Origin of the sequence: Dyadobacter soli (assembly GCF_900101885.1) — a bacterium.
Classification (GTDB): Bacteria; Bacteroidota; Bacteroidia; order Cytophagales; family Spirosomataceae; genus Dyadobacter; species Dyadobacter soli.
Genome location: NZ_FNAN01000021.1, coordinates 1 through 115,343, shown reverse-complemented (window position 1 = coordinate 115,343; position 115,343 = coordinate 1). Strand labels below are relative to the sequence as shown.

Here is a 115,343-nt window from a genome sequence, read left to right as displayed (position 1 = left end):
CCGACCGGATGGAAGTTTCATTGAACAAAAACTCGTACATCCGGTGGTTCTTCTCCAACTGCCGTTTACCTGCCAGCAGGCGTGTGGTATCGGCGAAGTTTTCAATATAATGGATCAAAAACTCCCTGCTGTAAGTATCGATGATCGTGAGCGTTTCCTGCTCGCTTGGGTCGGGGCCTTCGATGATTGCCAGCTTGTCTACTCGCTCCGGAAAGCGGGTTGCCATTTTCAATGCTACCAGTCCGCCGTAGCTGTAACCTGCCAGGTGCGCCTTTTCGATGCCGAGCGCGTCCATTAGTTCGCGGAGGTCGTTGGTCATCGACGTAAGGTCGTAGCCGGTTTGTACTTTTTCGCTCATGCCGTGCCCTTTCATATCGAACAGCACCACGCGGTAATGCTTCGCGAGCATGGGGGCAATGTTGAAATAGTACACGGCCAGGTTGCTGAACATCCCGTGCACCATGATGATCGTCTCTTCACCCCCGGGATTCAGTTCCTGCACGTGCAGGCGGACATTCGGTAGATCGATTACTGGCATTCCTGAATGTAATTGATGATGTTTTCGAGTTTCAGCTGGATGATTTCGTCCAGGTCCATATTCGATAGCCAGCCCGTGAAATCGATATTCGAGCCGAAATGGTTTTTGACTTTTTCCGAGAATGCGACGATCTCGATGCTGTCCATTTCCAGGTCTTTCGTAAATGAGCTGGCTGGTGTAATATCCATTTCCTCCACGAACTCTTCGCCGATCACCTCGGTGATGAATTGATGGAGTGTTTCAAAAATCTCCGCTTTGCTCAGCTTGCTTTCCTGTATCAGTTGGTCCATCCGATGATGTAATTAAAATGTTTGATAGTATTGATCCATGTATCCTGAATGCGCAATGCATCTTCCTTAATCTCGTCGATCTGATAGGCTTTCGGGTTGCCCATGAGCCCTTTTCCGAGCATTTTGCCGAATGCTTCCTTCGCTACCCAGCACCGCGTCATCCATTCGTCCTGGTCGCGGCCTGCGAGCAGGGCCAGTTCGGATGGCGTGAAAACGATCTCCGTAAAACCTGCGCTGCGGGGCTGTATTTCTTCGATATCGATCCCTACCGGACCTTTTTCGCTGGCAATCGCAACGGCTTCCAGGTTTTTATGTGCCAGCGAGATGTGGATTCCGCCGGTCATCGGGCCGTCGAGGAATGGCTTACCTACCTCATCGGAACGGATTTCGAACTCAATCGGGAAGTAAGCTTCCTTGCGATCGCGCAGCAGGAGCATACGCGTGGCGTCTTTGGCGGCTACCCGGCTGATCATCCATTCCTTCTTTTTGTTAGGCATTAACCCCCGCTGGTACCGTTTTTCAGGTTGGTTGAAATATCTTTTTAAAATAAAATCCCATGAAACAACGCGCTGATAGGCATTGCGGAAGAGGAACACCCCGGGCGCCACTTCATCCGACAGCACATTTTGCAACGGGGCCATCGACACGTTCCAGAGCTTGTTGTCGATTTCCAGACGGCGGTTTTGCCAGCCGCGGATGATGCACCACACCTTGCCGCCGCGTTTGAGGATGAAATCGGCGGTGGCGGTTTCGTCGGTGAGTTCGGTAAGGCGGCAGGTACATTCGAAAATGCCTGTTTGATCCTCCATTTCCTGATAAAACTCCACCTCGTTGATCTTCACCGGGAAAGCGATGCGGTCTTTGGTGAGCGTGAGTTGCAGCCAGAGACCAAAAAGCTGTCCCGCATTATCCAGCAGCGAACCCTTGCCCGCATCGCCGGAAATGAGACCGGTAATGCCATTTTGAGCTACGCTGATCACCTCCCGGATTCCCTGGTAAGCCGGGCCGTGGAACATATTTTCGCGGTAAATCTGCTCAGGCGTAATGCTGATGCCGAGCGATTCGCCGATGTCGTAGCCATTCGTTTCAGGAATACCGTTCGCTTCCGAAAGCAGAACTTCCGCATTGGCATATTTATCGAGATCCAGGTAAACGTGATCAGCACTTTTCCACTCGCCGGTCACGGTTTCGCGGAATGGCTCCACCACATTCATCCATTGAAAAACCTTGATAGCCATGATCTTTTGCACGCGCAGGCCGGGCGCCTGCTCGCGCGCGATGTCGCCGAAAACTTCGAAAATCATCGTCATCGGGATCACCGGGTCCATATCCTCCACACAATGCCAGTTGGGCTTTTGTTTGAGCAGCGAATGATCGATCAGCCACGGGCTGTTTTGGAGCGAAATATCGAGCTGCTTTTTGAAAGGCAACCGCGGGGTTCCAGGCCTCACCGGCTCTGGCTGATTCGCACCGGCAGGACGTGCCCCGGGCTGATGCATCCCCGGCTTATTAGCTCCTGCATAAGCGATATTCTGCGGCGGCTGGCTCGTATTTCTTACGCCAGGTGCCGCAAACGGCCGGTTTTTCACAAGCGCCGCGATTTCAGACTGTACCAGTGCGATTTCATCCAGGTTCGAGCTCAATGCGCGCATCACCGGACTCGCCACATCGTCCAGCGCCAGTTCTTTTTTGGGCTGATGGAATGTGATTTTCTTCAACGAATCGAGCTGCGTCACGAATGGGGAGCCGAGTTGGAGCTTCATCGGCTTGCGCGGAGCAGATTGCTGCGCTTCAATGCCCATGAATGCGAGGTCGATGTTTTTGCCCTCTACAAACAATGCGGCCATTACACGCTGCAATTGCTGCAAGCCACCGCGGGTCGGTACATTCGAGGCAATGGCGCTGTATGGCCGGCCTTTGAGCGTGTCATCCACAAAACCGACGAGGCCGCCCGAGCCTACCTGCACGAACATGCGCGCGCCTTGCGCGTGAAGCTTTTCAATAAGCTCGCGGAAGCGCACGGGTTTCACCAGGTGCTCCACGCTTAGCGAACGGATTTCGTCGAATGATTCTGGGTAAAGATCCAGCGTCGTGGCCGACCACAACGGAATGCCCGTTTGCTGGAATTCCATCGTTTCGAGCCCGTCCAGTATCCGGTCCAGCTTGTCCTTCACGAAGGGCGAATGGAAGCCGGACTGGAACGGGAGCTGCTGATGGAAGATCTGGTGTGTGCGTAAAATGGCCGAAAAGTCCTCGACCGCCTCGATGGTACCGCAGAGGATTACCTGCTGCGGGCAGTTGTCGATGGACAAGTAAATATCCTGCTTGCCTTCCAGCCACGGTTTCAGCTGGTCATAACCACAGCCTACGGCAAGGAATTTCGTGTTTTTTACCTCGAAAAGTTCCGGATTGAGCCGTGTGAGCAGCTGCAATACAGATGATTCCGAGGCTAATCCGGATGAGCGGCCGGCAAGCCATTCACCGAGGCTGTGGCCTGCATTCATATCGGGTTTTACACCGAGTATTTTAATGGCCGAATCCAGTATCCTGCTTTTTTCAAGCAGTCTCATCGCGGTATTGAATACCGTTTGCTCGTAGCCACTTTCCGTCGCTTCGAATCGTGGAAGTTTGAAATAATCCGCCACGGTATCGATCTCCCCGCCCGCCAGTCCGTCGAGTCCGGGGAAAAGGAATACGGTTTTGCCGCCGTTCGAGAGCAAGGGTTCATGGGTATACCAAATATCCTGCTTGTTTCGCCAGACATTGTTTTTGGTGACTATTTTAATGGCCCTGGCCATACGCTCCGGCGTAGGCTCGAAGATGGCGACGCGGTAGTTGCCGGAACCTGTTTCTTTCTCGCCGGTTTGCAATGCGGTCAGCAGCGCCTCGTGTGTGGGGCGTGCGAGCAGTAAAACTTCGTCGAGAACTGGGACATTTGAGGGGTTTTCTGCTACGCTAGCTGCATTAATCTTCGGACTTTTGTCCCAGCCTTCCAGGACAACGTGCGCATTGATACCGCCAAAGCCGAATGCATTCACACCCGCATAACGCGGTAAACCCGACTGCTGCCAGTCGGTAAGCTGTCTCACAGGCTCAAAACGCGTGTCCGCGAGCGCTTCCACCGGTTCCTCGCAATGCAGGGTAGGAGGCAGTTCGCCGTGGTACAATGCAAGCACGGTTTTAATAACTCCCGCAATACCCGCCGCCGGCATCGCATGCCCGATCATCGATTTTACTGAACCGATACCAGCTTTGGCACCCGCATTCCCGAATACCGTCGCCAGCGTTTCGAGCTCCGTTTTATCTCCCAATGGCGTGCCTGTACCGTGTGCTTCGAGGTAGCCGATCTGGTCGGTGCCGATGCCAGCCATTTCCCAGGCCTGGCGGATGGCTTTCACCTGTCCGTGCACAGTAGGGCTCATAACGCTCGCGCCCGCGCCGTCGCTCGATACGCCAACACCCTGGATTACAGCATATACGCGGTCGCCGTTGGCAATCGCGTCGGAAAGTTTTTTTAATACAATAAAACCACAGCCCTCACCGATGAGCAGGCCGTCGGCCCGCTGGTCGAACGGGCGGATCTGCTGGTTTCTCGACAATGCGCCCAACTGATGGAAAATACTCCAGAAAGGCGCATTCTGGCAGGCATGCACACCGCCGGCGATCATCATATCGGCCCGGCCGGAGTTCAATTCCTGCACGGCGTGGTCGATTGCAAGCAATGAACTTGCGCACGCGGCGTCCAGCGTGTAGGCGGTTCCGCCGAGGTCGAGGCGGTTGGCTACCAGCGAGGCCGTGAGATTGGGGATCAATCCCATGGCAGTATCGGCCGAAAAGCGGCCTTTTTGCTGCTGGAACTCGGCTTTTATTTTTTCAAGATCTTCGCTTTTGAGGTCGGGCAGAATGCTTTGCAGCACTTCTACGATCTGCTGCCCGGTACGCACGATTTCGATCGCGCGCGTCGCACCCGGACCGGTATAGTTGCCTTTGCCGATGATAATGCCTGTTTTGGCAAAATTGGCGCCATTGCTGAATGCGCGGGCGTCTACCAATGCTTTGTGGGCGAGGCTCAATGTCAGCAACTGCTCCGGCTCGGTACCTTCCACGGCCAACGGCAAAATGCCGAACTGGATCGGGTCGAACTCGGCGTAATCGTCGATAAACCCGCCGCGGCGACAGTAAAACCGGTCTACTGCGGATGAACCGGCTGCCGGTGATGCATGCCCGTTTTCTTGAAAAAACAGGCTTCCCATCCGGCTTTCCGGCACGGTTTCGATGGCGTCCACACCGTTGCGGATATTTTCCCAGAAGGCGGCCAGCTCGCCAGCCCCAGGGAAAATACCCGACATACCGATAATGGCTATATCTGCATTTCTTTTCATGATGGTCACAAGTTGTTCAATGCGTCGCGCTCCTATTCGGCCATGATCAGTACCTGGCTTTCGGTACCGTATTTCAGTTCATTGACAAATGTTTCCATCCCGTCGCCGAGCGGGATCAGCGGGATACCGCGGCGTTCGTATTCCCGTTCGAGCGAAGGCGAAACCATGCCGGTGCCCTTCCAGGGGCCCCAGTTAATGGCCGTTACCTTGCCTTTGATTTTCTTTTGAAGCTCCCAGGCATATTTGTCGAGCACGCTGTTGGCGGCTGCGTAGTCGGTTTGTCCGCGGCTGCCGTACACCGATGCCACGCTTGAAAACAGGGTTACAAACTGCACGTCGTCCCGCAAATGCTCCGCCAGCACGCGCAGCGGCGTCACTTTGGTCGACATCACCCGCTCGAACGATTCCGGTGTTTTCTGATGAAACAGCTTGTCTTCCAGCAAACCAGCGCCGTGGACGACGCCGTCGATCCTGCCATATTGGTTGTACAAACCCTCCACCATGGCGATCAACGCTTTTTCGTCGCGCAAATCCAGCGAATGGTAAGTTACCGTCGAGCCATTGGCTTCGAGTGCCGAAATGGTGCCCAGTATCTGGTTCGCTTTGTGTATTTCTTCCGTTTTCTTCTCGATCTCAGCCGGGGATTTGAACTCGCCCGATGCAATGAGGCGTTTGCGGATTTCTTCTTTGTTTTTCAACCCGGCCAGCGACTGGTCCGCCCGTGAGCGGGGATCGGCGGAGCGGCCCACGAGCACGTAGTTGCAGGGGTAATCTTTTGAAAACCGCACAATGAGCTCAGCAGTAATGCCTTGTGCGCCGCCGAGTGCGAGTATTACCGATTTTTTATCCAGATGAATGTCCGGATCGGCACCGGTTACAATTTCCGAACGGATCAGTTCCATGATCTGCCGCTTATCGCCTTCGTAAATCACCTCGCAGGGCTCATCGGTATGCAGGATTTCATTGAATGTGATCTCCGCAATTTTATCTGCCGGAAGCTGCGAGGTAAAGCTCACGAGGCGGCATTTCGTTTCGTCATATTCCTTATCAAGGCTTTTCAAAAGACCGGCATAGCCCTGGAAGTGGCGCAGCAGCTTCACATCGGTATCCTTTTCGATTGCGCTCTGCGTATCCGAGACGGTGTAAATCCATTTCACTTTGCTGAAATCCAGCTTTTTAATCAGCGAGAACGACTCGATAATGGTCGGTTTCAGGCGAGATGTGAAAATGTTGAGGATAATGAGGCCGTCGAAACCTTGCAGGGAGTCGTTAGGCGAGATAATGCTCACAATCGCGCCATTCCGCTCGAAAAGGGCTTTTACAGCGGCTGCTACTTCACCGGCATCGTCGGTCACCGCGAAGCGTTTGCCTTTCAGGACAGCCGGGTTGAGCGCCGGGATTGCCGACGGCGTCAGCTCGAAGCGGAGGCGCGATAATTTTTCGTTCAAAACAGCCTTTGTGGCAGGCGTAACATGCAGGCTTTCCGCTTTTTGAATGGAATCCTGCGCACCCGATAATGCTTCCGAAAGCCAGTCGATCAGCCCGTTCAACGTCTTGATGGACGCCAGTTTTTCAACCAGTTCTTCCCCGCGTTCCTGGTAAATCCGGATCAGTCCGTCGATGTTATTTTTGAGCTCTCCGATGATCTCCATGCGCTTGATGGAGTCGATGCTCAGGTCGGCTTCGAGGTCCATATCCATGCCGAGCATTTCCTGCGGATAGCCCGTTTTGGCACTCACAGCCTCCAAAAGCACCGATTTAATGCGGCTTTCCGACCATTCTTCGATGATACCGTCTTGCGTGACAGAGAGTTTGCTCAACGATACACCACCTGTCGGCATGGTTTCGGCCGTTGCAGGAGCAGCTTGCTGCTGATGTTCGGTAATCCAGTTGATCAGCAAATTCAATGTCTTGATTGCCGCCAGTTGCTCGATTACCGTTTCTTCGCTTTGCTGGCCGGCCTCAAAACCGCCCAGCTGCTTGCGCAACTCTCCGATGATCTCCATGCGCTTGATGGAATCGATGCTCAGGTCGGCTTCGAGGTCCATATCCATGCCGAGCATTTCCTGCGGATAGCCCGTTTTGTCGCTGATCACCTGCATCACCAACGCTTTCACATCGATCACCGGTTTCGCGGGAGCGGGTGCTGCCTGCGTGGGAGCTGTTTCGATCACGATCGGTACAGGTGACGGCGCATTGGCAGCCAATCCACCCAATGCAGGTTCATAAATTTCGATATTTCTCGACGGCGGCACCGATTGGCCGAGATAGCCCAGTACCACGTCGCGCTGTGCCTGGATGAGGTATTTTACACTATTGAGATACTCGTGAACGACCCTTTCGGCCTCCGTACCTGCTACCGGCATTCCTGCCGCGGGCTGCTGGAATGCGGCCAGTTTCAACGGCTCGGTTACCGGCAATGCGCCGTGCTCAGGCAGCTTGCCGTTCAGTGGAAGCGCCATCTGGCCGTCTACAAGCCAGGTAGTGAGGCTTTTGCGGTATTGTTCCGGCTTGTCGAGGTCGAGCAAGCGGGCGTCGCGGTCTTCGAATAGTTTGTTAAAATCGATATTTCTGCCCGTGGCTACGTAGCCGGCGAGCGTGTGCAGGAGCTGCGTAATGCCGCGCATCGCTACGCCCGTCTGGTCTTTGTCTTCGGTGTTAAGGCAAATTTCATCCTTGCCCAAAATCGATTTGGTAAGGCCTGTAAGTACTTTTCCGGGTCCTACTTCAATGAAAATCCGGGCGCCATCCTCATACATTTGAGCCACTTCTTCCGAGAAACGTACCGGTCGCACGAGGTGGTCGGCCAGGCGTTCCTTGATCGCTTCCGGCGAAGCAGGGTAGGGAGCCGCGGTGGTGTTAGACCACACGGTCAATGCAGGTTCACTAAACTGAACATCCTTTAATGCATTGGTATACAGTTCTTTCGAGCCTGCCAGCAGCGGGCTGTGGAATGCACAGGCCACTTCCAGCTGGCGGAAGGAAATTTTCAGTTCGGTCAGTTTCGTGGTCAGTTCGGCGATCGCGGGCGTCGTGCCTGCGAGCACCCACTGGCGTGGCGAGTTGTGGTTGACCGGGTAAATGTGGTTGATTTCCGAAACAATGCGTGTCAGCTCGTCTTCCGGGCAGTTGACGGCCACCATCGCGCCGTTATCGTCTTCGATGGCGTCGAGAATGGATTTGGCGCGTTTTTCACTCAGCGGCACCAACTGGCTGCCTTCAAACACACCTGCAAAACATAATGCAGGCAGTTCTCCATAGCTGTGCCCGGCAACCATATCCGGTTGTATGCCAAAATCTTTGAGCAGTTCCGCGATCGCCAGGTCGACCACGCCCAGCAGGGGTTGAGCAAGCCGGGTATCCTTGATTTTCTCCTTCTGAATGCGGGCCGATTGCTCATCGAACGCGGCATCCGGGAAGATGATCTGCTGGTATGCGGGATGTTTTTTCAGCAACTTCCGCATGGCAGGGAACGCCACGAACAGATCCCGCGCCATATCCACGCGCTGGCTGCCCTGCCCGGGGAACATGAATGCGACTTTGCCGTCGATGTTTTTTGTAAAATAAATGCCTTTCGTTTCCGAACCGGATGGCGCGAAGGTCTCCTTCGTGCCCGAATATGTAGCCAAGCTCAGCTTGGCAAGAGACAGCGCCACATTCAACTTCGCACGAGCATCCTCATGATTCTCCGCCACGATACAAACCTGCACCGCCTTTTCATTATACAAATTCAAGCTATTCGCCACATCCCGCAGCGAAACCGACTCATTTTCCAGAATATCGTGCGCAGCCTTCAAAAGCTTCTCCGTTTCCGCAAGCGTCTCCCCACGGAAAACCAGCAGCTCGGCAGGCCATGCCTTCACCGACTTCCGCGGCTTTTTCGCAGAAGCATTCTCGATCACCGCATGAAAATTAGTCCCTCCGAACCCGAATGCGCTGATACCCGCCACGCGACGATCGTCTGTCCAAAGCGCTGGTTTGGTCTGGAATGCAAACGGGCTGGTTTCAGGATTATAGTATGCGTTGGGTGTTTTGAGATTAATGGTCGGCGGTTTGATACCGTGGTACACCGCCAGCGCAGCCTTCATGAGGCCTGCGAGACCGGCGGCGCATTTGGTATGGCCGATCTGCGTTTTTACAGAGCCTAAATGCGTCTGGCTGGCCAATGCGCCTGAGGCGAGCATCATCTCGGTCAATGCGCTGAGCTCGGTTTTGTCGCCTACCACCGTTCCCGTTCCGTGCGCTTCCACGAGTCCGAGCTCGGCCGGCGAGATACCCGCCTGATCGTAAGCGCGTTCCAATGCTTTCACCTGGCCCGATTTGCGGGGCGCGGTGAGGCCCAGGCTCTTACCATCGCTCGAACCGCCTACACCTTTGATGACCGCGTAAATCGTATCGCCATCGCGCAATGCGTCCTCCTCGCGTTTCAGTACCACCATCGCGACGCCCTCGCCCAATGCGATACCATCTGCTTCGGAGTCGAACGTAGCACAGCGGCCTTTGCGTGAGAGCGCATGAGTGCTGGAAAACATCAGGTAATCGTTGATACCATTGTGCAGGTCCGCACCGCCGGCGAGGACCATTTCGGAGCGGCCCAATATCAGTTCCTGGCAGGCGAGGTCTATTGCCGCCAGCGACGAGGCGCAAGCCGCGTCGACTGTGTAATTCCGTCCGCCAAGGTTCAGGCGGTTGGTAATGCGGCCTGAGATCACGTTCGCCAGCACGCCGGGGAACGAATCTTCGGTCAGTTTAGGCAATGCGTTGTCGAGTTCCTTCGGTATTTCTCCAAAAAATTGGGTGAAAAGCGATCGGAAACCGTAGTTGTTGGCCAGATCGTTACCGCCTTCCGCACCGATGATCACCGACACGTTATCGCGGTTTGTATCTGCGCCATAACCTGCGTTTTCGAGCGCCTGCTTCGCTACGAGCAAGCTCAGCAGCTGGGTAGGGTCGATAGCCGCCAGCGATTGCGGCGGAATGCCGAACTCAACCGGGTCAAAATCTATTTTTGGGATAAAACCACCCCATTTCGAATGCGACTTGCTGCCGTCGGAAACGGTAGGATCGTAATACAATGCCTTGTTCCAGCGCGCGTCGGGTACTTCTGTCACCCAGTCCTTGCCAGCCAGGATATTGCCCCAGAACTCTTCGATATTGCGTGCGCCGGGGTAAATGCAGGCCATCCCGACGATCGCGACATTTAATGCCTTTTTCTTTCTTCTCGGCGCTTTCGGCAGTTTTGCCTGGCCGATATATGCGTAATTTCCAGTTGCGACGTCCTCGTGCAACTCGTTCATCGTCATGATCTTATCGAGCATAGAGGCTGCCTGGCCGATCATATACATGCCGCGGCTCATTTGCTCTTCTTCCCCGATTTCCACCAGGTCATCAGCCTGCCGCTCGATTCCCTTGGCGGCAATGCGCAGGCGGCCGACATTCAGTTTTTCAAGTTCTGCCCAAATCTCCTTTTTATCCAGACCAGCCTCTTCCATTCTCGCTTTCTCCGCATTGAAATCTGCCGCGAAAGGCGATTCCAGGCAGCGTGTTTCGTGGCCGGGAGCGGTTTCGAGGAGCACGGTTTCGGTATGTTCCAACGCCTGTGCCTGGAATTGCGGCAAAATGGCGCCGGTCGCAACAGCCTCCTGCGTGTACAGGTAAGCCGTACCCATCAAAACACCGACTTTCACGCCCCGGGCGGCCAATGGAGCCGTCATCACGGAGATCATCGCCGTGGAAAACGCGTCGTGGATTCCTCCCGCGAAAAACACTTCCAGTTGTTCGGTCTGTTCTTCCTGTAAAAGCCGGTTGATCTGTTTTTCCCAAAGCACAAAACTCGAAAGCGGCCCCACATGGCCACCGCATTCCCGGCCTTCGAAAATAAATCTTTTGGCCCCTTCTTTCAGGAACATATCGAGCAATGGCGCCGATGGTACGTGCAGGAATGTCTTGATACCCAGCTTTTCCAGCGGTTTGGCCTGCGACGGTCGCCCGCCTGCGATGAGTACCACGGGTGGTTTTTCCTCGGTAATGTAGCGGAGTTGTTCCTCGCGCAACTCAGCATCGGCAAAGCCGAGAATACCTACGCCCCACGGCTTGTCGCCGGCGAGCGCGCGCGTTTCGCGGATCAGGTTAAGAGCCTTTTCGCCTTTCAGGAGCGATAATGCCACAAACGGCAATGCGCCTGCATCGGCCACGGCTGCGGCAAATGCAGGCACATCGCTGACGCGCGTCATAGGACCTTGTGCAATGGGGTAGTGTGTGCCGAGCGCCTGCGCAAGCGTGTTGTGGGCAGCGAGCGGATTAAGGTTTTTGGCTTGCCGCAAATGGCCGTACATGGCCTCCTTGAAGGCGAAAACGAGCCGCGGAAGCTTCTTATATTGTTTGACAAGGTCGGTAGCGATGGCAATTTCCTGTCCCATCGGAATGTAGCCTTGGTCGAGATCGGGCGTGTGCAGGAATGCTTGCAGGTCCCCGCGTGTGGGTTGCGCAGGTAATGCGGGCGAGTTGGGCCGCACGAGCACGCGGAAGCCGTCGATGACGCGGGTTTCGTTGCCGTTCAGTTTTTCGGTAATGTTTTTGAGTGCAGCCGGTGCCGAGCATTCGGGAAATGGCAGTAACTGGCTGTCGAGTACCACGCCGCGGCCGCCCATTGCGGTCACCGCCGCTGCATTATGAACGCCGATTCCACCTTGGACCCAAACCGGAATGTCGCTAACCTCCCTCATTATACGTTGAAACAGGATGAAGGACGAATCGTTGCCTACCAGCCCGGCGCCTTCGTTGCCTTTGGCAATGAGGCCCATCGCACCGGCCGCTTTGGCCGCTGTGGCCTCGGCTACGCTGCGAACCTGGCAGATGATTTGAATGGAAGTTAACGGGTTAGGAAAAGTCAGGCCATACGGTAGGATTGCTAAGGTAACTTGTTCAGGTAAAGGGATAGTCAGCGAAGTGTTGTCGGAGTAGCATACACCAAAAGGCTTTTTACTTTTGGCAGCCATTTTCTCCAAGGCTTTCGTAGCGGTTTGTTGATCTCTTCCGAGGTGGATTACTGGGAATGCTCCGGCTTCCGATAGCGCCAATGCCAGGGTCACATCCGGCCGCTCCATCGGGCCGATGCCGATAATTTCCAGGTTTTTCATAACGTAGTTCTTTTTAGTAAGTCTCTATAAATCAGCTCAGTTTGTAGGTGTTAGCTGGCGGGGTCAGGAGAATTACGGATGGTTTCAACTGATATCGTCCGGTTCATGGCGAAATATACGTAAATTATAATACGAGAAATTACTTCTAATGTTAAATTGAAATTTTACTACAAGAAATCGTCACTGGTGTGGTATTTATTTGTGAAATAATTTCAACATTTTAACTATGCTGATAGACAGCCGGATAACTATGAAAAAAGCCGCCCCCGCTACCAAAACGGCAGCACAGACGGCTTTTTGAAAATGGACGATCGAAAATATGTCTTCTATTAGTGATTTTTGAGACCGGTCATGTAGAGGTCGTAACCTCCTTTTCCACCCGGGCGGTCGGAAGAGAAGATCATCAGCCAGTAGTTGAAATTCGACAAGCTGGGGAGAATAGGGCGGTACTCGTTATGCGGAGTGTTGATCCGAGGCCCGGCATTGATCGGCGTCGACCATTTGCCGTCGTTGTATTGGGAATAATAAATGTCCTCGCCGCCCTGCCCGCCCGGGCGATCGGATACGAAAACCATCATATCTTGCTGAATGTATGGGCATTTGTCGTTGTACGGCCCCGAAACTTCCTCGACTTTACGCAGCTCGTATCTGGGTGGTGCTACGAGACTTTCGATAGTAATGCTATCTCTCTCCTCACGCGGGATTTTTACTTCGTAAATATCAAAATTTCCGTCGCGGTCGGAGCAAAAATAGAGGCGGTCGCCAGCCCGGGAAAAGGAAGGGTAGGCATCGTTCGCAGGGGAATTAAGGTATTTAACGGGCTCGGGTGCCGAACTGCCCCGTTTAGTATATTTGATATCCATTTTCCCGGAGGAATCGTCGGCGTAGAAAAGGAACAGGTCGTCCTGGGTGCCGTAGTTCACAAAGTCGTCACGCAGCGACAGGAATTTTGGCCCATACACATTGAAATTTCCGTTGACCTTATTGATCATCGGTACGGCGTTGCTGTAAATGTCCGGATATCTAATCCCGCCCGACGGTGTTCTGCCTTTTTTCAGACGGAGACTCTTATCATAATCCATATGGACCTGCATATGCACTAGATTGAGCACATCTTTTCGCTCCCGTCTCGACGAAAACACCAATTCAATATCACCGTACCGGTTTTGAGGAAGATCGGAATTGTAGTCGTCATACTCCGAATTGATCTCTTCCAGATTCACGACATCATTCAGAAACTTCCCATCCTTCCTGTCGGGATCGAGGCCTGGTGGCCAGCAACTGAATACCAGAAACAGGACGATCACGGGCAGGAGCTTTTTCATAACACGCGTTAGTTTAGACTTTGTAAACGCTGAGACACAAAACGCATTCAAAACGTTGCGGTTGGATACTATTTCGATAAACTATCGCAATAGGAAAGCAGCCGTATCAAATCCTCTTCTTTGCCGAAATCGACGGGGTTTTCTCTCAGGTATTGATCGATCTGCTTTTTGTCAGCGGGGTAGAGCTTTTTGATGCTTCCGGCCGTGGGCATGTAAAAGCGGTTGTTCATATCGATCAGGTAATGCGCTGTGCGGTAAGTAAATACACCTTCCGCATTCACATTGAGTTTTTTGGTCGTCGCTGCCTGATCGCTCGAATAGGAACGGTAAGTTGTGACGGACGATGCCGTGTAGGAAATGCCGTAGGGCCCACCTTTTTCCGTACCGATCCTCGCCAGTACCTCGCGCCTGCCGAGAATCGCGCGGTCAAACTTGCTTATGATCTCGCAGTACCCGAGGCGTTTATCGAACCGGAAGGATTTGTCGCCGATCGAGATGTTTTTCAGGAGCGCCTGGTCGATGATTTCCAGGGTATCCAGCCTGGCATCTACGAAAAGGATATGCCCGCCTATATAGTTGTAATTGAGGCGCGCCTGGGATGTGCGGCCATCGATAAACTCCACTTTGCCCGGGGTAAACTGGGCGAACCGGTAACGATCGGCATAGGGAATGACCTTGTCGGGATATTCGCCAGCCTTTACCTTAAAGACTTTCTTTTCCTGTGAAAACGCAAAATAGGGGCACGCGGCCAGCAAAATCAGGAGGATTCGGGTTGTCATGCAGGGTTTGGTGTTTTAGGTAAAACTAATGAATGCCAGGTAGGCAATGATGATGACGGGAAAGCCGCTCACTGTAAGCGCCCAGCCCGTATGCCCCGCGCCGATCAGGAAGTAGGCGCCTGCAACGCATGCGATAAGCGCTAGTATCGGTAGAAAGACCATCCCTTTTCCAGCCGAGTCCTGCCCGCTGCTGAAAAGCGAGAAAAAGAGAAAAAGCGCCGCCGCGGCATCGATAAGCATGCATCCGTAAATGATTGTCTTCATAAGCAGATATAGTTAGTCTTTCAATTCAATCCATACGGGTGCGTGATCGCTCGTCTTCTCCCACCCGCGCACCTGCTTGTCCACACCCGCCGCTACGAGCCTGGGCGCGAGTTGCGGGCTGAGCAGGAAATGGTCGATACGGAGGCCGGCATTGCGGGCGAATGCATTGCGGAAGTAATCCCAGAAAGTGTAAATCTTCTCATCGGGATACAATGTACGCAGCGCGTCGGTCCAGCCCTGGGCGGTTAGTTTGGCAAATGCGGCCCGGGTTTCGGGGCGGAAAAGTGCGTCGTCGACCCAGCTTTCGGGTTTGTAAACGTCCATCTCAGTGGGCATTACATTGAAATCGCCGGTGAGCAGCACAGGTTTATCAGCCGCAAGGAGCCCTTCCGCGTGGGTAATGAGGCGGTCGAACCAGCGGAGTTTGTAATCGAATTTAGGCCCGGGTGCAGGATTACCGTTCGGGAGGTACAAGCCGCCGATCGTCAGCCCATTGATTTCCGCTTCGATATAGCGGCTGTGGGCGTCTTCCGGGTCGCCGGGGAGAATGCGGCGGATTTCACGGGGAAGGTCGCCGCGCGAGAGGATTGCCACGCCGTTCCAGCTTTTTTGTCCATGCCAGATGGCTTTATAACCCGCATCGAGAATGGCCTGCTCGGGAAATTTCTCCTGCGGAGCCTTCAATTCCTGCAAACAAACGATATCCGGCGCAGTTTCGCCCAGCCAGCGCAGCAGTACAGGCAGCCGGCCATTTACGCCATTGACATTATAAGTCGCTATTTTCATTTTACGAAGCAGTTTTAATAAGGTAATGGCAAGGTAATGACAAATGTCGTGCCCTTGCCGGGGTTGGCCTCGGCTTTGATGATGCCCTTATGGTTCCGCACGATTTTGCGGCAATAGGCAAGGCCTACGCCTTCGCCCTGCCGGAACGAGCCGGTAGGAAGGCGGGCGAAAATGTCGAACACTTTTTCGAGCTGCGAATCTTCTATTCCCATACCATTGTCCTCGACCCTGATCTCCGCATAAGCCATTTGAAGCGGCTCCGGCAGCAGGTCATCGATTTCGTGCAGCGCCAGCTCTCGGCTGGAAATGCGGATACGCGGCGGGTTTTCATGGCCTGCAAATTTGACCGCATTGTCGAGCAACTGGAAAAATAGCTGCTCCATCTGCTCGGGCACGGCCACGACCGTCGGCAGGCGCTCGGTTTCCACGATAATGTTCCGCCGCTCGATCTGCGACATGAGCTGTGTGGTAACGTCGGCCACTACATGGTCGAGTTGCACGGAGGCAAATGCGTTGTTGCCGTTCAATCCCGAAAAGTCGGACAAATCCTTGATCATCATCGAAAACTGCTGCGCGCTGCTGCGGATCTTCACTGCAAGTTCCCTGGCCTTTTCCGCCTCATAGCGATCGGTCGCATTCACAAGCATATCGCTGAAAACGCGGAGTTTACGGAGCGGTTCCTGCAAATTATGGCTCGAAATATGACGGTATTGCCTGTTTTCATCATCCGACACGAGCAATTGCGCGGCCAGGTCGTGCATGGCCGTGCGGGTACGTTCCATGAGCGAAAGGCTGTCGAGGTGGAAAGCCAGCAGCTCGGCGAAAAGGTGGAACATGCCGATCACGCGCGGGTTCTGCAACTGGTTGGGCCTGGGGTCGATGGCGCAGAGCGTCCCGAAAAACTCGCCGCTTTTTAATGTAATGGGCAGCGAAATGTAGCTTTTGAAACCGTACATCCTGGGCGTGGGATGCCCGCTGTAAATTTCGTTTTCATCCACATGATCGATCACCACGGCCTGGCCGCTGTCGCGGATCTCGTTGCAGATTGTAGTGCCTATTTCCAGTTCTCCACCCGGTTTGAGCCCGAACCCGATTTCGTCCTGCACGCTGCAAGCGATCCAGCGTTCTTCCGTCACCCGCGCCACGGCCGCAAAGCCCATACCCGTTGAGCGACAGATCACTTCCAGCACAGTTTTGACAATAGGTATCTGGTTTACCTTTTCAACATCGGCAAATAAAAAGTCGTCCGGTTGTACCATATTTTCAATGCAGATAGCAGGTGGATTAGTAAATTTAGGTGCCGGGTTCCGGATAACCTAAACTTGCTCCTCATGAAAGTTTTCTTTCTTTCCCTGCTTATTGCCGTCGCGGCTTATCTGATAGCGGCTGTGGGCGGTTACTATTTAATTACAAAATTATCCTCCAACTCGCACGACAAGTCGATGGAAGCCAGTATGACGGGCGCCTTTGTATTCGGCCCCATCGCGGCAATTATCGCATTTATTGTAGCGTATCTGTCGCTACGGGCACATTAAGCCGTTTGGCCAGCGCAGCCAGGTCATCGGGAAGGGGATTTTGTCGTGAAGTGTAATCCTGTACTTTATAACCTACCAGCTTCGTCACATTCCATCCGCTGGGCGTGTTAAAGCCAGTATCGGCACCGCGGTCGAGGAGCAGGTTGCATAGCGTCCAGAGCTCCCGCTGGGCTGCACTCAGCAAGATAGAGGTCGGTATCGTACGTTCGTCGAATTGTGGGACGTGGGCATTTGGATCTGCTCCATGTTCGAGGAGCATTTGTACCCGCTGCAATTCCTCCGCAGCGTCCGACTTATAGGTATAGCCGTTGGTTACCGCCATGTAAAGAACAGGCATGCCGTGATCGGCTTCCCTTGCGTTGGGATCGGCGCCATTGTCAAGGAACCATTTCAATAGTTTCGGATCAAAATTGAGTACCCGAAGGTGCGTGGGCGTGTGTGCCTTGTCGCCGTTGTCGATTTTTGCCCCGTTTTTGAGAAGGACCTCGAAACATGCTATAAGTTTCGCTGGATCGGCATCAAAGCTCTGTTTAACGGCAAAATCGAACAAGGTCAGATTTTCCCGCCCAGTATTATTGAGATCGGGTACGGGCAGTTTCATGTCTGCGTCCAGCTTCGCAATGTCGAGCGCCGCGATGTCGGCTGCCAGTCTGCGACGGGCGTCGTCTTTGAAATAGTAGGAGCCATTGGCCTCGGCAACGTTCTGGCGATCCCAGATGCCCTCCCGCACGCTTTTAACGATCGGGGACGCTATGAGCATCAGCACGCCCCCGACTACGGGGAAGACGCACACCACCAGCACCAAAATATGCGTAAACTTGAACGGTAGAAGGTTAATACCTGCCAGGATGAACAGCGGAATAAACAGCATCATCAGGTAACCGCTTGCCATGCGGTCGCTGGACGAGCCGGCACTGGCAAAGAGCATCATGACAAGAAGAATAGCAGTATAAAGGCCCAGAAGGCACCAGCTCGCGAGTATGATTGTTTTCATGCCGCGAAATTAGCGAGTCGCTGCACCACATAGTGATTTGTAAATCAGCTTCTTATTTAGTGGTACGGCGCGGCATTACTGGTGACTGGCGATGAATTCGTCGAGCAATGCCTTCACGGGATGGTAGTACACTTCGGCGCGGCGGCTCGGGCGGATGTCCCAGCCGCGGTCGTAATTGACGATGCATGCGCCGATGAAGTTGTTTGTCGCTTTCCGTATCGCCGGGTCCCAGATCGACAGTTTCGAAATGCGGCTTTTTTCCATCGCCGTTTTGGCGGGTGTTTTGAGGATCAACGCCGAAAACTCGTATTGGTTCACCGTTCCCGAAAGCCACACGGCGCCTTCGATCTGCGGATCGTTGCTTTGATCTTTTACTTTCGTACGGATCTGGGCCTGGCTTTTCACGGGCACGTCCGTCTTTTTGCTTTTCAAATAGGCGTCGATGGCGCGCATAGCATGCTCCGCCGGGTCGACCCCGTCGAACTCGCTGAGTTCGTATAGTTTTTTGATCTGAAAATCAGTAAGTTGTATGTGTTTTCGATAGACTTTTTGCTTCACCATATCCCTTCTAAGTAGCGCACATTCAAACATACACAGCTTCCGGGACGGATTCAATGGCTTGCGTGCTTTTTGTGCCCTGGGGATAGAAATTTGGATTTATACCGATTCTTGATAAGGCTTCCGCACAGCAAATACGGCTTCCGGCTCTTTTCAAACCATTGCGATTGGATAGCAATGGTTTGGCTAGTGTATTTGAATAGTGCAATATATACTTCGATTGTTTTTTAATTTTTAACCAAAAGTAAATAATCGTAAATGTGTCGATTTTACACTAACTTGCCTTTGAGTCGAAGTTCTACTACCCACTGCAAACGTTCCCGGTATCGTGTGCAGAAATAAATCTGGCAAAATGTTTGGCTGAAATACAGGGCTTAAATAGACTTGATCGTGGTTTCAATTGGACTTTATCAATGAAAACCGGCGAATGTCTTGAAATAGTTATATTCTAAATGACTCAATTACATGAGAAAACCACTTCTACTCATCTTCACACTGCTGCTGGCGGCTTTGGCTGCACAGGCGCAGAACCGCGTACTGAAAGGTGTTGTGATCGATGGCGTTTCGAAGGAACCGATGCCAGGAGTTTCGATCCTGATCTCGGGGACTAATGCGGGAACGGCTACCGATGTCGAGGGAAAATTTGCATTGAATGTGCCGGAAAGCGGCGCGAAGGTGATTATCAGCTATGTCGGGTTTGTGAAACAGGAGATCGAAGTCGCCAACCGCGGCTCGCTCACGGTGGTGCTCGAACCGGATGTGAAAGCATTGGAAGATGTGGTGGTGGTAGGTTATGGTGAGCAAAAACGCTCGCACCTCACCGGCGCCGTGGCGACGGTCAGAATGAAGGACGTGGAAGAGCTGCCTGTGGGCGATATTTCTTCCGCATTGGTCGGCAAATTGCCGGGTGTCAATGTTTCGGGCGGTACTGCACGGCCGGGTACGCCTGCGTCTATTGTGATCCGTAACCCTACGAAAGCTTCGAAAGATGGCGGCAGCAACTCGCCGCTTTACATTATCGACGACGTGATCCGCTCCGAAGCTGATTTCCAGCTGCTGGACGCTTCGGAGATCGAAAACTTGTCGGTATTGAAAGACGGCGCGGCGGCTGTGTACGGTGCCCGCGCGGCATTGGGGGTAATAGTAGTGCGTACCAAACGTGGAAAAGCAGGCAAGCCGACGGTTAGCTACACAGCCACCGCGGGTGTTTCGGATGCTGCCTATAAATCTAAAATGATGAACGGCGTGCAACTGGCGACCTATCTGAACGATTTCAACCGTAGCCGCGGCCTCGCACCGAACGATCCGGAATACTACTCGCCCGACGAGCTCGATTATTTCCGGAATAACAACTATAACTGGTTCGATATGGCCTGGAAGCCGTCGTTCAACACCCGCCACGCGGTGAATATCAGCGGCGGTACCGAACGTGCGACTTTCTTCGCGGGCGCTACCTATTTCACCCAGAATGGTAATGTGGATAATATCAGCTACAAGAAATGGAATTTCCGCGCGAGCACGGACGTGAACGTGACGAAGCACATCAAGGTAGGCCTCGGCGTAAGCGGTAACCTGTCCGATAACAAGCTGTTTTACCTCAAACAAGGCGGTGAAAACGTAGAAAAAGACGTGACCAACCTGCTCAACACGCCGCAATTCATCCCACCTTACGTGGATGGCCTGCCGGTGTTGCTTCCGGGCGGCTCGAATGCGAGCGGCTTCCACTTCTTCGAGGCACAAAAACTGAACAACTACACCCGCGCCCGCAACGTGGTGCTGAACGTGAATGCGTACCTGGAATACAATATGCCGTTTTTGCCGGGCCTGAAACTCCGTACCGTGTACAACCGGAACCTCGGCAACGACTGGGGCAAGCAGTTCGGTACGTATTATAAGACCTATGGTTTCTCGATGCTGGGCGAAAACAAGCACATTTTCGGCGGCACGCCCAATGCACCTACGCGCCTTAACAACGGCGACCGCCTGCGTTTCAACCCCGGCTACACCGACGGTTACCAGCTGAACTTCAATCTGAGCTATGCCCGCGATTTCGGGCGGCATTCAGTGAGCGCGCTGGCGCTGGTGGAGCAATCGGAGATTTATACCGAAAGCATTGCTACGATGAAGGAAGGTATTTTTGAAGGGGGTAACGATTACCTGATGTCGGCTTTCGGTGCCAAAGACATTGGTCCCAATGCGGCGAACGAGAGCGGTATCCTTTCTTACGTGGGCCGTTTAAACTACTCTTTCGCCGACCGCTACCTGTTCGAGGTTTCATTCCGACGCGATGCTTCCACGAAATTCGCGCCTGAGTACCGTTGGGGCACATTCCCACAGCTTTCGGCAGGGTGGGTGCTGTCCGAAGAGCGCCTTTTCCGTGAAAAACTATCTTTTATCAATAACCTGAAACTGCGTGCGTCGATCGGCTTCCTGGGCGGTGACCGTACCGCCGCCTGGCAATGGCTGCAACGCTACACCCCGCAGGCTTCGAACGGCGCGGTGTTCGGCGGCAACAGCGACCGCACGGTGGGTATCAAACTCGAAAAACTGCCTAACTACTACGGCCGTTGGGACGATGTGACCAAAAAGAACGTCGGTATCGACGCTTCGTTCCTGAACAACCGCCTTTCGACGACCATCGATGCGTACCACGACCATGGCTACAATCTCCTGACGACGCTCGCTTCGTCGGTTCCGCTCACGATCGGTTCGGTCATGCCGGCTGAGAACTATGAAACGGTGAACTCGTTCGGTCTTGAATTTGCGACCGGTTGGAGCGACCGCATCGGCAAGAACATCGATTACAACATCGGCGCATTCCTCGCTTGGAGCGATAACAAGAACGTTTTCGTGGACGTGGCCGCCACCAACCGCGGCAGCTGGCTCGACCCGACCGGTCGTTCGAGCGACCGCGGCTTGCAGGGCTACCGGTACCTGGGCATGTTCCGCTCGCAGGAAGAGGTGGACCGCTATCTCGAAAAGAACCCCGATTACACCATTATGGGTTACGTGCCGAAGCCGGGAATGCTTTATTACCAGGATATCCGCGGCCCGCGCCAGACCGACGGTACCTACGCCGCGCCGGATGGCAAGATCACCGAGGATGACCAGGAGTTCCTTACCAGAAAGGAGAACAATCATTACACATTCGGTCTGTCGTTTGGTTTCGGGTTCAAAGGCTTCAAGGTGGATGTCGTGACGGCCGGTTCTTTCGGCGGGCAGGGCATTGTGGATGGCGACGCGCGCAAGAAAGCGGCGAAAGACGTTTCCCGCCCCGTCTTCTGGGCCGATCATTACACACCCGAAAATTCGAATGCGAAATATCCGGACCCTTACTGGGAGGAAACCTACTCGATGGTGTCGTCATTCTGGTTCCGCAATGCATTTGCATTCAATATGCGTAGCCTCAATGTGTCGTACCAGCTGGGCCAGAATGTGGCTAAAAGGCTGGGGATCACTTCTGCCAAAATCATCGGTGTGGGGCTAAACCCGATCACTTTCTTCAATCCGTACGACTACAAGGCAGCTTCGGGCGCCTATAATGTATACCCGCAAATGCGCACGTGGTCATTGGGATTAAACCTTACACTTTAAAAATCGGTACAGCGATGAAAAAGCATTGGATTATAGCGGCACTTCTCGGCATTGCATTGACCGGCTGCGAAAATATACTCGACAAAACAGACCTTTCCGCTTTCAATGAGGAGCAGGTGTTCAACGATACGCTGCTCGCAAAGGGCTACGTGGATTATGTGTATGACCAAAACCTGCCCACCTGGCCCACCGGCGATTTCCTGAAATGCACCGACGAGATCGGCGGCGAAAGCCGGTTTTTCGAAGGTACTGTGCAGGTGAATACCGTGCAGGATTTCGGGATCGGCGTGAATGCGACGAATAATTATGGTAAAATCCGCTCGATCAACCAGTTTCTGGCCAAGCTACCGGGCGGCGGTTTGAGTGAGGATGTCAAAAACCGGCTGATGGCGCAGGTAACGTTCTTCCGCGCATTTCGCTACTGGGACCTGGTGCAGCTTTACGGCGGCGTGCCGATAGTGCTCGAACCGCTCGAAGGCGTAGGCGAGGAGGCCAAGGAGGAAGCGGCCATTCCGCGCAACAGCACTTCCGAAAGCATTGCGTTGATCGTGAAGGACCTGGATTTTAGCATTGCCAACCTGCCCGCGCGGTGGGGTAATACCAATGATTGGGGCCGCATTACGAGCGGCGCCGCGGCGGGTTTCAAAGGCCGCATTCTGCTGCATTACGCCAGTCCGCAGCATAACCCCAACGACCTTCCCGAACGCTGGCAGGCGGCTTATGATGCCAACAAAAAGGCGATTGAAGTGCTGTCGGCCAATGGTTTCCGGCTGCACAACAGTTTCAGCGATCTGTGGTTCCAGGAGGCGAATAACCCCGAGGCGGTTTGGGTAACCTGCTATAACAACAAAGTAGGTGACCAGATCAACAAGAATATGACCTGGGACAACAATACAAGGCCTTCTTACCTCGGTACCGCGGGCGGTTCCAACCAGCCTACCTGGGAGGTTGTGCAGGCATTCCCGATGAAAAGCGGCAAGAATATCGAGGAAAAAGGCTCGGGCTACGACGCGCAGCTTTTCTACAAAAACCGCGACCCGCGTTTTAATCAGACCATCGCATTCAATGGTGCTACCTGGCAGATCAACGGCAATCCGAACTACCGGTTATGGACTTATTTTGTAAACAATAAAACCGTGGAGCAGAAAGCCACTTCCACCGGATTCTACGTCCGTAAGGCCATCGACCCGAACCTCGCGCCAGGAGCCGTTGCCAATGCCGGTACCGACTGGATCGAAATGCGGTATGCCGAGGTAATGCTCAATTTTGCGGAAGCGGCCTGCGGTGTGAACAAGTTGGACGAGGCCTACACGCAGCTGACCGAGCTCCGGAAGCGCGCAGGTATCGAGTCGGGTGCGGATGGTTTTTACGGTCTGAACCCGAAAATGACCCGCGCGGAAATGTTCGAAGCCATTTTACGCGAACGACAAGTAGAGCTGGCATTCGAAGGGAAGCGTTTCTACGACCTGCGCCGCTGGAAGAAATTTGAAACCGTACTGAACGGCAAAAGCCGCAACGGGGTGACGATCAACCTGAAAGCGTCCGCTCCCGAAGACTTCGCCACGCGCCGCGACGGTATGAACCTGGATTCGGTTTACAAAAATTACATGGAAATCGTACCTAAAAAGCTCGATACCAAATACCTCGTAAACTGGTTGCCCGAATACTACTTTTTCGCGCTCCCACAACAGGCATTAACGAATAACCCACGGCTCGAACAAAACATTGGCTGGCCATCCGGCACATTCGACCCGTTGAAATGACGTAAAACACCGATCTACAAATATTGCGGTGCGCTGCACCTTCACAGGATAGGCGCAGAGCGCCGTAATATTTGTAGAACACGATAATCAAATCAAACCATGGTGCAGCGCACCACAATATTTGTAATATGATATCCATTCCTAAACATTCCATTAATTTGGCCCTGGCCGGCCTTTTATTAGGTACAACCGCATTCGCGCAATACCCGAAAATCCCGTCCGCAGCCAAAAAAACAAGCGATTCGCTCCTCGCGGAGGCCGAGCGCAAGTCGGAGATCGCGTGGCAGAAAGCATTGCCGATCATTGAAGCGGAAGCTAAAAAGGGTAAGCCCTACATTCCCTGGGCAGCGCGTCCGGTGGATCTGCCGCAGTCCGACATTCCCGCATTTCCGGGTGCCGAGGGCGGTGGCGCATTCAGTTTTGGTGGCCGCGGAGGGCAGGTTTATGTGGTGAAGAGTTTGGCGGACAGCGGTCCGGGTACTTTGCGCGATGCCTGTGAGCAGGGCGGTGCCCGCATTATCGTGTTCAATGTGGCGGGGATTATCCGGCTGAAAACGCCGCTCATTATCCGTGCGCCTTACATTACTATCGCGGGCCAGACCGCGCCGGGCGACGGTGTTTGTGTGGCGGGCGAAAGCGTGTGGATCAACACGCACGATGTCGTGATCCGGCATATGCGTTTCCGCCGGGGCGAGACTTTCGTAGGCCGTCGGGATGATTCCATCGGCGGCAACCCGATCGGCAACATTATGATCGACCACGTGTCGGCGAGCTGGGGATTGGACGAGAATATGTCGATGTACCGCCATATGTACAACGACAGCACCGGGGCGCAGGAGCAGAAACTCCCGACCGTGAACATTACCATTCAGAATTCCATTTTCTCCGAAACACTGGATACCTGGAACCACGCATTCGGCAGCACGTTGGGCGGTGAGAACTGCACGTTCATGCGTAATCTCTGGGCTAACAATGCGGGTCGTAACCCGTCTATCGGCTGGTTTGGGATATTCAATTTCGTGAACAATGTCGTGTTCAACTGGGTGCACCGCTCCATCGACGGCGGCGACTACCGGGCGATGTACAACATTATGAACAACTACTTCAAACCGGGCCCCGAAACACCGAAAGATTCGCCGATCGGCTACCGTATTTTGAAGCCGGAAGCGGGCCGCAGCAAGCTGAAATACCAGGTTTACGGCCGTGCTTACGTGAATGGCAACATCATGGAGGGCAACGACAAAGTCACTAAAAACAACTGGGCCGGTGGTGTGCAGGTGGAAGACCATGCGGATGCGGGCAAATACACCGACAATATCAGATGGCACGAGCCGCTTCCGATGCCGACGTTCCCTATCATGAGCGCGAAAGAGTCGTTCGATTACGTGATCGCGAATGCAGGTGCCACGCTCCCGCGCCGCGATCCCGTGGATGCACGCGTGACCACACAGGTACGTACAGGGAAGATCAATCCGATCGATGGCGTAAAATTGCCGGAGAAACAGTTTGAGCACCGCCGCCTGCCGATCGATTCGTACAAAAACGGCATTATCACCGACATTTCGCAGGTAGGAGGTTACCCCGAGTACAAAGGCACGCCTTACCAGGATTCCGACGACGACGGTATGCCGAACGACTGGGAAGTTAAATACGGTTTGAACCCGAAAGACGCATCGGATGCCCGCAAAGACATGAGCGGCGACGGTTATTCCAATATCGAAAAATTCATCAACGGCATCGATCCGAAGAAGAAAATGGATTGGAAAAACCCTAAAAATAACCACGATACCCTGGCTTCGCTGAAAGGCGCACCGGGTCAAAAGTAGTATTGCTTTGGACAGACTGAGATACTTGGTTAAGGTGATGAAATTCGATACGATCCTGTCGCTGGCAGGATTGTATTTTCTTTTGGTACCCCTTGCATTCGGCCAAAAGAAGCCTAAAAAACCTTCACCGGTGGCCCAGGCTGAGGACGGGCGGCTGGCTTATGCGCCCGATTCGCTCGGTAACCGCATTATCGATTTCTCGTACGCGGGCTACATGGCCGGTGCACAGGTGATCCCGGACGCGCCCATACGTGTAACCGTGCCCGTCCGCGAAGGCGACGCCACGGCGCGCATTCAGGCGGCGGTGGATTATGTGGGCTCGTTGCCGTTGGATGCCAACGGTTTGCGCGGCGCGGTGTTGCTCGGTGCCGGTACGCATAGGGTTTTGTCGGGTATTGTCATGAGGAAGTCAGGTGTTGTTTTGCGGGGTGCGGGAGTAGGAGAGGGCGGCACGGTGCTGCTCGGCGACGGGCGTACGCGGGAAACGGTGATCCGTGTTTCTGGTGAAGATAATGTGGTATTAAAACCTAAACTGCGCGTTGCGGATGCTTACGTACCGGTGAATGCAATGCGTTTTGATATTGAAAATGCGGGATCGTTGAAAGTAGGCGACCGCATTCGCATTGTACGACCTTCGACCGCCGAATGGATCAAAAGCCTGAAAATGGAAGAGTTTGGTGGGGAAACCGGCTGGCTCGGCTGGAAGCCCGGACAACGCGATGTTACCTGGGACCGGACGGTGACGGCCGTTTCGGGCAACAGCATTACCATCGATGCGCCGATCACGACCGCATTGGATGCGAAGTTCGGCGGCGGGTTGGTGATTCCTTATCAATGGAATGGAAGAATTAGTCATGTAGGTGTCGAAAACCTGCGAATCGAATCGACTTTTAATACCAAAAACCTGAAAGACGAGAACCATCGCTGGATGGGTGTTACTTTTGAAAATGCCGAAAATACCTGGGTCAGGCAGGTTATGTTCCGGCATTTGGCTGGCTCCGCGGTGGCGGTTTATGAATCGGCTTCGAAGGTTACCGTCGAAGATTGCCAATCGCTGGAACCGGTTTCGGAGCTTGCCGGGCAGCGGCGGAATACGTTTTTTATCCAGGGCGGGCAAACGCTATTTCAGCGTTGCTATGCCGAATATGGAATGCATGATTTTGCGACAGGCTACCTCGCGCCCGGCCCGATCGCATTCGTGCAATGCGAATCCCGCTTACCGAACGGTTTCAGCGGGGCCATTGATAGCTGGGCTTCGGGCGTGCTGTTCGATATCGTGAATGTGGATGGGAATGCATTGAGTTTTAAAAACAGGGGCCAGGACGGGCAGGGCGCCGGTTGGACGGCCGCTAACTCGGTATTCTGGCAATGTTCCGCCTCGCGGATCGAGAATTTCGCACCGCCGGGGACGCAAAATTTTGCATTCGGGGCGTGGGCGGCATTTGCGGGCGATGGTTTTTGGGAGAATGTCAATGAACACATCCAGCCCCGCAGCTTGTACTATGCGCAACTGGCCGAGCGCTTGGGCAAAGCGGTTCTCGCCAAATCTTTTCTGGTACCCAAAGAAACGGAAGCGTCCAGCAGTCCCAGTCTCGCGCAGGCTGCCGCATTGGTCGAAGGTTCGCATCAGCCGGCCATTCTGCTCACCGATTGGATCGACCAGGCTGCGCAGCGCAACCCGATTACAGTGGCCGTTACCGTGGAGGTCTCCCCTGCGACTACTCCGGTCAAAACGATTGACGAAATTGGTTTTACCAATACAAAAAACACTAACACATTACCTGCATTGACCATCCGCAACGGTCGGCTGGTGCGCGGCAGTGAACTGGTAACCGGTTCGCGCCATGAAGTCCCCTGGTGGCGCGGTAGCATTCGTCCGCATGACGTGAGTGCCGCCAAGCCGCACATTACCCGGTATGTGCCGGGCCGCGTGGGTAGAGGCGTGACCGATGATTTGCCGGAAATGACCGATTCGCTGCAAAAACAGCATATTACCGTCGTAGATCACAACTACGGCCTCTGGTACGACCGCCGCCGCGACGACCACGAGCGCATCCGCCGCATCGACGGCGAGAGCTGGCCGCCGTTTTACGAGCAGCCATTTGCCAGAAGCGGCCAGGATGCCGCCTGGGACGATCTCAGTAAATACGATTTGCAGCATTATAATGAATGGTACTGGAACCGCCTGCGCGAGTTTGTGGCGCTCGCCGACCAGAAAGGGCTTTTGCTCTATCATCAAAACTATTTTCAGCACAATATCCTCGAAGCAGGCGCACATTACGCCGATTTCCCGTGGCGGACGGCAAACAATGTCAATCAGGTAGGCTTCCCGGAACCGCCGCCTTACGCCGGTGACAAACGTATTTTCATTGCCGATCAGTTTTACGACATCGGTAATGCCGGACGGAGGGCCTTGCACCGGGCTTATATACGGCAATGCCTCGATAATTTCGCTGGTCAAAGCGGTGTGATTCAGTTTATTAGTGCCGAATACACCGGGCCGCTGCATTTCGTGCAGTTCTGGCTGGATGTGATCGGTGAATGGGAGCGGGAAAAAGGCAAAAATGCTTTGGTCGCATTGAGTACGACTAAGGACGTGCAGGACGCGATCCTGGCTGATGCGAAATATGCCGCATTGGTCGACATTATCGATATCCGCTACTGGCATCGCCGCGAAAATGGCACTGATTACACACCGGAAGGGGGTAAAAACCTCGCTCCACGGCAGCACGCGCGCATTCAAAAGACGGGCAAAGTGTCATTCAACTCCGTGTACAATGCCGTTTTGGAATACAAAAAGAAATACCCTGAAAAAGCGGTGCTGTACAATGCGAACGGGGCCGAGCAGAATGCCTGGGCGGTGTTGCTCGCAGGCGGCTCGGTGAGCGCGGTACCGGCGTTACCGAAAGGTTTTTTGGAAGCCGTTTCTGCGATGGAGCCGTCGGTAGTAACAGGCCAACCGCAGGATAACCGGCAATATGTTTTGGCCAAAGCAGGTGAAGGGCTGATCATTTATCAGGAGGGGCCAGGGGAGGCCGATCTGACAAAGTTCAATGGTAATTATCAAATGCAGTGCATCAATGCACGAACGGGCGTTGTTTCGGGTAAACCTGAAAAGGTAAAAGGAGGAAAAAAGGTTTCGCTGGTTTCCAATGAGGCGGGTCCGGTGATTTATTGGTTTTCGAAAAAGTAATGAGGTATTTAAAAATAGGTTTTGGCATCGTATGTATCGGCCTCGCGGGGCTGACTGGCTGCGCGCGTAAAACGGCGGGGCCGGCGGTTTTGAAAGCGGAGGACTATAAGCATCATGTGACGTATTTCAACCGGATGGAGGATGAAAACAAGGTGAATGCCATCCCGAATGCGCAGTCGTGGGAGTGGATGAAGGCCAATGTGCCGCTGTTCGACTGTCCGCAGGATAATTTCCGCGAAATATATTACTACCGCTGGTGGACTTACCGGAAGCACATTCACAACACGCCGCAGGGCTTTGTGATCACCGAGTTTCTCGTCGACAGGAATTATGCAGATAAGTACAATATGATCAGTTGCGCTCTCGGCCATCACATTTACGAAGGCCGTTGGCTGCACGATCAGCGTTATCTGAACGACAATGTGCACGTGTGGTTCCGCGGGAACGAAGGCGGGCGCATGAAGAAGCTGCTCAATTTCAGCAGCTGGACGGCCGATGCATTGTACAACCGCTACAAAGTGACGCAGGACAAGGCTTACCTGCTCGATATGCTGCCCGATCTCGATTCAGAATACAAGGCCTGGGAAAAAGACCGCCGCACCGAAAGCGGCCTTTTCTGGCAAACCGACGTGAAAGACGGCATGGAAGAATCGCTAAGCGGGGGTCGCCGGGAACAGAATGCGCGGCCGACCATTAACAGTTACATGTATGGCAATGCCAAAGCGCTTTCAGCCATCGCGGCATTGAAAGGTGACCAGGCATTGAGCAGTTTGTATCAAAGTAAGGCGGATACATTGAAGCGGCTTATAGACAATAAGTTATGGAATGCCGATAGCGCCTTTTTTGAAACAGTAAAGAAGCGAGGCAAAGGACCTTTTGCCGGTGTGCGCGAGGCAATCGGCTTCATTCCCTGGTATTTTGACCTCGCGGAGGAAAAGCATGATGGAGCCTGGAAACAAGTATCGGATCCTACCGGTTTCAATGCACCATTCGGGCTTACAACCGCCGAGCGCAGGCATCCCGAGTTCCGTACGCACGGCTGCTGCCAATGCGAATGGGACGGCGCCGTGTGGCCATTTGCCACTTCCCAAACATTGACCGGCCTCGCCAACCGTATGAATGCGCCGAAGCCGGAAGTGGTGGCGGATACGACTTATTTTGGATTGTTGGAAAAATATGTGGAATCTCAATATTACCGTGGCAAGCCGTACGTGGGTGAGTACCTGGATGAAAAGACCGGTTCCTGGCTCAAAGGCGACCAGGAGCGCAGCCGCTATTACAACCATTCGACATTCAACGACCTGATCATTACCGGCCTCGTGGGCCTGCGCCCGCGAGCGGACGAGGTGATAGAGGTTAACCCATTGCTGCCGGCAGATAAGTGGGACTGGTTTTGTCTCGACGACGTGCATTACCACGGCAAGCGCCTCACCATTCTCTGGGACCGCGACGGAAGCCATTACAAAAAAGGCAAAGGCTTGCAGGTTTTTGTGAATGGTAAAAAAGCGGGCTCTGCCGATACGATTTCCCGGATTTTAATTAACCCATAACCCTGCATTAACCTACATTCCCATGCACCAACCCATGCGAAGAACATTACTGAAATGGCTCCTATGCGGCTCAGCAGCATTTTTGACCCTGCCTGCTCATGCTCAAAACTTTAAGGACGGTATCCTCGTCGACGAATTCATTTTTGAAACGGCGCCATTTCCCGAAAGCCACGCTTCGACCATCGCCGAAACGCCTTCCGGGCTGGTAGCGGCGTGGTTTGGCGGAACGAAAGAGCGGAACCCGGACGTAGGCATCTGGGTAAGCCGTTTGGAAAACAATAAATGGACGGCGCCCGTGGAAGTGGCGAACGGCGTTGTGAACGACAAGCTGCGTTACGCCTGCTGGAACCCGGTTTTATACCAGATACCGAAGGGCGATTTGATGCTATTTTACAAAGTAGGACCGAATGTGGCCGGTTGGAAGGGTTTTCTGATCACTTCGAAAGACAATGGTAAAACCTGGTCGAAGCCGACGGAATTGCAGGAAGGGTTTTTAGGACCTGTGAAAAACAAGCCGGTTCTGTTAGCAAACGGCGAGCTTTGGTGTCCGTCGAGTACCGAAGGGGAACTTGGCTGGCGGCTGCATTTCGAGGTGACGCCGGATTTTGGTAAAACCTGGCGTAAAGTAGGACCGCTTAACGATGGAAAAGCCATTAAAGCCATTCAGCCAAGCTTGCTGACGTACGCTAACGGAGACATGCAGATACTTTGCCGCAGCCAGAGCCGCTCGATCGTCGAATCGTGGTCGAAAGATGGCGGAAAGACCTGGTCGGAAGTGGCGCCTTCGAGTTTGCCTAACAACAACTCGGGTACCGACGCCGTGACGTTGAAGGATGGCCGGCAGTTGCTGGTTTACAATCACGTGAAGCCACCGGTGGGTCAGCCAAAAGGACCGCGTACACCTTTGAATGTAGCGGTTTCGAAGGATGGTAAAAGTTGGGAGGCGGTACTGGTTCTGGAAGATTCGCCGATTAGTCAGTATTCGTATCCGTCTGTGATTCAGACGTCTGACGGTATGGTGCACATCGTGTACACCTGGCGCAGGCAGCGTATCAAGCATGTGGAAATCGATCCGTCGAAGCTGAAAGGCAAGGCGATCGTGCAAGAACAGTGGCCTATTTGATTTTGAAACAATGAAAAGAAGAAATTTTCTGAATATCTGCGCTGCCGGAATGGCGGCTGCACCGTTCGCGTCGTGGGCTGCGGAGATGGCGAGTGTATCAAAAAAGTCGCGCTACAAGATCGCTGTGATCGATCTGATGATTTTAAAAAGGCAAAAACTGAGTGCATTGCCGCTGGCTGGTGAAATCGGAGCGGATGGCCTGGAAGTGGATATGGGCGGCCTGGGCGACCGGCCAACCTTCGATAACAAGCTCGCCGACCCCGCCGTACGCCAGCAATACATCGATAAAGCCAGGGAATTGAACCTGCAAATTTGCTCGCTGGCCATGACCGGATTTTACGCGCAATCGTTCGCGAAACGCGACGGCGTGGAGAAAATGGTGGGCGATTGCATTGAAACAATGAAGCAGATGAATATCAAAACGGCTTTTTTGCCGCTGGGTATCCAGGGTGATCTGGTCAAAAATCCGGAATTGCGGCCTGCGATCGTCGAGCGACTGAAAATGGTGGGCAAAATGGCGGAGAAAGCAGGCGTAGTGATTGGTATCGAAACTGCCCTGGATGCGAAAGGGGACGTGGAATTGCTCAAAGAAATAGGGTCTAAAAGCATTCAAATTTATTTCAACTTCTCGAACCCGCTTAAAGAAGGCCGCGACCTTTGCGAGGAGCTGCGCATATTGGGTAAAAACCGCATTTGCCAGATCCACTGCACCGATGAGGACGGCGTCTGGCTGCAAAACAACACCCGGCTCGATATGAAAAAGGTGAAAACTACGCTCGACAAAATGGGCTGGAAAGGCTGGCTCGTGATCGAGCGCTCGCGTGATGCCGCCAAACCGCGTGATGTGAAAGGTAACTTCGGGGCGAACACTGCTTTTATGAAAACCGTTTTCCAGTCCTGATTTACATTTTGGTCACCCATTGTGACCTTTACATCACTGCCCATGTCTGTTCGCTTTTGCCGGTTCGTTTGCCTCTTGTTCTTGTTTGTCAGTCATTTAAGTGCGTTTTCGCAGGGTTTTTCCACAGAACAGTATAATTTAAAATGGATCAGCCAAAGCAAAAATTCCGGCGAATCGATGCCGTGCGGCGGCGGCGACATCGGGCTGAATGTGTGGGTTGAAAAGGGTGATCTGCTGTTTTACGTTTCGCGGAGCGGCGTTTTCGATGAAAATAATGTCTTCCCCAAGCTCGGGCGCGTGCGTGTGAGGCTTTCGCCGAACCCGTTCGACGCCGGTGAAAGTTTCAGGCAGGAGTTGAAGCTGAATGAAGGGTATGTAGAAGTTTCAGGTAAAAAAGGTAATCTGAATGCTACTGTAAAGGTTTGGGTGGACGTTTTCAAACCCACTGTGCACGTCGATATCGACGGCAATAAACCGATTTCCGCGCAGGCCTGGTACGAGAGCTGGCGGACCGAGCCGACCGAACTGAAAGGTAATGCCAGAAGCGCGAGTTCCTACAAATGGGCGGCCCCGACGGTCCCCGTTTTCCCGGATAGCGTCCGGTACGAGAACAATGGCGTGCTGTTTTACCACCGTAACCGCGATTCGACCATTTTTGACGTTATCGTGAGCCAGCAAAAGCTGGATGCCGTGAAACCCAAACTTTGGAATCCGCTTAAAAACCTCACCTACGGCGGATGGATGGCAGGCCGGGACATGGTAGTTGATCAGTCGGTCACAACCGGCAGGTATGCCGACGCTCCATTTAAGGGGTTTGGCTTAAAAAGTAAATCTCCTTCGCGCAGCATTCAACTGAGCATTTACCTGCATACCGACCAGCAAAGTGATATTACGGTCTGGAAAAAGGGACTTCTGGAAACTATTGCGGGGGCGAAGCAAACAGATAAGACGGCTCGTGTCAAAACGCTCGAATGGTGGAAGCAGTATTGGCAACGGAGCTATATTGCATTGAATGTGAGCAAGAAAGATAGCGCCTCGCCGGTATGGCAGGTCGGGCGAAACTACCAGCTTTTCCGCTATATGCTCGGGTGCAATGCATTCGGTACTTACCCGACGAAATTCAATGGCGGGCTGTTCACTTACGACCCGGTTTTTGTAGATACCTCCTATCATTTTTCAGCCGACCACCGCAACTGGGGCGGGGGTATTTTTACGGCGCAAAACCAACGGCTCGTATACTGGCCGATGCTCAAAAGCGGCGATTTTGATATGATGAAGCCGCAATTTGAGTTCTACCAACGGATGCTGGGCAATGCGGAAACCCGCACGCAGCATTACTGGGGCCACAAAGGCGCGTCCTTTACCGAGCAGATCGAGAACTTTGGGCTACCCAACTATGCCGAGTACAGTTCCAAACGGCCAGCCGGCTATGACCCGGGTGTGGAGTACAATAAATGGCTGGAATACCTGTGGGACACTTCGCTGGAATTCTGCCTGATGATCCTCGACCAGCAGCATTTTACCGGCGCCGATATTTCACAATATTTGCCGCTTATCGAGAGTTGCGTCGTCTTTTTCGATGAGCATTACCAGCACCTCGCGTCCCTGCGTAGCGCGGCCAAGCTGGATCAGAATGGGCATCTGGTCCTTTTCCCCGGTAGCGCGGCCGAAACTTACAAGATGGCCTACAATTCCGCGACCACTGTGGCGGGTTTGAAAACCGTGCTGGAAAGGATGCTGGCATTGCCTTCGCAGTACGGCGATGGGCCGCAGCGCAAGCATTGGAAGGAAATACTGGAACGCGTTCCGCCATTAAGTTTCCGCGAAATGCAGGGCCATCGCACGATTGCGCCCGCGAAAGTGTGGGAACGCATTCAAAACACGGAAATCCCGCAACTGTACCCCGTGTACCCGTATGGTATCTACGGCATCGGGAAGCCCGATCTCGAAACGGCCATCAACACCTGGAAGTACGATACCGAAGCCATTAAAAATCGGAACCACACCAGTTGGCACCAGGACGGCATCTTCTGCGCCCGCCTCGGCCTCACCGAAGAAGCGGCCGCATTGACCGTTAAAAAATTGCAAGACTCCGGTCGCCGCTTCCCGGCATTCTGGGGCCCCGGCCACGACTGGGTACCTGACCATAACTGGGGCGGCTCGGGGATGATTGGAGTCCAGGAGATGCTGATGCAAACACACGGCGATTCGATCTATTTGCTACCCGCCTGGCCAAGCGATTGGGACGTGCAATTCAAGCTCCACGCGCCTAAGAATACGGTCGTGGAAGGGGAGTGGAAAGGTGGTAAAATGGTGAATTTGAAAGTGACTCCGGAGAGTCGGAGGGGTGACTTAATTTGCTCTAAATGTGATATATAGCCGTTTGCAAACGACTACAAACGTTTAATATCGGATAAATCCGGTTTGTTACTTGACATCCCTTTTAAATAGTGCTAGTTTTGGTTTAAAGTAAATGATTTGTTGAACTTTAAACCACGCACTTTTATGAAAACGAATGCAGAAAAATACGAACTCGCAACTCCACTAATCTTTGGAACGGCCATAGGGGCTCTTTGTTCTCCATTTGGCCCTGTTGTTGCTATCATCGGCTTTGCAGTCGGTGCTGGCTCGGGCTTTTGGTTTGATAAAGTGGAAGACGCCAAGGCTGAATCGCATAAGAAAGCGCCAGTCGAAAGCGCTTCGAAAAAGTCCATTTGCAATTAACTACAATCATTAACGCTATTAAATGATTGTATGGAGAAGTACTACAACCAATATGCCATTTCGTTGGCTGTTAGCCTGATCGGCTGTCTATCTTATATAATTTTTGCTATCGTTAAAAAAGGAATCCAGAATTTGCAGGGACGAGAGGTAGCTGTGGTTTTCTTTGACTTTATCGCGATTTGCTCAGCACTGAAGATTGTTTACCTGGCGTTTGACGTGACAATCTGTCGTCCTGACTCAAAGCTTGATTTAGCATTTCTGGCCTTGGGTGGCCTAATGATAGCACTGATTGCAACAAAAATGTTGTAGCTAGATTTAAGCTCGTGAGTTTGTGTCAAGAGAATTGCACCCAAGGCAATAAATAACATAAATAAATCAATATTTTTTAGCTTTGTTTTCGATTGTTTTTCTTTTCTTTGTTTTAGTGAATGAGAAATGGTTTAATAAGTTCAAAACATAGCTTCCAAAATGTTGAACGGCCCGTTTGTGCTGGCGATCGATCAGGGTACGAGCAGTACTAAAACCGTCATTTTTAACGAGAAAGGGAAGGTTGTGGCGCGTGGGAGCGAACCCCTGCGTACGATGTACCTTGATGGCGGGCTGGTGGAGCAAGACCCGCAGGAAATTTACGACAATGTACTGGCGTCGGTAGCGAAATGCATTGCCGATTTCACATCCAAGAATGGACGTATAGAGGATGTCCGTTCGTGCGGAATTTCCAATCAGCGGGAAACTTTTGTGGTGTGGGATCAAGACGGAAGTCCGCTGCACAATGCGGTTGTCTGGCAATGCAAGCGGTCAACGGCGGTGTGTGAGCAATTACGCGCTGCGGGACTGGAAGAAATGATCCGACGGAAAACCGGGTTGCTGGCCGATCCCTACTTTTCCGGCTCGAAGGTCATTTGGTTAAACCTTTATAATGAGCATGTAAAGACGGCTATTGCAGAAGGTAATGCGTTTTTTGGGACGGTGGATACCTGGCTTTTATACAAGCTGACCGGCGGAGCGGCCTATCTCACAGACCATACCAATGCCTCGCGTACGCTGTTTTTTAATCTTGAAACATTGGCATGGGACGAGGATCTTATCCGTTCGTTCGGATTGGATGGCCTGCATTTGCCTGATATACAGCCGTCTTCGTCGCATTTCGGGACGACGGACTTTGGGGGCTTGTTTCCAGATGTCATACCGGTTACGGCGATGATCGGCGATTCGCATGCGGCTGCATTTGGAGAAGGCTGCTTTGGTCCCGGCATTGCAAAGGCCACATTGGGTACGGGTTCTTCGATTCTGATGAATATCGGTCCTGAACCGAAGCCTTCGCAGCAGGGAATGGTGACGACAATCGGTTGGAGCGCAGGTGATAGGGTCGAATATGCGCTGGAAGGCGTGATCGTCACCTGCGGCGCAACGATCGAGTGGCTCAAATCGCACCTCGGACTGTTCAACGACATTCGCGAAACGGAAGCGATGGCGCGGTCGGTGAAAGATAGCGGGGGCGTTTACCTCATTCCGGCATTCAGCGGATTGGGCGCACCGCATTGGGATATGAACCGCAAGGCATCCATTACCGGCCTGACATTCAATGCAAACAAAAACCATATCGTCCGCGCGGCGCTAGAATCCATTCCTTTTCAAATCAAGGATGTGATCGTTGCGATGGAATCGGATACGGGAATCGCGTTGAAAGAATTGAAAATAGACGGAGGGTTAACGTCCAATAATTTCGTCGTACAAATGTTAGCCGATCTGCTTGAAAAGCCGGTGGTTAACCTAGGCTTCCCGGAAGTTTCGGCTTTGGGGGCGGCTTATCTTTCGGGATTGTATTCGGGTGTTTATCCGGACATTGACTATTTGCAAAAATTAAGTGCGGGGCATTCGTCGGTTACGCCGAATGCAGCCAATGACGCGGCGAAGTTGGGGTACCAGGGTTGGCAAGAGGCCATTGGTGCGGCGCCGCAAATACATTTAACGCATTGATCATGAGATTTTTCTATTTAGTAGGAGCGTTTTTTCTGTACACTTTTTCGGTTGTCGGGCAGAACAATGTGGAGCGCTGGGAGCGGTTCGAAATAACACTGGCCGGGCCGCAAACCGGTAACCCGTTTGTTGACGTCGAGTTGGCTGCCGAATTTTCAAACGCTAGTGAAAAAGTTAAAGTGGCCGGTTTTTACGATGGCAATGGTCGGTACAAGGTTCGTTTCATGCCCCGGAAGACTGGCGAATGGAAGTATAAAACGATCAGCAACAATAAATCGCTGAATGGTAAAGCCGGTGTGTTCTCCTGCGTGGAGCCGGGCAAGGATAATCACGGTCCGGTGCAGGTTGCTGATACCTATCATTTTAAATATACCGATGGCAAGCGCTATTATCCTTTCGGGACTACATTGTATGCGTGGACACACCAGCCGGAAGGCCTGGAAGAAATTACCTTGAAAACGCTGGCAAATGCACCTTTCAACAAGGTCAGAATGTGTGTTTTTCCAAAATATTACTCGCATGTCGAGAATGAGCCGCCCTACTATCCATACGTGAAGAAGTCGGAAACGAAGGATGCGAAAGGTAAGCCGAAGTTCCAATGGGATTTGTCGCGGTTTGAGCCGGCGTTTTTCCAACACCTTGAAAAGCGTATCGATGACCTGAAAAAGCTGGGCATTGAAGCGGACGTGATCATTTTCCATCCCTACGATAAGGGTCACTGGGGATTTGACAGTCTTGGTAAGGAGAACGATCTGAAATATATCCGGTACCTGACGGCCCGCCTGGCATCGTTCCGGAATGTGTGGTGGTCACTGGCGAATGAGTTTGATTACGTTAAAACCAAACCACGTGCCGATTGGGATATTTATACCAAAGCCGTCGTGAATGCGGACCCGTACGGTCACCTTTGTTCGATCCATAACGGAAGTGTTTACTACGACAATTGGAAGCCGGAGTTTACGCATGTCAGCATTCAAAACGGCTCGACCGTGGAAGATTTCGGGCGCGCGACCTTGCTGAAAGATGTGTTTTTCAGGCCGATGATCTATGACGAGGTGTGCTATGAAGGCGATTTGCAGCAACGTTGGGGGCATTTGAGTGGTGAGGAAATGACGGAGGCGTTCTGGCAAGGCGTGATCGCAGGTACCTACGTGACGCACGGGGAAACATACAAGAATGCCGGTGATACGATCTTTTGGGCCAAAGGCGGTCGCCTGATCGGTAGCAGTCCGGCAAGGATTGGTTTTTTGAGAAGGATATTGGAGGAAGCGCCGGGGCCGCTGGAGTTATCGGATCCCTGGAAGGATCACCATACTTCCAGGGCCGACAGCAGTTATTACCTCATGTATTTGGGTAAAAACATGCAGCCGGAATGGGAATTCAGCCTGCCGCGAAAGGGCGGGCCAAAAGCCGGGCGGAAGTTTAAGGTAGAGGTGATCGATACCTGGAATATGACCGTCGACGAGCGGCCTGAGGTTTTCGAGATTGCAGAAACCAATGATTACCGAATTTACGATAAGAAAAGAACATCGATCCGCCTGCCGATGACGCCCTACCTGGCGCTGCGGATCAAAGAATACCGGGAATGACAACGATTTTGATTGGTTAACATAGATAGTAAAGGATTAAAAAGACCGGATACTGTCCGGTCTTTTTTTGTTTTTTGCTTTGTATAATTCCGGCGTTTGATTAAATTTCGAAACAATTAGAATATAAACGAAAGAGATATTCGTTTCGCTCCGCATAAAAGCTTCCATTTGACTTTTCCGCAAACGCATTCATGAAACCCGTGACATTAGGATTGATCCACACCTCGGCTACGCTCGTGCCGATCTTCCAGCAATTGTGCAGCGAATATCTGCCCGGCGTAAATGTGTTCAATATCGTAGACGACAGCCTGATCAAGGACGTTATCGCAAAAGGCAAACTCGCGCCTGCAACTGCGCGTCGCGTGGTCGACTATGTAGCATCCGCCGAAGCTGCTGGCGCTGACCGTATTCTGGTAACGTGCTCATCCATTGGCAGGGCCGTGGAAGCCGCGGCCGCTCTTTCATCCGTTCCCGTGCTCCGCGTCGACCAGCCAATGGCCGATCTGGCCGTTTCAAAAGGCATTAGAATTGGGGTAGTGGCGACGTTGCCGACCACGCTCGAACCGACCGCGGATCTCGTAGAACGCCGTGCACAGGTCGCAGGCAAGGAAATTCAACTCACGAGCAAGCTTTGCGAAGGCGCTTTTGAGGCATTAATGAGTGGAAATCCGGGTCTGCATGATCAGATGGTCGCGCAGGCGTTGCGTGAGTTGTCTGCGCAGGTGGATGTGATCCTGCTCGCACAGGCGTCGATGGCGCGCGTAGTGGATACGCTGTCCGAAGCGGAAAAAACAGTACCCATCATAGCCAGCCCGCCAGAGGCCGTTCGCTACCTGGCATCGGTTATCAACCCGTCGTAATGATGTTGATTTTCAGGAAAATATGTCTGGCGTTCGCTGCATTGGGCACTGCATTGCTGGTATTCGCGTGGCTAACGCAGGCGGACGGCCTGTTTAATGCAGCCGCCCTGGGTGCCGCGGTAGCCTGGGCCGTTGGAATCGGTGCCATTCCATTTTTGAAAGGTTATCAATACACCGCATGGATCGCCGCCGCAGTTGTGGCGGGTATGACCTATCCGCAATCTTTCCTGCATATCGGTGATTTTGATTTAAGGAATAAGTGGCTGATCCTCATTGTGGTACAATTTGTAATGTTCGGAATGGGTATTCAAATGAGCCTGCGGGATTTTTCGGAGCTGGCCACCTCGGGCAAAGGGGTGCTGGTAGGACTATGCAGTCATTTCACCATTATGCCGCTTACCGGATTTGCGTTGACTAAAATCTTTCATTTCGACCCCGAAATCGCGGCCGGTATCATTCTGTTGGGCTCTTGTTCGAGTGGGCTCGCTTCCAATGTAATGGTTTACATCGCCAGGGCCAACCTCATCCTTTCCGTGGCCGTAACCGCCATGACCACCCTCGCTGCACCATTTCTGACACCTTTCTTAATGAAAATCCTTGCGGGAACGCTCATTCAGATCCGTTTTCTCGACATGATGATGGAGATCATCAAAATCGTCATCGTGCCCATCGGCGCAGCATTGATCCACGACTTTCTGAAAACTGCTTCGCCACGCGGACGAAGAAACGTTTATGGTATAGCGTCAGTCTCGCTGGCGTGGCTCGGGGCATTGGTTCTGGGTTTGTGGTCATTGCTTGCTGGCGCTGTTTCCGAGACGGCCTTGCAGTCGCTGGAAGTGCTTTCTTTCTTCGCCGGCGCCCTGCTGGTAGGTTTGGCTTATCATTTGGTAACATTATCATTCAAAAACCTTGACCGGTACATGCCTTATGTCTCCATGTTCGGTATTATCTATTTCACCACCGTCACCACTGCCGCCGGCCGCGATAATCTGTTGCAAGTCGGGTTTTTGCTCTTTTTTGTCTCTGTTGTGCACAATTCGGCCGGGTATTTTTTCGGGTATTGGCTTAGCCGCCTCCTTGGCCTCGACAAAGCTTCCGCGCGGACGATGGCATTTGAAGTTGGATTACAAAATGGCGGAATGGCATCCGGCCTTGCCGGTACGATGGGGAAGCTGGGTACCGTCGGTCTTGCAGCAGCGGTATTTAGTCCGTGGATGAATATTTCAGGGTCTATTTTGGCGAATTACTGGCGGCGGCGATCTTTAGAGAATGGCGATCACGCAGTGAAAGAGGTAATTACGGAGCAAACGCCGTGAAATTAATATGTCTGTAAAAATCACTACTTTGGGCGGCTTTCAGTTCTTCTATGTCGAAAGAGCCGCTTTTGAGTTCTATTTCCAATAATGAAGTCAGGTCGTTTCTGAATGCGGGGAGGCTTTTTTTAGCGATATGAACTAGCGTGTGACATATTTCAAATCCTGGCGAGCGCGGTATAGGATGATAGGGTCGGCAAACTTTTCGGGGACAAGGTCTACTTTGATGTTGAGTAGTGATTGAAGTTTGTCTTTCAATTTTTCGCGAATTGTATAATCCAGATTCTGTTCGAGCAGGATATCGATGTCGTGATACTTTTCGCCACGCGCAAATGAGCCGAACAGGCCTAATTTGCTGATTCCGAACTCTTCGAAGATCCGCTCCTTGCGCAGTATCGATTCAAATTCCCCGACGGTCATGTTGGTGTTTTTGTTCAAAGATAGCAAATAGCGATGTCAAATGCAGCCTTTCGCAGCCACTTCAAAATACTCCTCTCCGCCAACCTGCCCGCCCTTAAAATTAACTTCCAACCCATCCGCAGGCGAATCGGGCGCGAATGCGCGGCAGAGTGGGGCGCCGGGGGATAATGGGGCAATCATCTCAACCGCTTTGATGCCGAGCGTCCTGGCGACTACGCCCGAGGTGTCGCCGCCGGCGATGACAAGGCGTTGAATGGGAACGGCAGCAATGGCCTGACGGGCAATGTTTCCGAGTGCTTCACCGTGAAGCTTGGAGGTTAGGGTTTGGATTTCAGTGGGAGATAAACCTTTGTTTTTGAATGTGTTGTTGGCTTCGATGAATCGCTCGTCTTGCGTGCTTTTGCTGGTGTGGATGATTACGCTTTTTCCTTTTTCAATAAACCGGATCGCCTTTTCAATTTCGTCGAGAAAGTGAAAGTCATGCGTTCCGGCGGCGATTGCGGGGGTGTCGAGCGCGATTTCTTCGAAACCGTGTGCCAAAGCATAATCAATTTGCCGGGCTGTGATGGGCGAGCAGCTGCCGGAAACTACGAGCAATGGCGATGCTCCGCCTGGTTCGGGCCATTGGGTGCGGTTCTGCGTGATTCCCTGTGCGTTCCAAAAGCCGGTGAGCGCCATTTCGACGCCGGAGGAGCCCACAGAAAAGTGTGGCTTGCTATGGCTCCCGTACGGGTCGATGAGTGCGCCGATGCGAGGCATCTGGTGCTCGTAGAGGCCGTCGAAAAGTACGATATCGTTCGCTCTGATCGTATTTTCGAGCAATGCGGTCGCTTCTTCCCGGGATTTTTCAATTTGTAAGATATCGATCAGGCCGGAGGATTTCTGCGTTTGTTTGCTCAAATGCAGCCGCAGGTCGCTTTCGTCGGCGGGTGTGGTGGGGTGCTTGCTCATGCTTGGGTGGCGGTCGAGGCGGTGAATGTCGCCGTTACTGCCGATGCCCATTCTGGCAAACAGGTTTCCGAATGCGCAATGGCGGCCGAGCGATGGCGCTGCAACGACCAGGGAAACAAAACGCGGGGTAAAGACCTCTGTGCCAATGTCGATCGCTTTGCCAATGCTGCCGATGGCTGGCGAAGAGTCGAACGTAGAGCATACCTTATAATGGATGTGCCTTGCGCCGGAAGTTCTAAGTGCTTCGAATGCGGGCCGAAGTGTTTGTTCCATTTGCGTCGGCGTCATCGCGCGCGTCATGCCCGCGATCCCGAATGCGCGTATGTGTGGGAAGCGTGCAAGGTCGGTTTCCGTGGGCGGCGCAATGAATAATGCGGTATGGATACCGGCCCGTTCGAGGATTTCCATGGCGTCGGTGGAGCCGGTAAAATCGTCGCCGTAGAATGCCAGCAGGAGGTTGTTTGGGATCATGCGCGGTCGAATTGCAGTTTTCCGAACTTTTCGACGGACTTTCCGAACTCGGGGTATTGCCGTGCGGCAGCTTCGAGCGTGAGGCCACCCACTGCACCCTCCCAGGCTTGCTGCAAAGCAGCTACGCCGGCCGCAGGGCCACCCGGATGCGCCATAATGCCCCCGCCTGCCATGTAAAGGAGATCGGTAGTCTGCGTGCGCCGGTAGGTTTCGAATGCCTGCCCTCCCCATTGCCCGGAAGATACGACCGGCAGAACTGGTTTATCCAGCGGTGTAGGATCGAGGCAAGAGGCGATAGAGCGCACGACGGAATCGTCCGATTCCCAGAATTTATTTTGAATGCCATTCACGTGCAGCTGATCCACGCCTGCGAGCCGCCAGAGTTTCTGGTAAGCCGGAAACTCAATGCCCAGCAACGGATGGCGGTTCAGCATACCCCAGCCATTGCGGTGGCCGTGAATGACTAATTCACCGAGGTCGCAAATGCGTTTGGCGCCCGCCAGGCCCACGCTGTTGAGACTGATCATCGCACAGGTCCCGCCGGATTTCACGATATACTCGTATTTATGGAGCATACTGTCCATTTCGTCGCTGATGTTGAATGCATACATCACTTTTTTGCCGGTGCGGTCGGCGTGGCGGTTGATGACCTGCATCACCGCATCCACACGATCCTCGAAGCGTGAATTGGCGGTGGAAGCCATGAGCTCATCGTCCTTTACGAAATCGATGCCTGCATAGGCGAGTCTATCGACGATTTCTGCGGTTTGGGCCGGTGTGAGGCCCACGCTCGGCTTAATGATCGTCCCGATGAGTGGTCGGCCAGTAGCAACGCCGGTTAGCGAACGGCACCCATCGATGCCGAACCGCGGGCCGCGGTAGTTGGTTGCATAAGCTTCCGGGAAATGAATATCCATCAGTTTGAGCCCCGTAAACTGTGTGATTTCGTAGAGATTCCCTTGCAATGTGGAGACGAGGGTAGGGAGGTTGTGACCAAAGTTCTCCTCCGACCACGACACTTCCACGAATGCGCGGCGGTATAATCCATCGGGTGAAACTGCGCCCGGGATTGCGGGTTCTGAAACGGTATCCAAATGTTCGATATGTTCAACGCGGGCCGCGAACCGGTTTTTCAGTTCTTCGGTTTCGCCCGGTATGGCCACGAATGTGCCGGATGACTGCTCTCCGGCCAGCACAGCCGCCGCTTTTTCTACCGCATAAGGGGTTTCAATGTAATACCTCGCCGTAATTCTTTCCATTGATTTCTAGAAAATATATTTTATGCTTACGAATATAGTCTTTTTTGATTCGATTTAAAGAGCGTAAGATGACTGTTTTACGCACCTCAAAGTGACAAAAACTGCTTTTTGACAATTTTTTATAAAAATAAGATAGAAAATCTTTGCAACTATTTTTTTAAACTAAAATACTTCCTACTTTTCGTAAAAATTAGAATAAAAAAGAAAGAAAAAGAAAATCACTACTTCCCTAATCGTTTGAAATGTTTATGAAACAACTCTTACGCATCATTCTGGTATGCCTGCTGGTAACCCCGGCGGTTCATGCGCAGACGCTGTCCGTCAAGGGCAGGGTAACGGGTGTAAGCGACGCCGACCCGCTCCCGGGTGTGAGTGTCGTGATCAAAGGCACGCAGCGCGGAACGACCACCAATTCGGACGGAGCGTTCCAAATCGACGTGCTAGATCAGGCTACGGTGCTGGTATTCAGCTTTGTGGGTTACAAATCTGTGGAGGAAACAGTGGGTGCGCGCACCGACATCGGGGTAAGGCTTGTGCCTGAAAACAAATCGCTGGAAGAGGTAGTAGTGGTCGGTTACGGAACGCAGAGCAAGCGGGCGGTGACCGGTGCGGTTATTTCCGTTAATTATGACAAATTCAAGGACCGTTCATTCAGCAATGTTAGCCAGTCGCTGGCCGGAACACTGCCAGGGGTAAATATTTCGCAATCACAAGGTGCGCCGGGTTCTTCTCCGGTAATCAAAATCCGCGGTATCAGTTCGATCACCGCCGGTACCAATCCGCTGATCGTAGTGGATGGCGTGCCGTTGGAAAACTTTAACCTGAACCTGATCAACCCGCAGGATATCGAGTCGATTGAAGTGCTGAAAGACGCGTCTTCGGCGGCTATTTACGGTTCTCGGGGATCGGCGGGGGTTATTATCGTGACGACCAAAACCGGCAAACCGGGTAAGGTGAATGTGAGTGCGAACGTCGAATATGGCTCGCAAAAGGTGACGCGCCGGGTGAAAATGATGGACGCGCAGCAGTATATCGAGACTTATATAGATGCCAAAAACAATGCATGGACCGCGCAAGGCGGCAATGCGAGCGATCCGAACAGCGCACGGCCTGCAACATTGCGCATTCCGGAAGATTTTACGACTAATCCGCAACAGTTCGGAAAAGGTACCGACTGGCAGGACGTGATGTTCCGTACGGCGCCGTCTTTCAACGCGCAGGTGACGGTTACCGGCGGTACGGACAAGACACAGTACATGTTTTCCGGCGCGTATCTGGATCAAACAGCTGTGCTCGATGCCAACTACTACAAACGCCTCGCATTGCGTTCGAACCTTAAAACGCAGATTTCCAAGCGGCTTAGCGCAGGTTTGAACATTGGTATAACTTCCATTTTCGACCGTACGGAAGGCACGCAGGGCAAAAGCGACGTGATCAGCCTCGGCTTGCAGAGCGACCCCATTTTCCCGGTTTACAATGAAAACGGTAACCTCGGTTTCCGAGATCCGAACTCGACCTGGTTCCGCTTCACACAATACGCGGATATGAACCTCTGGCATCCGTACTCGCTTACACGCGAGGTGGATAAGGGCCGAAAGTCGTTCAATACACTGGCTACGGGTTACCTGGAATACGAATTCATCGACGGGCTGCGGTTCAGGACGAGCCTGAGCGGCAACCTTTACAATATGCGCAGCAATTTTTATTGGAATGATAAACAAAAATACGGCTATTCGGCTGTGCTGGCCGCGCAGGGCAATGCGAGTGATGCTTATATGCTGAACTGGCTGAGTGAGAATACTTTGACTTACGACAAGAAGTTCGGAGAGCATGCATTCACCGGATTGATTGGCTATACGAGCCAAAAGCAGCGCGACGAAACCATGTACGTGGCGGCCAACAACTTCCCGAACGACCTCGTGCATACATTAAATGCAGGAACGGTTACCGCAGGGAACACCACAGCTAGCGAATGGTCGCTGCTTTCGTACCTGGCGCGTGTGCAGTATAATTTCAAAAACCGCTATTTCCTTACCGGTGCGATCCGTCGCGATGGCATGTCGCGCTTTGGCGAGAACAACAAATGGGGTTATTTTCCTTCGGTTTCAGCGGGTTGGTTAGTTTCAGACGAGGCATTCATGTCGGGTGTGACGGCGGTGAACAACCTGAAATTGCGCGCGAGCTACGGCGTGACGGGTAACAACCAGATCCCTAACTATGGCGCGATCAGCTTGCTGGCTGCGGCGCAGTATGTGAATGGACAAAACCTGGCCAATGGATTGAAAGTGAGCAGTCTGGCTAATCCGAATCTGAAATGGGAGAAAACCAATCAGTTCAACGTAGGTGTGGATGTGGGTCTTTTCAATAACCGCATTAACCTCTCGGCCGAATATTACAACTCGCTTACCCGTGACATGCTGCTTTTCGTGCCGGTGCCCGACATTACCGGCTTCTCGACTCAGCTCACCAATATCGGTAAAATGCGCAACCGCGGCGTGGAATTGAATATTTCCAGCAAAAACCTCACCGGCGCAGTTACCTGGACAACCGATTTCAACTTTTCCAGAAACCGCAATAAAGTGCTGCAACTTGGCCCGGGCAATGCGCCGATCCAGTATGTTGACAACGTCGTGACCGTGCGTACCGAAGTAGGCCAGCCGGTTTCAAACTTCTACGGCTACATTTTCGACGGTGTTTTCAAAAACCAGGCGGAGATAGACGCTTACCCGCATCACACAAGCACCACGCCAGGCGATCCGAAAGTGCGCGACGTGAATGGCGACGGCAAGATCAGCGACGCCGACCGGACTACCCTCGGTAACTATCAGCCCAATTTCATTGCGGGTATTACGAACACGGTGGGTTACAAAGGCTTTGAGTTGTCGTTCCTCTTCCAGGGTTCATTCGGCGGCGAGATTGCGAATAACAATGTGCGCTACCTGGGTACCTGGGACAATGGTCGCAACTTCTTTGCCGATATGTACAACTACTGGCGGTCGGAGAGCAATCCGGGCGACGGCAAGCATTTCAAGCCGTCGGTGAACTACCTCGGGTTGCAGAAGCAGTTTTCTTCTTACTGGGTCGAGGACGCTTCGTTCGTACGCCTGCGGAATGTGCGCGTGTCGTATGCGTTGCCTGCGAAATGGGTTTCGAAGCTGAAAGTGAGCGGTGCGAGGGTATATGTGAATGCGGAGAATGTGCATTTGTGGAGCAAATACATCGGTTACGACCCGGAGAATACGACTTACGGAACTACTTCCTACTCGTCGAGCATGGAAACTTCGAGCTCGTACAGCAGTGGTAATGCACCCGTTCCCGGTGCATTTCAGGGGGTGGATTATGGATCGTATCCGCTGCCTCGGGTGATTACTGTTGGGATTAAGGCTGATTTTTAGACGCGAAAACAATGAAAAAATACATCAAAACCATAGCCTTAGCAGCCTTAATTGCAAGCACTTGGAGCTGCAAGGACTCATTTCTCGAACTGGCACCGGTATCCAACCCGAGCGCGGAGAATTTTTACAAAACAAGGTCGGATTTCGACATCGCTGCCAATGCGGCCTACAACACGCTTTATACCGTGTACCACCCGCAAGGCCCGGTTTCCTACGCCGGCGAGCTGATGTCAGACAACGTTACGATCTTCAACATTTCGGGTAACCAGGCCGATAAATGGCAGTTCCGCGACTACACGCTCGCGCCTGCAAATACAATGGTGTACCAGTTCTGGCAGGATTTCTACCGCTCGATCTACAACCTGAATATCATTCTCGATAAAATCCAGAATGCAGACCTCGACGCGACTTACAAGGCTCAGACACAGGGTGAAATGCTATTCCTCCGCTCGTTGTACTATTATAATATGGTGCAGCTCTGGGGCGATGTGCCGCTGGTAACCCGCCCCGTAAGCGCCGCCGAAGCCTACGACATCCTGCGTACGCCTTCGACGGAGATTTATACGCAGATTATCAAAGATCTGGCCGAGGCAAAATCCAAACTGCCCGCCACTGCAACCATCTCGGGACGTGCGACGAAAGGTGCCGCACAAGCGCTGCTGGGCAAGGTTTACCTCGCTACCGGCGACAAAGCCAATGGTGTGAAGGAGCTCAAAGAAATATACGATAGCAAGCAATATGAGCTGCTGCCGGCCTACGCCTCACTTTGGGATGCTAAAACAAAGAATACGAAAGAGTCGATCTTCGAAATCCAATACCTGGGCGGCTCGGCGACGGCGCCTTACAGCAACTATTACCTCGGATTTTTCCCGAATTCCAATGCATTGGGCTTCTATGGCGCGGGTATGAACCAGGTTGTGGAGGATATCTGGAATGAATACGAGAAAGGCGACGGCCGCCGGGAAGCCTCGATCGACACGGGCTTTACAGATGCAAAAGGCAATTTCACCAAAGCCAAATTCCCGAAAAAATGGCAGGACAAAACCGCGCCGCTGATCAACCAGAACATCGCCGCCAACAACAATTTCATGGTGTTACGCTATGCCGACCTCCTGCTGCTGCTTTCGGAAGCGACCGGTGAGGCCAGTTACCTGAACGAGGTGCGCAAGCGGGCCGGGCTGCCATTGTACGGCGCAGCTGGTTATCCTGCCAAATACAACACCCTAGCATTGGCCGTGGAGCACGAGCGGCGCGTAGAGCTTGCTTTCGAATTCCACCGCTGGTTCGATTTGAAACGCACCAATCGCGTCGTTGACGTCCTGACCGCCAAAGGCAAGCCGGTAACGCAGAACAAGCTCGTTTTCCCAATTCCCAACATCGTCCGGGACCAAAATGCGAAGATTACGCAAAATGCGGGGTATTGAGAGTTGATGAGTTTAGAGTTTATGAGTTTAAAGTCTATGAGTTTAGGGTTTATGAGTCCAGAGCCGGTTTCTGAATTCATAAACTTTAAACTCCTAAACTTTCGACTCTTACACTCCTAAACTTTCAACTCTAAACTCATAAACTCCTGAACTCATGAACATCAAACTCCTCACGCTTCTTTGTGCCGGTCTCATCGCCGGCACAATGCCTGTTTATAGCCAGTCGCTGAAAATTTCGGAGAACAAGCGGTTTTTTACAGACCAGGAAGGGAAGCCCTTTTTCTGGCTTGCGGATACTGGTTGGCTGCTTTTCAACCGCCTCACCCGAGAGGATGCCGACCGCTACCTCACCGACCGCCAGCAAAAGGGGTTCAATGTGGTGCAGGTAATGGTGGTGCAGGCTCTGAGGACGGTGAATGTGTACGGCGATTCCGCATTGTCGAACCACGATTTGGGCAGGCCGAAAGTGACGGACGGGAATGCATTTGAAAATTCGGAGGCGTACGATTACTGGGATCACGTCGATTATGTCGTCGGTAAGGCGGCGGAAAAGGGCATTAAAATCGGTATGGTGCCTATTTGGGGCAATGCGGTGAAGAACGGCCGGACGAGCGCGGCACAGGCAAAGGCCTATGCGCAGTTCCTCGCACGCCGTTACCGCGACAAGCCTAATATCGTGTGGATCAATGGCGGGGATATCCAGGGCGACGTTGTTCCTGATGTGTGGGAGGCGATTGGCAGCACATTACGCGCCGAAGACCCGAACCACCTCATTACCTTTCACCCGTTTGGCCGGATGCAGTCGTCTAAATGGTTTCATGATCGGGAATGGCTGGATTTCAATATGTTCCAGTCGGGTCACCGCACTTATGCGCAGGATAATGAGGCCAAAGATTTGCGTTACGGCGAGGATAACTGGCGCTATGTTGAGACTGACTACGCCCGCACGCCCGTAAAGCCCGTGCTCGACGGCGAGCCTTCGTACGAAAACATCTGGTACGGCCTGCATGATAAAACGCTGCCGGTTTGGACGGCCGACGATGTGCGGCGATATGCCTATTGGTCGGTTTTTGCGGGCGGTTGCGGGTTTACGTACGGGAACAATGGCGTAATGCAGATGCGCTACGCCAAAGGTGTGGCAAATGCTTCTGCGCCAAATGCGAATGTAGCACAGGCAAGTAATCAGAATGTAATCCCGACCGCAGGGTCATCCAAACTTGCCTCTTGGGAAGAAGCAATCAGTGATCCCGGTGCTGGACAGATGATTTATTTGAAAAAATTAATGCTTTCAAAACCTTACTTCGAGCGCGTACCCGACCAGTCGCTGATCGCTGAAAACGGCGAGCGTTACGATCGCCTGATAGCAACGCGGGGTAAAGATTATGCATTGATTTACACCTGGAATGGCCGCGAAATGAAGCTTAACATGGACAAAATTGGTGGTAAGAAGGTGAATGCAAGCTGGTTTGACCCGCGAACGGGTGAAACGAAAGTTTTAGGAAAAATTGAAAACAAAGGAATCAAAACATTTGACCCGCCCGGAGAGGTTAGAAACGGGAACGATTGGGTTTTGGTGTTGGAAAAATAGTGTTATGCAAAAAGAATTGACAGGAATACTGGCCTTGTGCCTGACCGCAGGCGCCGTGAATGCGCAGGATACGATCCGCTATACGGGCAAAACGCTCGTGAATGTCGACTACCATCACGGGCAGCTGAGCCCGGCTATTGGCGTGCATTCGTACCAGACATTACGAGCCAACCGCACGGACGCGAGCAAGGATTCGGCCATTACCTGGACCTACAACCACGCTCCGATGCTGGCCTACTGGAACGACACATTTTACCTGAATTACCTCAGTAACCCGGTAGGAGAGCACATTCCGCCAGGACAAACGCTTTTACAAACCTCGAAAGACGGCGCAAGCTGGACGAAACCGGTGGCTATTTTCCCACCCTATAAAATTCCCGACGGCACCAAAAAGGAGGGGCATCCGGGTGTAGCGAAGGATTTGTATGCGGTAATGCATCAGCGAATGGGTTTTTACATATCTAAAAGCAACCGGTTGCTCACGCTGGCCTATTTCGGAATGGTGCTGGACGCCAAAGACGACCCGAACGACGGTCACGGCATTGGCAGGGTAGTGCGGGAGATCAAAAAGGATGGTACTTATGGTCCGATCTATTTCATCCGGCATAATGCTTCCTGGAAAGCGCCTTCGGACTATCCGATGTATACCGAAAGCAAGGACAAAGGCTTTGTAGAGGCCTGCGACGAGCTTTTGGCAAACAAACTGGTAACGCAGCAATGGGTGGAAGAAGCCGACCGTAACGATCCGGTAATCAGTTTGAAAGGAGAGTATAAAGCATTCAGTTACTACCATTTGCCGGACGGTCGGGTAGTAGGCCTTTGGAAAAATGCATTGACCAGCATCAGTAGAAATGAAGGCAAAACATGGCTGTACAATCCCAAACGTGCGCCGGGTTTTGTGAACAGCAATGCCAAAATCTGGGGGCAAAAAACGTCGGACGGCAAGTATGCGACGGTTTACAATCCTTCGGAATTCCGCTGGCCGCTGGCGGTTTCGGTGAGTGATGATGGTCTGAATTACAAAAACCTGCTGCTTGTGAACGGCGAGATCACCTCGATGCGCTATGGCGGTAACTATAAATCCTACGGTCCGCAATACGTCCGTGGCATTTCGGAGGGCGACGGCACACCTCCCGACGGCAATTTGTGGGTCACTTACAGCATGAATAAAGAGGATATCTGGGTTTCGGAAATCCCTGTTCCTGTGCGCGATAAGGCCGAAAAGCACGCTTCCGACCGCTTTGCAAAAATGCCTGACGGGAAGGAACTAGACGAGTGGAACATTTACAGTCCGCTGCAAGCATCGGTGAATGTCGGAAAGGGAAAAAATGGTAAGGCATTGATTATCAAAGATTCGGATCGCTTCGACTACGCCCGCGTGGAACGCGTGATACCAGCAACCAAGAAGCTGGTCGCTGAATTTTCCGTAACGCCTAATCAAACCAATACCGGCTTGCTCGACATTGAATTGCTGGATGCCAAGGGTACGCCGGGCATTCGTTTGTCTTTTGATTCGACAGGGGTATTCCGGTTAAAAGCGGGTTATCGGAATAAGACGCTTTTGGAATACAAAAAAGGCGAGCGCTATGATATTAAGGTGCAGGCTAATGTCGAAACGCGCATTTACAGCGTCGTAGTGAATGGCAAGCAGGTCGGTACCGGTGTGCTTTTCGCCCCATTGGAATCGGTAAGCCGCATTGCATTCCGTACCGGCGACACCCGCCGCTTCCCCGATGCCGATACGCCTACCGACCAGATGTACGATCTGCCGAATGCAGGTTTGAAGGACGCCGAGGCCGTTTTTGAAATAGATTATCTGATTACCAAGCCATTTTGAATGCAGTTTCTGCTAGTAATGCATGGCTGATTTTTGAAAATATGAAAACTACTAAAACCATTATCGCGCTTTCGCTGGGACTGGGGCTGCATGCATTTGCACAGGAAAAGGCGCTTGTGAACACTTCGCAAAGTAAATTCGTGAAACTGCACGGTACCGACATGAACGCCGTGCAATGGACGGAAGGCTTCTGGGCCGATCGCTTCAAGGTTTGTCGGGAAACCATGGTGCCCCAGCTCTGGAAAACCTACACCGACCCGAACGTGAGCCACTCGTTCCGCAATTTCGAGATCGCGGCGGGCCTGGAACCGGGTAACTTCAAAGGTCCTTCCTTCCACGACGGGGATTTTTACAAGACATTTGAAGCGGTAGCAAGCCTGTACGCCGCCACCAGGGACCCGAAACTGGACGAGCTGATGGACAAAACCATCGCCGTCATCGCCAAAGCGCAGCGTGCAGACGGCTACATTTATACGAAAGCCATTATCGAGCAAAAGCAGAACGGCGAGGGCAAAATGTTCGCGGACCGCCTCAGTTTCGAAGCCTACAATTTCGGGCACCTCATGACCGCCGCCTGCGTGCATTACCGCGCTACCGGCAAAACGAGTATGCTCGAAGTCGCCAAAAAGGCCGCCGATTTTCTGATAACCTTCTACAATGCAGCTACACCCGAGCAAAGCCGCAATGCCATTTGCCCCGCGCATTACATGGGCCTTTCGGAGCTCTACCGCACCACGCACGACGAAAAATACCTGACGCTCGTGAAGCACCTCATCGCCATCAAAGGCGCTTCCGAGGGCACCGACGATAACCAGGACCGTATTCCGTTTCTGAAACAAACCAAGGTAATGGGCCACGCCGTGCGTGCCAACTACCTGTACGCGGGCGTTGCGGACGTGTACGCGGAGACTGGTGACGAGGCGCTTCTCGCGCAGCTGCACGCCATGTGGGACGACGTCACCCAACACAAAATGTACGTCACCGGCGGTTGCGGCGCTCTTTACGACGGCGTTTCCCCCGACGGCACGAGCTACAAGCCCGACGAAGTTCAGAAAATCCACCAGGCATACGGCCGCGATTATCAGCTTCCCAATTTTACTGCTCACAACGAAACCTGTGCCAACATCGGCAACGTGCTCTGGAACTGGCGCATGCTGCAAATCACCGGCGATGCCAAATATGCTGATATCGTGGAGCTTGCATTGTACAACAGCGTACTTTCGGGCATCAACCTCAAAGGCGACAAGTTCTTGTACACTAACCCATTGGCCTATTCCGACGCATTGCCGTTCAAGCAGCGCTGGGAGAAGGACCGGCAGGCCTACATTTCGAAATCTAACTGCTGTCCGCCCAATACCGTGCGTACGGTGGCCGAGGTAAGCCAGTACGCATACAGCCTCTCCGACGCGGGGGTTTTCTTCAATTTGTATGGTGGTAATACATTTCAAACAGCCGTTAAAGGCGGTCGGCTACGTCTGACGCAAGCCACTGAATATCCGTGGAATGGCAAGATTTCCATGGCACTCGAAGAGGCCCCGAAGGAAGCATTATCGCTTTTTTTTCGTATTCCAGGCTGGTGCAGCAATGCTTCATTGTTGGTGAATGGTAAAAAGGAAACTGTAAAGCTCGCCTCTGGCAGCTATGCCGAAGTTAAACGCGCCTGGAAATCAGGCGACAAGATCGAATTGACGCTCGATATGCCCGTAAAACTGATTGAATCCAACCCGTTGGTAGAAGAAACCCGCAACCAGGTAGCCGTCAAACGCGGTCCGGTGGTGTACTGCGTGGAGTCCATTGATTTACCCAAAGGCAAAACCATCTTCGACGTGGCGATCGGCGCGCGGAACAACTTCAAACCTGCATTGTTGACCATCGAAAACAGTCCGGTAATGAGCTTGCAGGGGGATGCGGTGCTTGTCGATAATGCGGATTGGAGCAAGAAGTTGTACCGCGAAGTGTCCGTTGACGCGCCTAAAACCATTCCCGTGCGGCTGGTGCCGTATTATGCCTGGGGAAACAGGGGGCATGGGGATATGTCGGTTTGGTTGCCGCTGGCTAGGTGATGTTGAGGTATGGAACGTCTAGGTGAAATGCGGCGAGGGGAGATGGTTTGAGAGCGTGCGGCATTTCCGGGAATTGTTGTTGCGTACCTACGGCACTTTCGAAACTTTGCGTAATCGTTTTTGCTACCGATGTTGCATCCCTGACGGGATTTTCGGTTAGAGCAGTCCCGTTAGGGACGTAACATTGGTAGAAAATGTGCTGTATGTGGCATTTTAATGCCGTAGGCATGTAACAACAGCGGATGAGCCCCGGTGGGGCTTCCTGTTTGTAGCATTGGCAAAGGTGCTCAACGTCACGGCTCCGTAGGTGCCGCCTATGCATGAACAGGCGGCACCTACGGAGCCGTGACGTTGGTATTGACATCTGGTTTCTATAAACAGGGCACCGCTCTGCGGCAGGCCTTTGCTGTAACAGGGTTATGGTACCCGCAATGCTATGCGTTATCCAGCAGGACTCCCGGATCGATGCCTAATTTGTGATAAACTGCTTTTAGGAACGGTACATCCGGCTCCTGTTTGCCGCTGAGTATTTGAGAAAGTTTTGCTTTCCCTAGTCCCAGCATCTCCGCGAGGCCTGCTTGTGTTAGATTAAGCTCAAAACGCTTCCTTTCGACTATTTCAGGAATTGTTTTAGGGATTGGGAAAGGGTAGTGGATGTCTTCGTATGCCTCAATGGCCAATGCAAGTGCTTCGATTCTGTCTGCCTCCGCGTCGGATATGTTCTCTTCACCCTTTTTCATCAAAGTGTTAAGCTCTTCAAGTGACGCTTCGTATTCTTCCTCTGATTGCAAAGTTTCCATATTGTTTCTTATAATTTTGACAAATTTAATTTATCATATTGCTTATGAGTACCTATAAAGCGGATGTACAGTGTCCGCTTTCTAAAATTGATTCTTGCTACTAATCGGCACTTGTTGCCACCAACGTTGAAGACGAACAAATCATTGCCAACGGAATCAGTGGCGTTGAATGTGCACTTTACGCTGGCAAAACAAGCCCAATTGGCTCTGCGCGTCTCCTCATACCACTTGTCCAGCGCTGTTTCCAGCTCAGGTTGACGAGCGCAAAATGATCGGATCGCTCTACGGGAAACAACAACCACCGGTTTGCTATTTGAAGTTAACGCTTCAATTTGGAAAACCACGGGTTAGTAAATGAAATCTTTTACCCAAATGACATGTCTGGGTTATTCTCCGGTTTCATACTACAACTCCCTCACCCAAATATTCCGAAAACTCACCCGGCTCCCGTGCTCCTGCAACTGCAATGGCAGCTTCGCGTCATGGTATTTGTATTTCGGATAGCCTTGATACACCATCGGGCCCTTCAATTCTACATGGTTTAAAATCAAGACATTATTGTGAAATACGGTCATGTAGGCGGGCTTTTCAACGGTTTTGTCGGGCCGGAAGACGGGGGCTTCGAAGATGACGTCGTAGGTCTGCCAGGTTTGGGGTTTACGGGCGGCGTTGACGAGCGGCGCGTGTTGTTTGTAGACGCTGCCGGCCTGGCCGTTGTAGTAGATTTTGGTGTTGTAGTTCCAGGATTCGTAGATCTGTAATTCGTAAAGGCCCATGATGAGCACGCCGCTATTGCCGCGGTTGAAGTCCTTGTCTTCGGATGGATCGGGTGTGCGCCATTCGAGGTGGAGCTGCATGTTTCCGAACATTTGTTTTGTGCGGATGTCTGTCGCTTTGGGGACGATGGTCAGGGCGTCGCCATCGGTTTTCCATTTGACGGGCGAGCCGTCGGGGTGCTCCCATTTGGCGAGGTCGGTGGTGCCGTTGTACAGGACGATGGCGTCCGATGGCGGTTGTGTGGAGGTTTCACCCGGCTTTACAAGCGGTGGTTTGAACGACCAGTCCTCGGTAACCGACGGGGATGGTAATTTTTCTTCTTTTTCGGACTGGGCGGTTGCGAATGTGCTGGTAACCAGTGATAGTATCGTGAAAATGAGTGTTCTCATAGTGCTTGGGTGTTGTTTTGCGGAAATTGCAAAGTCGGGCTTGATTAGACGGTTGTGGTTATACAAAGAAATAGTAGTACAATAACTCATTATTATTTTCAATTTTCTCTTTTTATTTTCTTTTATTTACGTAAATTTGCTTTTGATAAGTTTAAGCATTCTATTTGAGCTGTGAATAGGTTTATTTTTTGTCGGTATGTGACGAATTGTTTCTTTTCCATCTATTTTTAGGTAAAAAACAAAAGTTAATACAATGCTGGCAAATCAGAGACGGGAGAAAATACTTGAACTGTTAAAAGAAGACGGATCGGCGAAGGTGATCGACCTCGCGCGACTGTTTAAAGTGACCGAGGTGACGATCCGGCAGGATCTGGACAAGCTCGAAAAGGACGGCCTGGTGATCAAGGAGCACGGCGGGGCGTTTTTGAAGAATGTCGAAGACCAGGTGCGCAATTTTTCACTGGCCAACCAGGAAAACCTCGATAAAAAGGAGCTGATCGCCGCCAAATGCCTGGAATTTATTTCCAACGGCGATACGATCATCCTCGATTCCGGGTCGACCACGACGGAAATCGCGAAGAAGCTGCGGGGCAGCAACAAGCATCTGACTGTGATTACCAATGCGCTGAACATCGCATTGATCCTCGGGGCTGAAACGGGTATCGAGGTGATCATGACCGGAGGGGAGTTCAAGCCGCCTACCTTGTCGCTCACGGGGCAGAAAGCAGCCGACTTTTTCAAAGGACTGAATGTGCAGAAACTGTTCCTCGCCACGGCGGGATTGTCGCTGAAAGCCGGGCTTACCTACCCGAGTATCGCGGATCTGGTGGTGAAAAAGGCGATGATCGATGCCGCGGATACGACTTACCTCGTAGCCGACTCGACGAAAGTAGGAAAAAGCGCATTCGCAAGCCTCGGCGCATTATCCCTGATCGACTACATTATTACGGACGCCGGGATCGAGGAGAAGCATCAGCAGTTGTTTCATGATAATGAGATTGAGTTGATTATAGCGGAATAGCCTTCCAGGGAGGAAAGGGATGAGGGAGGAATGGGAGGAGAGTTTGATTTAAATATTGAGCATAAAGCTTTGCATATGGCTTACAGCTTAACGCTTACAGCCTATTGCCCTTAAACCATGAACATGAAAAGTATTGGAGTCATTATTGGTAACAGGGATTTCTTTCCGGACCGGCTGGTGGCCGAGGCGCGGGTGGAGATCGTTGATTTGCTGAAAAAAATGAATATCAATGGAATTATGCTCGATACCGAAGCCACCAAGCTCGGGGGCGTCGAGACGTTCCAGGATGCGCAGAAATGTGCCGCATTGTTCCGGGCGCATCGGGATGAGATCATTGGTGTACTGGTAGTGCTGCCCAATTTCGGCGACGAACGAGGCATTGCCGAGACGTTGAAACTGGCGGATCTGAATGTGCCGGTGCTCATTCAAGGCTATCCCGACGATCTGGACAAGCTGGATGTGGCCCGCCGCCGCGATTCGTGGTGCGGCAAGATTTCGGCTTGCAATAACCTGTATCAGTTTGGCATCAAATACACTTTGACCACCAAACACGTCGTGCATCCGAGCGATCCCTCATTCATCAAAGATCTGAATGATTTTGTAGCGGTTTGCCGCGTGACCAAAGGACTTCGCAATGTGCGCATTGGCGCCATTGGCGCTCGTCCGGGCGGTTTCAATACGGTGCGTTACAGTGAGAAAATATTGCAGCGCAACGGCATTTCGGTGGTTACTGTGGACTTGTCGGAGATTTTGGGCAATGCCAATAAACTGAATGCCCAGGATTCGAAAGTGAAAAAAAGATTAGACAAAATCACTTCCTATGCCTCGCGCGGGCGGACGCCGGATGAAGCGTTGATCCAGATGGCGAAGCTGGATGTGGTTTTGGGAGATTTTATTGAAGCCAATGCATTGGATGCTACGGCGATACAATGCTGGACGTCGGTGCAGCAGAATTATGGCTGCAATGTGTGCACGAGCATGAGCATTATGAGCGAAAACATGATGCCCAGCGGCTGCGAGGTGGATGTGACGGGTACATTAAGTATGTATGCATTGCAGCTGGCTTCGGGCTCGCCGAGCGCACTGGTGGATTGGAACAACAATTACGCCAACGACGATAACAAATGCGTGCTTTTTCATTGCGGTAACTGGGCGAAATCGTTTTTGCCGGATATCGAAATCGCGACGGCGCCGATTTTAGGCACGTCGGTGGGAGAGGAGAATACCTGGGGTGCGCTGGCCGGGCGCACGCCTGCGATGCCGCTCACGTACGGGCGCATCAGTACGGACGACCCGCGCGGCGTGATGAAGGCGTACATAGGCGAGGGCCGTCTGACGGACGATACGCTCAAAACCTTCGGCAACCGCGCCGTGGCCGAGATCCCGAACCTGCAAAACCTGATGAATTACATCTGCCGCAATGGTTTCGAACACCACGTGGTGATGAATGCGTCGAAAACGGCGGGCATTTTGAAAGAAGCATTGGGCAATTACATGGGCTGGGAAGTGCAACTGTTCGAAGAACCCGCACAGCAACCTTACCCCTCGCGCTTGCCCGACCGCGAACTGGTTTCGCAAAACTGACCCTGAACTATCGGAAAATTACAAATACCGGCAGGAATGCCGGATTAATGCTAAAAGTCATGTCGGAAAAGGAGCTGGCGCAGAAATCGGTGGAGTACCGCAAGAAAATACTCAAATATATCTACCAGGCCAAAGCGGGCCATACCGGCGGCAGCCTGTCGTGTATCGATATTTTGAATGTGCTCTACAATTATTCGATGAACGTCGATGCCGACCGTTTCGACTCCCCCGACCGCGACCGGTACATCCAGAGCAAAGGGCATACGGTGGAAGCATTGTATGTAGTGCTCGCGTCGCGCGGCTTTTTTCCGGAAACCGATCTGGAGACTTTGTGCAAATACCAGTCGCATTACATCGGACACCCGACGCGCAAGGTGCACGGCGTGGAGCAGAATACCGGCGCATTGGGCCACGGACTTTCGCTCAGCGTGGGTACCGCCATTGCCGGCAAGCTCGATAAGCGCGATTACCGCGTGTTCACCGTTCTTGGCGACGGCGAGCTGCCCGAAGGCTCCAATTGGGAAGCTGCATTATCGGCCTCGCATTACAAGCTGGATAATTTGTGCGCCATTTTGGATAAAAACACATTGCAAATCTCCGGCCCTACCAGCGCCGTGTGCAATACCGATCCGGTGGATGACAAGTTCGAGGCATTCGGCTGGGCCGTGCGGCATGTGGATGGGCACAATATCAATGAGCTAATGGCTGCTTTCGATGCATTACCGTTTGAAAAAGGTAAGCCGAGCCTCATTATCGCGCATACCGTGAAGGGTAAGGGCGTGAGCTATATGGAAAATCAATTGAAATGGCACCACGGCGTACCTGACAAGCAGCAGTATGCCGACGCGATACAGGAATTGGACGAGCTGGAAGAGACCCTGGCCTGACCTTTCCCGGAAACCTGACATTTGAATTAAAATCTAAGAAATAGTGGATGCGACTATCGAGAACATTGCTGTAAGCCAGCGCGCCAACCTGGAAGTTTTTTCGGGCACATTGCAGCAGCTTGCGAAAACCGACCGGGACATTATCGTGGTAACGAGCGACTCGCGCGGCTCCGGCAAGCTGGTGCCGTTCGGGCAAAAGTTTCCCGAACAGATTATCGAGGTGGGTATTGCCGAGCAGAACCTCGTGGGCGTCGCGGCCGGGCTGGCTTCGGCCGGTAAGAAGGTTTTTGCCGTTTCGCCCGCATGCTTTTTGACGGCCCGCGCATTGGAACAGATCAAAAATGATGTGGCCTATTCCGATAACCCGGTGAAGCTGATCGGGATCAGTGCCGGCGTGAGCTACGGCGCATTAGGCTCCACGCACCACAGTTTGCATGATTTCGCGGTTTTGCGCACCATTAATAACCTCATTGTAGTGGCCCCGGCGGATAATTTCGAGACCGAACAAGCCATTTTGTTGGCCGCGGAAACCGATATGCCGGTTTACATCCGATTTGGTAAGAAACAAATGCCTTTGCTTTCGGAGGACGAGAAGACATTCGAATTCGGTAAAGGCCGCATTGTGCGCGAGGGCGGCGATATCACCATTATCGGCACCGGCGAAACGGTGGCGCCCGCGTTGCTGGCAGCCGAAAAGCTCGAACGCGAGCACGATTTGTCGGCCACGGTGGTGAGTATGCACACGATCAAGCCGCTGGATTACGAACTTTTGCAAAATATCGCCGCTACCGGTCGCCCGATCGTGACGGTAGAAGAGCATAGCATTTATGGCGGTCTCGGTGAGGCCTGCGCTTCGTTTTTAATCCAGAATAACTTCTGTAACCGCTTCAAGATCATCGGTATCCCCGACGAATACACGGTTACCGGCTCCCAAACGGAGATTTTCAATCATTATGGCATTTCGGAAGGAGGCATTGCCGCCGCGGCGCTGGGCCTCGTAAAGTAAGCGCCGGTTTATGTAAGTGTAAACAGGCGGTTAATGAGTCGTTGTAGAATCAGGTCTTTTTTGAATAGGGTTATTTGGGCAAAATTTATGAAACTGATAAGACAAATGTGCTGTGGTGCCGCGTGGCTGCTTTCGGGCTCCATGATCGGCTTAGCGACACCCGCTTTTACCCAGGCGCAGGGAGCGGCCGGAGCAGATGCCGCCACGCCCAGGCATCGCGTGCTGGTACTCACAGACATTGAAAACGAACCGGACGATACGCAATCGATGATCCGGTTTTTGACCTATTCCAACCAATGGGACGTAGAGGGGCTGGTAGCTACGACTTCCATTCACCAGCAAAAACGCGTCGCGCCGGAAAAGATCAAACAGCTTATTGAAGCTTACCGAAAAGTGCGTCCCAATTTGCTTCTACACGAAAAAGGCTATTCCGAGGCGGATTACCTTATTGGCATTACTAAAAGCGCATTCCCGGATTTTGGGATGAACGCCGTGGGTAAGGGCAAGGATTCGGAAGGTTCTGAATGGATTATCAAAGTAGTAGATAAAAAGGACGACCGGCCGGTATGGATTCCCGTCTGGGGAGGCGCTAACTGTCTCGCACAAGCGCTCTGGAAAGTAAAAATGACCCGCTCGCCCGAGGATTTGAAGAAATTCGTTTCCAAAATCAGGATGTATACCATTTCAGACCAGGACGATACCGGTCCGTGGATCCGTAAAAACTTCCCCGACGTTTTTTATGTGGGCAGTCCGGGTTACCATGCGGCGGGAGCGTACCATTATGCGACCTGGTCGGGTATCAGCGGCGACAAGTTTCACGGCCGCTTTTCGGGTGCCAATTTTGAAATCGTAGACAACCCCTGGCTGGACGAACACGTGCGCAGCCACGGCCCGATGGGTAAGGAATATCCTTTCACCAAGTTCCTCATGGAGGGCGACACGCCTTCGTTTTTGGGATTGGTGGATAATGGCCTAAACGACCCCGAACACCCCGAATACGGCGGCTGGGGGGGACGATATGAACTCTACACGCCACGCACACTTAAATATTTTTACGAACCCGAAACCCGCCCGATCTACACCGACGCGATGGACGAAGTGAAGGGCGTCGACGGTGCCTACCACACCAGCAACAAAGCCACATTATGGCGCTGGCGTGAGGCATTCCAGCACGATTTCGCTGCGCGGATGGACTGGACTATCAAACCTTTCAAAGAGGCCAATCACCCGCCGAAAGTGGCTGTGAAAGGCGGTGCGCGCATCAATGCAAAAGTCGGTGAAACCGTGCAACTTAACGCCGATGGCTCATCCGATCCGGACGGTAACACATTGAACTACGAATGGATTTACTATCCCGAGCCGGGCAGTTACAACATCAAAGAACCGCTTAATATAAAGGATATAAAAGCCGCGCAAACGTCTTTTGTGGCTCCAAAGGTGGAAAAACCGGAGACCATTCACGTGGTACTGGCCGTTACCGACAATGGTTCGCCCGCGCTGACGCGTTACCAGCGCGTGATCGTGACCGTGTACCCGTAGCGGGCGCGCTCCGTAGCCGCACGCACATGAGCCAGGCGCCCGATGTGCGACCACCTAAAACCATTGCAGCATGAAAACCAGCATACTTTACCGGATAGCCCTTTTTTGCGTCTTTTTTGCATTTGGATTAAATGGTTGTAAAACAAAAGAATCCAAAGACGAGCCGAAAAAGATCGCGATCGTGATTTCGACGCTCAATAATCCCTGGTTTGTTTTCCTCGCACAAAAAGCCGAGGCAAAAGCGAAACAGCTCGGCTACGAATCCAAAATTTTTGATTCCCAAAATAACACCGCCCAGGAAACCGACCATTTCGACAATGCGATCGCCTCGGGCTACGACGCCATCCTGTTCAACCCGACCGATGCGGACGGCTCGATTGTGAATGTGAAAAATGCCGTGGCGGCCGGTGTGCCGGTGTTTTGCATGGATAGGGAGGTGAATGCGAATGGCGCGGCTACCTCGCAGATTTTGTCGGACAGCTATTCCGGCTGCGTGGCGATTGGCAAGTATTTCGTCGAGACATTGAATAAGAAGGGCAAATACGTGGAAATCCTCGGTATGGTAGGCGATAACAATACCTGGAATCGCTCGAAGGGCTTTCATAGTGTAGTCGATTTTTATCCGGGTTTGAAAATGGTTGCCCAGCAAAGCGCCGATTTCGACCGGAATAAGGCGATGGAAGTAATGGAATCGATCCTGCAAGCGCACCCGGATATCGATGGTGTGTTCTGCGGAAACGATGCCATGGCCATGGGCGCTTACCAGGCATTGGTTGCCTCCGGGAAGGCAGATCGCGTAAAGGTATTCGGCTTCGATGGGGCCGAGGATGTGGTAAAATCCATTCAGGATGGCAAAATACTGGCCACCGGAATGCAGTTCCCCGAAGTGATGGCGCAAACTGCCGCCACATTTGCCGATGCGTATTTCAAAGGCAAACGCGATTTCCCGGGCAAAATGCCGGTGGCCGTGGAACTGGTAAGAAAGGATAATGTCGAAAACTATGCCGCTTACGGCGAAAAAGAATAGCTATGCCCAAACCGATCCGATACCTGCTCTACGTGGCGGTGTTTGCATTACTGGCCTATAATTCGGTGTATTTCAAAAAGCTGGATGAGGTGAAAGCGGGTGCCGCGGCATTCGATGCTGCCGGTTATGCCAAAAATTTTTGGGACAAAAAACTTACTCCCGGCTTGTCGAAAGCGGTGGACTTGAATGCATTATTATCCCAACTCAAAACCGATAAAGACAAAGCTTTTGAACAGCATTCGCACGCATTAGGCATCGGAAATATCCGGTATTTTATGGTAAGAGGGCAGGGCATGGTAGCCGATGTGAGTGAAAATGAAGTGTCCGTAGAACTGGCTGACGCCGGAGGAAACACTGGAAATGTGCGCATTGCTATGGAATACATCTTCGGTAATGCGGTGCGCGACGCCTCGGGTGCAATAGACATCAATGCATTTACCAATTCGATGGATTTCAATAATGTGTCGGCAGAGATCAACAAGCTGATCCGCGAAAAAGTGGTGCCGCCATTCAAATCCAAAGTAAAAAAGGGTGACCGGGTGGCATTCTCCGGCGCTATTGAACTGAACCGGGCGCATTTGCAGACCAATGACATTGAAGTTATCCCGGTAAGTCTCCAAATCGAAAAGCCATGACGGACACAGCGACATTGTTGGAAGTGAAGCATATTACGAAGCGGTTTCCGGGCGTGCTGGCGTTGGATGATGTTTCATTATCGATCGAAGCCGGAAAAGTGACCGCGCTGATCGGTGAGAACGGGGCGGGAAAATCGACTTTGATGAAGATACTGTCGGGTGTTTATCCTGATTTCGAAGGAGATATCTGCTACAAAGGAGAAATAGCGAAGTTTGCCGGTCCGAAAGATGCCCAGCAGCAGGGTGTGGTGATCATCCACCAGGAACTCAATTTAATTCCTTACCTGACCATTACCGAAAACATTTTCCTCGGTCGCGAGCTGGTGACGCAATACGGCACGATGGACAAAAGCCGCATGCGCAAACGCACGCAGGAACTACTCGACCGGTTGAAACTCAAAGTAAATCCCGATTCGCAGGTTTTCAAACTCAAAGTAGGCCAGCAGCAGATCGTGGAAATCGCGAAAGCGTTACTCACGGACGCCGAGCTGATTATCATGGATGAGCCTACATCGGCTATCACCGGCTCGGAAGTGGAGGTTTTATTCGACATTATCGCCGATTTGAAAGCGCAGAACAAAGCCATCGTCTACGTCTCCCACAAGCTCGACGAGCTCTTCCGCATTGCCGACAACTACGTGGTACTCCGCGACGGCAAGAGCATCGAATCCGGCGAAATGGCCGGTATGACGCAGGACCAGTTGATCAGCAAAATGGTAGGCCGGAAAATAGAAGTTATGCGCAAAACCACCGACCGCGGCGCCTGCGAATCATTGCTGGAAGTGAAAAACCTGAGCCTGAAAAGTCGTTTGAAAGCGGGTAATGTGCTGAGCAATGTTTCTTTTAGTATCGGTAAAGGGGAAATTGTGGGACTTTTCGGCCTGATGGGCGCAGGTAGGACAGAACTGCTGGAATCTATTTTCGGGCTGCATCCGGCGCATTCGAGCGGGAAGGTGCTGATAGACGGTGAATCTATTTGCTGCGATTCTCCCGCGCGCGCTATTGCGGCCGGGCTCGCGCTCGTACCCGAGGACAGGAAGAAGGACGGATTGGTGCTGGGGCTGGGCGTGAAGAATAATATCAGCCTCACCACATTGGAGGAAATGGAGAACCTTGGTACGCTCGATAATTCGAAGGAATGCGAGCTGGCCGACCGCTATATCAGCGAGCTTCGCATTAAAACTCCGTCGAAAGATCAGAAGGCCAGGAACCTCAGCGGAGGTAACCAGCAGAAAATCGTCCTCGCCAAATGGCTGGCAACGCGCCCGAAGGTGCTCCTGCTCGACGAACCGACGCGCGGTATCGATATCAATGCAAAAACAGAGATTTATAAGCTCATTATCCGTCTCGCCGACGAAGGTTTGGGCATTCTGATGGTTTCATCGGAACTCCCTGAGATCCTCGCCATTTCCGACCGCATCCTGGTAATGTCGGAAGGAAGATTGACAGGCGAATTTCTGGCAAGCGAAGCGTCGGAAGACGCAATACTGAAAGCGGCGATCGGTGCAACGAACGCAAACGTCCGACCGTCTGCGGCTTGATATTGAAGAAGTTATATGTAGAAATTTGTGAATACCAATATTCCTATGCCACAAGACATTCATTCAGTTACCGGTAGCACCCCTCCGGCCACCGAAAAAAGGCTGGCGACGGAAAGTAGCGGGGCAACGCTCCTGACACGCTTCCCGATAGCCCGCTTTCAATCGCTTATTGCATTGTTTTTGCTGTGCCTGGCATTGAGCATTATGTCGGATAAGTTTCTGACATTCTCGAACTTATGGAATGTCATGCGGCAGATTTCCGTCAATATCTGCATTTCGGTGGGTATGACTTTGATTGTGCTAACGGCGGGCATTGACTTATCTGTCGGCTCGGTACTTGCATTGTGTGGTGCTATTACGGCTGGGTTGCTCAAAAACGGCATTGAAATACCTTCCCAAAACCTGTTTATCGGGTTCACCGTGCTCGGCGCCATTCTCGCTGGCGGTGTGACGGGCTCGGCCCTCGGCGCGTTCAATGGCTGGGCAATCACCCGGTTCAATGTGCCGCCGTTTGTGGCTACGCTGGCCATGCTGACAGTCGCAAGGGGCCTTACCATGCTCTGGACGGGCGGTTTTCCGATCAGCGGGCTGGGGGATACGTTCCTTTTTATCGGTACCGGCTGGTTTCTGGGCATCCCTGTGCCCGTCTGGATCTCCATTATCGTGATCGCACTCGCCGTTTTCCTGACTGATAAGACACGCATTGGTCGCTACATTTACGCGATCGGAGGCAATGAAAATGCCTCACGTTTGTCAGGGATCAATGTTAACAGGGTAAAAATCATCGTCTATACCATTGCCGGAGCGCTTGCAGCGGTGGGCGGGATCATGGTCACATCGCGCCTCGACTCCGCCCAGCCCAACGCGGGTATCAGCTACGAGCTCGATTCGATCGCAGCCGTCGTCATCGGTGGTACTTCGCTCTCCGGCGGTCGGGGCAGCATCCTCGGCACCGTCCTCGGCGCGCTGATTATCGGGGTGTTGAATAATGGGTTGGTACTGTTGAATGTATCGCCGTTCTGGCAGCAGGTGGTGAAAGGGCTGGTGATTTTGCTGGCGGTGATTATTGATAAGTCGAATGGGAAGGGGGAGTAGGAGGGGCTAGTTAGTTCTCTCAAATCCAAATGTACTAGTGTTGATATGGGACAAAAGCATTTTAAGGGCTTGCCTGGTTAGGCGGTTGTAGGGGTTTCCTTGCGTCGGATGCACTTTCGTTGCATCCACGTAGGTAATGAGATGACACCTTATTTGCGAAGTACCTTTACTATTCGCGTTTTGGAGCATTGAGTTGTCCAATTTGAATGTGAAACGATCGTTGGTATTGTTGGAGGACATCATGGCACAGACGTAAATGCTGTCATGATGGTAAACTTCGGTACAGGATAACACAACTGCTGAATGTGTGAGATATCGGCCCGTCGACGGTATAAGAAATTCAAATGAGATAATGTCGCCGGGATGAAAAGTCATTTACTTTATAAGTGTGCTGAGGGACATGATGGTGTTATAATAAAGAGCCTCGCGGAGTTCAGGGTCCGTTGGTATCACGGGTAAATGTTCTGTTTGCTTGACATGCAGTTTTGCTTCCAGTTTATATATTGCCAGTTCGTGCCGACGGAATGCAACGCTCAAAGCAGGGTTTTGAATTTTTTCGATCGCATTATCCATTTTGACCAACTCCGGCAATATGCCTCGGATGAATGCCATTCCTTTTTCAACTTGCTCGTCGTCCATCTGTTTGATCAGTTTCATCTGCCGCTCGATAAATTCGGTATCGCGCATGAGGTCCGCCGCGATGCGCATGCTGAGCCAGTTGGAAGGCGATTTTGCAAACACTTTTATAAAATGGGCGAGCCGGGCTGCGAGTGAGGTCTTTTTAGCCCCAAGCTGTATTGTGCTGAATGTTACTTCGGTCATAGTCGCGAGGTGATTAGTTGATGAATAACAATGTAAAATTACCTTGCAAAATACTTCATTGCAAGCCAGTTAAGTTCCGGTTTTGCCGGTAATTAGCAAGAGATGTTCCTAAAAGGCCGAACGGTTAAACTCAGTTATCAACTGCCAGAAAAAATTTTAAAATGAACCGATTTTACTTACTGTTTCTTGTTGCATGCCTGCTGTTTTCGTCCTGCCAAAAACAATCCTACCTCTTCACCTCCTTCCGCGAACCGGCTACGGATGGGCTGCATCTCGCGTACAGCGACGATGGCTATCATTGGACGGACCTTGGTGGCGGTTACCTCAAACCCGAGGTTGGCGGCAAACTCATGCGCGATCCTTCGATTGCGCGGGGGAAGGATGGGATGTCCCACCTCGTCTGGACGACCAACTGGAAGGGCGACAAAGGTTTCGGGTATGCGAGTTCGAAAGATCTGGTGCATTGGTCGGAGCAGCGGTTTTTGCCCGTGATGGAGCATGAGCCGGAGGTCGTGAATGTGTGGGCGCCGGAGTTGTTTTATGATGATGAAAACGATCGTTTCGTGATCATTTGGGCATCCACGATTCCTTTCAAATTTCCGAAAGGCGAGGAGGATGAGCGCAATAATCACCGGATGTACTACGTGACCACAAAGGATTTTCAGACGTTCTCCAAAGCCGCATTATTCCTCGATCCGGGTTTCAGCGTGATCGACTGCGTGATCGCCAAGCGGAAAAAGAATGATTATGTATTGGTTTTGAAAGACAATACCCGTCCGCAGCGGAACATCAAAGTGGCATTTGCGAATGACGTTTTGGGCCCCTATCAAAATGTTTCCGAGCCATTCACAGGCTTTTTAACCGAAGGACCAACAGTCGTGAAGGTTAAAAACGACTGGCTGATTTATTTCGATCAGTATCGCGACAAAACTTACGGGGCAGTACAAACGTCCGATTTCAAAACTTTTACCAATATTTCCAAACAAGTAACCGTCCCGAAAGATCACAAGCACGGGACGATCATTCCGATCGATGCCCGAACGCTGAGGAAGTTGAAGAAACGGACGCCCGGCGCTCCGAAATAACCTGACAGTAGGTCAGATACCGGTAGCTGTTGTCGGATAGCCCCGAAATCCGTGAAATTATCCTGATTATCTGTAAATTATCGCATTCACTCAAATGTATTGCGATGCGAGACCGTGAACCGCTTATCGACGAACTCCTGGGGCGTTTTAAAAAGGAGATCGGTGCTGACTTTGAAAAATACGCCAATCACGTTCACCGGGTGTTCGAGACCTGCGTGACGCGCGACACGGACCCTGCTAATCGTCACAACTATGCGATCGCAGCGGTATTTCACGACATCGGCATCTGGACGGCCCACACGATCGACTATCTTCCGCCATCCATCGGGCAAGCCGAACATTACCTGAACTCCGCGCAAGGCGGCGCCGGTGTTGCCGAAATTACAGCCATGATTTATTGGCACCACAAGGTCGGGCCTTATCGTGGCCAATTTCCTGTGACGGTCGAAACCTTCCGGAAAGCGGACTGGAATGACGTGTCGCTCGGCATCCTCACGTTGGGCACCGACCCGCAGGTACTTCGACGCCTGCGCCGGAGATTCCCGAATGCCGGATTCCATTGGTTTTTGATTCGGAAGATCGGTGCCAATTTTTTGCGTCATCCGCTGAATCCGCTGCCGATGTTTAAATCGTGATGAGGACGCGGGCGTATAGGGTATGCGTTAGCTGCGTCGGTATAATTGTTCGAAGATTAAATAAGATGGATAGTAGTAAGAAAGCGGCCCGGGCTGCTTTTCGTTTTCAGACCTGACTAAAATTCACCCGTTTTCATGAAGGCTTTAACCCGTTCAGACCTCCATCCGGCCATGTATTTGGAAGAAGAGCAGAAGCTGTGGCGGGAAATGCTTGCCGGGGATGTCACCGCTTATGAACACCTCATCGACCGCACCTACGACCTGCTTTTTCACTACGGAACAAAGTTCAATGGCGATCGCGAGCTCATTAAGGACTGCATTCAGGACGTTTTTCTGGGCGTTTGGGAAAAGCGAAATGCATTGAACCCCGAAATTCCCCCCAAACCTTACCTGCTTGCGTCGCTGCGCCGTCGTCTCCACCGCCTCGCCTCACGCCTGCGGATGGATTGCATGGATTACTATAATGAATCGGACATTGTTTTTGATCTCGAATTCAACGCAGAGTACCAGCTGATCGAATCCGAAAACGACCGGATTTTGGCCTCCCGCATGACCGAAATGCTCAATGAGCTTCCCAAACGGCAAAAAGAGGCCGTTTTTCTCCGTTTTTACAACGATATGGAACGCGAAGAGATCGCGATGGTGATGGACATTCAGCCTCAATCCGTCTCCAATCTGCTGCAAGAGGCATTCAAGTTTATCAAATCGCATTGGAAAGCCATCGTTTCGCTGGTTTTGGCGCTGCCGTTTTAGTTTGAAATACCTCATTTAAAAATTGCAAAAAAAATCAGAAAAATACAGTATCCCGCTGCCGGGACGGTCTAATGGTGTTTGAAAAGCTAAATTTTGAACATGGACCGTTACCGCGATTTCAGTTTGGGGGAGTTTGTCTGGGATAAGCCGTTCCGCAACTGGGTGCTTAACCCGACGCGCGAGGACGACGAAACCTGGCAAAACTGGCTCGCTGCCCATCCCGAAAAGCGTGAAATGGTGGAGCGGGCCCGGAAGCTGGTACTATCGATCAGGCCTGCAAATGCCTCATTATCAAATCCTGAAAAGCGTAAGGCAGTGGAACGGATCGTAGAGCGACTGGAAGCGCGAAACCTGGATAGTGCGGAGGAACGCCGCCCGCCGTGGTACGCGGGTCGCGCGGTGCGCGTTGCCGCAATACTCGTTTTGCTGGCGGGATTAGGCTGGATGTTCCGGCTGCGTCATCAGCCGAAAGCTGTCGGTTACGAGCAGCTCGTCGCCGCAACAAAGATGGAAATGCGTGAAACCGTGAATGCAACCGATCAGCCGCTGACGGTCAGTTTGGAAGATGGTAGTAGCATTACCCTCGATCCGGGCAGTAAAATAAGCTATCCCCCGCATTTCGGGGACGGCCACCGAGGTCGCCGAGAGGTTTTTCTTTCGGGAAAGGCATTTTTTGACATTGCCAAAGATCCGTCCAAACCTTTTTTTGTGTATGCCAATGAATTGGTAACCAAAGTGTTGGGTACCAGTTTTACGGTCCGGTCCTTTGCCGATGAGCAAGAGGTTTCGGTAGCTGTGAGGACAGGTAAAGTGGCGGTATTTTCAAGAGAAGATCCGGATATGCCCGAAAAACAAAGCAGCCGCGAGCTGACGGGTGTGGTAATCGAGCCTAATCAGCAGGTCGTTTTTGTGCGTACCAGTGTGAAGATCACCAAAAGTCTCGTTCCCGAGCCGGAAGTAGTGGCCGACGCCGGCGTCGCGCCGCATTTGGAGTTTGACGAAGCGCCCGTATCGGCCGTATTGAGCGCATTGCAGAGCGCTTACGGTATCGATATTATTTACGACAAAAATATCATGGACGAATGCCCCATCACCGCCACGCTGACGGAAATGTCGCTTTACGAGCAGCTCGACCTCGTGTGTAAGGCGGTGAACGCCAGCTACGAGAGCATCGACGGGCGAATCGTGGTGGAAGGGAAAGGTTGCAGAAATAACTAAATAAAAAGCCGGCCCATGCGCCAACATGGCCGGCTCGGATATCCTCAGTGGTTAGCAGACCGTCACATCTCATGCAAATGGGATGAGGAGGAAGATTTTGCCAAGTTTCAATTAACAAAACCGTTCAAATTTATGAAAATACCGGTACAGTTCCATCGTAAATGGTTAGTTCTTATGCGGATAAGCGTCGCGCAATTGGTAATGTCGGTTTGGCTGGTCGGGAATGCGTTCGCGGCGGACGTGCGTGCGCAGGAGCTGCTCAACAAGCGCATCAGCCTGCAAGCGCAGGACCTGGAAGTGAAAAAAGTCCTGCACCAGATCGAAAAGCAGGCCGGCGTCCGGTTTATTTTCAGTTCCAAAATGATCCAATCGGGCAGGAAAGTGACGATCCAGCAATCGAACCAGGAACTTTCGAAAGTGTTGGAAGAATTTCTCGTGCCACTGGGGCTTACCTATGAGGTTTCGGGCAAGAATATCGTAATCCGCCCGTCGGAAACGCCGAAATGGAATTCCGGGGAGCCGGAAGCGTCGGTGAAAAGCGGATTGCAGGCCGGTATCGAAATTACGATCAAGGGCCGCGTGACCGATGCCGACAAAAACGAACCCCTTCCGGGCGTGAATATCCTTGTAAAGGGTACACAAACGGGCACGTCCACGGACGCCAATGGAAACTATACATTGGGTGTCGATAATGCAAATACCGTGTTGATTTACAGCTTTGTAGGTTACGAGCCGCAAGAAGTGCAGGTAGGCAGCCGGACGGAGATCAATATCAGTCTAAAAACCGACCAGAAGTCGCTCGAAGAAGTACTCGTGGTAGGGTATGGTACGGTGAAGAAAAGCGACGTGACCGGCTCGGTAGCGTCGGTAAAATCACAGGAACTGACCGCCTATCCGGCATTAGGTACCGTACAAGCATTGCAGGGACGTGCGGCGGGTGTGCAGATACAGGCCAATAACGGCGAGCCGGGGTCGAATTTCAAAGTGCGTATCCGCGGCGGAACCTCGATCAATGCGAGCAGTGACCCTATTTACGTGGTGGATGGCTTCGTAGGTGGTACATTACCCCCGCCGGAGGATATCGAATCCATTGAAATACTCAAAGATGCTTCTGCCACAGCCATTTATGGATCGCGCGGCGCCAACGGCGTGATCATGGTGACTACCAAAAAAGGTACTTCGGGTAAGCCGCGCATCGATTTCAATACCTCGTTTTCCAGCCAGAAGGAAATCAACCGCCTCGATCTGCTGAATGCGAAGCAATTTCTCGACTATGTGCAGGAAGCGCGGCCGACCATCGTTCCGCAGGGCGCGGATACCGACTGGCAGGACGAAATTTTCCGTCGCGGCGGCATTCAGAACCATCAGCTGTCGGTAGCAGGCGGCAGCGAGGCGGTGAAATATTATGTGTCGGGTGCCTATTACGATCAGAAAGGTGTAATCCTGAATTCAGGCTACAAACGGTATTCCGTGACGAGCAACATCGATATAAATGCTACCAAACGGTTGAAACTCGGTCTGAACCTCTTCGCGCAGCGCGTATCGCGCCAGCAGTCGCGTACGCAGGAAGGCTCCGGTGGCCTCACGCCGGGTGTCATGTCGGCCGCATTGAAATTCGAACCCGACCAGCCGATCCGGGACGCGAATGGACGCTTTACGGTGGGTAGGCTAAGTGACCCGATCGATAACCCGTATGCCATTGCCACACAGCTGGAAAACGAGTCGCTGGCCGACCGGATTCAGGGTAACCTTTATGCCGAATACAATATTCTCAAAGATTTGAAATTGAGGGTAACATTGGGCGCTACAACCAACAGCGGCCGCACGGGCACATTCACCCCCACAACCTTGAACGACGGCCGGAATGTGGGCGGCGCGGCGACGGTGAATGGTAATAAAAGCACATTGCTCCTGAATGAGAATTATTTGACCTACAATAAAAAGATAGGTGCGTTGCATGATTTGTCGGTAATGGCGGGCTATTCCTACCAGAAATCGTCGAGCGAAAACTCGGGCGGCTCGGGACAGTCGTTCATTACCGATGCGGTTTCTTACTGGAACCTGGGCGGTTCGTCCGTTTGGCAAAGTCCTACTTCCGGGCTCACGGAATGGGTACTGGCTTCCTATTATGCCCGTTTGACTTATTCGCTGGCTGATAAGTATTTGTTTACGGCTAATATCCGCCAGGACGGTTCTTCGAATTTTAGTAAAAACCACAAATGGGCCACGTTCCCTTCCGGCGCATTTGCCTGGAAAATGTCGAGCGAACCGTTTATGCAAAACATCTCGGCGATTAGCCAATGGAAGTGGCGCGTGAGCTACGGGTTGACGGGCAACCAGGCCATCGAACCATACCAGACCATGGCCCGCTTCTCGAACGTGTACGCGATCATCAATGGGGCACCGGTAAATGCGGTGCGGCCCACCACTGTTGCCAACGACGACCTTACCTGGGAAACTACGCACCAGTTCGACGTCGGCGCGGATGTGAGCTTGTTCAACAACCGCCTTAACCTCGTGGCCGACTACTACCGCCGCGTGACCAAGGACCTGCTTTTCAGTGTACAACTGCCTCAATATTCGGGGTATACCAACCAGTTGCAGAACATCGGCGAAGTTGAAAACAAGGGTGTCGAGTTTACATTGAATACCCGTAACCTGGTAGGCGGTTTCAAATGGAGCACAGACATTAACTTTTCTTTGAACCGTAATAAAATCCTGAAACTACCTGCTGGTACCGACATTCTTTACGGCTCGGCGCCGGGGCATATGGTGGGAATGGGACAAACCCAGATATTGCGTGAAGGTTATCCTGTGGGTAGTTTCTACGGCTGGATCTACGACGGCGTTTATCAGGAGGGTGATAGCTTCATTCCCGGCGGAGGGTTCGAAACAGTTGCAGGAGGGGAGAAATTCAGGGATATCAATGGTAAAAAGGATTCGAACGGTCGCCTTACTGGTGAGCCCGACGGCACGCTCAACAGCGACGACCGCACGATAATCGGTAATCCGCACCCGAAATTCACCTGGGGCCTCAACAACGATTTCAGTTACAAAGGCTTTGATTTGAATGTGTTTTTCCAGGCATCGAAAGGCAACGACCTGCTGAGCTATACTTTGATGGAGCTTAATCTGCTGTCGGCTATCAACAATGCTACCACCGATGCATTGAACCGCTGGACGCCTTCGAACACCAATACCGACGTGCCCAAAGCGACCGTTGGCCGTACACGCCGCGTTTCGACGCGCTTCGTGAAGGATGGTAGTTTTATCCGGATGAAAAACCTTGCTATCGGTTATAATTTTCCCAAACCTGTGCTTGAAAAGCTGCATATCAGCAAGTTGCGCATTTACGCCAGCGCCCAGAACATCCTGACTTTCACCAAATACAAGGGCTACGACCCCGAGGTGAACTACTCGTCGGACGGCAATACCGACAGCAACCGTAACCTCGGCCTCGACTACGGCAGCTACCCGAACGCGAAATCGTACACCATTGGCCTGAACCTGGGTTTTTAAGCATTAAACGGACATCAAAATGAAGCATTTATTCAATAGATCAATAATCCTGACGGCGGCACTTTCCATGCTGCTCGGCTGCGCGGACCTGGACGAAAAGCCCGTGGGCCTGCTCGCACCCGAAGCTTTGTTCAGGACTTCCAAAGATGTAGAAACAGCCATTATGGGCGCTTACGGCTGGATCGCCACCGAACGGCTTTACGGCCGCCAGTTTGTATCGGCGCTTATGCTGCGGAGCGACATGGAGGATATCGGCGACCGCGGTACGCCCGCCGAACGCCAGCAGGTGAACGATTTCAACATGGATGACAACAACAACATGGTGAACCAGTTCTGGCCCGTCTGGTACCAGGTGATCAGCTCGACTAATGCGGCCATTTTCGGTGCGCAAGGACTCAATCTGCCGGAGAATACCGGCAATCCGCTCATCGCGGAAGCTCGTTTCATCCGCGCATTCGCCTATTTTCACCTCGTGCAGGTATTCGGCGATATTCCTTACATCGATTATTTCATCAGTAACCCGGAGTCTGTCAAATCCATTTCCAAAACGCCGGCGGCTACGGTTTACGCCAGCATTATCGCCGACCTGGAATATGCCAAACAGTGGCTGCCGGACAAGCAGCCGTCGGAAGTGCGGAGTCGCGCTAGCAAGGGTACGGCCGCTTCTTACCTGGCCTCGGTACACCTCACGATGGGGCAATTCCAGAAGGCCTATACCGAAGCGAAATGGGTAATCGACAACAAGGATAAGTTCGGATATGCATTGGAAGCAGATTTTCAGACGCTTTTCAAGGCTCCTCAGGCCCCGAATATGAAGGAACACATTTTCGATGTCGATTTTCTTGGCCTGAAATCCGGTGACGGCGGTGCCAACGACGACATCATGGCGCCTATGACGGGTGTGCGCGGAGGCGATGCACCGCGCAGCGGGTGGAGCGTGATCGTTCCGTCGCTGAAAGTGTACAGCACCTGGGATAACCGCGACTACCGTAAAGAGGTAAGTTTTGACGATTCGCTGCTGATCGGCGGTAAGCTCGTTCCCTACACCGAGTTTACGAACACCAAGCGCCCGCACATTGCCAAGTATGCCCGTTTTGCAGGTAATTCCAATTCCGAAGGCCGCTATTCCGACCATAACTATGCCGCAATGCGTTACGCCGAAATCCTGCTCATCGCCGCCGAGGCATCGGTGGAAGTGAACGGGCCGAATGCGGAGGCACTGGGTTATATCAACGAGGTGAGGGCAAGAGCGCGTAACTGGGCCGGCAAACAGACCACCTTCCCCGCGGACGCCAAAGCAGGCCTCTCCAAGGAAGCCATGATCGACCTCATCCTCGACGATCGGCGCCTTGAACTGGCATTCGAATACAAGCGCTGGTACGATATCAAGCGCCGGAACCTGGGCGAAAAAGTGTTCAAAGGCCCGGATGCATTGGAACCGCACGATAGTTTCAACCCAAACCGCGATTACCTGATGCCCCTGCCGCGTGTGGAGTTGCAGGTGAATCCGAACCTGATGCCGCAGAATCCGGGGTATTAATTTTGAATGATTGAATGATTGAATGAGTGAATGAGTGAATAAATCGCCGTTGAATGGTGACGTCTGATGTAAGTCGCGTAGCGACGTAATATCGGTAGAGATATATCGAATTGTTATTGAATCAAAATCCCGTCAGGGATGTAACGACAATGCATTGCGATGCATTGTTGTTACATCCCTGACGGGATTTTTGTTGACATTCGCATTTACAGGTTTTCTACCAATATTTCATGCCTGACGGCATTAGCCTAAAAAATTCCTGACCTGGCTGCATTCGTCTTCTGACATCAACAAAATCCGTTCTGGAATGATTCAGAGCGGGTTTTGTGTGTTATTGTAACTGTATTTTGATAATTGTGACGTTTTTGTGACGCGCTTTTTTAGGCTTTCGGGGACACTGGATGCTTTATTTGGAGCATTCTAGAACTTACTAACCCTTTCGGCTTATGGATTATTATTACATAGGAGAAATCAGGATTTTTGCAGCGGACTTCGCGCCGGCTGGTTGGCTCGCTTGTGCGGGACAAATACTCCCCATCGAAAGATTTGCCGCTTTACACTCCCTGATAGGAAATGCTTATGGCGGAGATGGTAAAACGACGTTTGCTTTACCGGACCTTCGCTCGCGGATTCCCCTGGGACAAAGCGACCGCAATCCCGTCGGCACAAAAGGCGGATTCGAGACAATTACATTGAAAGCGGAAAACCTGCCTCCGCATCGGCATGTGCCTGCATGCAGCAACACCGATAACAGCAATTCTATCGACGGTACGAATGGATTTTGGTCTGGATCGACACAACACGGCACACGGTATGGGCAAGCGCCGGGGGCGACTAAAATGAGTACCGGAAGCATTTTGCCTGAGGGAGGCTCTGAGCCGCACGAAAACAGAATGCCTATGCTAGCGCTCACATACGCGATCGCCGTAGACGGACCCTTTCCGAGTCGCGGTCCCGGCGGTTACGGGCTGAGTTTCCCCGCGGAAATCAGGATGTTTGGTTTCCCGATAGAAATTCAGGGATATGTTCCATGCGACGGACGATCTTACCCGGTAAATTCGGAAGACCAGCTTTTCCGGCTTATCGGAGCTACATTCGGGAAAGAGGACGGACGTTACAAGCTTCCCGATCTTCGGGACAGAGTGCTTATTGGCAATGGCGCGGCCTATCCGGATTTTTCCCCGGGGGGAGAAGAGTCGCACAAGCTGACGCTGGACGAAATGCCCAGACACCGGCATAAGGCGGTGGTAAGTAGCGGCGGCTCGGATAGTCCGACTCCGGAAGATCATTTCTGGCCTGCCGATGCAGGTTATGTTACTCAAAACAACTCTTTCATGAGCGATCAGGCTTTGGAAGCGACAGGGAAGGAAGTAGCGCACGACAATATGTCGCCGTACCTCGCCATCAACTATACGATATGCACAGACGGTATGTTTACCGACGGGAGTTTTCCGCCGATAGAAGAGTATTTGGGAACAGTCCGGGCGTTTGCGGCAAAAGTGATTCCTCAATATTGGCTTCCCTGCGATGGAAGGGAGTTGCCGATTGCCAGCAACACGGCATTGTATAGCCTTCTTGGCACAAAGTACGGCGGTAATGGGACTACTACATTTGCTCTGCCCGATTTGCGCGGGCGTGCGGTCATACAATACTGGCCGTTCGACAAATTTGAACTCACCACTTATAAGATAGGAGAAAAGGCGGGAACGGATAAGGTAACCCTGAAACTGGACCAAATGCCTTCGCATACCCATGCGCCGCTGGCTTCGAAAAAGGCGACTACGCAACGTCCTGAGGGCCAGGTTTGGGCGAATGAAGATAGCCGTCCGCCGATTAACAGATTCGCGGCAACATCAGGTACCGCGCATGCGATGCATCCCTCCGCGCTCGGCGAAGCAGGCGCTGACCAGCCTCATAATAATATGATGCCCTATCTCGGCATTGAGTTCATGATCTGTTGTAATGGAATATTTCCTTCGCGCGGCTAGCCGATGTTCTGCGCACGACCATTCCCTGGTCTTGCCTGTAAGAGAGTGGAACCTACGATAGTAACATCAACCGTTAACCTAAAAATAATACAAATACAATGGATCCATATATTGGAGAAATAGCAGCGTTTGCCCTGAATTTTGTGCCCAGAGGCTGGGCGCTTTGTAACGGCGCAATCCTGAAGATAGAAGAGAATCCTTACCTTTTCAATTTGATCGGCACCCGGTACGGAGGCGACGGAGTCACCACTTTTGCACTGCCCGATCTACGGTCGCGCGTGGTATTGGGACAAAGCGAACATAACCCTGTCGGGAAAATAGACGGTTCGGAATCGGTGGAGCTGGCGTTGGAAGGGCTTCCCCGCCATACTCATATCCCCAATTGCAGCACTTCCGACCAGGTCAATTCAAAAGATGCGACCAATGCGGTTTGGTCGGCTTCCGACCAACATGGGGCCCGGTACGCCGAGCCGGGCACTGCCGGTAATTTTTCGATGAACAGGGAGAGTATCATGACGGAGGGCGGTGGACAACCGCATGAAAACCGCATGCCCGTCCTTGCCATCGTATACTGTATTGCGATTTCCGGCGAGTACCCGTCTTTCGGTTGATAATTTTTAATTTTTAAAATCGAATTTTTATGCCTCAATTATATCTTTCAGAAATAAGAATGTTTGCCTATCCCGGGGATGTCAAATATTGGGTTCCCTGCGATGGCAGAGCATTGGAAATAAGTAAGAACCAGGCGCTGTTCGACCTCATTGGCAGGGCATTCGGAGGGGATGGAGCTCATTTCAATGTTCCTGATCTTCGCAACCGGGTGCTTATCGGCAACGGACCGGATTATCCGATGTTTGCCCGTGGCGGGGAGGAAACGCACAGCCTCACCGTGCAGGAGATGCCGAAGCACCACCATCAGGCTTTGGCGAGTACCAATCCGTCAAACGTTGTTAGCCCGCAAGACAACTACTGGGCGTCGGACGCAGGATATGTCACGCAGGCGAACGCCACCATGAATGACCAAACGCTCGACATGGTCGGCTATGGCATGCCGCACAGCAATATGTCGCCGTATTTGGCTGTCAATTATGCCATTTGCGTAGCCGGCATATATCCGGCAAAGGGCTTCGAATTTGACGATTATATGGGAATGATCAAGATCCTGGCAGGGAAATGGGACTCCGACAGGACCGTGCCATGTGACGGGCGACTGTTGCCTGTCAGTGGCAACGCACCGCTGTTCGCCCTTCTTCGCAACACCTACGGCGGTGACGACGTCACCACTTTCGCATTGCCTGATTTGCGGGGAAAAGCGGCGGTTGGTTGTGACTACGTTTCTGGGGCAATACCGCCTCAGAAAGATGATGAAGGATCAACGACGAAACTTACACCTTACCAGTTGGGGAAAGTAGCAGGAGCAGCAACGGTGAAACTGACTGTCGCGGAAATGCCGAAGCACTACCATCCGGCGCATGCCAGAAATAGAGGTAATCTGAAAAGCCCGCTTGGGCAGATGTGGGCCAATCAGGATAGCCGTCCGCCGGTGCCCTGCTTCGCCAACGACAAGGGCGCGGGAGCGGTCATGAGTCCGTCGGCCATCGGAGACGCCGGTGGGGACCAGCCACATAACAACATGATGCCCTACCAGGCGATCGGATATGTAATGTCCCTTGGAGGCGTTTACCCGTCCCGGCCGTGATGCGCGAAGGTTCCCTAATAACTTATACTATGATGAAAATTTCTACTAGTTTTTTCCTGCATAGGGTATTGGCCATGCTATTGTTAAGCGCCAGCGTGCAGCTAAACGCGCATGCAAATACCTTTAACGTAACCCAAACCACGGACGGCAACGACCCGTCGCAGCTCCGTGGGGCGATCCTGGCGGCGGACGCGCTCGGGGGCGGGCCGCATACCATTAATGTACCTGCCGGCACCTACAACCTCACGCTCGGAACGATAGAGTTCGGTAACAATGCTCAGAATATTTCGATCATAGGGACCGGGCCGGGCTCGACGGTCATCAATATGACTACCACGATGCAGGGGCGGATATTTTTCATCAACTCGTCCGGAACCGTGTCAGGGGTGACGACCACCATATCCGGCATCAAATTCACGGGTGGGAAGAACTCCGACAGTTATGGAGGAGGGGCGATTCTCTGCGGGGGGCCTGGCAATGTTACCAACATTACCAATTGCACATTTGAAGGCAATGTCGCCGAGGTTTTAGGTGGCGGGGCTTTGTCGATGGCGGGTGGTGGTGCGTTGACCGTCGATAACTGCACATTTCATGATAACAAGATACTTTCTACGACTGACAACGCCACCGGCGGAGCGATATTAATCAGTTATTATAACTCGACTATCACGACAACCGGCAGCGCCACCATTACCAATTCCACATTCACCAATAACCTGGCAACTTCCGGATATTTTACCTACGGTGGAGCGATCGGCCTGCGAGCCGTTTATTCGGCTTCAAGCCCTTCTTTTTACACCAAAATCGAAAAAAACAAATTCCTGGATAACTCAACAGGTATGACGACCAACAGCGAAGGCGGGGCTATTTCCGTTATCAGCAGTTTTGCGGTTGACATTAACTACAATGTTTTTACAGGGAATAAACTGGGTAATTCGGTGAAGGATGCATTATCTGTCCGGAAATCGGTCGATGGCGCGGTGAATGCTACCAATAACTGGTGGGGCTGCAACACCGATCCGCAGGCTGGTGGGACATGCAGCGAACCGGCCTACATCGTCGACGGATTAGGTACCGCTACCCTGACGACCAACCCTTGGCTCGTTTTGAAGCCTGCGGTGGATAATGCTTCGCTTTGCGTTCCGTCTGCGAGCCAGACTACGGTTACGGGCAGCTTTCTGAACAACTCCGCAGGGTCGTCGGTTGCTTTATCCAATTTGAGCCAGCTGATCGGCCTGCCGGTCAGTTTCAGCGCCGTGAATGGCAATATTTCTAATGCGCAGGCCAGTATTCAGGCGGATGGTAAGGCCACGGCGACCTATACGGCAAGCGGAGCAGGGAATGGCAGTGCCAATGTTATGGTCGGCTATTTGACGAATGCTGATCCGACGGGACGCGTCGCTATCACGACGGGTGCTTTACCGAATATTACATCATCTCCCGAGAAGGTAACAACTTGCCCCGGAACTTCATCCGTTAATTTCTCAGTAACGGCCAGCAGCACTACCACGATGTCCTACCAATGGTACAATGGCGATACCCCGCTGATGAACAACGCCAGGTACAGCGGCGTTAATTCCGCAACGCTGACGGTCCATAACATCATTGTCGGCGACCATGGCGGACAATATAAAGTTAAAATCACCAACGCGTGCGGAGATATATTCTCAACCGCCGTAGGGCTGAACGTACTCGTGGGCCGTTTGTATGTGGCCGAAGGTGCATCAGGGGAAGGTTCAGGGTGGGGCGACGCGCTCGGCGATCTCAGCAATGCACTCAACATCGCGGCGGGCTGCCCGGGGATTACCGAAATATGGGTAAAAAAAGGAACGTATAAACCTTCCGGTCAGCCTTATAACCTCAATCTCGGCGGTGCCCGGCACAATGCGTTCTACCTGATCAGCAATGTGTCGATCTATGGTGGCTTTAAAGGGGATGAAACCCAGCTTTCCGCGAGAAATGCGGGGGCTCATCAGACTGTTCTTTCCGGCGATATCGGTTCTGCGGGGGATGCCGATAATTCCTATCACGTTATTGTTGCAGTAAATACCAATTTGGCCGCACGGCTCGATGGCTTCATTGTCCGCGACGGGAATGCCGATGGAACCGGCCTCAGTGCCAGTATATCCGGAGTACCCGTAGACGCTACGGGAGGCGGCGGCATTGCGCTGTACTCGTCGTCACCGACGATCGCGAATTGTGTTTTTACAAATAATAAAGCCAATAATGGAGGAGGAATTCTGCTGTTTGGGGACGGTACCGCACCAACGATCAGCCAGTGCGTGATTTCTGATAACTCGGGTACGAGTGGCGGTGGCGGGATTTTTAATGGATTTAACTCCGAGGCAACCATCCAACATTGCACCGTCGCACGTAACACCTCCACGGTCGAAGGAGCCGGGATATACAACATGCTGTTGTCAACTCCGTCGATCCTCAATACGGTGGTATGGGGTAACAGCGGGCAGGCCCCGGCAGGGATTTACGATCTGATCTCGACTCCGGTCGTAGCGCATTCCATTGTGCAGGACGGACACAGTGGTACCGGGGTTGTGAATACCGACGCACTGTTTGTAGCCCAGTCCGATCCCGACGGCGCGGATAACCAATGGATGACGGCCGATGACGGACTCAGGCTGTCGCCTTGCAGCCCGGGGATCAACGCCGGTTTGTTCGCCGGCAATATTCCTCCAACGGACATTTTGGGGCTGTCCAGGGTATTCGACGTGACAGCCGATATGGGCGCTTACGAATTACAATCCTACCGCGACGGCAGCAGCTTGTCTGTAAATGGTGATGCTGTTTCCCAGGCAATTGTCGCCGGTACCTCCAATGGTTTCCTGGTTTCCGGGTGCCGGGTCATCGCGCAGGTGACGCCATCAGGCCCCGCGCCGGTGAGTGGGAGCGTGCAAGCGAAGACATTCGTTGAGGGAGGGGTAATCACAACCGAGGCAGTTAAGTTTGTTCAGCGACATTATGAAATCCTACCCGCCGACAATGCAGGAAGCGCTACGGCGAGGATCAAGCTGTTTTTTCTTCAATCCGAGTTTGACGCATTCAATAGTACCGCAGGTGGTATCCAACTGCCAACTTCACCGTCGGACGGTACAGGAAAAGCGAATTTGCTTGTTGTTCAATACCACGGAACATCGGCTACCGGACAGCCCGGATCGTATAGCGGCAATGTCACTACCATTAACCCCGATGATAATGATATTTCCTGGAACAGCGACCTCAACCGGTGGGAAATTGCATTCGACGTAACGGGATTTAGTGGCTTTTTTGTCAGCAATGTCGATCCGCTACCTTTGACGCTCGTCAGTTTTAAGGCAGAAAAGGTTGAAAATACTACACAATTGGAATGGCTCACAGCCGAAGAGTTCAATACCAGCCATTTCGAAATTCACCGCAGCTCCGATGCCCGGCATTGGGAAATTCTGCCCGGGCAACCAGCGGCGACCGGTTCGGGAGGACATCGTTATTTCGCTACCGACTATCATCCGCAAGCGGGTTTGAATTATTATCGCCTGAAAATGGTGGATCTCGACGGTTCATATGCATTGAGCCAGATCGTTGCGGCAGATCATGGAAATGGACTTCAAATGCAAGTTTATCCTAATCCTGTCACTACTTTGCTGCAACTCGAAATGACCGGGGCTGATTCCGGAAATGCGACGTTAACGAATACGAACGGGGTTGTCGTGGTCAGGAAAGAATTGAGAAATGGACGGGTTGAACTGCCTGTCGTTAACCTTGCCAAAGGCATTTACGTCTTGCGCGTGCAAACCGGCTCCGCTATACACACAAAAAAGGTAGCGATCGAGTAGGTCGTCAGATGTCCATGACCAGTTCTTCCAGACTGCGGTCGTCAGGCACATCGATTTTTTTGAGTAGCCGGTATTTGGTAGTGCGGACGGCGTGACTGCTGATTCCCAGCGTGGCCGACATTTCCTGGTAACCCAGGCCCAGCTTGGCCAATGCAATAAACCGCATTTCGCCCTGGGTGAGGTCGGGAAATCTCTCGCGGAGGCGGTGCAGATAGTCGCCGTGTACTTTGCCGAAGAGTTTTTTAAAATAATCCCAATCCTCCTGTGTCAGGATTGTACTTTCACGTAATTGAGTCAGGGCCTCGGGATCGGGGCCCTGCTTGTTTTCGAGTGTTTCGATCTGCTTGCTTTTTTCAGAAATGTTGCGGGCAAACTCGTTCAATTGCAGCGTGGCGTTTTCCAGCTCCTGTTCTTTTTGCCTGATTTCCATCTCTTTTAACAATTGGGCCTGCCGATGGCGCTTCCGCTGTGTCTGGTATACATACACGGCGCCTACCGCGACCAGCAGCACAAGGGCCAATGACATGTTACGCTCGATCACTTTCAGTTTCTGGTCCGACTCCGCCCTTTCCATTTTGGCGCGAAGCTTGTGTAACTCCGTCTTCTGTTGCGCCCGGATCATCAGTTTTTCATTGTACTTGCGATTCATACTGTCTCGGGCGAACAATGCGGAGTCCAGATAAGCTTCCGCCAGTTTCGGTTTGCCCTGTTCGACAGACAGCTTCACGAGAACAGTGTACAAGTCCTGGAAATGACGGTATCGTTCGGGATGCGTAATGTCCAGATAATGCCTCGCCGTATGGGCGAGTTGCTCTGCCTTCTTGTAGGCATTGTTTTTCAAATGGATATTAGCCTGCGTAATCAACGACTGGGCAGCCGGACCGTAATCTTTTTGTGCAATAGCTTCATCGATATTGGCTTGCAGCAAAGGCATCGCTTCCGCGTAATTGCCCCGCAAATAGGCATTTTCGCCCAGACCGCCCCGTGCAATGGCCGCCCAGAGCTTGTAGTTTCCCGGAGATTCCTTCCGGATCACCCTTCGAAAGTAATGGTCGGACGAATCGAGGTTACCGAGTTTCCGGTAAATGACGGCGGTAGTAACGAGCGCCGAGTTATACCCGGCATGCATGTCCGGGTTGAATTTTAAATGCAGGATCTGCTGCAAGAGGGGCAATGCCTTTTCATAATCCGAGAAATTGTAGTATGGGTGTGCAATAGCGGCCAGCGCATAACCTTTGTCTGGAAATTCGTCTGTATCTACTTCATCCAGAATGCTTTCCATCTGTATGTAGGTCTCAAACGCCAATTCGTAATTTCTGCCATCGGTCCAGTAATAATCCCCAAGCACTTTAAGCGACCGTGCGATGAGCTGTTTACTGTTTTGTTCGGTAGCCTTTACCACGAGCTCGTTGAGCATTGAGGCAATGCGGGCCGTCTGGTTTGTATGTCGAATGGTGAGGTAGTAGGCTTTTAAAAGGTCCGATTCCAGTTCAAGCTCGCTGTCGTCGTGCGCTTTTGCCCAACGTTTCATGGAGGCAATCTCACGAAATGCCGATGTAGAATCACCGTCGGCGATTATTCGCACGTAGATCTTGCTTAAATCCTGGTAACGCTGCGGGTAGGTTTTGTTTAACAGTTGATCCCATTGTGCCAGCACGCTGTGGGCGTTCGATGCGAATAGTAATGTGATAAGAAAGGCAACGAATGGGCGGTTCATGGGGCAGCGCGGTTGTACCGCGGATTATCAATTATAGGGACTGAGAATTAAGGGGGGCCAATTTAACGTTAATGATCGGTGATCAGGCAGCAGTTGTAACCGGAATTACTTTGCGGTTTTCCGGAAATCAGTTGAAAACTGACCCGGAATTTGCAAAAGAACACTTTTTAGTGATTTATTTGAATAAAATGAATAATTGCTACACAGGATAAGCCAGCATTCTTTGTAGATTTAGGAAACTTGCCCTGTAACATTCCTGAGCACGCCAATACCGGAGAATACTTCGGTTGCAGGATCGCGTGCGGTTTATTCTCAATCATTTGTATTCCATTAAACCAGAAAAATATGGCAAATATCCCTACCGAGCCCATCGGAAGCATTCCGCGTCCCGCATACCTGCAACAGGCCATGCAGGCTTATGCCAAAGCGGAAATTTCGTCCGAAGACCTTGCCAGGCTGTTTTCACAAGCCACCCGCGAAACCATTATCTCCCTCGAAGGTACCGGTTCGCCGGTCATTTCCGACGGGGAACAGAGCAAGCCCAGCTTCGCGACATACCCCATTCACGGTGCACTGAACCTCGGCGCTGGCGGCGTCACTATTCCATTCGAGGACGGGCATACGCGGCAGTTACCGGTACTGACGTCGGGGCCATTCCGGTACCGCAATTTCGCAGTGGATTACCTGCGTGAGGCGCGAAAACATACCGCATTGCCCGTAAAACAAGCCGTTATATCGGCCTCGGCGATGAGCCTGCTCTATCCGGCCGCGGGCATCGATAGCTACCCGCAAAGCCAGTTTATCGCCGATCTGCTCGATCAGGCCGAATCCGACATCCGCAAATGCCTGAACGAGCACGCCTACAATGTGCAGATCGACTTCACCGAAGCACGGTTAGCCCTGAAACTCGATCCGAGCCAGGGGCTTTTGCGGCAATTCATATCGCTGAACAACCAGGTACTCGACCGGTTCACCGCCGACGAGCGCAGCCGGATCGGCATCCATACCTGTCCCGGTGGCGACCATGACTCTACCCACAGCGCCGATGTGCCGTATTCGGACCTGCTGCCGCTGTTTTTTCAATTGAATGCAGGCAATTTCTACCTCGAATATGCCGGGGAGAAAGACAAAGTTGCCGTATTGCAATCTATCCGTGAAAACATGCGGCCCGGCCAGCGTGTATTCCTCGGCGTCACCGACGTGCTGAACCCGAGGATCGAAACACCCGAAGAAATCCGAGACCTGCTCCTGCAAGCCGTAGAATACATCCCGCTCAACCAGCTCGGTTCTACCGACGACTGCGGTTTCTCGCCCTTCGCCGATGACGTTTCCACCGCACGCGAGATCGCATTCGAGAAAATCCGCGCCCGCGTGGAAGGAACGAAGCTGGCAAGTGCGAAGCTTTAATTCACTCATTCACTCATTCAATCATTAACAATGCCCCATATCGAATTCGAACCCGGCTTCCCCGGTATCCTTGGCCCCATGCGGTTCAGCCCCGCCACCGCCGCACCTATGAATGTATTGGCTAATGCATTGATGTGCAGCGACGAAGGCCTCACGCGCGGCGAACGCGAGCTCATAGGTACTTATGTTTCGTCGCAAAACGACTGCTTTTTCTGCCAGACCATCCACGGGGCTATTGCCAGCGCTTATCTGGAAGATGAAGACTGGTCGTTCGTGAAAAGTGTTAAAGAGAATTTCGCCGAAACGGAGGTGTCCGAACGGATGAAAGCGCTGCTATCCATCGCCGGCAGCGTCCAGCGTGGTGGCAAGCACGTCACCGCCGAGCATATCGCCCGCGCCCGCGAACACGGCGCCGACGACCGCCAGATCCACGACACCGTCCTCATCGCCGCCGCGTTCTGCATGTTCAACCGCTACGTCGACGGCCTCGCCACCACTGCGCCAACCGACCCGGATGTGTACCGAGCGAGGGTTGTGAATGTGATTGCGAATGGGTATTCGGCGGTGAAGGGGTATGAGTGATTATGGTGACGATGCAAAAAGAGCTGCGAATTATAGCTCATTTTGTAGCTTGTGCTCAGGTACGAAATACAGCAAAGCCGTATTATGGGCTTGCTGTATTTCTCGTTTTAAGAGATTGATATTAAATATTATGTATTCTCTTCTGGTAGATCATAATTTTTAAACACCTCTACTGCTGGTCTTTATTTCCAGATTGAAATTTCATTATTGGATTTCTGTTATTGCATTTTGAGGCACAAACGCATGCGTATAGTGAAAGAATTGGTCGTGCGTGTTATGGTATTGTGTGCTGGCGTAAGGCATGATCATAAAATAAGCTTCCGTTGCCTGAGCGACGAATGTAATAGTCTTGCTTACCCACTCTGCTTCTTTTCCGTTAAGGTCAATTATCGTTTGATCTGGTCCCATACCGTTCGACGGCGCGAGATTTCCAATAATGCTTACAATCATACCAGGTGAGTATTGAGTGCTTTGGCCATTTTTAACTCGAATGGTGCTGGCAGTATACAACGTAAAGGCATATGCCTTTCCAGGCACTAAGTTGTTGATTTTTGTTCTCATCTTCGAATAGGAGGTTGAATTATTAAGAACATTTTTCTGGTACATAACAGTAACAAAATTACCGGCATTGTTGCTAACGCTAGCAGTAAGCTGCGGCAATGGCTTTGTCCAAGGGAGATACGGGTTCCCCCACAGGTGAGTTCTTGTAGAAGTTCCCACTGAATACAGTTGTTTGTTGTCGGGCACAACCCATGTCAATTTCTCCCAACCTGTTGCAAAAGAATGGTCCCCAGGCCAACCTTCTGTAGTTGGAATGTTTGGGTTTGCCGCAACTTTCAGACCTGACGATGTATTCGGCGTTTGCTCTCGTCCTACCACCTGCACATCCTCCTGCGAGCAGCTACTCATCATCATGCAACTTGCCAGCGCTAAACCCAGCGGTAATTTTTGTACTAAATTCATTTGTGTAAATTGATTTACGTGAAAAAATGATATTAACTGGCTGCAAAGCAATGTGTTTAGGCTTGAAGGTTGGCTAATGGATGAATGAGCGGTCAGTGGTGTCTATTTATTGGAAAACGGCTTGTTTTGTAGGTGTTACAATCCCAATTACTTCGGTAAATCAATCCTGAAAGAGTTGGTGATACTTTGATTTTCGTACCTTTATCCCATGTCATCATTCCTCGAACTCAAATCATTTTACAAGCATATCAACCGCGAACCGGAGAGTGGGGAGAGCGGGGTGGGGCATTTTAATATTTTCAAGGTCGAGGACCTGATGATTTCCAGGGACAGGCCCGCGACGTATAGCAGGCGGAATTTTTTCAAAGTGAGCCTGGTGAATGGGCATAGCAAGATCCATTATGCCGATCAGTCCATCGAGGTGACGGGCTCTTCGCTGGTTTTTACGAACCCGATGATCCCTTACCATTGGGAGCGGATCGACGAGCAGCAGAGCGGGTATGTCTGCATTTTTACGGAGACTTTTTTCAGCCGGTTTGGCGGGATTAAGGATTATCCGGTGTTTCAGTCGCCGGGAGCGGCCGTTATTAACCTGGCGCCGGAAGATGTTTGCATTTATAAGAATCTGTTTGAGAAAATGTTGGCCGAGCTGGAAGGAGATTATGCATTTAAATATGATTTCCTGCGCACAATGCTGCTCGAACTCTTGCATAGCGCCCAGAAAATGGTCCCCGCGGCGGGTCAGCCGCACACGGGTTCCAATGCCGCCGAGCGCATTACGGCATTATTTGCCGAGTTGCTGGAAAGGCAATTCCCGATCGAGCTGAGCAACCAGGTGATCCGGCTGAATGCTCCTTCGGCATTCGCGAAGCAGTTGAATATTCATGTTAACCACCTCAATAAGGCATTAAAGGAAACCACCGGACAAACCACTTCGCAGCTTATCAGCGAACGCATTGCCCAGGAGGCGAAAATCCTTTTGAAAAGCACCAACTGGACGGTCAATGAAATTGCCTGGGGGCTGGGCTTTGAAGAACCCAACCACTTTTCAAGCTTCTTCCGAAATGCCGCCGGTATGACGCCCCGGCAGTTCAGGCAAACTGATGTCGATTGATTTTTGTAGTTTTTGACTTCGAATCGGTAGTTGCCTTGGCGACGTATTTCTGAATTTTGTCCTATTAATCTTTCATATTATGTGGACAAAAAAGAATATCGGCGATCAGACCGGCAAGACGGTGATCGTGACCGGGGCAAACACCGGAATAGGTTATGAAACGGCATTAGCACTTTTCGAAGCCGGCGCGCACGTGGTACTAGCGTGCAGGAGCGAGCGCAATGCACAGGATGCGGAGGCACGCTTGCTTGCGCAAGGCGGTAAGGGAAGCCTGGAAATAGCCATTCTCAACCTCGCCAATTTGAATGCGATCGGTGAATTTGCTCGTGCATTTATTCAAAAACACAAAAAACTCGACATCCTGATCAACAATGCCGGGGTGATGACGCCGCCTGCTTCCAAAACCGACGACGGTTTTGAGCTGCAATTCGGCGTGAATTTCCTGGGGCATTACGCGTTGACGGGCCATTTGTACCCGCTGCTGAATGCGACGCCCGGCGTGGACACACCTGGCTCCCGCGTAGTTACAGTGAGCAGCATGGCCTATCTGCGGGGCGTGATCGATTTTGATAACCTGCATTCGGAGCATTCGTACGACGCATTCCGCGAGTACGCGCAGAGCAAACTGGCCAATGTCCTGTTTTCGGTGGAATTACAGCGCAGGATCGAGGCTGCGGGTGATCAGGTGATTTCCGTTGCAGCTCAGCCGGGCGCCAACAAAACCGATCTTTCGCGCTTCATGACGGAGGCTGAATACAATGCGGCGGTCGACCGGATCGGTGCGTTGATGGAGCCTTGGCAGGGTGCATTACCGTCGCTTTACGCGGCCGTGGCCGACGATGTGCAGGGGGGCAATTTTTACAGTCCGGACGAGCCGGGCGGCTATCGCGGGTATCCTGCAAAGCTGGCAATCGAGCCGCACGGGCTGGATGAAACTGTCGCAAAGCGACTGTGGGACTGGGCTGAAACGGAGAGCGGGATCCGGTACGCGGGTTGAAACGATTGTCTGATTACCTGTAAAAGCAAATGTCCGGGTCGTTACGAAGCTGTTCCTTCGACGATAATGATACCCGGGTTTGGAATTTGTTTGTTCGATCCGGAATAAGTAGTGGGGATGACGCCCCGGGCATACAGGAATAGGGTACAATCATGTGGCGGGTAGTTGAAATTCGGGATTAAGCTATGAAAATATCGGGTTTTTCCAGATTTTGGTTAATCCATTTAATAAATAGTTTAAAACCCTTAACAGTATCAATTCTTTATGAAAGCATTTTTTTCGCTGCTGGCACTTTCGCTGATTACCTTAAATGCCTGTAACCGCCCCACTGAGGGAGAAGCCAAGGGGGGCGCAACCACACCTTTGCAAGGCACATGGAAACTCCTGAGCGGCACATTGATCGAGAAGGGCGACACTACCGTTACCGACTACACGAAGAATGTTTCCTTCATTAAAATCATCAACGACAGCCATTTTGCCTTCTTGCAGCACGATCTGAATAATGGAAAAGATTCGACGAAGGCCAGCTTTTCCTCCGGCGGAGGTACTTACACATTGAAAGACAGTGCATATACCGAAAAGCTGGAATACTGCACCGCCCGTGAATGGGAGGGCAATGAGTTTCATTTTACCGTTTCCATTCAAAACGATACGCTCGTGCAGCGCGGCGTGGAGAAGGTGGAGGCCGCAGGCGTGGAGCGGTTGAACATCGAGAAGTATGTGCGGGTGAAATGAGGTTTGAAAAAAAAGCAGGGGCCAGCCGATCATGCTGCTGGGCCCCGCTTTTTTTGGCAACCGTCATTACCTGATCAAAACCTTGTGCGTACTGGTTTTGCTTTTTTGATTGATAATTAAAAGATAGGTGCCTGAAGGCAGGTCTTTGACATTCATATCCTGCTGCCCGGCAGGCGTTTTCCGTATCGATTTCCCGTCCGGCGAAATCAGTTCGAGGCTTTGAATAGCTGTGGCATTCTGGTTGCGTATGATGATTTTGTCCGTCACCGGATTAGGATATACAACTAATGCAGGCCCGAATTCACGGTTTGCGATGGTGCTCCTGCGCAATACGGAAGTTTCCGGCTGAGGCGGCGGCGCGATAGCATTACCGAGCAGGTAATCGGGCAGGTAACGCCACGGGCCATATTGCTGGCCGGTCAATGCCAATACCGGATCGTATTTCACACGGACCCGCACATTGGTGGCCGGACTAGCCTTGGCAATAAGATTTTTCAACTCCGTACCAGTCGCGGCCAGACTTACGTACGCGTTTTGGGCGCCCGTATATTGCGTGCTGTTCGTAATGGGCGCCGAACCTGTTTGCGAGAAGGCATTGCCCGGCGAGCGGGTTTCCCACACGAGCTTACCCTTGTTGGTACCCAGGAAAGATTTCACAAATAACCCTATTCCGAAGTTGGTTTCCGTATTCTGGCCGGGGTAGTTCTGGTTGTAATAGGAAGTAAGGTCTGCATTGTAGAGGCGCGCGTCGTTGCGCAGGTTTTTGCCGTTGTTGCCATGGTAGACGCGTACCTGGCCCTGGCTTCCGTTATAAGCGTCGGCATAATGTTTTACCCCCACCAGCACATCGCTGTACCCGTCGCCGTTTACGTCGCCCGCTCCGCTCACTGTGTGGCCCATCAGCCAGTCCGGTGCACTATCCGTGATAGCAATCACCTCAGTGGTGCTAATGCCTGCCGGCGAGCCAAGGTATACGTAAGCAGCTCCGCTGGGGAACTGGCCGCCCGGGAGAATATAGCCGCCGTTTCCGATCACCACATCGCCGTATCCGTCGCCATTCACATCGCCCGCAGCGCCGAGTGCGCTTGCGAAGCCGACGTTGTTCTTGGATATGACCGTGCGGTTTACAGCCGACAATCCGGTAGAAGATCCATAATATACCAGTGCTTTTCCGCCTCCTGAAACTTTCGCTTCTATCAAAATATCCCCGAATCCATCCCCGTTAACATCTCCCCCCTTCGCTATGGCATCGATAACTGCCCCGCTGATTCCCGAAGCCAGGGTGACCGCCGGCGTATCGCCCGGTCCCGTAGCCGAACCATGATACACCATCACTTTCGCTTCCGTACCGCCCGGTTCAAAGTCTGCGATCATCAGGTCATCATAATGATCGCCGTTCACGTCGCCTGCACCAGAGATCCTGCTGAACGAATAGGGATCTTCCTGGCCGACATATATTTTGGGTGTTGTACCAATGCCTGCGGCCGAACCGAAATAGACCATCACCGCCCCTCGAATAGCTTCATCTTCTGTATATTGAGGTACGTTGACGGCCACGTCCGCAAACCCGTCTCCGTTGAGATCGCCCACGCCTGCAACCCGGTGGCCGAACGAACCCGAGGTATAACTTAGCTCGGTTTTGGAGCTTTGGCTGATCCCGGTTGCCGATCCGTAGTATACGAAAGCTTTCCCGGTAGCGAAATAGCTGTAAGCTCCCACGATGATGTCGTCGTAGCCATCGCCATTCACATCGCCTGCACCGGAGACCGATTCTCCATATGCGTAATATTCATCTTCCGTGTAAAGAATAGTGGCCGACGGTGTGTCCAGGCCATCGAGGGTGCCATAGTATACGAATACTAACCCCAGATTCATAGTCGGATCGTGCGTGGGAGCCCCGGCGATCACATCGTCAATGCCGTCACCGTTCAAGTCTCCGGCGTAGGACATGGATGTACTCAGCTCCGAGTAGGTGGTGCCATTTGTGGTAGTGCCAGGTGTGGGTTCAATGGCCGACGCCGATCCATGATACACCATCGCCAACCCTTCATCAGTCTGCCCGCTGTCGTACGTGTATGCGCCGATGATAATATCGCTGTATCCGTCGCCGTTGACATCGCCGGCTGATGCAACGGCTGAGCCAAGCCATGCATTTCCCTGGTTGCTCTCGATGGTCGACGCCGGTGTCGGTTTCAGGCCGCTCGCCGAGCCATGGTACACGAATGCGCTTCCCTCATTGGCCTGCCCGTTTTCGAAATACCTTCCGCCTACGATCACATCCGCGTAGCCGTCGCCATTCACGTCGCCCGCAGCAGCTACTGCCCAGCCGAACCATGCCTCGGTCTGATTCCCTTCCAATGTGAGGGCCGGAGTCGGGTTTAAGCCGGCGCTGCTGCCGTGGTAGATCATGGCAGCGCCTTCATTTTTTTGCCCATTGTCATAAAGGTAGGCGCCTATGATGACGTCGCTGTACCCGTCGCCGTTCACATCCCCAGCCGTGGCAATGGAGTGGCCCATGCGGGCATCGGCCTGGTTGCTTTCGATATGTTGCGGGTTGGCGGTGACGATACCGGCCGCGCTGCCTTTAAATATATAAACCGCCCCTTCATAGCCCTGTCCATTGCTGTACAACCGCGCGCCGCAGAGCACATCGCTGTACCCATCGCCATCGATGTCACCCGCAGGAGCTACGGCATAGCCCATCATGGCGTTGACCTTGTTGGCTTCGAGCATGACCGGTGTGGGTGTGCCGTAGCCGCTTGCAGCGCCATAATAAAGGAATGCGGCCCCTTCATTTGTCTGGCCGTTGTCGTGCTGGTGGGCCCCGACGAGGAAATCGCTGAATCCGTCGCCGTTTACATCACCGGCTGTCGCTACCGAAATTCCGAAATTGGCACTGGCCTGCGTGCCGATCAATGTATCATCGGGTACGGTGTTAATGCCGGAAGAAGAGCCGAAATACACGAACGCTGCGCCCGCATCGGTAGGGCCGTAGTAAGGCGCGCCCACGAGGACGTCGCTGTATCCATCCCCATTGATGTCCCCGGCACTGGATACCGATGTGCCGGCCTCAGCGGAGGCCTGGTTGCCTTGCAGCAATGTTGCGCTAAGCGTCACCCCCTCGGCGGAGCCCGGAAACAGGAATGCGGCTCCTTCTTCGGCCTCACCGTTGTCGTACTTGGGTGCGCCCACGAGCACATCGCTGTACCCGTCGCCGTTTACATCGCCCGCGCTCGCTACCGAGTACCCGAACCACGCGTAATACTGGTTGATTTCCATTTTTTTATTGGCATTGGTCGGCGTGCCGTTGGCGATGATCGGGTCGATGGTAACGGGGAATTTTGCATTGGATACCTCCACATCGATTCGCATTTCGCTACCCTTGCCGTGCAGACTGGCGGCCAGTACTTTTCCGTCGGCGTCCCAGCATTTAAGGTCGTCGTAAGTGAGGATTACGGGGTCACTTTCTTTGTTTCGTTTTTTTGTAAAAGACAATGTATTGTTTCCTGAATCTGTAATATCAAACCCGGAAGCTTCAAGACTGACTGTAATTGTCCTCGTGTTTTGCGGCGCCTTTTGGATAATGAAGTTCTGCCGGATGCCGCTTTCATTATTAATGTATTCTTCACTGAAACCGTCGTGACGTATGACGAGATGGTTTTCGTTTTTGTCAATTTCAAAATCTAGTTCAGGCTGGTAGAGCAGCTTTTTGTCGGCATATATGCCTTTGTTTTTGATATTTAATTGAAAAAAATCCGTATTGCTGATTCTTTCTTCAATCGTCAATATGCCTGGTTTGTAAACTGCGCGCAGTCGCTGTTTTCGGTTCGGGCTTTGTAAAATACCCTGCCGATCCGTAATGTCGTATTCACGCCGGGTAATGGTTTCCATTATGCCGGCTTTGGTTTTGTCTGATAAATTTTGTGAAATAACAGGCTGACTGTCATTTGGTTTTGATTTGACAGGCTGAAACTCGCGCACACGCAGGAGCGAAGTGCCCAGGAGGCATCCAAGTAATGCAATTAGCAATGCAGAGAACAAAAATGTGGTAGAAGTTTTCATAACGTCAGGGTTTAAAATGGAGAAAACACAGCATTATAAAGCGTAAACCATTAGCCGGAAGCGGCGGGGCATATTGTGATACTGAATGAAATGCAGAAAAAAAGGAAATACAAAACCAGACGGTGGAGTGAAGAGAACCGCGGTGCTAAATTGGCCGGAACGAAATTTCAGTGGGTAGCAGAAGAAGATGGATGTTACCTGATTTTACTTATCGGTGAAGACGAAATTTGTTGATTGTCAATTAATTTTTAATCAGGTCAAAAACAAAAGAGCCGGAGGTAATTCCCCGGCTCCTGAAATGATTTGCTTACCCCTTATTTCGCAGGCTCTTTGGTAGCCGTGATCGGGAATTCGCCGTCTTGTGAAACGATGGTGCCGGTGAGCTTGTCGCCGTCCTGCGTCATGGTCACGGTGAGAATGCCGCCCTGGAAATCCAGTTTGAAAGTCACTTTGCCCTGGTCGACGGTCAGTTCCTTCATTTCCATGCGCTCCTGCTGGCCGAGGTAACCGCTCGTCTTGTCGTCCTTTTGCTCGAACGTCATGAAGCCGGTTTCATACTCCGGTGGCACGTTGGAAACGGTATATTTCCAGGTTCCGATCAAATCGTTGGCTGTTTTGAGGTTTTCGGCGCTTACCGCGAAGATGGTAAGGGCCAGGATCATGGTTAGCAAGTACTTTACTTTCATTGTGTTAACGGTTTTTGCTTGAAAGATTGATTATTGGATAGCATTGTGTCCAAAATTAGAAAAAAGCAGATACGTTGCGATCCGGCCAATGTTATATTTTGGCACCTAAGTTACCATCGGTGTTAACGGCTGATTAACGGCAATGCGCCAGTTACTCTCCGTAAATTTCTTTTTGACTACCTGTTGCATTCGCATTTGCCCTATTTTTGGGGCATGAAGGTCGTCCTTGCATATCTGTTGGCGTTTTACGTGCTCGCGCTCTCCTGCATTCCCTGCCAGGATGAGGCTTCGCCGCCGGATAGTGGCATTGCGGCCGCCGTCGTTTCAGATAGCGACAATGCTCACCAGGAGGCCATCGACCTTTGCTCACCCTTCTGCATATGCGCATGCTGCGCGAGCGTGACCATCAGCGCAACCGTCGCTGCATTGCCAGAGAATGCTGTTTCCCAACTGATACCGCCGGCCAGCTTCTCTTATCTTCAAATCCTGTACACCGGCGACAAGGCCGGGTTCTGGCAACCGCCGCAGGAAAGGGTATAACCAACCATTTATCGGACAAATCGTCGCCCTGTTGCATTCGGCAGCGGGTGCGGCGTGGTATATCCATTCTTTTTAATTCAGAAATGTTAGATAAAATCATACATTTTTCGATCCACAACAAGCTCGTGGTCGGAATATTCACGCTTGCCCTGGTAGCCTGGGGAACGTACTCGCTTACCCGGCTGCCTATCGATGCCGTGCCTGACATTACCAATAATCAGGTGCAGATCATTACCACGAGCCCGTCGCTGGCTGCCCAGGAGGTAGAGCGGCTGGTCACATTCCCGGTCGAGACGGTGATGGCTACCATTCCGCACACCGAGGAAATCCGCTCGATCTCCCGGTTCGGACTCTCGGTGGTAACCATTGTTTTTGAAGACGACGTCGACGTTTACTGGGCGCGTCAGCAGGTTTCGGAACGGCTGCATAGCGCCGTGGAGCAGATCCCGGCCGGTACAGGTACGCCAAGCCTCGCACCGGTGACCACAGGTTTGGGCGAGATTTACCAATATGTTTTGCATACCAAACCGGGTTTTGAGACCAAATATCCGCCGATGGAACTCCGCAGCATCCAGGACTGGATCGTGCGGCGGCAGTTGCTAGGTACGGCCGGAGTGGCCGACGTGAGCAGTTTCGGCGGATTTCTGAAACAATACGAAATCGCGGTCGACCCGCTGCGGATCAGAAGTGCCGGGATATCCATCGCCCGCATATTCGAAGCATTGGAACAAAACAACCAGAACACAGGCGGCGCCTACATCGACAAGAAACCCAATGCCTACTTCATCCGGAGTGAAGGGTTGATCGGCACGCTGGACGATATCCGGAAAATCCAGGTCGGGGAAACGGAAACCGGCCTGCCGGTGCTGATCCGCGACATTGCCGAGGTAGGTTTTGGCAGCGCGGTGCGGTACGGCGCCATGACGCGCAACGATGAGGGCGAAGTGGTAGGAGGGCTGGTACTCATGCTCAAAGGCGCCAATTCCTCCGAGGTGATCCGAAATGTCAAAGAACGCATTGCCCAGATCCGCAAAAGCCTGCCCGACGGCGTGGTGATCGAGCCGTTTCTGGATCGTACCAAGCTGGTCAACAATGCAATTGGTACCGTTTCCAAAAACCTGATCGAGGGAGCGTTGATCGTCATATTTGTGCTGATCCTGCTGCTCGGCAATATGCGGGCCGGGCTCGTGGTGGCGTCGGTGATCCCGCTGGCCATGCTTTTCGCGGTGAGTATGATGAACCTCTTTGGCGTGTCGGGCAACCTGATGAGCCTCGGCGCGATCGATTTCGGACTGATCGTCGACGGCGCCGTCATCATTGTAGAAGCCACATTGCACCATATCGTTTCGAAACGTTACACGCATCGTCTCTCGCAGGATGAAATGGACCGCGAAGTGTACGAATCGGCTTCCAAAATCCGGAATTCGGCTGCATTCGGTGAAATCATCATCCTGATCGTATACCTGCCGATACTCGCGCTGGTGGGAATAGAAGGCAAAATGTTCAGGCCTATGGCACAGACGGTCAGCTTCGCGATCCTCGGCGCATTCATACTCTCATTAACCTACGTTCCTATGATGTCGGCCCTGTTTTTAAGCAAGAAAAACGAATACAAGCCCGGCATATCCGACCGGATCGTCGGCTTTTTTCGCCGCATTTATGTCCCCGCGCTCGATTTTTCATTACAAAGAAAATGGCTCGTCTCGCTGCTTGCACTGGCATTGCTCGGCGGAAGTCTCTGGCTCTTTTCCCGAATGGGCGGCGAGTTTATCCCGCAGCTGGACGAGGGCGATTTTGCGGTGGAGCTGCGCGTACTTACCGGCAGCTCGCTTTCCGAAACCGTGGATGCTACGCGAAAAGCGGCCGCTGTACTGCAAAAGAACTTCCCGGATGAAGTGGTGGAAGTAGTCGGTAAGATCGGCTCGTCTGAAATCCCGACCGACCCGATGCCGGTGGAGGCGGCGGATATGATGGTGATTTTGAAGGAAAAATCGATTTGGAAAAAAGCCGAAAACCGGGAGGAACTGGCTGAAAAAATGCAGGCTGCATTGGAAGAATCCATTGCCGGGGTCACATTCGGTTTTCAGCAACCGATTCAAATGCGTTTCAACGAGTTGATGACCGGCGTGAAACAGGACGTGGCGATCAAGATTTTCGGGGAAGACCTCGACGTGCTCGCACGCCAGGCCGCACGCATAGGCAAGCTCGCAGGCGCTGTACGCGGGGCGGAGGACATTTACGTGGAAGCGGTAACCGGCCTCCCTCAAATCGTCGTCCGGTTCGATCGCGACAAGCTGGCGCAGTTTCACATTCCCGTTGCCGACGCCAACCGTACGCTCAATGCCGCATTCGCGGGTGCAGGTGCGGGGTTAGTTTTCGAAGGAGAGAAGCGTTTCGACCTCGTGGTGCGTCTGCAAAAGACCGATCGCCAGAGCATCGACGACGTTCGCGGACTGTTCGTTACCAATACCGAAGGTTGGCAGGTGCCGCTCGGCCAGATCGCGTCGATCGAAATGAAGACCGGGGCCAACCAGATCCAGCGGGAAGATGCCAAACGCCGCATTACCGTCGCATTCAATGTGCGCGGCCGGGATGTGGAAAGTATTGTAAATGAGCTTCGTACCCGCATCGATCGGGAGATCAAGCTTCCGCCGGGATATTTTGTAACCTATGGCGGTCAGTTTCAGAATTTGCAGGAAGCCAATAGCCGTCTGGCGGTGGCGGTACCGGTGGCCCTGCTGCTGATTTTTGTATTACTCTATTTTACATTCCATTCACTGCGCCAAAGCCTGCTCGTACTCACGGCCATACCGTTTTCGGCCGTCGGCGGCGTGCTGGCGCTGTGGGTGCGCGATATGCCGTTCAGCATTTCGGCGGGGATAGGCTTCATTGCATTGTTCGGAGTGGCGGTGCTGAATGGGATCGTACTGATCGCGGAGTTCAATTTGCTGCGAAAATCGGGCGAAACGGATTTGCGAAAGGTCATTTTCGAAGGTACCGACACCCGTTTGCGGCCGGTATTGATGACAGCCCTGGTGGCCTCGCTCGGGTTTCTGCCCATGGCGCTGTCGTCGAGCGCCGGTGCCGAGGTACAGCGACCGCTTGCAACGGTAGTAATCGGCGGACTGGTATCGGCCACTTTGCTGACGCTGCTCGTGCTTCCCGTCTGGTACGGGATTGTCGAAAAGCGTTGGGGATCAGGCCGGGGCGGCAAAATGGCGGTGGCGGCTGTGGTAATGCTGGTAATGCTGCTGCCGGGCCACTCGAATGCGCAGCTTAACGCATCCCGGAATACTTTGCAAAATTCCGCCACAGAACTACCCACGCAGAAAGTCTCGCTCCGCCGGGCCATCGACGAAGCTTTGGAGCGCAACCTCCTCGTCAAAGGTGATTTATACCGCGTAGGTTACCAGCAAGCATTGATAAAGACGGCCGGTGATCCGGGTAAAACCGACCTCGTATGGATGGGCGGGCAGTACAATAGTATCAAGTTCGATAACCATTTTTTGTTATCCCAAAATCTGCCCAACCCCGTGGCGGTAGCAAAGCGCAAGTCGCTATTGTCGGAAGAAGTGAATGGCGCGAAGGCGGAACTGGAGGTTAGCAAAGCGGAACTGGTGCGGCAGGTGAAAGTCAATTACCAGCAACAGGTTTTGCTTAAAACGAGACAGAAACTGCTGACGGAGGAGCTGGTTCGTGCCGGGCGTTTTGTAAAAGCAGCCGAAATCCGGTTCAAAACCGGCGAAACGAATCAGCTGGAATATGCCACGGCGCAAAGCCAGCTGGGCGACGTCCGGGCACAGCTCATTCGCAACCAGGGCGATTTGCGGAACCTGCAACGCGCATTGCAAATGCTTGTGAATAGCAACACCCTCACCGAAGCCGAAACCGACTCGCTCGTACGCAGGCCCCTGGCCGTATCCGCACCCGACACGTCTGCGTTGGGCGCGAATCCGTACCTGCGCTATCTCGCGCAGCAGGCGACGATCGGAAGCAGGCAAATAGCCGTGCAAAAGGCTGCTATGCTGCCCGAATTCAATGTCGGGTATTTCAACCAGTCGCTCACGGGCTTTCAGAATACGGGTAGCGGGGAGGTTTTTTACGGGTCGGGAAAGCGCTTTCAAGGCATGCAGGTAGGCATACAGCTGCCGATTTTCAATGGGGCTTCCAAGGCGCGGGTAAAAGCGTCGGAAGTAGGAGAGCAGGCAGCACGGAACCAGGTAGAAGCGGCCCGGTTGCGGCTGGCGAGTGAGCTGGAACAGGCGGTTAGGAGTTTTGAAACAACCCGGGAGAACCTCGATTTGTACGAAACCAATACGCTTGTGCTGGCCGGTACCATTCAAAACAACGCAACGAAAGCGTACGAATCGGGCGAGATCGGGTACATCGAGTACGGGCAGGCGTGGAACCGCGCGCTGGGCATACGCCTGAACTGGCTGGAATTGCTCCATGCTTACAATCAGTCGGTTATCCAAATTGAATATCTTTTAAATGAGCAGTAATCCGAAAAGATCGATGAAAAATATAGTATTAGGACTGATGCTTTTCCTTGCAATGGCCGCCTGTAAATCAGGTAATGAGAAGGAAGTTGTCGAGGCTGAGGCACATCACGAGGAGGAAACCAATCACGTGGAACTGACGGAAGCACAATACCGGACCGCGGGGATCGAAACTGGCGGCTTTTCCGTGCGCAAACTGAGCGGAACGGTCGCGGCGAATGGCGTGATCGACATTCCGCCGCAGAATCTGGTGAGCATTTCGGCTCCGCTGGGCGGTTTCGTGCGGAAATCCGAGCTTTTGCAGGGCATGAAAGTGCAGAAAGGCGAGGTGCTCGCAGTGATCGAAAACCCCGATTTTATCCCTATTCAACAAGATTACCTCGAAACCCGGAGCAAGCTCGAATACGCCGAGCAGGAATACCAGCGCCAGACCGATCTCAGCAAGGAGAATGTGAATGCACAAAAAGCGTTACAACAATCGACTTCGGAGTTGAAAATGCTGCGCGCACGCCTCGCGGGTTTGAAAGAGCGCGTTCGCACGGCGGGCGTGGATCTGGCTGGTTTGGAAAAGGGTACGATCACGAGCGTCGCGTCCATTCGCTCGCCTATTTCCGGGTCGGTAACGGTCGTGAATGTGAATTTAGGCAAATATGTGAACCCTACCGATGTCATGTTCGAGATCGTGGATACGGATCATTTGCATGTGGAACTGTCTGTTTTTGAGCAGGATATTCCCAAAGTGAAGCTCGGGCAGCTGGTGCGGTTCCGGGTGAGCAACAACCCGGCGCAGGAAGATCTGGCGAAAGTTTACCTGATCAACCAGAAAATCAACGACGACCGTACGGTACGTGTGCATTGCCATTTGGAAAATGAAGATCACAGCTTACTGCCGCAGAATTTCGTAAAAGCCATTATCGAAACCGGCGCCAACCCGGTAAATGCATTGCCCGACGAGGCCATTGTCGATTTTGAAGGGAAATCGTATGTTTTTGTAAAAAACGCCGAAGGCGAAAGGAGCTTTGAAATGCTGGAAATTGGCAAAGGCATTTCGGAAAATGGTTTCACGGAAGTGAAAATGCCTGCGGACAGCACCGGAAGTCCTCAATTTGTTTTGAAGGGCGCCTATGCATTGCTATCCAAACTGAAAAACTCCGAAGAGGAAGAAGGGCATTGAGTCATACGGGGCATCGGGGCTGCTAATCGGCCCTGATGCCTTTCACCAGTTGCTGTACCGTCGCCAGCACGTGGTCCATATTGGCATAATCGTTGGTCACTTTCGAGAACATGACGCCGCCTTCGATCAATGCGATGATCGAAATCGCTATCTCTTCCGCATTCACCCCCTGGCGGAATTCACCGGCTTCGGTGCCTTTTTGAATGAGGTAGATCAGGTTCTTTTTCCAGCTGAAAAGCGCTTTGGCCGCACTCAGTTGGAGCGGGACATTGGTATCATCGGCCTCTACCGCTGTGTTCAGGATAGGGCAGCCGCCGCGGTTGCCTACACTCGCGATCACATCTTTGTAAACACGGCCGTAAACCATCATTTTTTCAAAATAAGTATCGGCTTTTTCCAGCTGTGCCTGCACGCTGCTGAATACGAGTGAGCGGTTGTACTCAAACACGGCCAGCGCTACTTCTTCCTTGTTGGCAAAATTTCCGTAAATGCTGCCTTTCGTGAGGCCTGTCGCTTCGGTAATGTCCGACATGGACGTGCCTGCATACCCTTTCCGGTTGAAAATCTCGGCGGTTTTCTCGATAATGAAATTCCTGGTACGCTCGGCTTTGGTTGTTCCTGTGTTCATAGAACAAATATACCGATTGGTATTTAATTTTACAAATGTTTGAAATGGATACTAATTTTTAATGAAAGGTCAGGGAAATGAATGCAGCGCCGGAAGAACCTGTCCGCGCAACCCGCCGAAACCGACCCGGATATCTCCTTTTTGGCCAAAACCTCGCATGATCACTTCATCGTGATCTTCTAAAAAACGCCTTTCGACACCGTTTTTCAGCATTACCGGTTGTGTTCCATTCAAGGTAGCTTCGAGCAGGCAGCCTTTTTGGTTAATCTCCCTGCCGCTGATCGTGCCGGTGGCGAGCAGGTCGCCCGGTTGCAGGTTGCAGCCCGTGACGGTGTGGTGCGCGATTTGCTGGGCAGCGGTCCAGTAGATGTTGCGCGAATGCGTTTTGCATACTAAAAATTCCTCACCGTTATTGGGCTTGATGCTCACGGAAAGCGAAAGATCGAAATTCTGGCGCGGGCTGTGCGCCAGGTAGGGGAGCGGTTCCGGCTCCTGCGGCGGCGCGGGCACGCGGAAATGCTGCAATGCTTCCCAGGTAACGATCCAGGGTGAAACGGACGAAGCGAAGTTTTTGCTCGTGAACGGCCCGAGCGGCTGGTATTCCCATCGCTGGATGTCGCGTGCCGACCAGTCGTTAAAAAGCAACAATCCGAAAATGTAATCCTCCGCTTCCGCAACAGCAACCGGCCGGCCAATGGCCGAATCCTTACCGATCACAAATGCAAGTTCGAGCTCGTAGTCGAGTGCATTTGTAGGTTTAAATGCAGGAACTCCGCCTGGCTGGCCGGTTTGTCCCCAGGGCCTCGGTACCGGCGTGCCTGAAACTACAATCGACGACGCGCGGCCGTGGTACGCTACGGGCAGGTGCTTCCAGTTGGGGAAAAGCGGGTTTTCCGGCCGGAACATTTGTCCTACACTGAATGCATGCTCCTCGCTCGAATAAAAATCCGTGTAGTTACCGACTTTGAGCGGCATATGCATCTGTACGCTTTTCAGCGGGACGAGCAGGTGGTCTGAAAACTGGTTCAAAGCCGATTCCCGGTCACACAAAGCCGCCTGGACGATTTTACGCACGTATTCTGAAAAGCCGCGACCGAGTGCGATCAGGTCATTCAGGACAGGTTTCCGGAATGCACTGCCGGCTTCGGGATAATGCGGGAACATATTTAATGCATAGGCGGCCGCGAGGTCGACGACCCACTCACCGATCGCCAGACCGGCACGGGCAGGACGTTCGTCGCTGAATATGCCGAAAGGCAGGTTATGGATCGAAAAATCGGAATCGGACGGGACCGGGAGCCAGGATTGTAGCATTGCATTGCTGTGTTTTACGCCTGCTGGGCCAGATAGGCTTCCAGCAGCGGTTCAATACCCGTTACCGATTCGTACAACTGATCGTAAGAATCGATCACAAAATAATGGTCCTGGTAACGGTCGATATGATAAGGTGTATCGAGCACGAGGGCAAGGTCGAAATCGATTTTGGGCACGTCGTCGCCCAGGCAGTAGCGGCTTTCGCCCGACGAGGAAATAATGCCGCCGCCGTAGATTTTCAGCGCACCTCTTTCACGGATCAACCCGAATTCGACCGTGTACCAATACAGCCGCGAAATGCGTTGCAGCACTTCCTCCTGATCGATGTGCTTCAATGCGACCTCGCTCAAATGTGCCATAAAATCGCAGAATGCCTGGTTACTCAGCAGCGGCACATGCCCGAACGTGTCATGGAACATGTCTGGTTCTTCGAGGTAATCGATCTGCTCCGGTTTGCGCAGCCAGCTCGTCGCCGGGAATTGCCGGTTGTACAAATGCGTGTAAAACTCCCGGTGCGGGATCAGTCCCGGTACTACGTACACTTCCCAACCCGTCAGGGCACGAAGCGCCGGATTGGTCTCGCGTTTGAAATGCGGGATGTGGCAGGCAACGAACTTTACCTTGTCGATACCATCGAGATATGCGCGGCTGGCAATGTGCGGAAGCTGTTGCATTTGCCGCTCGAAAAGCTGTTTCCACATCCGATGGTCAGCTTCGGTATATCGTTCATAATCCTGGTTCATGGTTGAAAAGGGTTTTGCATTAAAGTGTGCCCCGCAGCATTTGCTCACGCTCGATCGCTTCGAACAAAGCCTTGAAGTTGCCTTTGCCGAACGATTGGGCCCCTTTTCTTTGGATTATCTCAAAAAACAGGGTAGGGCGCGGCATAACCGGCTTGGTGAAAATCTGCAAAAGGTAACCTTCTTCGTCGCGGTCGACGAGGATGCCGAGTTCGCGGAGACTATCAATGTCCTCATCGATATGGCCCACGCGGCTAAGCAGTTCGTCGTAATAGGCATTAGGAACGCGCAGGAATTCCACGCCGCGGTCGCGCAATGCACGCACGGTATCGACGATGTGGTCGGTGGCGACGGCAATATGCTGCACGCCCGGGCCGCCGTAAAAATCGAGATACTCCTCCACCTGTGATTTCTTTTTACCCTCGGCCGGCTCATTGATCGGAAACTTGATCCGCCCGTTTCCATTGCTCATTACCTTGCTCATTAATGCCGAGTATTCTGTCGAAATATCCTTATCGTCAAAAGAAACCATCATTTTGAAACCCATCACTTCCTCATAGAACTTCACCCACCGGTTCATTTCGTTCCAGCCCACATTCCCGACCATATGATCGATGTACCGCAGCCCGACCGGTTCCGGCGAATGCTCCGGCTGCCAGGCGACAAAACCGGGAAGGAAAATGCCCGCGTAATGCCTCCTTTCGACGAAAGTATGCACGGTATCGCCGTAGGTACAAATGCCCGACCGCACGGTTTCTCCATGATCGTCCTTCTCGGTAACGGGTTCCAAAAACGGCCGCGCTCCCCGGCTGACGGTCTCGCGGTAGGCTGTTCTGGCATTATCGACCCACAATGCAATGGCCTTGACGCCGTCGCCGTGGCGGTCGATATGCGCACCTATGGCCGTGCCGCCGTGCAATGGAGAGGTGAAAACGAGCCGGATCTTGCCCTGTACCACCACGTAAGATTCGCGGTCGGTGAGGCCCGTTTCCAGCCCGGCCATCGCCAGCGGCTGAAAACCGAATGCATTCCGGAAATAATGCGCCGATTGCAACGCATTCCCGACGTAAAGTTCAACGTAATCCGTGCCGTTGATCGGCAGGAAGTCGGTCGTTGCCGTTGCTGGCGGAGGTGCTGTGAGTGTGGACATTTTTAATGAGTGAATGAGTGAATGTGTGAATGATTGACCGCGTCGCCGGAGCGGCAATTGATAGAATACCTGAATTGCGCAATTTGAATGCCGTTAGGCACATAACATTGGTAGCAACCCGGACACCTCGCATATTCGGCGAATGCCCCTGGGCATGTAACGACAATGCATGATTTCTGTGCTAGCAGGGCTTTGTTGTTACATCCCTGACGGGATTCATCATCCCGTTTCGAACCTGTTGCTACCAATATTACATCGCTACGCGATTTTACGTCTCTCCCCAACTGCCAAAATACCGCCCATCATCAATCGCCATCGCCGCCTCGGTCAGCATCAGCGGGCGGAAGGTATCGACCATGACGGCCAGTTCCTGGGTTTCTTTTTTGCCGATGCTTCGCTCGTATGCGCCCGGGTGCGGGCCGTGCGGGATGCCGCCAGGGTGGAGGGTAATGTGCCCCTGCGCGATGTCGTTGCGGCTCATAAAATCGCCGTCGACGTAGTACAGCACCTCGTCGGAGTCGATGTTGCTGTGGTTGTAGGGCGCGGGAATGGCCAGCGGGTGGTAGTCGTAGAGCCTCGGGCAGAACGAGCACACCACGAATGCGTCGGTCTGGAATGTCTGGTGCACGGGCGGCGGCTGGTGGATTCGGCCGGTAATCGGTTCGAAATTGTGGATCGAAAACGCCCACGGGTAATTGTAGCCGTCCCAACCGATGACGTCGAACGGGTGTGTTTCGTAGGTTACCGGGTGGATGTGGCTTTGTTTTTTGATCTTAACGATGAAATCACCGTGCTCGTCGCGGGTTTCGAGGTTACGCGGGAGAATGTAGTCACGTTCGCAATAGGGCGAATGCTCCGTAAGCTGCCCGAAATGGTTGCGGTACCGCTTCGGCGTATAAATGGGCGAATGCGATTCGAGGTAGAGCAGCCGGTTATCGGCGCCGTCGAACTCGATCTGGTAAATAGTGCCCCTGGGAATCAATACATAATCACCATACGTAAACGGCACCTGCCCGAAAGGTGTGCGCAGCCTGCCCGAGCCGCGGTGGATGAAAAGCAGCTCGTCGGCATCAGCATTCTTGTAAAAATAAGACATCGGTCCACCAGAAGGAGCGGCCAGGCCGAGAATGAGGTCGCGGTTGACGAGCAAAGGCGTACGGCTTTCGAGGTAGTCCGTGGCGGGTTTCACATCGAACCCGATCAGCTTCCGCATGGTCATATTGTTCGTGACCGCGATGCGCGGCGATACGTCGTAAGGCTCACCGAGCGACTTCACCTGCGTAGGCCGCCAGGTATGATAGAGAAGGGAAGACATGCCTTCGAAACCGATCGTTCCGAAGAGTTCTTCATAATAAAGCCCGCCATCGGTTTTGCGGAACTGCGTGTGCCGCTTGGGCGGGATGGTCCCTAGTTGTTGATAGATCGGCATGTCCTTCGCGATTGTAAGTTAGCCAATAGTTGTCTATGCAATTATAATAAAAGCAATTCAATATTTAAATATTTTTTTGGATTATTTTTAAATAAAAAAAAGAAGGCCGATTAATAAATTCTACGAGCAGATCCTATTTGTTCTCTGGTATTTTAAGAATAAATTTGAAAGCATTTTCAGTTGCTATCTTTACCAATTAGCTGAAAACGACTCCATCCTGATCTGAAAAGCCATCTGGCCAACTCTGTTGTTCATTTCTGAAACAACATTTTCATTCAAATTAAAACCATTGAGCCATGAGGAAACATTACCTCTATTTGTCCTGTAAATGCATGATTGCGCTTACGTTGGGCTTTTTACTGTCTTTGCGGGGAGTTGCGCAGGTCAGCCAGTTCATTCACGTCGATCAGTTCGGTTATGCGCCTACTGCCGAAAAGGTGGCGGTGCTCAGTAACCCGATCGTGGGCTACAATGCCGCATTGAGTTACACGCCTCCTTCGACCATGGAAGTGCGGAATAGCGTGACGAATGCGGTGGCGTTCACTGGTCCGGTAACCGTTTGGAATAACGGGAATACCCACGCGAACTCCGGCGACCAGGGCTGGTGGTTCGATTTTTCGGCGCTGACGGCCTCGGGAAGCTTTTATGTGTTTGATCCGGCTGGTAACCAGCGGTCGGCGGTTTTCGAGATCGTGGCCAATCCGTACGGCAATGTGATGCTGGCGGCGGTGAAAATGTTTTATTATAACCGCTGCAACATGACGAAAGCCGCTCCGTACGCGCAAAGCAAATGGACGGACGGTAACAATTTCATGAACCCATTGCAGGACCAGCAATGTCGGTATGTGTATGACCAGACCAATGCAACGCTGGAAAAAAACCTCACCGGCGGCTGGTTCGATGCCGGTGATTATAACAAATATGTATCCTTCACGCACAGCCCGCTGCACGATCTGTTGTACGCCTACGAGGAAAATCCGGCTGTTTTTACCGATAATTTCAATATTCCCGAAAGCAAAAACGGCATTCCCGATCTGCTCGACGAGGTCAAATGGGAGCTCGACTGGCTTTTCAAAATGACCAATGCCGACGGTTCCACGCATAACAAAATGGGGAGCCGGAATTACAGCGAGAACATTTCTTCGCCCCCGAGTGTGAATGTGGACGGCCGCTATTATGGCCCTACCTGCACTTCGGCATCGGCTACCATCGCCTCGGTGTTCTCGCATGCGGCGCTCGTGTACGCGGGCATGCCCTCGCTCGCTGCGTACGCGGGGACGCTGGAAGCCAAAGCAGTGAGCTGTTTCAATTATGTGTTGCCGTTTTTTAATGCAAATACACTCCAAACCAACTGCGACGACGGCAGCATTGTGTCGGGAGATGCGGATGTGGCAGTAGGGCCGCAGCGCAGTATGATGGTGATTGCGGCGATTTACCTTTTTGAACGGACTGGCAATGCGGTTTACAACCAATTTTTGGTCGACAATTATGCAGGTACCGATGTGATGAGCTCAGGTTACTGGGGCGTGGATGCTACCGAATTGCAGGATGCATTGCTGCGCTATGCCAAACTGCCGGGCGCCAATCCGACCGTCGCCACAGCGATACTTAATTCGGCCGGAACGGCTGTGAATGGCAACTGGAATGGTTTCTTCGGTTGGACGACCGCCGATCTCTACCGCGCATTCATGCCCGACTGGTCGTACCACTGGGGCAGTAACATGCCCAAGGCCGACTACGCGAATGTAAACCGCACGATGCTCAAAGCGGGGCTGGGCAATGCGGCGAGCCTCACGCGCAAGGCCGCGGAACAAATCCATTATTTCCATGGGATTAACCCGCAGGGAATGGTGTATTTGTCGAATATGTATGCGGTGGGTGGGGATCGTTGCGCCAACGAGATTTACCACACCTGGTTCAACGACGGTACTATTTACGACAATGCCCTGACGTCGCCGAACGGTCCGGCGCCGGGTTATGTGGTGGGTGGTCCCAACGCCGATTATACGATCGGTAGTCAGTCGCCGCCGTTCGGTCAGCCGCGCCAGAAAAGTTACCTCGATTTCAACACCGGCTGGCCCACCAACAGCTGGGAAATCACCGAGCCGGCGATCTATTACCAGGCCGCGTACATTCGCCTGCTCGCGCATTCAACATTACCGATTGAAGACCCATTGCCCGTAGAACTGGCCGAATTTTATCTCAAAGAGCTGGACAATGGCCAGGCTCAGCTGTACTGGAAAACCGTTTCGGAAACCGATAATGAGCGTTTCGAAGTCGAGCGCTCGACCGATGGCGTCGATTTCAGTATGATAGGGGAATTGAAGGGGCACAACACCACCGCCGTAGCCCGGCATTATACATTCACCGACACCGAGCTGCCGAACATTACCGCTTATTACCGTCTGAAACAGGTGGATACCGATGGGCAGTTCGAGTATTCCAAAATCATCGCGTTATATCGCAACGGCGACGTCGCATTCCGCATCGGCCCCAATCCGCTGAGCGATTATGTAGATCTCCAAATGCCTCCGCACACCGGAACCGCGACTGTAACACTCATTAATATGGCGGGGGTGGAAGTAATGCGCCGCGAAATGGATGGAAGTGGCCGGTTGCTCATTTCAAATGTGGCCAGAGGAATGTATCTAATGCGTGTGGAGAAAGGAAGCGAAAAGCTTTTTATGCAACGCATCTTTAAAAACTGAGCGATAACGGGCAGCCACAAACGAATGCACGGCTGCCCGTTACTTGCATGAACTACTGTTGTGCGGGAGCCGGATTCCTTTTAGGCATAACAAGGCTGTCGGCCGGATATTTTGCTTTGAGCGTGTCCATTTGCGCTTTGGCCCATTGGATCAGGCGCTCGCGCTGGGCGGTAGTGAGCTTGGCATCCCCGTGCATACCCAAGGCGGTATACGATTCGAGCGGCATGGCACCGTCCTCCACCATTTCCACGGTTTCTTCCAGCTTGTGGTTTTGCCGGGCAATGGACAGGCCAGTGAATGTCGAGAAGTTGAGGTGGCGCTTGCCGTCCTCAATATGGTTGTTCATCCACCATGCCACAGGCTGGATATTATAGTACCATGGATAAACGGTTTTATTACTATGGCAATCGTTACACGCCACTTCCAGGATGTTCTTCACGTCGGCCGGGACGTCATATTTCGTCGCGATGTTCATCGACTGGTCGTCGGAAAGGTTCTTTTCCGGGCGGATAAACTGGATGATGATGAATGCGGCCAGAAGGGCGAGCAGGATTTTTCTGAACATGTCCGATGGTGATTAGATTAGGTCTTAATATGCTTAATAATCCGGGCGGCGGCAATTTTTACTGCCGTTCTACGCCCTTATTTTTTCGGTAGTGCGCCGGCGACAGGCCCATTTGCTGTTTGAAAAGTCTCGAAAAATAAAACGGATCGTCGATCCCGATTGCGGACGCCACTTCATTGATCCGCAAGGTGCATCCAGTAAATGCTCCATGGATTTTTCTGATCTGCACCGTAAGAATGGGGCATCTCAGTAGGCAGGATGAAGATTTCGCCCGGATGCACCTGCATGATGTTGTCGCCCAGCTCGATCCAGCCCTGGCCATCGGTGCAATACAGCAGGATTGCCTGCGAAATGCCGCTAGGGCGCTGGTAATAATGGTGCAATGCTTTCGGATAGTACCCCATTCTCGAAATGAATAATTGGCCGATCAGCGGCAATTCGCGGTAATGCCATGGCGGTGGCGACTCTTGCATGATGGATCGCCAATTTCTTCACAACAGCCCTGTTTCCGGTTATGAACCAGTATTTCGGCATGCCGGTCACCTTTTTGATCCACGGGGTGATATGCCTGGTTTACTTCTTTTTTGTGAAAACCAGCGTTCCCGAAACCAAAGGCAAGTCTTTGGAGGAAATTGAAAAACTATTGCAAAAGGGCTGATTACTTATCAAATGAACATCCAATTCTATGCGCCGGAATGGGGGAATGTCCTTCCGTTCAATACTTTCTGTAAAAATGTAAAAGCAGCCGGCTACGACGGTGTCGAAATGGCGCTGCCTTTTGATTTAACTGAAAAACAAACGATACTGGATACGCTGGCCGCTCATGATCTCCGGCTGATCGGCCAATACTGGCAGTCGTTTGAGAAAAACATCGACGAGCATGCTGCCAACTATGAAAAATACCTCCGTAACCTGATGGCCGCGAAGCCGGTGCTGATCAACTGTCAGACGGGCAAGGATTATTTCAATGCCGCCCAAAATCAAAGGCTTTTTGCGCTTGCGGCGAAGCTTTCCGCCGAATCTGGCATTCCTATCATTCACGAAACGCACCGGGGCAAGAGCCTTTTCGCAGCCCATATCGCCATGGGTTACCTGCAATCCGATCCGGGCCTCCGCATTGCCCTCGACATTTCGCATTGGTGCGCCGTCCATGAATCGCTCCTGGCCGATCTTCCCGACGAGGTAGCCCTCGCCATTTCCCGTACCGATCACATTCACAGCCGCGTAGGCCATCCCGAAGGTCCGCAGGTGAACGACCCGCGCGCACCCGAGTGGGAGGAAGTTCTGAATGCACACCTCGGTTGGTGGGACCGTATCGCCGCCCTTCACGCGCAAAATGGCACTACACTCACCATTACCACCGAATTTGGCCCCGCCCCCTACATGCCGTCGATGCCCTACACCCAGATGCCCCTGGTAAGCCAGTGGGACGTAAATGTGCACATGATGAACCTGCTGAAAACGCGTTATGGTCAAAGTTGAATGATTGTTCTAATTATTTTTTAACGTTTCATTTAAAATCAGTTCTACCGCTAAATAAAATCTTTGCTGTTAAAATACTGACAGTGAGGTGTTTTCTGTTGCGCGGGGTCGAAATGTGGTAACTTTGGGAATTTGATGAGGCTTTCGGTTGTTTTACGCGCTCCGGGATTTTGTTCCGGGTAAGGAGTTAATTCATAAATTTGCTTTGTAGTAACCCCCGATCGATCTAATAACTATGAGCATCCTTTATGTTGACCATGAAATCAATAATCTGAATTCCTTCAAAGCGACTTTCCGGAGAGATGCCCAGATTTACCTGGCCAATTCTACCGAGGAAGGCTTGAAAATCCTCGACGAGCACGAAATCGACGTTATTTTCGCTGACCATCAGATGCCCGACATGACGGGGCTTGAATTTCTCAAACTGGCTTCCGATCAATATCCGTCCAGCATGCGTGTGCTGCTCACGGGTAATGCGTATACGGAAGAGTTTCGCCGGGCCGCCGGTAAGGGCTATTTTCACAGCTACGTTAACAAGCCATGGGACGAACAGCAGCTCCGGACGCTGATAATATCCCGATTGTACTAGGTACGATTACAGCAGTGCAACATTAAGTGTAGCCGCGAATCCGAATCACTCACATTCGCGAATAAAAACTTAGGCCATAGTCACACCCAGGCATGACCCCAACTTAGGCGTAGCTAAAAGTTGGGCGTAGCTAAAAGTTAGGCGTAGCTAAAAGTTGGGCGTAGTCTCCGACTACGTCCGAGCGCCCTGCGGTCTCCGACCGCACCAATCAACCGCGCCGGAAGCCCAAACCAGCTTCCGGCGCTCCCATTTACACCCCTCCCTCCCACAAAAAAATTGCCACACGAATATTTGTTGAGGTTATATTGATTACATTGGAGATTCAATATCCGACCATTTAACCAAATGAAAAGAAGACACTTCATGCAGATGTCGGGCCTTGGGCTGGGCGCTATGATGCTTCCCGAAATCCCCGTCATCGGAAGCCCTGTACCCGAAGCACACCTGCTCGAACCGTGGCTCGATGCCGCAGCCAAGAAAAAACTTGCCGAAACCGCATTGAATGCAGCCCGCGACAAGGGCGCATCTTACACCGACGTTCGTATCGGGCGCTATTTGCAGCAATACCTGTTCACCCGCGAAAAACAGGTTCAGAATATCGTCAATGCGGAATCTTACGGCATCGGTATCCGTGTGATCGCCAACGGTACCTGGGGCTTTTCGGCCACGAGCGACGTCACTCCCGACGGTATCGCCAAATGTGCCGCCACCGCCGTGGCCATCGCGAAAGCCAATTCAAAATTCCAGAAAGAACCGGTGGTACTCGCGGCGCAGAAAGGTGTGGGCGACAAAACATGGAAAACGCCGCTGACCAGGAATGCTTTTGAAATTCCCGTAAAGGAAAAGATAGATCTGCTGATGAAGGTCAACGGCGCCGCTATGGACAATGGTGCCAATTTTATGGCTTCCACACTGTTTTTTATCAACGAACAAAAATATTTTGCCTCTACCGATGGCTCGTTCATCGATCAGGACATACATCGGATCTGGCCGACGTTCACGGCAACCGTGACCGACAAGACTTCCGGCAAGTTCAAAACCCGCGACGCGATCAGCTCGCCGATGGGTATGGGCTACGAGTACCTCGACGGCCTCGAAAGTGAAAAAATCGCCGGTCCGAATGGGTTGGTGGGTTACCGCAATTCCTATGACATGGTGGAAGACGCGATTGCGGCCGCGAAACAGGCAAAGGAAAAAGTGACCGCCAAATCGGTGGAGCCGGGCAAATATGACCTGGTTTTAGATCCGAACCACCTCGGACTTACCATTCACGAGTCGGTAGGGCACCCGACCGAGCTCGACCGCGTGCTGGGCTACGAGGCCAATTACGCCGGTACCAGCTTCGCGACGCTGGATAAATGGAAAACGAAGAATTTCAACTACGGCAGCAAGCTCGTCAACATCGTGGCCGACAAAACGCAGCCGAACACACTGGGTGCGGTGGGTTACGACGACGAGGGCGTTCCCTGCAAGGAATGGGACATTATTAAGGATGGTATTCTGGTCAACTACCAGGCAATCCGCGACCAGGTGCAGATTTTGGGCGAAAAGGAGTCGCACGGCTGTTGCTACGCCGACGATTGGAGCTCCGTTCAGTTCCAGCGCATGCCGAATATCAGCCTGAAACCGGGTACTGAAAAACGCAGCGTGCTGGATATGATCAAGGGTGTCGAAAAAGGCATTTACATCGTAGGCAGAGGTTCCTATTCGATTGATCAGCAGCGTTACAACTTCCAGTTTGGCGGCCAGGTTTTCTACGAGATCAAAAACGGCGAAATCACGGGAATGCTCGAAGACGTGGCGTACCAGTCGAACACCCAGGAATTCTGGAACTCATGTGTGCAGCTTTGCGACAAGGACGATTACCGCACATTCGGATCGTTTTTCGACGGCAAAGGCCAGCCCGCCCAAATCAGCGCCGTCTCCCACGGAAGCTCAACGACGCAGTTTAATGGGGTTAATGTAATTAATACGGGGAGGAAGATTTAGGAAGAGGGAGGAATGGGAGGATGGAGGAAGGGGATAAAGGAGGAAGGAGGAAAGGGAGGAAGGTGTGTCCCGTCCTGAAATAGGTTGACTCAACCATTAGGAAAAATGAACGAACGTCGGCCGGTAATTAAGTCCAGTCTTAGTTTCAAACAAGAAGTAGTCCGTGAGATAGAGGAAGAAGGTTTAAGCCACCTGGAAGCATCCCGACGTTATGGGATCAAGGGAAGTATGACAATCAAGAAATGGATTATTAAATTTGGTAAAGATCATTTAGTCAACAAAGTAATCCGGATCGAGATGAAAGGTGAAGTTAACCAACAAAAGCGTTTGGAGGCCGAATTGCGGCGTTTGAAAGAGGCTTATGCGGACCTAAGTTTGAAGCACCAATGTGCCGAGAAAGTGATTGAACTGGCCAATGAGGAGCTAAAAATGGATTTAAAAAAAAGCTTTGGCACCGATGCGTCCAGCAACT

At 52.4% G+C, this 115,343-nt stretch carries 84 protein-coding genes (1 of these 84 running past the window's edge); 53 read left to right on the top strand and 31 right to left on the bottom strand.

The genetic code is table 11. From position 1 onward, the window contains the following. The 9 genes from BLQ88_RS29410 to BLQ88_RS29370 all read right to left on the bottom strand — a co-directional run. A protein-coding gene (locus BLQ88_RS29410) for an alpha/beta fold hydrolase (RefSeq protein WP_229212922.1) crosses the window boundary here: on the bottom strand, nt 1–538 show its 5' portion. 284 nt of this gene lie to the left of the window's left edge; only the first 538 of its 822 coding nucleotides appear in the window; it begins with the start codon at nt 536–538; its stop codon lies off the left edge, out of view. After that, nucleotides 529–828 (bottom strand): acyl carrier protein, encoded by a 300-nt coding sequence (locus tag BLQ88_RS29405; protein WP_090156590.1) that lies wholly within the window; start codon nt 826–828, stop codon nt 529–531. The genes BLQ88_RS29410 and BLQ88_RS29405 overlap by 10 nt, the downstream gene beginning before the upstream one ends. Next, entirely contained in the window at nt 816–5,210 is a 4,395-nt protein-coding gene (locus BLQ88_RS29400; protein ID WP_090156589.1) for a type I polyketide synthase, read from the bottom strand. The genes BLQ88_RS29405 and BLQ88_RS29400 overlap by 13 nt, the downstream gene beginning before the upstream one ends. Nucleotides 5,211–5,242: 32 nt before the next feature. After that, nucleotides 5,243–12,349 (bottom strand): type I polyketide synthase, encoded by a 7,107-nt coding sequence (locus BLQ88_RS29395; protein ID WP_090156588.1) that lies wholly within the window; start codon nt 12,347–12,349, stop codon nt 5,243–5,245. Nucleotides 12,350–12,678: 329 nt separating this feature from the next. Next, nucleotides 12,679–13,674, bottom strand: a complete 996-nt coding sequence (locus tag BLQ88_RS29390) for a TolB family protein (RefSeq protein ID WP_229212921.1) — start codon at nt 13,672–13,674, stop codon at nt 12,679–12,681. A gap of 68 nt (nt 13,675–13,742) precedes the next feature. After that, on the bottom strand, nt 13,743–14,453 hold the full coding sequence (locus BLQ88_RS29385) for a hypothetical protein (RefSeq protein WP_090156587.1): 711 nt from the start codon (nt 14,451–14,453) through the stop codon (nt 13,743–13,745). 15 nt (nt 14,454–14,468) lie between these two features. Further along, nucleotides 14,469–14,717, bottom strand: coding sequence for a hypothetical protein (locus tag BLQ88_RS29380; RefSeq protein ID WP_090156586.1), 249 nt, complete (start codon nt 14,715–14,717; stop codon nt 14,469–14,471). 12 nt (nt 14,718–14,729) lie between these two features. Then, nucleotides 14,730–15,503: an exodeoxyribonuclease III gene (xth, locus tag BLQ88_RS29375; RefSeq protein WP_090156585.1), complete on the bottom strand. Its 774-nt coding sequence runs from the start codon at nt 15,501–15,503 to the stop codon at nt 14,730–14,732. Nucleotides 15,504–15,517: 14 nt separating this feature from the next. Further along, a complete protein-coding gene (locus BLQ88_RS29370) occupies nt 15,518–16,762 on the bottom strand; it encodes a sensor histidine kinase (RefSeq protein WP_090156584.1) in 1,245 nt (414 codons plus the stop codon). 72 nt (nt 16,763–16,834) lie between these two features. Between BLQ88_RS29370 and BLQ88_RS29365 the strand changes: the two genes are divergently transcribed. After that, nucleotides 16,835–17,038 carry a hypothetical protein gene (locus BLQ88_RS29365; RefSeq protein WP_090156583.1) on the top strand — a complete coding sequence of 68 codons (204 nt, stop codon included), beginning with the start codon at nt 16,835–16,837 and terminating at the stop codon, nt 17,036–17,038. On the opposite strand, the gene BLQ88_RS29360 is transcribed toward BLQ88_RS29365, so the two are convergent. Then, a complete protein-coding gene (locus tag BLQ88_RS29360; protein WP_090156582.1) occupies nt 17,004–18,032 on the bottom strand; it encodes an ankyrin repeat domain-containing protein in 1,029 nt (342 codons plus the stop codon). The genes BLQ88_RS29365 and BLQ88_RS29360 overlap by 35 nt on opposite strands. A 75-nt stretch (nt 18,033–18,107) precedes the next feature. Next, nucleotides 18,108–18,593 (bottom strand): DUF7678 domain-containing protein, encoded by a 486-nt coding sequence (locus BLQ88_RS29355; protein WP_090156581.1) that lies wholly within the window; start codon nt 18,591–18,593, stop codon nt 18,108–18,110. 462 nt (nt 18,594–19,055) lie between these two features. On the opposite strand from BLQ88_RS29355, the gene BLQ88_RS29350 reads away from it, so the two are divergent. The 14 genes from BLQ88_RS29350 (at nt 19,056) to BLQ88_RS29285 (ending at nt 41,009) form a co-directional block, all read left to right on the top strand. Continuing rightward, the gene (locus BLQ88_RS29350) at nt 19,056–22,184 is read left to right on the top strand and encodes a SusC/RagA family TonB-linked outer membrane protein (RefSeq protein WP_090156580.1); all 3,129 of its coding nucleotides are present in this window, start codon (nt 19,056–19,058) and stop codon (nt 22,182–22,184) included. Between the two features lie 14 nt (nt 22,185–22,198). After that, nucleotides 22,199–23,947 (top strand): RagB/SusD family nutrient uptake outer membrane protein, encoded by a 1,749-nt coding sequence (locus BLQ88_RS29345; protein WP_090156579.1) that lies wholly within the window; start codon nt 22,199–22,201, stop codon nt 23,945–23,947. A 128-nt stretch (nt 23,948–24,075) separates the two neighbouring features. After that, entirely contained in the window at nt 24,076–25,773 is a 1,698-nt protein-coding gene (locus BLQ88_RS29340) for a pectate lyase family protein (RefSeq protein ID WP_090156578.1), read from the top strand. 7 nt (nt 25,774–25,780) lie between these two features. Beyond that, nucleotides 25,781–28,966 carry a DUF6298 domain-containing protein gene (locus tag BLQ88_RS29335; protein ID WP_229212920.1) on the top strand — a complete coding sequence of 1,062 codons (3,186 nt, stop codon included), beginning with the start codon at nt 25,781–25,783 and terminating at the stop codon, nt 28,964–28,966. Next, on the top strand, nt 28,966–30,516 hold the full coding sequence (locus BLQ88_RS29330; protein ID WP_090156576.1) for an MGH1-like glycoside hydrolase domain-containing protein: 1,551 nt from the start codon (nt 28,966–28,968) through the stop codon (nt 30,514–30,516). The genes BLQ88_RS29335 and BLQ88_RS29330 overlap by 1 nt, the downstream gene beginning before the upstream one ends. Nucleotides 30,517–30,550: 34 nt before the next feature. Continuing rightward, on the top strand, nt 30,551–31,639 hold the full coding sequence (locus tag BLQ88_RS29325; protein ID WP_090156636.1) for a sialidase family protein: 1,089 nt from the start codon (nt 30,551–30,553) through the stop codon (nt 31,637–31,639). Between the two features lie 10 nt (nt 31,640–31,649). After that, nucleotides 31,650–32,540, top strand: coding sequence for a sugar phosphate isomerase/epimerase family protein (locus BLQ88_RS29320; RefSeq protein WP_218132965.1), 891 nt, complete (start codon nt 31,650–31,652; stop codon nt 32,538–32,540). Between the two features lie 42 nt (nt 32,541–32,582). Beyond that, on the top strand, nt 32,583–34,919 hold the full coding sequence (locus BLQ88_RS29315; RefSeq protein ID WP_262485721.1) for a DUF5703 domain-containing protein: 2,337 nt from the start codon (nt 32,583–32,585) through the stop codon (nt 34,917–34,919). A gap of 126 nt (nt 34,920–35,045) precedes the next feature. Then, the gene (locus BLQ88_RS29310) at nt 35,046–35,264 is read left to right on the top strand and encodes a hypothetical protein (RefSeq protein ID WP_090156575.1); all 219 of its coding nucleotides are present in this window, start codon (nt 35,046–35,048) and stop codon (nt 35,262–35,264) included. 30 nt (nt 35,265–35,294) lie between these two features. Further along, the gene (locus BLQ88_RS29305; RefSeq protein ID WP_229212918.1) at nt 35,295–35,573 is read left to right on the top strand and encodes a hypothetical protein; all 279 of its coding nucleotides are present in this window, start codon (nt 35,295–35,297) and stop codon (nt 35,571–35,573) included. A gap of 159 nt (nt 35,574–35,732) precedes the next feature. Continuing rightward, on the top strand, nt 35,733–37,244 hold the full coding sequence (locus tag BLQ88_RS29300) for an FGGY family carbohydrate kinase (protein WP_090156574.1): 1,512 nt from the start codon (nt 35,733–35,735) through the stop codon (nt 37,242–37,244). Nucleotides 37,245–37,246: 2 nt separating this feature from the next. Then, nucleotides 37,247–38,833 carry a DUF5060 domain-containing protein gene (locus BLQ88_RS29295; RefSeq protein ID WP_229212917.1) on the top strand — a complete coding sequence of 529 codons (1,587 nt, stop codon included), beginning with the start codon at nt 37,247–37,249 and terminating at the stop codon, nt 38,831–38,833. Nucleotides 38,834–39,024: 191 nt separating this feature from the next. Then, a complete protein-coding gene (locus tag BLQ88_RS29290; RefSeq protein WP_090156573.1) occupies nt 39,025–39,693 on the top strand; it encodes an aspartate/glutamate racemase family protein in 669 nt (222 codons plus the stop codon). Then, nucleotides 39,693–41,009, top strand: coding sequence for a bile acid:sodium symporter family protein (locus BLQ88_RS29285; protein ID WP_229212916.1), 1,317 nt, complete (start codon nt 39,693–39,695; stop codon nt 41,007–41,009). Before BLQ88_RS29290 ends, BLQ88_RS29285 begins: the two co-directional genes overlap by 1 nt. A 138-nt stretch (nt 41,010–41,147) precedes the next feature. Here the strand turns inward: BLQ88_RS29285 and BLQ88_RS29280 are convergent, their stop codons facing one another. From BLQ88_RS29280 to BLQ88_RS29270, 3 genes are read right to left on the bottom strand one after another with little or no spacing between them, the layout of a single operon-like run. Further along, entirely contained in the window at nt 41,148–41,426 is a 279-nt protein-coding gene (locus BLQ88_RS29280; RefSeq protein WP_090156632.1) for a nucleotidyltransferase family protein, read from the bottom strand. Nucleotides 41,427–41,462: 36 nt separating this feature from the next. Beyond that, a complete protein-coding gene (locus tag BLQ88_RS29275; protein WP_090156571.1) occupies nt 41,463–42,848 on the bottom strand; it encodes a four-carbon acid sugar kinase family protein in 1,386 nt (461 codons plus the stop codon). Then, the gene (locus BLQ88_RS29270; RefSeq protein ID WP_090156570.1) at nt 42,845–44,107 is read right to left on the bottom strand and encodes a ribulose-bisphosphate carboxylase large subunit family protein; all 1,263 of its coding nucleotides are present in this window, start codon (nt 44,105–44,107) and stop codon (nt 42,845–42,847) included. Before BLQ88_RS29270 ends, BLQ88_RS29275 begins: the two co-directional genes overlap by 4 nt. Nucleotides 44,108–44,355: 248 nt before the next feature. On the opposite strand from BLQ88_RS29270, the gene BLQ88_RS29265 reads away from it, so the two are divergent. From BLQ88_RS29265 to BLQ88_RS29245, 5 genes are all read left to right on the top strand, one after another. Then, the gene (locus BLQ88_RS29265; protein ID WP_229212915.1) at nt 44,356–47,502 is read left to right on the top strand and encodes a SusC/RagA family TonB-linked outer membrane protein; all 3,147 of its coding nucleotides are present in this window, start codon (nt 44,356–44,358) and stop codon (nt 47,500–47,502) included. Nucleotides 47,503–47,513: 11 nt separating this feature from the next. Continuing rightward, nucleotides 47,514–48,926 (top strand): RagB/SusD family nutrient uptake outer membrane protein, encoded by a 1,413-nt coding sequence (locus BLQ88_RS29260; RefSeq protein ID WP_090156568.1) that lies wholly within the window; start codon nt 47,514–47,516, stop codon nt 48,924–48,926. A gap of 154 nt (nt 48,927–49,080) precedes the next feature. Continuing rightward, nucleotides 49,081–50,514, top strand: coding sequence for a glycoside hydrolase family 140 protein (locus tag BLQ88_RS29255; RefSeq protein WP_090156567.1), 1,434 nt, complete (start codon nt 49,081–49,083; stop codon nt 50,512–50,514). Between the two features lie 4 nt (nt 50,515–50,518). Next, on the top strand, nt 50,519–52,351 hold the full coding sequence (locus BLQ88_RS29250; RefSeq protein ID WP_090156566.1) for a sialidase/neuraminidase family protein: 1,833 nt from the start codon (nt 50,519–50,521) through the stop codon (nt 52,349–52,351). 41 nt (nt 52,352–52,392) lie between these two features. Further along, nucleotides 52,393–54,414 (top strand): aceric acid hydrolase, encoded by a 2,022-nt coding sequence (locus tag BLQ88_RS29245; RefSeq protein WP_090156631.1) that lies wholly within the window; start codon nt 52,393–52,395, stop codon nt 54,412–54,414. Between the two features lie 434 nt (nt 54,415–54,848). Here the strand turns inward: BLQ88_RS29245 and BLQ88_RS29240 are convergent, their stop codons facing one another. From BLQ88_RS29240 to BLQ88_RS29230, 3 genes are all read right to left on the bottom strand, one after another. Then, the gene (locus BLQ88_RS29240) at nt 54,849–55,214 is read right to left on the bottom strand and encodes a helix-turn-helix domain-containing protein (protein WP_090156565.1); all 366 of its coding nucleotides are present in this window, start codon (nt 55,212–55,214) and stop codon (nt 54,849–54,851) included. A gap of 8 nt (nt 55,215–55,222) precedes the next feature. After that, the gene (locus BLQ88_RS29235) at nt 55,223–55,516 is read right to left on the bottom strand and encodes a type II toxin-antitoxin system HigB family toxin (RefSeq protein ID WP_090156630.1); all 294 of its coding nucleotides are present in this window, start codon (nt 55,514–55,516) and stop codon (nt 55,223–55,225) included. Between the two features lie 102 nt (nt 55,517–55,618). Next, nucleotides 55,619–56,380, bottom strand: coding sequence for a 3-keto-disaccharide hydrolase (locus BLQ88_RS29230; protein ID WP_090156564.1), 762 nt, complete (start codon nt 56,378–56,380; stop codon nt 55,619–55,621). Between the two features lie 253 nt (nt 56,381–56,633). Between BLQ88_RS29230 and BLQ88_RS29225 the strand changes: the two genes are divergently transcribed. From BLQ88_RS29225 to BLQ88_RS29185, 9 genes are all read left to right on the top strand, one after another. After that, a complete protein-coding gene (locus BLQ88_RS29225; protein ID WP_090156563.1) occupies nt 56,634–57,401 on the top strand; it encodes a DeoR/GlpR family DNA-binding transcription regulator in 768 nt (255 codons plus the stop codon). A 123-nt stretch (nt 57,402–57,524) separates the two neighbouring features. Then, nucleotides 57,525–58,985: an L-fucose/L-arabinose isomerase family protein gene (locus tag BLQ88_RS29220; RefSeq protein ID WP_374754783.1), complete on the top strand. Its 1,461-nt coding sequence runs from the start codon at nt 57,525–57,527 to the stop codon at nt 58,983–58,985. Between the two features lie 59 nt (nt 58,986–59,044). Then, entirely contained in the window at nt 59,045–59,872 is an 828-nt protein-coding gene (locus BLQ88_RS29215) for a transketolase (RefSeq protein WP_090156561.1), read from the top strand. A 43-nt stretch (nt 59,873–59,915) separates the two neighbouring features. Next, the gene (locus tag BLQ88_RS29210) at nt 59,916–60,878 is read left to right on the top strand and encodes a transketolase family protein (RefSeq protein ID WP_090156560.1); all 963 of its coding nucleotides are present in this window, start codon (nt 59,916–59,918) and stop codon (nt 60,876–60,878) included. Between the two features lie 87 nt (nt 60,879–60,965). Then, a complete protein-coding gene (locus tag BLQ88_RS29205) occupies nt 60,966–62,417 on the top strand; it encodes a DUF1593 domain-containing protein (RefSeq protein ID WP_090156559.1) in 1,452 nt (483 codons plus the stop codon). A gap of 70 nt (nt 62,418–62,487) precedes the next feature. Then, entirely contained in the window at nt 62,488–63,444 is a 957-nt protein-coding gene (locus BLQ88_RS29200) for a D-ribose ABC transporter substrate-binding protein (RefSeq protein ID WP_090156558.1), read from the top strand. Nucleotides 63,445–63,446: 2 nt separating this feature from the next. Beyond that, on the top strand, nt 63,447–64,079 hold the full coding sequence (locus BLQ88_RS29195; protein WP_090156557.1) for a DUF2291 domain-containing protein: 633 nt from the start codon (nt 63,447–63,449) through the stop codon (nt 64,077–64,079). Next, a complete protein-coding gene (locus tag BLQ88_RS29190) occupies nt 64,076–65,620 on the top strand; it encodes a sugar ABC transporter ATP-binding protein (RefSeq protein WP_090156556.1) in 1,545 nt (514 codons plus the stop codon). Before BLQ88_RS29195 ends, BLQ88_RS29190 begins: the two co-directional genes overlap by 4 nt. A gap of 45 nt (nt 65,621–65,665) precedes the next feature. Further along, entirely contained in the window at nt 65,666–66,715 is a 1,050-nt protein-coding gene (locus BLQ88_RS29185; protein WP_310590158.1) for an ABC transporter permease, read from the top strand. A gap of 6 nt (nt 66,716–66,721) precedes the next feature. On the opposite strand, the gene BLQ88_RS37625 is transcribed toward BLQ88_RS29185, so the two are convergent. Continuing rightward, complete coding sequence (locus BLQ88_RS37625) at nt 66,722–67,090, bottom strand: type II toxin-antitoxin system PemK/MazF family toxin (RefSeq protein WP_090156555.1); 369 nt, start codon at nt 67,088–67,090, stop codon at nt 66,722–66,724. After that, nucleotides 67,091–67,537 carry a hypothetical protein gene (locus BLQ88_RS29175; RefSeq protein ID WP_090156554.1) on the bottom strand — a complete coding sequence of 149 codons (447 nt, stop codon included), beginning with the start codon at nt 67,535–67,537 and terminating at the stop codon, nt 67,091–67,093. Between the two features lie 161 nt (nt 67,538–67,698). Between BLQ88_RS29175 and BLQ88_RS29170 the strand changes: the two genes are divergently transcribed. The 10 genes from BLQ88_RS29170 to BLQ88_RS29125 all read left to right on the top strand — a co-directional run bounded on the left by BLQ88_RS29170 (nt 67,699) and on the right by BLQ88_RS29125 (nt 83,801). Next, entirely contained in the window at nt 67,699–68,622 is a 924-nt protein-coding gene (locus tag BLQ88_RS29170; RefSeq protein ID WP_090156553.1) for a glycoside hydrolase family 43 protein, read from the top strand. Between the two features lie 104 nt (nt 68,623–68,726). Next, a complete protein-coding gene (locus BLQ88_RS29165) occupies nt 68,727–69,257 on the top strand; it encodes a hypothetical protein (protein ID WP_090156552.1) in 531 nt (176 codons plus the stop codon). A 135-nt stretch (nt 69,258–69,392) separates the two neighbouring features. Beyond that, entirely contained in the window at nt 69,393–70,010 is a 618-nt protein-coding gene (locus tag BLQ88_RS29160) for an RNA polymerase sigma factor (RefSeq protein ID WP_090156551.1), read from the top strand. A gap of 99 nt (nt 70,011–70,109) precedes the next feature. After that, entirely contained in the window at nt 70,110–71,228 is a 1,119-nt protein-coding gene (locus BLQ88_RS29155; protein WP_090156550.1) for a FecR family protein, read from the top strand. Nucleotides 71,229–71,429: 201 nt separating this feature from the next. Continuing rightward, nucleotides 71,430–74,747 (top strand): TonB-dependent receptor, encoded by a 3,318-nt coding sequence (locus BLQ88_RS29150; protein ID WP_374754784.1) that lies wholly within the window; start codon nt 71,430–71,432, stop codon nt 74,745–74,747. A 19-nt stretch (nt 74,748–74,766) separates the two neighbouring features. Further along, a complete protein-coding gene (locus BLQ88_RS29145) occupies nt 74,767–76,287 on the top strand; it encodes a RagB/SusD family nutrient uptake outer membrane protein (RefSeq protein WP_090156549.1) in 1,521 nt (506 codons plus the stop codon). Between the two features lie 446 nt (nt 76,288–76,733). Beyond that, nucleotides 76,734–78,275 (top strand): phage tail protein, encoded by a 1,542-nt coding sequence (locus BLQ88_RS29140; RefSeq protein WP_090156548.1) that lies wholly within the window; start codon nt 76,734–76,736, stop codon nt 78,273–78,275. Nucleotides 78,276–78,373: 98 nt separating this feature from the next. Further along, nucleotides 78,374–78,886, top strand: a complete 513-nt coding sequence (locus tag BLQ88_RS29135) for a phage tail protein (RefSeq protein WP_090156547.1) — start codon at nt 78,374–78,376, stop codon at nt 78,884–78,886. A gap of 29 nt (nt 78,887–78,915) precedes the next feature. Next, complete coding sequence (locus BLQ88_RS29130) at nt 78,916–79,974, top strand: phage tail protein (RefSeq protein ID WP_090156546.1); 1,059 nt, start codon at nt 78,916–78,918, stop codon at nt 79,972–79,974. Nucleotides 79,975–80,003: 29 nt separating this feature from the next. Further along, the gene (locus tag BLQ88_RS29125) at nt 80,004–83,801 is read left to right on the top strand and encodes a right-handed parallel beta-helix repeat-containing protein (RefSeq protein WP_176885151.1); all 3,798 of its coding nucleotides are present in this window, start codon (nt 80,004–80,006) and stop codon (nt 83,799–83,801) included. 4 nt (nt 83,802–83,805) lie between these two features. Here the strand turns inward: BLQ88_RS29125 and BLQ88_RS29120 are convergent, their stop codons facing one another. Beyond that, complete coding sequence (locus BLQ88_RS29120) at nt 83,806–85,518, bottom strand: tetratricopeptide repeat protein (RefSeq protein ID WP_090156544.1); 1,713 nt, start codon at nt 85,516–85,518, stop codon at nt 83,806–83,808. A 345-nt stretch (nt 85,519–85,863) separates the two neighbouring features. On the opposite strand from BLQ88_RS29120, the gene BLQ88_RS29115 reads away from it, so the two are divergent. After that, a complete protein-coding gene (locus tag BLQ88_RS29115) occupies nt 85,864–86,925 on the top strand; it encodes a cobalamin-independent methionine synthase II family protein (RefSeq protein ID WP_090156543.1) in 1,062 nt (353 codons plus the stop codon). 30 nt (nt 86,926–86,955) lie between these two features. Beyond that, entirely contained in the window at nt 86,956–87,507 is a 552-nt protein-coding gene (locus tag BLQ88_RS29110) for a carboxymuconolactone decarboxylase family protein (protein WP_090156542.1), read from the top strand. Nucleotides 87,508–87,711: 204 nt separating this feature from the next. Here BLQ88_RS29110 and BLQ88_RS29105 read toward each other — a convergent pair whose 3' ends face one another. Next, on the bottom strand, nt 87,712–88,470 hold the full coding sequence (locus BLQ88_RS29105) for a hypothetical protein (RefSeq protein ID WP_090156541.1): 759 nt from the start codon (nt 88,468–88,470) through the stop codon (nt 87,712–87,714). 208 nt (nt 88,471–88,678) lie between these two features. On the opposite strand from BLQ88_RS29105, the gene BLQ88_RS29100 reads away from it, so the two are divergent. From BLQ88_RS29100 to BLQ88_RS29090, 3 genes are all read left to right on the top strand, one after another. Continuing rightward, nucleotides 88,679–89,584 carry a helix-turn-helix domain-containing protein gene (locus BLQ88_RS29100; protein WP_090156540.1) on the top strand — a complete coding sequence of 302 codons (906 nt, stop codon included), beginning with the start codon at nt 88,679–88,681 and terminating at the stop codon, nt 89,582–89,584. A gap of 79 nt (nt 89,585–89,663) precedes the next feature. Continuing rightward, nucleotides 89,664–90,581, top strand: coding sequence for an oxidoreductase (locus BLQ88_RS29095; protein ID WP_090156539.1), 918 nt, complete (start codon nt 89,664–89,666; stop codon nt 90,579–90,581). A gap of 264 nt (nt 90,582–90,845) precedes the next feature. Beyond that, complete coding sequence (locus BLQ88_RS29090; protein WP_090156538.1) at nt 90,846–91,316, top strand: hypothetical protein; 471 nt, start codon at nt 90,846–90,848, stop codon at nt 91,314–91,316. 66 nt (nt 91,317–91,382) lie between these two features. Here BLQ88_RS29090 and BLQ88_RS29085 read toward each other — a convergent pair whose 3' ends face one another. Together BLQ88_RS29085 and BLQ88_RS29080 are read right to left on the bottom strand one after the other, a co-directional pair. Next, nucleotides 91,383–95,378: an FG-GAP-like repeat-containing protein gene (locus tag BLQ88_RS29085; protein WP_090156537.1), complete on the bottom strand. Its 3,996-nt coding sequence runs from the start codon at nt 95,376–95,378 to the stop codon at nt 91,383–91,385. A gap of 314 nt (nt 95,379–95,692) precedes the next feature. Then, a complete protein-coding gene (locus tag BLQ88_RS29080) occupies nt 95,693–96,064 on the bottom strand; it encodes a hypothetical protein (RefSeq protein WP_090156536.1) in 372 nt (123 codons plus the stop codon). 213 nt (nt 96,065–96,277) lie between these two features. On the opposite strand from BLQ88_RS29080, the gene BLQ88_RS29075 reads away from it, so the two are divergent. The 3 genes from BLQ88_RS29075 (at nt 96,278) to BLQ88_RS29065 (ending at nt 102,277) form a co-directional block, all read left to right on the top strand. Beyond that, nucleotides 96,278–96,604 (top strand): DUF6660 family protein, encoded by a 327-nt coding sequence (locus BLQ88_RS29075; RefSeq protein WP_090156535.1) that lies wholly within the window; start codon nt 96,278–96,280, stop codon nt 96,602–96,604. Nucleotides 96,605–96,687: 83 nt separating this feature from the next. After that, nucleotides 96,688–101,106: a CusA/CzcA family heavy metal efflux RND transporter gene (locus BLQ88_RS29070; protein ID WP_090156534.1), complete on the top strand. Its 4,419-nt coding sequence runs from the start codon at nt 96,688–96,690 to the stop codon at nt 101,104–101,106. A gap of 13 nt (nt 101,107–101,119) precedes the next feature. Next, the gene (locus BLQ88_RS29065) at nt 101,120–102,277 is read left to right on the top strand and encodes an efflux RND transporter periplasmic adaptor subunit (RefSeq protein WP_229212914.1); all 1,158 of its coding nucleotides are present in this window, start codon (nt 101,120–101,122) and stop codon (nt 102,275–102,277) included. Nucleotides 102,278–102,299: 22 nt separating this feature from the next. On the opposite strand, the gene BLQ88_RS29060 is transcribed toward BLQ88_RS29065, so the two are convergent. The 5 genes from BLQ88_RS29060 to BLQ88_RS29040 all read right to left on the bottom strand — a co-directional run bounded on the left by BLQ88_RS29060 (nt 102,300) and on the right by BLQ88_RS29040 (nt 107,538). Continuing rightward, complete coding sequence (locus BLQ88_RS29060) at nt 102,300–102,905, bottom strand: TetR family transcriptional regulator C-terminal domain-containing protein (protein WP_090156532.1); 606 nt, start codon at nt 102,903–102,905, stop codon at nt 102,300–102,302. A gap of 69 nt (nt 102,906–102,974) precedes the next feature. After that, nucleotides 102,975–104,219 carry a fumarylacetoacetase gene (fahA, locus tag BLQ88_RS29055; protein WP_090156531.1) on the bottom strand — a complete coding sequence of 415 codons (1,245 nt, stop codon included), beginning with the start codon at nt 104,217–104,219 and terminating at the stop codon, nt 102,975–102,977. A gap of 14 nt (nt 104,220–104,233) precedes the next feature. After that, nucleotides 104,234–105,010 (bottom strand): phenylalanine 4-monooxygenase, encoded by a 777-nt coding sequence (gene phhA / locus BLQ88_RS29050; protein ID WP_262485720.1) that lies wholly within the window; start codon nt 105,008–105,010, stop codon nt 104,234–104,236. After that, on the bottom strand, nt 104,982–106,109 hold the full coding sequence (gene hppD, locus BLQ88_RS29045; RefSeq protein ID WP_090156529.1) for a 4-hydroxyphenylpyruvate dioxygenase: 1,128 nt from the start codon (nt 106,107–106,109) through the stop codon (nt 104,982–104,984). The genes phhA and hppD overlap by 29 nt, the downstream gene beginning before the upstream one ends. A gap of 268 nt (nt 106,110–106,377) precedes the next feature. Then, on the bottom strand, nt 106,378–107,538 hold the full coding sequence (locus tag BLQ88_RS29040; RefSeq protein ID WP_090156528.1) for a homogentisate 1,2-dioxygenase: 1,161 nt from the start codon (nt 107,536–107,538) through the stop codon (nt 106,378–106,380). Between the two features lie 296 nt (nt 107,539–107,834). Here BLQ88_RS29040 and BLQ88_RS29035 point away from each other — a divergent pair, with 296 nt between their 5' ends. Then, on the top strand, nt 107,835–110,246 hold the full coding sequence (locus tag BLQ88_RS29035) for a glycoside hydrolase family 9 protein (protein WP_090156527.1): 2,412 nt from the start codon (nt 107,835–107,837) through the stop codon (nt 110,244–110,246). A 52-nt stretch (nt 110,247–110,298) separates the two neighbouring features. Here BLQ88_RS29035 and BLQ88_RS29030 read toward each other — a convergent pair whose 3' ends face one another. The 3 genes from BLQ88_RS29030 to BLQ88_RS37265 are packed head-to-tail and all read right to left on the bottom strand — an operon-like array spanning nt 110,299 to nt 111,284. After that, nucleotides 110,299–110,811 (bottom strand): heme-binding domain-containing protein, encoded by a 513-nt coding sequence (locus BLQ88_RS29030; protein WP_090156526.1) that lies wholly within the window; start codon nt 110,809–110,811, stop codon nt 110,299–110,301. 58 nt (nt 110,812–110,869) lie between these two features. Beyond that, nucleotides 110,870–110,983 carry an AraC family transcriptional regulator gene (locus tag BLQ88_RS37270; RefSeq protein WP_229212924.1) on the bottom strand — a complete coding sequence of 38 codons (114 nt, stop codon included), beginning with the start codon at nt 110,981–110,983 and terminating at the stop codon, nt 110,870–110,872. A gap of 1 nt (nt 110,984) precedes the next feature. Beyond that, entirely contained in the window at nt 110,985–111,284 is a 300-nt protein-coding gene (locus BLQ88_RS37265) for an AraC family ligand binding domain-containing protein (protein ID WP_229212913.1), read from the bottom strand. 5 nt (nt 111,285–111,289) lie between these two features. Here BLQ88_RS37265 and BLQ88_RS36530 point away from each other — a divergent pair, with 5 nt between their 5' ends. The 5 genes from BLQ88_RS36530 to BLQ88_RS29005 form a co-directional block, all read left to right on the top strand. Then, entirely contained in the window at nt 111,290–111,469 is a 180-nt protein-coding gene (locus BLQ88_RS36530; RefSeq protein ID WP_262485722.1) for an MFS transporter, read from the top strand. 11 nt (nt 111,470–111,480) lie between these two features. Next, nucleotides 111,481–112,293, top strand: a complete 813-nt coding sequence (locus BLQ88_RS29020; RefSeq protein WP_090156525.1) for a sugar phosphate isomerase/epimerase family protein — start codon at nt 111,481–111,483, stop codon at nt 112,291–112,293. Between the two features lie 235 nt (nt 112,294–112,528). Beyond that, nucleotides 112,529–112,882 carry a response regulator gene (locus BLQ88_RS29015; protein WP_090156524.1) on the top strand — a complete coding sequence of 118 codons (354 nt, stop codon included), beginning with the start codon at nt 112,529–112,531 and terminating at the stop codon, nt 112,880–112,882. A 345-nt stretch (nt 112,883–113,227) separates the two neighbouring features. After that, nucleotides 113,228–114,871: a TldD/PmbA family protein gene (locus BLQ88_RS29010; RefSeq protein ID WP_090156523.1), complete on the top strand. Its 1,644-nt coding sequence runs from the start codon at nt 113,228–113,230 to the stop codon at nt 114,869–114,871. A 105-nt stretch (nt 114,872–114,976) separates the two neighbouring features. Further along, nucleotides 114,977–115,343, top strand: a 367-nt coding sequence (locus tag BLQ88_RS29005; RefSeq protein ID WP_090156522.1) for a hypothetical protein, incomplete at its 3' end; no start/stop codon positions are given.

Coding starts and splice junctions, on each gene's coding strand:
- BLQ88_RS29405 (WP_090156590.1), bottom strand. CDS start 828: ATGGACCAACTGATACAGGAAAGCAAGCTGAGCAAAGCGGAGATTTTT.
- BLQ88_RS29400 (WP_090156589.1), bottom strand. CDS start 5,210: ATGAAAAGAAATGCAGATATAGCCATTATCGGTATGTCGGGTATTTTC.
- BLQ88_RS29395 (WP_090156588.1), bottom strand. CDS start 12,349: ATGAAAAACCTGGAAATTATCGGCATCGGCCCGATGGAGCGGCCGGAT.
- BLQ88_RS29390 (WP_229212921.1), bottom strand. CDS start 13,674: ATGAAAAAGCTCCTGCCCGTGATCGTCCTGTTTCTGGTATTCAGTTGC.
- BLQ88_RS29385 (WP_090156587.1), bottom strand. CDS start 14,453: ATGACAACCCGAATCCTCCTGATTTTGCTGGCCGCGTGCCCCTATTTT.
- BLQ88_RS29380 (WP_090156586.1), bottom strand. CDS start 14,717: ATGAAGACAATCATTTACGGATGCATGCTTATCGATGCCGCGGCGGCG.
- xth (WP_090156585.1), bottom strand. CDS start 15,503: ATGAAAATAGCGACTTATAATGTCAATGGCGTAAATGGCCGGCTGCCT.
- BLQ88_RS29370 (WP_090156584.1), bottom strand. CDS start 16,762: ATGGTACAACCGGACGACTTTTTATTTGCCGATGTTGAAAAGGTAAAC.
- BLQ88_RS29365 (WP_090156583.1), top strand. CDS start 16,835: ATGAAAGTTTTCTTTCTTTCCCTGCTTATTGCCGTCGCGGCTTATCTG.
- BLQ88_RS29360 (WP_090156582.1), bottom strand. CDS start 18,032: ATGAAAACAATCATACTCGCGAGCTGGTGCCTTCTGGGCCTTTATACT.
- BLQ88_RS29355 (WP_090156581.1), bottom strand. CDS start 18,593: ATGGTGAAGCAAAAAGTCTATCGAAAACACATACAACTTACTGATTTT.
- BLQ88_RS29350 (WP_090156580.1), top strand. CDS start 19,056: ATGAGAAAACCACTTCTACTCATCTTCACACTGCTGCTGGCGGCTTTG.
- BLQ88_RS29345 (WP_090156579.1), top strand. CDS start 22,199: ATGAAAAAGCATTGGATTATAGCGGCACTTCTCGGCATTGCATTGACC.
- BLQ88_RS29340 (WP_090156578.1), top strand. CDS start 24,076: ATGATATCCATTCCTAAACATTCCATTAATTTGGCCCTGGCCGGCCTT.
- BLQ88_RS29330 (WP_090156576.1), top strand. CDS start 28,966: ATGAGGTATTTAAAAATAGGTTTTGGCATCGTATGTATCGGCCTCGCG.
- BLQ88_RS29325 (WP_090156636.1), top strand. CDS start 30,551: ATGCGAAGAACATTACTGAAATGGCTCCTATGCGGCTCAGCAGCATTT.
- BLQ88_RS29320 (WP_218132965.1), top strand. CDS start 31,650: ATGAAAAGAAGAAATTTTCTGAATATCTGCGCTGCCGGAATGGCGGCT.
- BLQ88_RS29315 (WP_262485721.1), top strand. CDS start 32,583: ATGTCTGTTCGCTTTTGCCGGTTCGTTTGCCTCTTGTTCTTGTTTGTC.
- BLQ88_RS29310 (WP_090156575.1), top strand. CDS start 35,046: ATGAAAACGAATGCAGAAAAATACGAACTCGCAACTCCACTAATCTTT.
- BLQ88_RS29305 (WP_229212918.1), top strand. CDS start 35,295: ATGGAGAAGTACTACAACCAATATGCCATTTCGTTGGCTGTTAGCCTG.
- BLQ88_RS29300 (WP_090156574.1), top strand. CDS start 35,733: ATGTTGAACGGCCCGTTTGTGCTGGCGATCGATCAGGGTACGAGCAGT.
- BLQ88_RS29295 (WP_229212917.1), top strand. CDS start 37,247: ATGAGATTTTTCTATTTAGTAGGAGCGTTTTTTCTGTACACTTTTTCG.
- BLQ88_RS29290 (WP_090156573.1), top strand. CDS start 39,025: ATGAAACCCGTGACATTAGGATTGATCCACACCTCGGCTACGCTCGTG.
- BLQ88_RS29285 (WP_229212916.1), top strand. CDS start 39,693: ATGATGTTGATTTTCAGGAAAATATGTCTGGCGTTCGCTGCATTGGGC.
- BLQ88_RS29280 (WP_090156632.1), bottom strand. CDS start 41,426: ATGACCGTCGGGGAATTTGAATCGATACTGCGCAAGGAGCGGATCTTC.
- BLQ88_RS29275 (WP_090156571.1), bottom strand. CDS start 42,848: ATGATCCCAAACAACCTCCTGCTGGCATTCTACGGCGACGATTTTACC.
- BLQ88_RS29270 (WP_090156570.1), bottom strand. CDS start 44,107: ATGGAAAGAATTACGGCGAGGTATTACATTGAAACCCCTTATGCGGTA.
- BLQ88_RS29265 (WP_229212915.1), top strand. CDS start 44,356: ATGAAACAACTCTTACGCATCATTCTGGTATGCCTGCTGGTAACCCCG.
- BLQ88_RS29260 (WP_090156568.1), top strand. CDS start 47,514: ATGAAAAAATACATCAAAACCATAGCCTTAGCAGCCTTAATTGCAAGC.
- BLQ88_RS29255 (WP_090156567.1), top strand. CDS start 49,081: ATGAACATCAAACTCCTCACGCTTCTTTGTGCCGGTCTCATCGCCGGC.
- BLQ88_RS29250 (WP_090156566.1), top strand. CDS start 50,519: ATGCAAAAAGAATTGACAGGAATACTGGCCTTGTGCCTGACCGCAGGC.
- BLQ88_RS29245 (WP_090156631.1), top strand. CDS start 52,393: ATGAAAACTACTAAAACCATTATCGCGCTTTCGCTGGGACTGGGGCTG.
- BLQ88_RS29240 (WP_090156565.1), bottom strand. CDS start 55,214: ATGGAAACTTTGCAATCAGAGGAAGAATACGAAGCGTCACTTGAAGAG.
- BLQ88_RS29230 (WP_090156564.1), bottom strand. CDS start 56,380: ATGAGAACACTCATTTTCACGATACTATCACTGGTTACCAGCACATTC.
- BLQ88_RS29225 (WP_090156563.1), top strand. CDS start 56,634: ATGCTGGCAAATCAGAGACGGGAGAAAATACTTGAACTGTTAAAAGAA.
- BLQ88_RS29220 (WP_374754783.1), top strand. CDS start 57,525: ATGAAAAGTATTGGAGTCATTATTGGTAACAGGGATTTCTTTCCGGAC.
- BLQ88_RS29215 (WP_090156561.1), top strand. CDS start 59,045: ATGTCGGAAAAGGAGCTGGCGCAGAAATCGGTGGAGTACCGCAAGAAA.
- BLQ88_RS29205 (WP_090156559.1), top strand. CDS start 60,966: ATGAAACTGATAAGACAAATGTGCTGTGGTGCCGCGTGGCTGCTTTCG.
- BLQ88_RS29200 (WP_090156558.1), top strand. CDS start 62,488: ATGAAAACCAGCATACTTTACCGGATAGCCCTTTTTTGCGTCTTTTTT.
- BLQ88_RS29195 (WP_090156557.1), top strand. CDS start 63,447: ATGCCCAAACCGATCCGATACCTGCTCTACGTGGCGGTGTTTGCATTA.
- BLQ88_RS29190 (WP_090156556.1), top strand. CDS start 64,076: ATGACGGACACAGCGACATTGTTGGAAGTGAAGCATATTACGAAGCGG.
- BLQ88_RS29185 (WP_310590158.1), top strand. CDS start 65,666: ATGCCACAAGACATTCATTCAGTTACCGGTAGCACCCCTCCGGCCACC.
- BLQ88_RS37625 (WP_090156555.1), bottom strand. CDS start 67,090: ATGACTTTTCATCCCGGCGACATTATCTCATTTGAATTTCTTATACCG.
- BLQ88_RS29175 (WP_090156554.1), bottom strand. CDS start 67,537: ATGACCGAAGTAACATTCAGCACAATACAGCTTGGGGCTAAAAAGACC.
- BLQ88_RS29170 (WP_090156553.1), top strand. CDS start 67,699: ATGAACCGATTTTACTTACTGTTTCTTGTTGCATGCCTGCTGTTTTCG.
- BLQ88_RS29165 (WP_090156552.1), top strand. CDS start 68,727: ATGCGAGACCGTGAACCGCTTATCGACGAACTCCTGGGGCGTTTTAAA.
- BLQ88_RS29160 (WP_090156551.1), top strand. CDS start 69,393: ATGAAGGCTTTAACCCGTTCAGACCTCCATCCGGCCATGTATTTGGAA.
- BLQ88_RS29155 (WP_090156550.1), top strand. CDS start 70,110: ATGGACCGTTACCGCGATTTCAGTTTGGGGGAGTTTGTCTGGGATAAG.
- BLQ88_RS29150 (WP_374754784.1), top strand. CDS start 71,430: ATGTCGGTTTGGCTGGTCGGGAATGCGTTCGCGGCGGACGTGCGTGCG.
- BLQ88_RS29145 (WP_090156549.1), top strand. CDS start 74,767: ATGAAGCATTTATTCAATAGATCAATAATCCTGACGGCGGCACTTTCC.
- BLQ88_RS29140 (WP_090156548.1), top strand. CDS start 76,734: ATGGATTATTATTACATAGGAGAAATCAGGATTTTTGCAGCGGACTTC.
- BLQ88_RS29135 (WP_090156547.1), top strand. CDS start 78,374: ATGGATCCATATATTGGAGAAATAGCAGCGTTTGCCCTGAATTTTGTG.
- BLQ88_RS29130 (WP_090156546.1), top strand. CDS start 78,916: ATGCCTCAATTATATCTTTCAGAAATAAGAATGTTTGCCTATCCCGGG.
- BLQ88_RS29125 (WP_176885151.1), top strand. CDS start 80,004: ATGATGAAAATTTCTACTAGTTTTTTCCTGCATAGGGTATTGGCCATG.
- BLQ88_RS29120 (WP_090156544.1), bottom strand. CDS start 85,518: ATGAACCGCCCATTCGTTGCCTTTCTTATCACATTACTATTCGCATCG.
- BLQ88_RS29115 (WP_090156543.1), top strand. CDS start 85,864: ATGGCAAATATCCCTACCGAGCCCATCGGAAGCATTCCGCGTCCCGCA.
- BLQ88_RS29110 (WP_090156542.1), top strand. CDS start 86,956: ATGCCCCATATCGAATTCGAACCCGGCTTCCCCGGTATCCTTGGCCCC.
- BLQ88_RS29105 (WP_090156541.1), bottom strand. CDS start 88,470: ATGAATTTAGTACAAAAATTACCGCTGGGTTTAGCGCTGGCAAGTTGC.
- BLQ88_RS29100 (WP_090156540.1), top strand. CDS start 88,679: ATGTCATCATTCCTCGAACTCAAATCATTTTACAAGCATATCAACCGC.
- BLQ88_RS29095 (WP_090156539.1), top strand. CDS start 89,664: ATGTGGACAAAAAAGAATATCGGCGATCAGACCGGCAAGACGGTGATC.
- BLQ88_RS29090 (WP_090156538.1), top strand. CDS start 90,846: ATGAAAGCATTTTTTTCGCTGCTGGCACTTTCGCTGATTACCTTAAAT.
- BLQ88_RS29085 (WP_090156537.1), bottom strand. CDS start 95,378: ATGAAAACTTCTACCACATTTTTGTTCTCTGCATTGCTAATTGCATTA.
- BLQ88_RS29080 (WP_090156536.1), bottom strand. CDS start 96,064: ATGAAAGTAAAGTACTTGCTAACCATGATCCTGGCCCTTACCATCTTC.
- BLQ88_RS29075 (WP_090156535.1), top strand. CDS start 96,278: ATGAAGGTCGTCCTTGCATATCTGTTGGCGTTTTACGTGCTCGCGCTC.
- BLQ88_RS29070 (WP_090156534.1), top strand. CDS start 96,688: ATGTTAGATAAAATCATACATTTTTCGATCCACAACAAGCTCGTGGTC.
- BLQ88_RS29065 (WP_229212914.1), top strand. CDS start 101,120: ATGAAAAATATAGTATTAGGACTGATGCTTTTCCTTGCAATGGCCGCC.
- BLQ88_RS29060 (WP_090156532.1), bottom strand. CDS start 102,905: ATGAACACAGGAACAACCAAAGCCGAGCGTACCAGGAATTTCATTATC.
- fahA (WP_090156531.1), bottom strand. CDS start 104,219: ATGCTACAATCCTGGCTCCCGGTCCCGTCCGATTCCGATTTTTCGATC.
- hppD (WP_090156529.1), bottom strand. CDS start 106,109: ATGTCCACACTCACAGCACCTCCGCCAGCAACGGCAACGACCGACTTC.
- BLQ88_RS29040 (WP_090156528.1), bottom strand. CDS start 107,538: ATGCCGATCTATCAACAACTAGGGACCATCCCGCCCAAGCGGCACACG.
- BLQ88_RS29035 (WP_090156527.1), top strand. CDS start 107,835: ATGAGGAAACATTACCTCTATTTGTCCTGTAAATGCATGATTGCGCTT.
- BLQ88_RS29030 (WP_090156526.1), bottom strand. CDS start 110,811: ATGTTCAGAAAAATCCTGCTCGCCCTTCTGGCCGCATTCATCATCATC.
- BLQ88_RS37265 (WP_229212913.1), bottom strand. CDS start 111,284: ATGCAAGAGTCGCCACCGCCATGGCATTACCGCGAATTGCCGCTGATC.
- BLQ88_RS29020 (WP_090156525.1), top strand. CDS start 111,481: ATGAACATCCAATTCTATGCGCCGGAATGGGGGAATGTCCTTCCGTTC.
- BLQ88_RS29015 (WP_090156524.1), top strand. CDS start 112,529: ATGAGCATCCTTTATGTTGACCATGAAATCAATAATCTGAATTCCTTC.
- BLQ88_RS29010 (WP_090156523.1), top strand. CDS start 113,228: ATGAAAAGAAGACACTTCATGCAGATGTCGGGCCTTGGGCTGGGCGCT.